Origin of the sequence: Bacillus haynesii (assembly GCF_001969855.1) — a bacterium.
GTDB lineage: Bacteria > Bacillota > Bacilli > Bacillales > Bacillaceae > Bacillus > Bacillus haynesii.
In genome coordinates this window covers 115,343-230,685 of the sequence record NZ_MRBL01000007.1, presented here as the reverse complement: position 1 = coordinate 230,685, position 115,343 = coordinate 115,343, and the positions used below count along the sequence as shown (strand labels likewise).

121 protein-coding genes, 1 tRNA gene, 2 pseudogenes, 2 riboswitches and 1 other annotated feature (2 of these 127 running past the window's edge) are annotated in these 115,343 nt (G+C 45.2%); of the genes and pseudogenes, 42 read left to right on the top strand and 82 right to left on the bottom strand.

What is annotated here, in order from left to right:
* The 9 genes from BTA31_RS08060 to BTA31_RS08025 form a co-directional block, all read right to left on the bottom strand.
* Nucleotides 1-358 carry the beginning of a terminase small subunit gene (locus BTA31_RS08060; RefSeq protein ID WP_076790636.1) on the bottom strand. The gene continues 443 nt to the left of window position 1, outside the view, so 358 of the gene's 801 nt are visible here — the first part of the coding sequence; it begins with the start codon at nt 356-358; the stop codon falls past the left edge of the window.
* 373 nt (nt 359-731) lie between these two features.
* Nucleotides 732-1,235: a sigma-70 family RNA polymerase sigma factor gene (locus BTA31_RS08055; protein WP_043929207.1), complete on the bottom strand. Its 504-nt coding sequence runs from the start codon at nt 1,233-1,235 to the stop codon at nt 732-734.
* Nucleotides 1,236-1,353: 118 nt separating this feature from the next.
* On the bottom strand, nt 1,354-1,557 hold the full coding sequence (locus BTA31_RS08050) for an XtrA/YqaO family protein (RefSeq protein ID WP_043929206.1): 204 nt from the start codon (nt 1,555-1,557) through the stop codon (nt 1,354-1,356).
* Nucleotides 1,554-1,895, bottom strand: a complete 342-nt coding sequence (locus BTA31_RS08045) for a hypothetical protein (RefSeq protein ID WP_076790634.1) — start codon at nt 1,893-1,895, stop codon at nt 1,554-1,556. Before BTA31_RS08045 ends, BTA31_RS08050 begins: the two co-directional genes overlap by 4 nt.
* A 99-nt stretch (nt 1,896-1,994) precedes the next feature.
* A complete protein-coding gene (locus tag BTA31_RS22995; RefSeq protein ID WP_165569740.1) occupies nt 1,995-2,165 on the bottom strand; it encodes a hypothetical protein in 171 nt (56 codons plus the stop codon).
* Entirely contained in the window at nt 2,165-2,965 is an 801-nt protein-coding gene (locus BTA31_RS08040; protein WP_076790632.1) for an ATP-binding protein, read from the bottom strand. The genes BTA31_RS22995 and BTA31_RS08040 overlap by 1 nt, the downstream gene beginning before the upstream one ends.
* Complete coding sequence (locus BTA31_RS08035; RefSeq protein ID WP_076790630.1) at nt 2,865-3,689, bottom strand: helix-turn-helix domain-containing protein; 825 nt, start codon at nt 3,687-3,689, stop codon at nt 2,865-2,867. Before BTA31_RS08035 ends, BTA31_RS08040 begins: the two co-directional genes overlap by 101 nt.
* Entirely contained in the window at nt 3,690-3,986 is a 297-nt protein-coding gene (locus BTA31_RS08030; RefSeq protein ID WP_076790627.1) for a hypothetical protein, read from the bottom strand.
* On the bottom strand, nt 3,976-4,236 hold the full coding sequence (locus BTA31_RS08025; protein ID WP_076790625.1) for a helix-turn-helix transcriptional regulator: 261 nt from the start codon (nt 4,234-4,236) through the stop codon (nt 3,976-3,978). Before BTA31_RS08025 ends, BTA31_RS08030 begins: the two co-directional genes overlap by 11 nt.
* 172 nt (nt 4,237-4,408) lie before the next feature.
* Here BTA31_RS08025 and xre point away from each other — a divergent pair, with 172 nt between their 5' ends.
* Nucleotides 4,409-4,762 (top strand): HTH-type transcriptional regulator Xre, encoded by a 354-nt coding sequence (xre, locus tag BTA31_RS08020; RefSeq protein ID WP_076790623.1) that lies wholly within the window; start codon nt 4,409-4,411, stop codon nt 4,760-4,762.
* Between the two features lie 188 nt (nt 4,763-4,950).
* Entirely contained in the window at nt 4,951-5,607 is a 657-nt protein-coding gene (locus BTA31_RS08015) for an ImmA/IrrE family metallo-endopeptidase (protein ID WP_043925693.1), read from the top strand.
* Nucleotides 5,608-5,619: 12 nt separating this feature from the next.
* Here BTA31_RS08015 and BTA31_RS08010 read toward each other — a convergent pair whose 3' ends face one another.
* Nucleotides 5,620-6,267 (bottom strand): poly-gamma-glutamate hydrolase family protein, encoded by a 648-nt coding sequence (locus tag BTA31_RS08010; protein ID WP_076790621.1) that lies wholly within the window; start codon nt 6,265-6,267, stop codon nt 5,620-5,622.
* 225 nt (nt 6,268-6,492) lie between these two features.
* Here BTA31_RS08010 and BTA31_RS08005 point away from each other — a divergent pair, with 225 nt between their 5' ends.
* From BTA31_RS08005 to BTA31_RS07980, 5 genes are all read left to right on the top strand, one after another.
* Nucleotides 6,493-8,532: a T7SS effector LXG polymorphic toxin gene (locus BTA31_RS08005; RefSeq protein ID WP_076790620.1), complete on the top strand. Its 2,040-nt coding sequence runs from the start codon at nt 6,493-6,495 to the stop codon at nt 8,530-8,532.
* A gap of 3 nt (nt 8,533-8,535) precedes the next feature.
* Nucleotides 8,536-9,018 carry an immunity protein YezG family protein gene (locus tag BTA31_RS08000; protein ID WP_076790618.1) on the top strand — a complete coding sequence of 161 codons (483 nt, stop codon included), beginning with the start codon at nt 8,536-8,538 and terminating at the stop codon, nt 9,016-9,018.
* A 371-nt stretch (nt 9,019-9,389) separates the two neighbouring features.
* Entirely contained in the window at nt 9,390-9,803 is a 414-nt protein-coding gene (locus BTA31_RS07995) for a regulatory YrvL family protein (protein WP_043925690.1), read from the top strand.
* A 377-nt stretch (nt 9,804-10,180) separates the two neighbouring features.
* Nucleotides 10,181-10,759, top strand: a complete 579-nt coding sequence (locus tag BTA31_RS07985) for a TetR/AcrR family transcriptional regulator (RefSeq protein ID WP_076790616.1) — start codon at nt 10,181-10,183, stop codon at nt 10,757-10,759.
* A gap of 16 nt (nt 10,760-10,775) precedes the next feature.
* The gene (locus BTA31_RS07980; protein ID WP_076790613.1) at nt 10,776-12,200 is read left to right on the top strand and encodes a DHA2 family efflux MFS transporter permease subunit; all 1,425 of its coding nucleotides are present in this window, start codon (nt 10,776-10,778) and stop codon (nt 12,198-12,200) included.
* A 57-nt stretch (nt 12,201-12,257) separates the two neighbouring features.
* Here the strand turns inward: BTA31_RS07980 and BTA31_RS07975 are convergent, their stop codons facing one another.
* Nucleotides 12,258-13,001 (bottom strand): LysM peptidoglycan-binding and 3D domain-containing protein, encoded by a 744-nt coding sequence (locus BTA31_RS07975; protein ID WP_076790611.1) that lies wholly within the window; start codon nt 12,999-13,001, stop codon nt 12,258-12,260.
* A 450-nt stretch (nt 13,002-13,451) separates the two neighbouring features.
* Between BTA31_RS07975 and BTA31_RS07970 the strand changes: the two genes are divergently transcribed.
* Nucleotides 13,452-14,000 carry an IseA DL-endopeptidase inhibitor family protein gene (locus BTA31_RS07970; RefSeq protein ID WP_076790608.1) on the top strand — a complete coding sequence of 183 codons (549 nt, stop codon included), beginning with the start codon at nt 13,452-13,454 and terminating at the stop codon, nt 13,998-14,000.
* Between the two features lie 44 nt (nt 14,001-14,044).
* Here the strand turns inward: BTA31_RS07970 and BTA31_RS07965 are convergent, their stop codons facing one another.
* A complete protein-coding gene (locus BTA31_RS07965; protein WP_023856701.1) occupies nt 14,045-14,422 on the bottom strand; it encodes a VOC family protein in 378 nt (125 codons plus the stop codon).
* 48 nt (nt 14,423-14,470) lie between these two features.
* Nucleotides 14,471-15,343, bottom strand: a complete 873-nt coding sequence (locus tag BTA31_RS07960; protein WP_076790605.1) for a DMT family transporter — start codon at nt 15,341-15,343, stop codon at nt 14,471-14,473.
* Between the two features lie 90 nt (nt 15,344-15,433).
* Here BTA31_RS07960 and BTA31_RS07955 point away from each other — a divergent pair, with 90 nt between their 5' ends.
* Nucleotides 15,434-16,321 carry a LysR family transcriptional regulator gene (locus BTA31_RS07955; RefSeq protein WP_076790603.1) on the top strand — a complete coding sequence of 296 codons (888 nt, stop codon included), beginning with the start codon at nt 15,434-15,436 and terminating at the stop codon, nt 16,319-16,321.
* A 55-nt stretch (nt 16,322-16,376) separates the two neighbouring features.
* Here the strand turns inward: BTA31_RS07955 and cysI are convergent, their stop codons facing one another.
* Entirely contained in the window at nt 16,377-18,095 is a 1,719-nt protein-coding gene (gene cysI / locus BTA31_RS07950; protein WP_076790600.1) for an assimilatory sulfite reductase (NADPH) hemoprotein subunit, read from the bottom strand.
* A gap of 27 nt (nt 18,096-18,122) precedes the next feature.
* A complete protein-coding gene (locus tag BTA31_RS07945) occupies nt 18,123-19,952 on the bottom strand; it encodes an assimilatory sulfite reductase (NADPH) flavoprotein subunit (protein ID WP_076790597.1) in 1,830 nt (609 codons plus the stop codon).
* 32 nt (nt 19,953-19,984) lie between these two features.
* Between BTA31_RS07945 and BTA31_RS22845 the strand changes: the two genes are divergently transcribed.
* From BTA31_RS22845 to BTA31_RS07930, 3 genes are all read left to right on the top strand, one after another.
* On the top strand, nt 19,985-20,173 hold the full coding sequence (locus tag BTA31_RS22845; protein ID WP_043925680.1) for a hypothetical protein: 189 nt from the start codon (nt 19,985-19,987) through the stop codon (nt 20,171-20,173).
* 98 nt (nt 20,174-20,271) lie between these two features.
* On the top strand, nt 20,272-21,162 hold the full coding sequence (locus BTA31_RS07935; RefSeq protein ID WP_076790595.1) for a LysR family transcriptional regulator: 891 nt from the start codon (nt 20,272-20,274) through the stop codon (nt 21,160-21,162).
* 135 nt (nt 21,163-21,297) lie between these two features.
* On the top strand, nt 21,298-21,657 hold the full coding sequence (locus BTA31_RS07930; RefSeq protein WP_239693152.1) for a hypothetical protein: 360 nt from the start codon (nt 21,298-21,300) through the stop codon (nt 21,655-21,657).
* A 308-nt stretch (nt 21,658-21,965) separates the two neighbouring features.
* Here the strand turns inward: BTA31_RS07930 and BTA31_RS07925 are convergent, their stop codons facing one another.
* From BTA31_RS07925 to BTA31_RS07905, 5 genes are all read right to left on the bottom strand, one after another.
* Nucleotides 21,966-23,387, bottom strand: a complete 1,422-nt coding sequence (locus BTA31_RS07925; protein WP_275667482.1) for a sugar porter family MFS transporter — start codon at nt 23,385-23,387, stop codon at nt 21,966-21,968.
* Nucleotides 23,388-23,500: 113 nt separating this feature from the next.
* A complete protein-coding gene (locus tag BTA31_RS07920) occupies nt 23,501-24,667 on the bottom strand; it encodes a Gfo/Idh/MocA family protein (protein ID WP_076790593.1) in 1,167 nt (388 codons plus the stop codon).
* Between the two features lie 20 nt (nt 24,668-24,687).
* Nucleotides 24,688-25,533: a sugar phosphate isomerase/epimerase family protein gene (locus BTA31_RS07915; protein WP_239693151.1), complete on the bottom strand. Its 846-nt coding sequence runs from the start codon at nt 25,531-25,533 to the stop codon at nt 24,688-24,690.
* 231 nt (nt 25,534-25,764) lie between these two features.
* A complete protein-coding gene (locus BTA31_RS07910) occupies nt 25,765-26,616 on the bottom strand; it encodes an AraC family transcriptional regulator (protein WP_076790591.1) in 852 nt (283 codons plus the stop codon).
* A gap of 65 nt (nt 26,617-26,681) precedes the next feature.
* Nucleotides 26,682-27,260 (bottom strand): maltose acetyltransferase domain-containing protein, encoded by a 579-nt coding sequence (locus BTA31_RS07905; RefSeq protein WP_076790589.1) that lies wholly within the window; start codon nt 27,258-27,260, stop codon nt 26,682-26,684.
* Between the two features lie 398 nt (nt 27,261-27,658).
* Here BTA31_RS07905 and BTA31_RS07900 point away from each other — a divergent pair.
* Nucleotides 27,659-27,731, top strand: a tRNA-Val gene (locus BTA31_RS07900).
* A gap of 191 nt (nt 27,732-27,922) precedes the next feature.
* Nucleotides 27,923-28,006 (top strand): putative holin-like toxin, encoded by an 84-nt coding sequence (locus tag BTA31_RS23260; protein WP_016886607.1) that lies wholly within the window; start codon nt 27,923-27,925, stop codon nt 28,004-28,006.
* 466 nt (nt 28,007-28,472) lie between these two features.
* On the opposite strand, the gene BTA31_RS07890 is transcribed toward BTA31_RS23260, so the two are convergent.
* The 8 genes from BTA31_RS07890 to BTA31_RS07855 form a co-directional block, all read right to left on the bottom strand.
* The gene (locus tag BTA31_RS07890) at nt 28,473-29,459 is read right to left on the bottom strand and encodes an ROK family glucokinase (RefSeq protein WP_076790587.1); all 987 of its coding nucleotides are present in this window, start codon (nt 29,457-29,459) and stop codon (nt 28,473-28,475) included.
* Between the two features lie 159 nt (nt 29,460-29,618).
* Complete coding sequence (gene glf / locus BTA31_RS07885; RefSeq protein ID WP_076790585.1) at nt 29,619-30,725, bottom strand: UDP-galactopyranose mutase; 1,107 nt, start codon at nt 30,723-30,725, stop codon at nt 29,619-29,621.
* Between the two features lie 109 nt (nt 30,726-30,834).
* On the bottom strand, nt 30,835-31,851 hold the full coding sequence (locus BTA31_RS07880; RefSeq protein ID WP_076790583.1) for a glycosyltransferase family 2 protein: 1,017 nt from the start codon (nt 31,849-31,851) through the stop codon (nt 30,835-30,837).
* A 23-nt stretch (nt 31,852-31,874) separates the two neighbouring features.
* On the bottom strand, nt 31,875-32,495 hold the full coding sequence (locus BTA31_RS07875) for a hypothetical protein (RefSeq protein WP_076790581.1): 621 nt from the start codon (nt 32,493-32,495) through the stop codon (nt 31,875-31,877).
* Between the two features lie 42 nt (nt 32,496-32,537).
* Nucleotides 32,538-34,949, bottom strand: a complete 2,412-nt coding sequence (locus tag BTA31_RS07870) for a beta-glucosidase (protein WP_076790579.1) — start codon at nt 34,947-34,949, stop codon at nt 32,538-32,540.
* Between the two features lie 111 nt (nt 34,950-35,060).
* The gene (locus BTA31_RS07865; RefSeq protein ID WP_076790577.1) at nt 35,061-37,943 is read right to left on the bottom strand and encodes a glycoside hydrolase family 3 protein; all 2,883 of its coding nucleotides are present in this window, start codon (nt 37,941-37,943) and stop codon (nt 35,061-35,063) included.
* A gap of 234 nt (nt 37,944-38,177) precedes the next feature.
* Nucleotides 38,178-39,071: a LysR family transcriptional regulator gene (locus tag BTA31_RS07860; protein ID WP_026586467.1), complete on the bottom strand. Its 894-nt coding sequence runs from the start codon at nt 39,069-39,071 to the stop codon at nt 38,178-38,180.
* Nucleotides 39,068-41,503: a beta-glucosidase gene (locus tag BTA31_RS07855; protein ID WP_043925672.1), complete on the bottom strand. Its 2,436-nt coding sequence runs from the start codon at nt 41,501-41,503 to the stop codon at nt 39,068-39,070. Before BTA31_RS07855 ends, BTA31_RS07860 begins: the two co-directional genes overlap by 4 nt.
* Before the next feature lie 666 nt (nt 41,504-42,169).
* On the opposite strand from BTA31_RS07855, the gene BTA31_RS07850 reads away from it, so the two are divergent.
* On the top strand, nt 42,170-43,123 hold the full coding sequence (locus BTA31_RS07850) for an arabinan endo-1,5-alpha-L-arabinosidase AbnA (protein WP_076790575.1): 954 nt from the start codon (nt 42,170-42,172) through the stop codon (nt 43,121-43,123).
* Nucleotides 43,124-43,354: 231 nt separating this feature from the next.
* On the opposite strand, the gene BTA31_RS07845 is transcribed toward BTA31_RS07850, so the two are convergent.
* From BTA31_RS07845 to BTA31_RS07830, 4 genes and pseudogenes are all read right to left on the bottom strand, one after another.
* The gene (locus BTA31_RS07845; protein ID WP_076790906.1) at nt 43,355-43,789 is read right to left on the bottom strand and encodes an SMI1/KNR4 family protein; all 435 of its coding nucleotides are present in this window, start codon (nt 43,787-43,789) and stop codon (nt 43,355-43,357) included.
* 165 nt (nt 43,790-43,954) lie between these two features.
* On the bottom strand, nt 43,955-45,328 hold the full coding sequence (locus BTA31_RS07840; protein WP_076790572.1) for a serine hydrolase: 1,374 nt from the start codon (nt 45,326-45,328) through the stop codon (nt 43,955-43,957).
* Nucleotides 45,329-45,474: 146 nt separating this feature from the next.
* The gene (locus BTA31_RS07835; protein WP_076790569.1) at nt 45,475-45,759 is read right to left on the bottom strand and encodes a hypothetical protein; all 285 of its coding nucleotides are present in this window, start codon (nt 45,757-45,759) and stop codon (nt 45,475-45,477) included.
* Nucleotides 45,749-46,317: pseudogene (locus tag BTA31_RS07830) on the bottom strand (MarR family winged helix-turn-helix transcriptional regulator). The gene BTA31_RS07835 and the pseudogene BTA31_RS07830 overlap by 11 nt, the downstream one beginning before the upstream one ends.
* A 179-nt stretch (nt 46,318-46,496) precedes the next feature.
* On the opposite strand from BTA31_RS07830, the gene BTA31_RS07825 reads away from it, so the two are divergent.
* Nucleotides 46,497-47,687, top strand: a complete 1,191-nt coding sequence (locus tag BTA31_RS07825) for a DUF819 family protein (protein ID WP_076790567.1) — start codon at nt 46,497-46,499, stop codon at nt 47,685-47,687.
* Nucleotides 47,688-47,730: 43 nt separating this feature from the next.
* Here the strand turns inward: BTA31_RS07825 and metC are convergent, their stop codons facing one another.
* Nucleotides 47,731-48,906 carry a cystathionine beta-lyase gene (metC, locus tag BTA31_RS07820; RefSeq protein WP_043925666.1) on the bottom strand — a complete coding sequence of 392 codons (1,176 nt, stop codon included), beginning with the start codon at nt 48,904-48,906 and terminating at the stop codon, nt 47,731-47,733.
* The gene (locus BTA31_RS07815) at nt 48,896-50,020 is read right to left on the bottom strand and encodes a methionine biosynthesis PLP-dependent protein (protein ID WP_076790565.1); all 1,125 of its coding nucleotides are present in this window, start codon (nt 50,018-50,020) and stop codon (nt 48,896-48,898) included. The genes metC and BTA31_RS07815 overlap by 11 nt, the downstream gene beginning before the upstream one ends.
* Nucleotides 50,021-50,084: 64 nt before the next feature.
* A riboswitch (SAM riboswitch) is annotated at nt 50,085-50,201 on the bottom strand.
* Between the two features lie 127 nt (nt 50,202-50,328).
* On the opposite strand from BTA31_RS07815, the gene BTA31_RS07810 reads away from it, so the two are divergent.
* From BTA31_RS07810 to uptA, 9 genes are all read left to right on the top strand, one after another.
* On the top strand, nt 50,329-51,276 hold the full coding sequence (locus tag BTA31_RS07810) for a helix-turn-helix transcriptional regulator (RefSeq protein ID WP_076790563.1): 948 nt from the start codon (nt 50,329-50,331) through the stop codon (nt 51,274-51,276).
* 80 nt (nt 51,277-51,356) lie between these two features.
* On the top strand, nt 51,357-51,845 hold the full coding sequence (locus BTA31_RS07805) for a DinB family protein (RefSeq protein ID WP_076790561.1): 489 nt from the start codon (nt 51,357-51,359) through the stop codon (nt 51,843-51,845).
* A 561-nt stretch (nt 51,846-52,406) separates the two neighbouring features.
* Nucleotides 52,407-53,129 carry an esterase family protein gene (locus tag BTA31_RS07795; protein WP_076790559.1) on the top strand — a complete coding sequence of 241 codons (723 nt, stop codon included), beginning with the start codon at nt 52,407-52,409 and terminating at the stop codon, nt 53,127-53,129.
* 64 nt (nt 53,130-53,193) lie between these two features.
* Nucleotides 53,194-53,703 (top strand): YjcG family protein, encoded by a 510-nt coding sequence (locus BTA31_RS07790; protein ID WP_043925661.1) that lies wholly within the window; start codon nt 53,194-53,196, stop codon nt 53,701-53,703.
* 9 nt (nt 53,704-53,712) lie between these two features.
* On the top strand, nt 53,713-54,132 hold the full coding sequence (locus BTA31_RS07785) for a GNAT family N-acetyltransferase (protein ID WP_076790557.1): 420 nt from the start codon (nt 53,713-53,715) through the stop codon (nt 54,130-54,132).
* A gap of 164 nt (nt 54,133-54,296) precedes the next feature.
* On the top strand, nt 54,297-54,692 hold the full coding sequence (locus tag BTA31_RS07780) for a GtrA family protein (RefSeq protein ID WP_076790554.1): 396 nt from the start codon (nt 54,297-54,299) through the stop codon (nt 54,690-54,692).
* A gap of 16 nt (nt 54,693-54,708) precedes the next feature.
* On the top strand, nt 54,709-55,605 hold the full coding sequence (gene galU, locus BTA31_RS07775) for a UTP--glucose-1-phosphate uridylyltransferase GalU (protein ID WP_162274287.1): 897 nt from the start codon (nt 54,709-54,711) through the stop codon (nt 55,603-55,605).
* Complete coding sequence (gene galE, locus BTA31_RS07770; RefSeq protein WP_076790550.1) at nt 55,602-56,588, top strand: UDP-glucose 4-epimerase GalE; 987 nt, start codon at nt 55,602-55,604, stop codon at nt 56,586-56,588. The genes galU and galE overlap by 4 nt, the downstream gene beginning before the upstream one ends.
* Before the next feature lie 95 nt (nt 56,589-56,683).
* Entirely contained in the window at nt 56,684-57,271 is a 588-nt protein-coding gene (uptA, locus tag BTA31_RS07765; protein WP_076790547.1) for an undecaprenyl phosphate transporter UptA, read from the top strand.
* A gap of 39 nt (nt 57,272-57,310) precedes the next feature.
* Here the strand turns inward: uptA and BTA31_RS07760 are convergent, their stop codons facing one another.
* The gene (locus BTA31_RS07760) at nt 57,311-57,568 is read right to left on the bottom strand and encodes a hypothetical protein (RefSeq protein WP_076790544.1); all 258 of its coding nucleotides are present in this window, start codon (nt 57,566-57,568) and stop codon (nt 57,311-57,313) included.
* Nucleotides 57,569-57,689: 121 nt separating this feature from the next.
* On the opposite strand from BTA31_RS07760, the gene BTA31_RS07755 reads away from it, so the two are divergent.
* Complete coding sequence (locus BTA31_RS07755) at nt 57,690-59,969, top strand: ATP-dependent helicase (RefSeq protein WP_076790541.1); 2,280 nt, start codon at nt 57,690-57,692, stop codon at nt 59,967-59,969.
* A gap of 38 nt (nt 59,970-60,007) precedes the next feature.
* On the opposite strand, the gene spoVIF is transcribed toward BTA31_RS07755, so the two are convergent.
* The 5 genes from spoVIF to BTA31_RS07735 form a co-directional block, all read right to left on the bottom strand.
* A complete protein-coding gene (spoVIF, locus tag BTA31_RS07750) occupies nt 60,008-60,265 on the bottom strand; it encodes a sporulation-specific transcription regulator SpoVIF (protein ID WP_076790538.1) in 258 nt (85 codons plus the stop codon).
* Nucleotides 60,266-60,391: 126 nt separating this feature from the next.
* Nucleotides 60,392-60,523 (bottom strand): YjcZ family sporulation protein, encoded by a 132-nt coding sequence (locus BTA31_RS07745; RefSeq protein ID WP_011197781.1) that lies wholly within the window; start codon nt 60,521-60,523, stop codon nt 60,392-60,394.
* Nucleotides 60,524-60,602: 79 nt separating this feature from the next.
* The gene (locus BTA31_RS07740; RefSeq protein ID WP_043925654.1) at nt 60,603-60,812 is read right to left on the bottom strand and encodes a hypothetical protein; all 210 of its coding nucleotides are present in this window, start codon (nt 60,810-60,812) and stop codon (nt 60,603-60,605) included.
* Nucleotides 60,813-60,896: 84 nt separating this feature from the next.
* A complete protein-coding gene (locus BTA31_RS23540) occupies nt 60,897-61,022 on the bottom strand; it encodes a hypothetical protein (protein WP_255204428.1) in 126 nt (41 codons plus the stop codon).
* Nucleotides 61,023-61,098: 76 nt separating this feature from the next.
* Nucleotides 61,099-61,455 carry a DUF1360 domain-containing protein gene (locus BTA31_RS07735; protein ID WP_076790536.1) on the bottom strand — a complete coding sequence of 119 codons (357 nt, stop codon included), beginning with the start codon at nt 61,453-61,455 and terminating at the stop codon, nt 61,099-61,101.
* Between the two features lie 146 nt (nt 61,456-61,601).
* Here BTA31_RS07735 and BTA31_RS07730 point away from each other — a divergent pair, with 146 nt between their 5' ends.
* The 5 genes from BTA31_RS07730 to BTA31_RS07710 all read left to right on the top strand — a co-directional run bounded on the left by BTA31_RS07730 (nt 61,602) and on the right by BTA31_RS07710 (nt 64,177).
* Nucleotides 61,602-61,988, top strand: coding sequence for a spore coat protein (locus BTA31_RS07730; RefSeq protein WP_076790534.1), 387 nt, complete (start codon nt 61,602-61,604; stop codon nt 61,986-61,988).
* Between the two features lie 47 nt (nt 61,989-62,035).
* A complete protein-coding gene (locus BTA31_RS07725) occupies nt 62,036-62,389 on the top strand; it encodes a spore coat protein (RefSeq protein WP_076790532.1) in 354 nt (117 codons plus the stop codon).
* Nucleotides 62,390-62,455: 66 nt separating this feature from the next.
* Complete coding sequence (locus tag BTA31_RS07720) at nt 62,456-62,962, top strand: spore coat protein (RefSeq protein ID WP_043925651.1); 507 nt, start codon at nt 62,456-62,458, stop codon at nt 62,960-62,962.
* Between the two features lie 132 nt (nt 62,963-63,094).
* Entirely contained in the window at nt 63,095-63,577 is a 483-nt protein-coding gene (locus BTA31_RS07715; RefSeq protein WP_043925650.1) for a CotY/CotZ family spore coat protein, read from the top strand.
* 150 nt (nt 63,578-63,727) lie between these two features.
* Nucleotides 63,728-64,177, top strand: coding sequence for a CotY/CotZ family spore coat protein (locus BTA31_RS07710; RefSeq protein WP_043925649.1), 450 nt, complete (start codon nt 63,728-63,730; stop codon nt 64,175-64,177).
* Nucleotides 64,178-64,206: 29 nt separating this feature from the next.
* Here the strand turns inward: BTA31_RS07710 and BTA31_RS07705 are convergent, their stop codons facing one another.
* The 10 genes from BTA31_RS07705 to BTA31_RS07660 form a co-directional block, all read right to left on the bottom strand.
* On the bottom strand, nt 64,207-64,686 hold the full coding sequence (locus BTA31_RS07705) for a CotO family spore coat protein (protein ID WP_076790529.1): 480 nt from the start codon (nt 64,684-64,686) through the stop codon (nt 64,207-64,209).
* Between the two features lie 103 nt (nt 64,687-64,789).
* The gene (gene fabI, locus BTA31_RS07700) at nt 64,790-65,566 is read right to left on the bottom strand and encodes an enoyl-ACP reductase FabI (protein ID WP_043925647.1); all 777 of its coding nucleotides are present in this window, start codon (nt 65,564-65,566) and stop codon (nt 64,790-64,792) included.
* 153 nt (nt 65,567-65,719) lie between these two features.
* Entirely contained in the window at nt 65,720-66,538 is an 819-nt protein-coding gene (gene thiD, locus BTA31_RS07695; RefSeq protein WP_076790526.1) for a bifunctional hydroxymethylpyrimidine kinase/phosphomethylpyrimidine kinase, read from the bottom strand.
* Between the two features lie 23 nt (nt 66,539-66,561).
* Nucleotides 66,562-67,572 carry a thiazole biosynthesis adenylyltransferase ThiF gene (locus BTA31_RS07690; RefSeq protein ID WP_076790524.1) on the bottom strand — a complete coding sequence of 337 codons (1,011 nt, stop codon included), beginning with the start codon at nt 67,570-67,572 and terminating at the stop codon, nt 66,562-66,564.
* The gene (locus BTA31_RS07685; protein ID WP_043925643.1) at nt 67,569-68,336 is read right to left on the bottom strand and encodes a thiazole synthase; all 768 of its coding nucleotides are present in this window, start codon (nt 68,334-68,336) and stop codon (nt 67,569-67,571) included. The genes BTA31_RS07690 and BTA31_RS07685 overlap by 4 nt, the downstream gene beginning before the upstream one ends.
* 6 nt (nt 68,337-68,342) lie before the next feature.
* Nucleotides 68,343-68,546, bottom strand: coding sequence for a sulfur carrier protein ThiS (thiS, locus tag BTA31_RS07680; RefSeq protein ID WP_043925642.1), 204 nt, complete (start codon nt 68,544-68,546; stop codon nt 68,343-68,345).
* Nucleotides 68,543-69,652: a glycine oxidase ThiO gene (gene thiO / locus BTA31_RS07675; protein ID WP_076790521.1), complete on the bottom strand. Its 1,110-nt coding sequence runs from the start codon at nt 69,650-69,652 to the stop codon at nt 68,543-68,545. The genes thiS and thiO overlap by 4 nt, the downstream gene beginning before the upstream one ends.
* Nucleotides 69,636-70,247, bottom strand: coding sequence for a thiazole tautomerase TenI (gene tenI, locus BTA31_RS07670; protein ID WP_076790519.1), 612 nt, complete (start codon nt 70,245-70,247; stop codon nt 69,636-69,638). The genes thiO and tenI overlap by 17 nt, the downstream gene beginning before the upstream one ends.
* A complete protein-coding gene (tenA, locus tag BTA31_RS07665; RefSeq protein ID WP_043925640.1) occupies nt 70,222-70,923 on the bottom strand; it encodes a thiaminase II in 702 nt (233 codons plus the stop codon). The genes tenI and tenA overlap by 26 nt, the downstream gene beginning before the upstream one ends.
* 83 nt (nt 70,924-71,006) lie before the next feature.
* A riboswitch (TPP riboswitch) is annotated at nt 71,007-71,115 on the bottom strand.
* Between the two features lie 59 nt (nt 71,116-71,174).
* Nucleotides 71,175-73,019, bottom strand: coding sequence for a monovalent cation:proton antiporter family protein (locus BTA31_RS07660; RefSeq protein WP_076790517.1), 1,845 nt, complete (start codon nt 73,017-73,019; stop codon nt 71,175-71,177).
* Between the two features lie 263 nt (nt 73,020-73,282).
* Here BTA31_RS07660 and prpE point away from each other — a divergent pair, with 263 nt between their 5' ends.
* The gene (prpE, locus tag BTA31_RS07650) at nt 73,283-74,023 is read left to right on the top strand and encodes a bis(5'-nucleosyl)-tetraphosphatase PrpE (protein WP_043925638.1); all 741 of its coding nucleotides are present in this window, start codon (nt 73,283-73,285) and stop codon (nt 74,021-74,023) included.
* Between the two features lie 15 nt (nt 74,024-74,038).
* On the opposite strand, the gene BTA31_RS07645 is transcribed toward prpE, so the two are convergent.
* Genes BTA31_RS07645 through BTA31_RS07630 form a run of 4 tightly spaced genes read right to left on the bottom strand, consistent with a single transcriptional unit; the run spans nt 74,039 to nt 76,792 of the window.
* Nucleotides 74,039-74,914 (bottom strand): RluA family pseudouridine synthase, encoded by an 876-nt coding sequence (locus BTA31_RS07645; RefSeq protein ID WP_076790903.1) that lies wholly within the window; start codon nt 74,912-74,914, stop codon nt 74,039-74,041.
* Nucleotides 74,915-74,940: 26 nt separating this feature from the next.
* Nucleotides 74,941-75,741 (bottom strand): NAD kinase, encoded by an 801-nt coding sequence (locus BTA31_RS07640; RefSeq protein WP_043925637.1) that lies wholly within the window; start codon nt 75,739-75,741, stop codon nt 74,941-74,943.
* An 18-nt stretch (nt 75,742-75,759) separates the two neighbouring features.
* Entirely contained in the window at nt 75,760-76,395 is a 636-nt protein-coding gene (gene yjbM, locus BTA31_RS07635; RefSeq protein WP_043925636.1) for a GTP diphosphokinase, read from the bottom strand.
* A gap of 31 nt (nt 76,396-76,426) precedes the next feature.
* Nucleotides 76,427-76,792: a UPF0738 family protein gene (locus tag BTA31_RS07630; protein ID WP_043925635.1), complete on the bottom strand. Its 366-nt coding sequence runs from the start codon at nt 76,790-76,792 to the stop codon at nt 76,427-76,429.
* A 130-nt stretch (nt 76,793-76,922) separates the two neighbouring features.
* Between BTA31_RS07630 and BTA31_RS07625 the strand changes: the two genes are divergently transcribed.
* From BTA31_RS07625 to BTA31_RS22985, 5 genes are all read left to right on the top strand, one after another.
* Nucleotides 76,923-77,495, top strand: coding sequence for a CYTH domain-containing protein (locus BTA31_RS07625; RefSeq protein ID WP_076790515.1), 573 nt, complete (start codon nt 76,923-76,925; stop codon nt 77,493-77,495).
* Between the two features lie 12 nt (nt 77,496-77,507).
* A complete protein-coding gene (locus tag BTA31_RS07620; RefSeq protein ID WP_076790512.1) occupies nt 77,508-78,161 on the top strand; it encodes a lytic transglycosylase domain-containing protein in 654 nt (217 codons plus the stop codon).
* Nucleotides 78,162-78,444: 283 nt separating this feature from the next.
* Complete coding sequence (locus tag BTA31_RS07615; protein WP_076790510.1) at nt 78,445-78,843, top strand: globin domain-containing protein; 399 nt, start codon at nt 78,445-78,447, stop codon at nt 78,841-78,843.
* Nucleotides 78,840-79,742: a protease adaptor protein SpxH gene (gene spxH, locus BTA31_RS07610; RefSeq protein WP_076790508.1), complete on the top strand. Its 903-nt coding sequence runs from the start codon at nt 78,840-78,842 to the stop codon at nt 79,740-79,742. Before BTA31_RS07615 ends, spxH begins: the two co-directional genes overlap by 4 nt.
* 411 nt (nt 79,743-80,153) lie before the next feature.
* A complete protein-coding gene (locus BTA31_RS22985) occupies nt 80,154-80,321 on the top strand; it encodes a hypothetical protein (protein ID WP_003180648.1) in 168 nt (55 codons plus the stop codon).
* A gap of 58 nt (nt 80,322-80,379) precedes the next feature.
* Here BTA31_RS22985 and pepF read toward each other — a convergent pair whose 3' ends face one another.
* Both pepF and BTA31_RS07595 read right to left on the bottom strand, forming a co-directional pair.
* Complete coding sequence (gene pepF, locus BTA31_RS07600) at nt 80,380-82,209, bottom strand: oligoendopeptidase F (RefSeq protein WP_338152953.1); 1,830 nt, start codon at nt 82,207-82,209, stop codon at nt 80,380-80,382.
* Between the two features lie 212 nt (nt 82,210-82,421).
* On the bottom strand, nt 82,422-83,570 hold the full coding sequence (locus tag BTA31_RS07595; protein WP_076790503.1) for a competence protein CoiA family protein: 1,149 nt from the start codon (nt 83,568-83,570) through the stop codon (nt 82,422-82,424).
* A 117-nt stretch (nt 83,571-83,687) separates the two neighbouring features.
* Between BTA31_RS07595 and BTA31_RS07590 the strand changes: the two genes are divergently transcribed.
* Nucleotides 83,688-85,283 (top strand): ATP-binding protein, encoded by a 1,596-nt coding sequence (locus BTA31_RS07590; protein ID WP_076790502.1) that lies wholly within the window; start codon nt 83,688-83,690, stop codon nt 85,281-85,283.
* A 22-nt stretch (nt 85,284-85,305) separates the two neighbouring features.
* A complete protein-coding gene (locus BTA31_RS07585; protein WP_076790500.1) occupies nt 85,306-86,025 on the top strand; it encodes a response regulator in 720 nt (239 codons plus the stop codon).
* 19 nt (nt 86,026-86,044) lie between these two features.
* On the opposite strand, the gene BTA31_RS07580 is transcribed toward BTA31_RS07585, so the two are convergent.
* The 6 genes and pseudogenes from BTA31_RS07580 to BTA31_RS22730 all read right to left on the bottom strand — a co-directional run bounded on the left by BTA31_RS07580 (nt 86,045) and on the right by BTA31_RS22730 (nt 91,720).
* Nucleotides 86,045-87,550, bottom strand: a complete 1,506-nt coding sequence (locus BTA31_RS07580) for a tripartite tricarboxylate transporter permease (RefSeq protein WP_043925626.1) — start codon at nt 87,548-87,550, stop codon at nt 86,045-86,047.
* A 22-nt stretch (nt 87,551-87,572) separates the two neighbouring features.
* The gene (locus BTA31_RS07575) at nt 87,573-88,028 is read right to left on the bottom strand and encodes a tripartite tricarboxylate transporter TctB family protein (protein ID WP_076790498.1); all 456 of its coding nucleotides are present in this window, start codon (nt 88,026-88,028) and stop codon (nt 87,573-87,575) included.
* 99 nt (nt 88,029-88,127) lie between these two features.
* A complete protein-coding gene (locus BTA31_RS07570; RefSeq protein WP_076790901.1) occupies nt 88,128-89,144 on the bottom strand; it encodes a tripartite tricarboxylate transporter substrate binding protein in 1,017 nt (338 codons plus the stop codon).
* A gap of 266 nt (nt 89,145-89,410) precedes the next feature.
* Nucleotides 89,411-90,718, bottom strand: a complete 1,308-nt coding sequence (locus tag BTA31_RS07565) for a family 8 glycosyl hydrolase (protein ID WP_076790495.1) — start codon at nt 90,716-90,718, stop codon at nt 89,411-89,413.
* Nucleotides 90,719-90,971: 253 nt separating this feature from the next.
* Nucleotides 90,972-91,610: an adaptor protein MecA gene (gene mecA, locus BTA31_RS07560; RefSeq protein ID WP_043925622.1), complete on the bottom strand. Its 639-nt coding sequence runs from the start codon at nt 91,608-91,610 to the stop codon at nt 90,972-90,974.
* A pseudogene (locus tag BTA31_RS22730) lies at nt 91,592-91,720 on the bottom strand (hypothetical protein). The gene mecA and the pseudogene BTA31_RS22730 overlap by 19 nt, the downstream one beginning before the upstream one ends.
* 171 nt (nt 91,721-91,891) lie before the next feature.
* Here BTA31_RS22730 and BTA31_RS07555 point away from each other — a divergent pair.
* Nucleotides 91,892-92,554, top strand: coding sequence for a TerC family protein (locus tag BTA31_RS07555; protein ID WP_076790493.1), 663 nt, complete (start codon nt 91,892-91,894; stop codon nt 92,552-92,554).
* A gap of 30 nt (nt 92,555-92,584) precedes the next feature.
* On the opposite strand, the gene spxA is transcribed toward BTA31_RS07555, so the two are convergent.
* The 7 genes from spxA to BTA31_RS07520 all read right to left on the bottom strand — a co-directional run bounded on the left by spxA (nt 92,585) and on the right by BTA31_RS07520 (nt 99,551).
* On the bottom strand, nt 92,585-92,980 hold the full coding sequence (spxA, locus tag BTA31_RS07550; RefSeq protein ID WP_009328833.1) for a transcriptional regulator SpxA: 396 nt from the start codon (nt 92,978-92,980) through the stop codon (nt 92,585-92,587).
* Between the two features lie 177 nt (nt 92,981-93,157).
* Nucleotides 93,158-93,736 (bottom strand): GNAT family N-acetyltransferase, encoded by a 579-nt coding sequence (locus BTA31_RS07545; RefSeq protein ID WP_003180619.1) that lies wholly within the window; start codon nt 93,734-93,736, stop codon nt 93,158-93,160.
* A 230-nt stretch (nt 93,737-93,966) separates the two neighbouring features.
* Nucleotides 93,967-94,890 (bottom strand): ABC transporter ATP-binding protein, encoded by a 924-nt coding sequence (locus BTA31_RS07540; RefSeq protein ID WP_076790491.1) that lies wholly within the window; start codon nt 94,888-94,890, stop codon nt 93,967-93,969.
* Between the two features lies 1 nt (nt 94,891).
* Entirely contained in the window at nt 94,892-95,959 is a 1,068-nt protein-coding gene (locus BTA31_RS07535) for an ABC transporter ATP-binding protein (RefSeq protein WP_003180615.1), read from the bottom strand.
* Nucleotides 95,960-95,972: 13 nt separating this feature from the next.
* Nucleotides 95,973-96,890: an ABC transporter permease gene (locus tag BTA31_RS07530; protein ID WP_003180613.1), complete on the bottom strand. Its 918-nt coding sequence runs from the start codon at nt 96,888-96,890 to the stop codon at nt 95,973-95,975.
* A gap of 4 nt (nt 96,891-96,894) precedes the next feature.
* On the bottom strand, nt 96,895-97,830 hold the full coding sequence (locus BTA31_RS07525; protein ID WP_043925619.1) for an ABC transporter permease: 936 nt from the start codon (nt 97,828-97,830) through the stop codon (nt 96,895-96,897).
* A 95-nt stretch (nt 97,831-97,925) separates the two neighbouring features.
* A complete protein-coding gene (locus BTA31_RS07520; RefSeq protein ID WP_076790489.1) occupies nt 97,926-99,551 on the bottom strand; it encodes a peptide ABC transporter substrate-binding protein in 1,626 nt (541 codons plus the stop codon).
* A gap of 461 nt (nt 99,552-100,012) precedes the next feature.
* Nucleotides 100,013-100,235 (top strand) — a binding site (T-box leader).
* A gap of 50 nt (nt 100,236-100,285) precedes the next feature.
* On the opposite strand from BTA31_RS07520, the gene trpS reads away from it, so the two are divergent.
* A complete protein-coding gene (gene trpS / locus BTA31_RS07510) occupies nt 100,286-101,278 on the top strand; it encodes a tryptophan--tRNA ligase (RefSeq protein WP_023856651.1) in 993 nt (330 codons plus the stop codon).
* Between the two features lie 244 nt (nt 101,279-101,522).
* Here trpS and BTA31_RS07505 read toward each other — a convergent pair whose 3' ends face one another.
* From BTA31_RS07505 to BTA31_RS07460, 10 genes are all read right to left on the bottom strand, one after another.
* Nucleotides 101,523-102,275 carry a YjbA family protein gene (locus BTA31_RS07505; protein ID WP_043925616.1) on the bottom strand — a complete coding sequence of 251 codons (753 nt, stop codon included), beginning with the start codon at nt 102,273-102,275 and terminating at the stop codon, nt 101,523-101,525.
* A gap of 225 nt (nt 102,276-102,500) precedes the next feature.
* Complete coding sequence (locus BTA31_RS07500) at nt 102,501-103,766, bottom strand: MFS transporter (RefSeq protein ID WP_076790487.1); 1,266 nt, start codon at nt 103,764-103,766, stop codon at nt 102,501-102,503.
* A 351-nt stretch (nt 103,767-104,117) separates the two neighbouring features.
* Entirely contained in the window at nt 104,118-105,032 is a 915-nt protein-coding gene (gene opp4C, locus BTA31_RS07495) for an oligopeptide ABC transporter permease (protein WP_043925614.1), read from the bottom strand.
* A gap of 19 nt (nt 105,033-105,051) precedes the next feature.
* Entirely contained in the window at nt 105,052-106,002 is a 951-nt protein-coding gene (locus BTA31_RS07490; RefSeq protein ID WP_043925613.1) for an ABC transporter permease, read from the bottom strand.
* A gap of 78 nt (nt 106,003-106,080) precedes the next feature.
* Nucleotides 106,081-107,724 carry a peptide-binding protein gene (locus tag BTA31_RS07485; RefSeq protein WP_076790484.1) on the bottom strand — a complete coding sequence of 548 codons (1,644 nt, stop codon included), beginning with the start codon at nt 107,722-107,724 and terminating at the stop codon, nt 106,081-106,083.
* Between the two features lie 111 nt (nt 107,725-107,835).
* Complete coding sequence (locus BTA31_RS07480) at nt 107,836-108,819, bottom strand: ABC transporter ATP-binding protein (RefSeq protein ID WP_193427223.1); 984 nt, start codon at nt 108,817-108,819, stop codon at nt 107,836-107,838.
* A gap of 42 nt (nt 108,820-108,861) precedes the next feature.
* Entirely contained in the window at nt 108,862-109,836 is a 975-nt protein-coding gene (locus BTA31_RS07475; RefSeq protein ID WP_076790480.1) for an ABC transporter ATP-binding protein, read from the bottom strand.
* Between the two features lie 191 nt (nt 109,837-110,027).
* Nucleotides 110,028-110,816 (bottom strand): DUF2268 domain-containing putative Zn-dependent protease, encoded by a 789-nt coding sequence (locus BTA31_RS07470; protein WP_076790478.1) that lies wholly within the window; start codon nt 110,814-110,816, stop codon nt 110,028-110,030.
* Between the two features lie 86 nt (nt 110,817-110,902).
* Nucleotides 110,903-112,141 carry a beta-ketoacyl-ACP synthase II gene (gene fabF / locus BTA31_RS07465; protein WP_076790476.1) on the bottom strand — a complete coding sequence of 413 codons (1,239 nt, stop codon included), beginning with the start codon at nt 112,139-112,141 and terminating at the stop codon, nt 110,903-110,905.
* Between the two features lie 21 nt (nt 112,142-112,162).
* Complete coding sequence (locus tag BTA31_RS07460; protein WP_076790474.1) at nt 112,163-113,101, bottom strand: beta-ketoacyl-ACP synthase III; 939 nt, start codon at nt 113,099-113,101, stop codon at nt 112,163-112,165.
* Nucleotides 113,102-113,270: 169 nt separating this feature from the next.
* Between BTA31_RS07460 and BTA31_RS07455 the strand changes: the two genes are divergently transcribed.
* Nucleotides 113,271-113,522, top strand: coding sequence for a hypothetical protein (locus BTA31_RS07455; protein ID WP_076790472.1), 252 nt, complete (start codon nt 113,271-113,273; stop codon nt 113,520-113,522).
* A 52-nt stretch (nt 113,523-113,574) separates the two neighbouring features.
* Here the strand turns inward: BTA31_RS07455 and BTA31_RS07450 are convergent, their stop codons facing one another.
* The 3 genes from BTA31_RS07450 to BTA31_RS07440 form a co-directional block, all read right to left on the bottom strand.
* The gene (locus BTA31_RS07450; RefSeq protein WP_073426311.1) at nt 113,575-113,745 is read right to left on the bottom strand and encodes a ComZ family protein; all 171 of its coding nucleotides are present in this window, start codon (nt 113,743-113,745) and stop codon (nt 113,575-113,577) included.
* A gap of 25 nt (nt 113,746-113,770) precedes the next feature.
* The gene (locus tag BTA31_RS07445; RefSeq protein ID WP_044790144.1) at nt 113,771-114,724 is read right to left on the bottom strand and encodes a BMP family ABC transporter substrate-binding protein; all 954 of its coding nucleotides are present in this window, start codon (nt 114,722-114,724) and stop codon (nt 113,771-113,773) included.
* Nucleotides 114,725-114,811: 87 nt separating this feature from the next.
* On the bottom strand, nt 114,812-115,343 hold the 3' portion of the coding sequence (locus tag BTA31_RS07440; protein WP_076790470.1) for a hypothetical protein. It continues 44 nt past the right edge of the window; the window shows 532 of its 576 coding nt (coding positions 45-576); the start codon falls outside the window, past its right edge; it ends in the stop codon at nt 114,812-114,814.

Here is a 115,343-nt window from a genome sequence, read left to right as displayed (position 1 = left end):
TCCGCCTGATTTCATCGGCCACCTTTTCGTTTTTCAGAAGCCGGCAGCCTGTCACATGTGCGCTGGCCGGGGAATAGCCCGCTTTTACCGCCGCTTGGGTGGCATTGAAGCTTTTCACATAATAGATGCAAAACAGCCGCTGCCGTTCATTCAGCCCTTCATTGTGGATGTCTGCTTTTCCCCGGTCCGTGTCATCCCCATTTAAAACCTCTTTCCAACGGTCGCGGGTTTTCCAAACGCTGACTTTTTTATTTGAAACACCGAGTTCTCTTGCGATAGCAAGATTCGTAATGTTCCCCCCGTATTGTTGATAGAGACGAAAAGCTTCATCCCTTTTTGGATCCCTTTTCCTTGGCATTGTTCATCTTCACCGCCTCTCATTATCAGAAACAGTAATATTTCATCACTATATGAATCTTCCATTTATGAACAGTACGTTATATTTTTTTCTCTTTTCACTTATAGGTGGCAAACGTATGACAAAAGACAGATATCAGAGTGTCGACAAACTCTCGCATTCGTTGTCAGGCCTGCTGAGTCGATGCTCACGAATAGGAGACGGCTAGCCGACCAGGCGTCGTGCCTGAACGCCGCCGTCATCATATCCTGTGAAAGTCAGCTCCGATGCTCGGCTTTCCTAGACTGCAAGGGTTGCGGGTCGCGTTGAAGGGATGACAAAATCCCAAAACAAAAAGCCGTTTTTGGATATTGTCAACAATCTGGCTATATCGTTATGCCATACAATCGAGAGGCTTTTCGATTTGTTTCGCGATTTTCAGCTGTGCCCGTTTTACATTGGTTTGAACAGTAGACTTTTTGATGCCGAGCATGGCGGCAATCCGCTCATAGGAAAACTGTTCGACCTTATGTAAAATGAAGATTTCTTTTTCGCGTGCCGTAAGGGCAGACAGTGCGGTTTCAATCCGGGCTTTATCGTATGCTGACACTTCCTGAGCAGGTTCAAATGCAATCTGTTCTGAGAACGTGTCGATGATCTGCGGATCTTTCAGGAGCATCCGTTTATAAGCGTCGCGCCTGTCAATCGCCCGTCTGATTCCCGGCTCCCTTCCGTTTTCAAGCCAGTCGATCACATATTCCAAATCGGTCATCATGTTTCTGATCAGTTTTTTATCTTTCAGCTGTTCAGCCGTCAGCCCTTGTTCATCTTGATAGGGCCGATATAGTTTTTTCGTGTTTTTCAGCGCTCTTTTATATTCGAAAAGCAAATCTTCCATTTTGGTGTACCTCCGTTTTTTTGAAATAAAAAAGGACACCAATCAGCCGCACAGTAAGATGTGCATCTGATCAGCGTCCGCAGGCTTTCCGTCTTGGACTAATATTCAAGTTGTAGAGCTATAGCTTAAAGCCGATTTCAAATTCGACCCTTGCGAGGTCTCCCTTTCTCGTTTCAATGACGGTTTTGCCGTGCTCAGGCGCCTCGGCCTGCCATGCCGTGCCGTTCATGCCGTCAAGTACGATCACCGTCACCTTTCCTTTTTTGATGCGGCTTGCAACCGTCGTATCGTGGATATCTGTTAACTTTGCCGGATGGTTCATCTTTTTTCCTCCTCTTCAAATTCCGCTTTTGCGACGACTTTTTCTAAAATGCTCATCAATTGATTCTCAACTGAATCACCGGGAGCGTGCCGTTTTCGCTTCAAATAGGCAAGCGTGAGCTTCACTGCGGTCAAAAGTTCGGGAGCCGCAGCGATTAAGCGGGCATTTTTTTCCTTGGAATATGCGCTGTAGTCGGCGACTTTGGCAATCACCCGCCCGTTGGAATAAGGAAATCGCTTCTTTTCGGCTTTGCTGTATGCTGAATAAATGTACAGATCGGTATTTGTTCTGACGACGCGCCATGGTGATGGGCTGTACGCCTCACTTTCGTTCTTCACGTATGTCTTCCTCACTTTCCGTCTTCTTCATGCCATCGTTTCATTTGTGCATCTCTTTTTGCCGCTGTCCAGATGATGAGAATCATAGCTTTTAAACATTTAAGCACCTTGTTTCACCCTTGTTGTCATTTTTGCAATCAGCGCTTCCAGATGTTTGATCACATCCGTCAAATCACCGCTTTCAGCGCGGCAGTTCGGACAAGCGCGGAAAATCGTTCCGATCCTTGCGTCCTGATGGACTGATTTTCTCCCATTACATAGCGGACACATCAAACCATCCCCTCCAGTCTATGATTGATGCCGAAAGAGCTCCCGTTCAGGACGACGAGAAAGTCCTGGCACATTTCGACCAGCCTCGTTCCGAGCGCTTCGTCTATGCCGACAATTTCTTCAACGGTTAGCTCGCTGGACAGCATGATCGGCTTATGGTTCAAATACCTGTAATTGACGACGGCATATGTCTGTTCGATCTGCCATTCCGTCGCCCGCGGCCTGCCTCCCACCGGCTTAAACAGATCATCGAGGAACAGCACATCGACTTGCTTCATTCGGTTCAGCTTATCCTCAAGCAACGAGAAGTCCTGCTTTAAATCATTGAATCCTTCGACAAACGGAAAATACAGGACGGGTACGAAAAGCTTCCTCATCAGCTCATTGGCGGCGGCCGTCAGCAAATGAGTCTTCCCTGAACCGGGTTGTCCCAAGAGTGCGATGCTGTTTCTGCGTCTTTCCTGAATGTCCCGGTAGGCTTGTACATACTCAACAGCGCATTCATACGCCTCTTTTACAGATTGGTGCTTTCCTTCCGTCTTGAATTGAGCAAAGTTTAAGTTTTTAAATTGTTCGGTGATTTCGCTCGACTTCAACAGCTTTTGCGCTTTGCGCCATTCGCGGCAGGCGCATGATACCCATACTTCCATCGTTCCGCGCCGTTCGATAAACCCGAGTTCATCTTTGCACTTCGGACAGTCATACCGTTTTGCGGCGGAGTCTTCCGGTTTGTCCCCCTGTGATAGACGGCTCCTGTTTCTCAGTTCGTCCATAACCTCTTCGATTGTTCTTTTGGGCATTGTTCTCCCTCCTGACAGTTGTTTTCGCTTCCGCTTCGGCCAGCCGGCCGATGATATATTTTTCACAGTAGCTGAAGACTTTGATCGTTTCATGGCGGCTTCGGCGCCGCGTCTCATACTCCTCAAAGCATTGTTCAAGCCATTTGATTGTTTGCGGAAGAGACACTCCGCGGGCGACAATCCGGGCGATGGCCTGGTAGTCTTTTGATGAGGGATGGACAGGCTTTCCTTCCTGTAAAGACCTGAGAGCGGCAAATCGTTCTGCTATTGTTTTTATGGAACTCATATTATGTTTTGTGTTAATTTGTGTGATATCTTTATTAGATTGGACAAGCTTGTCCGCACGGCCAGTCTCTTCTGTCCGATCAGGCAGTTCTGTTCGGACATGGCTGGCGCAGGCAAATTTTTTTGAATGTCTGACTGACAAAATCATTCCGTAAGGCGCTCTTGTGACTGCAATGTAGCCGTTTCGTTCGAGAAGAGCGAGCCACCTTCTGATCGTTTTTTCGTTGACGCCGAATTGAAGAGCCAGTTCTGCTGCTTTCAGCGGCTTGTTGCCGAGCACGATGCCCCATGTCATCCCATCGCGTTCGATTTCCTTTGTTGTTGAACTGATGCACCATAAAAACAGCCAAATGGCATGGCCTATTTTCTCGTAGTGCACAGGTGTTAAAAGCCCTGAGTAAACCGAAAAGGGATAGCTTTGATTCAGCTGACGGGACATTCATCTTCCCCCTTCCTTCTGCCTTTTGCTGTTCAGCCTGAGGTACCGTTCGTATTGGCCTTTATGATCGAATTGGAATACAGGCTTTCCGTCTTTCGTAAAAGCGATGAATCCCCCGGCTTCGCCGAGCCGCCATTGATCAAACCGGTCTGAGCTGTAGGAAATCACAATTTTACCCATGCTGCCTCCTTTTGGATATCCGGCGATTCCGCCGGGTCTTCGCATTTGCTCTCTGTCGGCTTCCTTTGGATAGCCGTGCGTTCGAATGTGTGTGACCATCGGATGTTCAAGATTCATGACATCGCCTTCTTTCATACAGAGCTCCATTGATACAATATGTATCCACACAAACCTGAAAAAGATCGGGAAACAGCAATCGATCAGGCACTGAATAAAGCGTTTCGAATTTCAACATCGTTTCTCTGCCGGGATTGCGTGTTCCCCTTTCGATTTTGCGAACATAAATCTCGGAGAGTCCAAGTCTTTCCGACACTTGCTTCTGTGTCCATCCCCTCTTAGAGCGCTCTTCGATCAATCGTTTTCGCACATGTTCTCACTCCCCATTTTTGATACAATACGTATCTGATGGTTTGATTATATACGATACACTTCTTATCATCAACACTTTTTTGATACTTTTTTTATCATTTGTTTATTTCGATACATTTTGTATCTATAATAGAGATAAACATGCCGAATTGAGGAAGAGAGGTCATTCTATGTTAGGCGGCAGACTGAAGAGCTTGAGAGGAAAACGGACACAGGAAGAAGTGGCAAAGCAGATCGGTGTATCGCGGGCACGCTACTCCCATTACGAAAACGGAAGAAGCGAGCCGGACTATGAAACATTAAAAAAACTCGCCGATTACTATAAAGTGACGATAGACTATCTGTTGACAGGAACGGAAAAGAAAAAAACGATTGAAGACGAAATCGCAGATCCGGATCTGCAAATTGCATACCGCGACATGCAGGAATTTTCCCCCGAAAGCAGACAGCAGGCCATCGAGTTCATTCAATACTTAAAAGAAAAAGAGAAGAAACGGAAGCCCGAAGATAAACAAAACGGATAAATAAGGAATTTTTATTAAACATGACCTGGTGAGCGCCGATTTAATAGATAAGACGATAAAAAAGGGAAAGATTTGCTAAAGAGGCTGCTCATCGTATATGATAGATTTGCATGAAATCATGACAGCCCCTTTGACGGGCTTTTCTTTCCCGCTAAAAACAGAACATTCGTTCGAAAGGGTGTCTCGTATTGAAGTTTTATTTATCTCACCTAGAAGAATACGTAAAAAATATGTACCAAAAGTTTGGTTTTTTTGAACCCCACCAGATTGATATGAATCGCATAGCCGCTCATTTTAACATTTGGATTCACTATGAAAATGTCAACAGCATGATGATTAAGCATGACGGCATGTACAGCATCATTCTCAACAGCAGCCTTTCAAAGGAAAAGCAGTGGGAGGATTTTGCCCATGAGCTGTGCCACGTATTAAAGCACGCGGGAAACCAGCTTTACATGAATCAGATGTTCAGGGAGCTGCAGGAGTTCCAGGCCAATCAATTTATGTACCATTTTTGCGTCCCTACTTTTATGCTTTTAAAAATGGATTTTCCTCAGCTGCGATGCCAAGCCGCTAAAATGATCGCCGACCTCTTTAAAGTCACGGAATCGTTCGCTGTCAAGCGGATCGAGCTCTTTGAAAAGCGGCAAGCCGGGATCCAGTTTCATGAGGCGTGGATGGCAAGCCTTTCCCAAGAGAGCGAATCAGCGAATGCAGTCCGTCTTGAAGAAGAAGACGAACTTGCACGCTACCGGCGGGAAAGCCGCCGCCCGTACGCAGCAGCAAGCGGCCTCGGCAAAATGGTCGCGGCAGAAAGCCGGCCGGCTTATATGCTGAGAAAATAAAAAACAGCCGGCTCAGCTGCCGGCTGCACTCGGCCCATACGAGATGCAGGCTCCTTCCTTCAAAGCTTTGACATAGCGGGAAAACACCTCATTTTGAGACGTTCGCCTGCCCTTTAATGTGAATTGCTCAAACATCGCCTTCCGCTGGGCGGTGCTGATTTCAAATTGCACGCTTAAACCGGTTTGGCAGCGATTGTTGATGCTTGCAGAGTTTGTACCTGAAAGATATCCCTTTTCAGCCGCCAGCTCCGCAGAAAATCCGTGCTTCTCCAATGTCTCCGCAAACATCAAGGCGCGCCTTCGATCTGTCCCCCCGATGAGCGTATGTCGGCGGGAAGGCTCGTCATATCCGTGAAACGCCAGTATGTATCGATGTCCTGCAGCCATTCGCACGGCAAGCGGGCAGTCAAAATGGGCGCTTGTCACATGAAGACTCTTATTGCCGCGCCTTTTCAATCCTTCCAATAAATAAACCGAAAAACCCTCTTCAAAAGCCCTGACAATTTCACTGATGCCGGGCTCGATTCCGCCACCGTGGGGAGCCATCACAAGCAGAGCGCTCCCTGCATCCCGCGCAGCCACCGAATAATCGGTTCCTTCTATTTCGTTTTCTGCCATCTCTGTAAAGCTGCCGTATTGGTCAGTTAAAGCCTGCTTCATCTTTCGATTTTTGCACCTGCCTGTCCTGTTTTTATGTAGTGTACCGGGAGTTGCAGCGGTTGTAAATATGTTGGCTTCTAGGAAAATGAAATCTCTTTTAAATAGGTATATAAACCTAAATCGAAAGATTCATTTTCTTGGATATACAGGATGTATTCACCAATCCCCTTCCGTAAAGTGGTAAACTCTAATATGATTGCAACTTTAGTATTAGAGGAGAATGCCATGAAGACTCTGGACGTTCAGTCGCTGCACAAAGCGATTGATCATACGCTTGAACAATTAAAGCAACAATCAGAAGAAATCGTCAACCTCAAAAAAAGCGTGGAGGGTATCACATCGCTTAATGACGCCTTAAAAGGAAAAGGCGGCGACGCAATACGGAATTTTTATAAAGAGTGTCACACACCATTCCTTCAATTTTACGAAACTTTTATCGAAGAATACCAATCAGCACTGAAGAAAATCAAAAGTGCATTGAATTCCCTGGAGCCACAACACAATGGATATATTTCGCAAACCTTCCTCGATAATGAGCTGGAACAAGGAGTGAAAGATGCCGATCGCACCACGAAGCGTTTGGTTTCTAAAACGAATGCTACGATCTCTAAAGTCAGCCATATAGTCGATTTGCCGGAATTAGATGATAGTAACTTTCACGAGAATTATTCGAAAGCTTTAAAAGAAATCAATCAGACAATTGAAAAATTACATACATTCGACAGGGAGCAGACGAACACCCTCAAAACCGCTGAAAACGACTTAGAAACAATGCAAAGATACATTGCAAGGCTTAAAAAAATGTACACAGGCCCTAAAATTGAAATCACTGGCTATCAGAAAGGTTCTATTTTAAAACCGGATATAATGGATACCTTGAGTGGAAACCAGGATACAGCGATGGGCGTTATGTTGGATAAGCTGGATAAGAGATCAAAACTCGAAAAGGAAGTTAGCGAAGCTAACAAACAGGTTAATAAAATCTCTCACCTAAAGGAGAAGCTCGAAAATGTCATTGATCCTGATGAATTTGTTGAGATTGCAAAAGAGATTGGAATTGAAAATCTGACAGAAAAGCAGCAATATTACTATTTTTACACTATAAATAGAAAACGAAAACAAAGTGGTATCATGGGGCGTATCAAGCAGGGCATTGAAGAAGGAATAGAAGATGTGGCCGTCGATACAGTGACAGGAATACGAGATACCATAACCAATCCAAAAGAGACGCTAGAGGGCATTACCTACACAGTCACTCACCCTGTAGAAACATTTGAAATCCTAAAGAAAGATATCGAGGACTCCTTCGTGAGGGACGTCATCAATGGTGATGCAGAAAGCAGGGCGAGATGGTTTACTTACGCTACTGGAATGGTTGCGTCATCCATTGTCGGAACGAAAGGTGCAGACAAAGTTAGCAAATTGGCTAGGGCAGGCAAGGTGGGAAAAGCCGCATCTAAGGTAAAGAATGTCTCTAAAAAGACAGCTAGCAAGGGCATAGAGAGTGCGAAAAAGGCAGGTAAGAAAGCAGCTGATAAAGTTGTCAGGGATTTTAAAGATATTAAAAATCTCCTTCCGAAAATCCAAATCGCTTCCCCTCAACTAGCTTTAGCCAATGCTGGCAAAGTTCCGTTCAATACTATAGATGGATCTCGATTGAAAGATAAATTAATTCAACAAACCAAAAAGATTTCTGATCAAGCAAGACATCGAATGGCCAGCATCCTTGCGGGTGGTTCCTCCAAAACGAAAACAGACATTAAAGTAGACTCAAAAACCATACATAAAGTGAAATATGGTGACCATTTCACAAGAGTGAAAAGAAGAAAGGTGTTAAAACCGAACATTGAGTATACAACGCCTGTAGGCTATACTTATAAAACTGATCATAAAGGACGTATTACAAATGTCAGCGGCAAACTGAATTTGGGAGCAGCAAAGAGAAACAAATACGCTCAAAGAATTGCCGGCCGTGAGGACCGATTAAAAACCGATGAAGGCGGCCATCTCATTGCAAGTATATTCGAAGGATCTGGAAAGCTTGACAACCTTGTGCCGATGGATGGTAACTTAAATAAAGGAGAATGGAAAAAGCTTGAGAACATGTGGGCTAAACATCTCGACAAAGGAAGAACAGTTGAGGTTAAAATACAGCCAGTTTATAAAGGGAATTCCCAAAGACCGGCAAGCTTTGAGATAGAATATAAAATCGGAAAACGCGAATGGGAAGTTGTGAAATTTGATAATAAGCCTGGAGGTAGGTAGCCAATGGATGAAAATAAATTAAACACGATATATCAAGAAATTGCAGAGACAGTTGTTGAGACTATACCAGAGGAATGGTCAAAAGTTTTGATTTATGGAGAAATTCTTGAAGATGTGCAAAAAGGATTCTTTTATTATTATCCTGAAGGAAATGATTCACCGGTATATTGTCATAATATCCCTGAATTTTTCAGTATTGAAAAAGAAGACTATCGGAATCTTTGGAGACAATTAATCAATAACTTAGAAAAGCTATGGTACGAATTTAAGAATAGTGATCAAAAGACTTGGACGAGTCTCACTATGATCATTCAAAGTGATGGTGAATTTAATATCGATTACGACTATGAGGATTTATCAGATGCTGATGATTATGAAAGAAGAATTGTATGGGAACACAAATATTTAGGACTCTGGCCAGAAGATGAAGATGATAAGGAAGTTTTAGAGCAATACCTTGAATCTAATCAAGATGAAAATGAATAGACAATACAAATGAGATTCAAAAAAGTAGTTGAACCAAAATCGAAATCACCTGAGGCAAGAAAATGATTCTTCGGGTAAACATGTCGGTTTAAGAACAAGCAAATACGAAATATGATTAACAAAGTGAGGTTGCCTGCTGGCAGCCTTTTTTATTTGGGATCCTATCCTCTTTGCAGCCCTTATGAAAACGCTCCAAATATGATATATGGTGATTAATTAGGTCTCGAAAAACACCTTAGGAATTTTTCAGAACACTTTCTTCACTCCCCCCACTCACACAAACTTTAACCCCAAAATCTCATTAATAACTCACAACCGGATATTTTTCTGATATCATGAATATACACTGCATGATTAGGAATGAATGTTTAATGATTAAAAAAACTCTCGGTACCATGTTCGCAGTGACAATGATCTTTCTTTTGATCCTCACTGTGTTTACGCTCTTATTCGGGTCTTATTATTTCGGCGTTGCCGGCTTTTTCGCGATTTTCGGCGTTACATACGAATCACCCTGGTCGCTCTTCTGGTATATCCTTTTATCCTTTGGCCTCGGCGCGCTATTTGAAATCCCGGAAAAGATTCTGAGCTTTATGATCGGTCATAAAGCCGTGACCTTTATGATCGAATGTTTTTTTACGTGGCTTGCCATCCATCTCGCTGATGAATTGATGGACAGCATCACCATCCCGCTGGATGTCGAAATCATCGCCTGTCTGTTTTTATTCGTCATTCATCTGGCATTTGAAGACAACAAAGAAAGAAACCGGACATACGAGGATTGAGAAACATTTCCTGCGAAGGGAGAACAGAACTGTGACGTTTATCATTTTACTGGCCGGCTTGTTTCTTTTGATTCAACTCAAAAGACGTTCCGCAGAAAAATGTTCGGCTATGTTTTTTTAGCCTTTTATTTAACGGTGCTCGGACTTGATACCATCAATTCCACTTTTGTTCACCTCATCTCTGACAGCCTTTTGTCGATCTTGGCAGTGATTGCTGTGGCGCCGTTGCTTGCCGGCTTTCTTAAGCCTTCAGCGGATTCCCGGTGAACCGAATATGGACAAATCGTCCTTTTTTTAAAACAGGCCTTCAAAAAAGGTCTTTTTTTTCGTTAAAATTATATAGACCGATCAGTATAAAATCATAAGGGAATGATAGAATGGCAGAAAAAATGAGCAGCCGCGACAAAGTATTGCGGGCAGCTTCACGATTGTTCCGCAAACAAGGCTACCATGCCACAGGTCTGAGCCAAATCACGGCCGAAAGCGGAGCGCCGCGGGGATCGCTTTATTATTATTTTCCCGGCGGCAAAGAAGAACTGGCGCAAGAGGCGATTCAATTAACCGGGGAAAGAATCAAAGCGTATATATTGTCAGCGATCAGCCGTGAAGTTGATCCTGTCAAGGCGTTTCAATCTTATATCCAGATGATGGCTGACGGAATCGAGCAATACATCATGGAAGAAAACGATGATATTCCGATCGTATCCGTCGCCGCAGAAACGTGGTCGTTCAGCGAAAGGCTCCGCCAAACGTGTGAACAGGTTTATCAAGACTGGCAGCTTGTCTATCAGGATAAACTGCTCCAGTCAGGCTACGCGCCGGAAACGGCCGAGACACTGAGCGTTGCGATACAAGCGATGATTGAGGGTGCGTATGTGCTCTCAGTGACGAAAAAAAACGGTCGGCCCCTCAGTGCAGCCGCCGAACAAATTCCTTTTTTACTAAAACGATCATAAAGGGTGGGAAATGCAAATGGAACAAGCTAAAAAAGGCTCCTTCATGATTATCGCAATCTTAATCGTCGGAAATTTTCTCGCTCTGATTAATGAGACGGTCATGAATGTGGCTTTGCCGAAGATTATCGACGATTTCGGCATTTCAGCAAACACAGCGCAGTGGCTGTCAACCGGATATATGCTCATGATCGGCATCGCCGTGCCGATTACCGCGTTTTTAATGCAGCGCTTTACGACAAGGCAGCTGTTTCTGTCTGCGATGACGTTATTTACAGCGGGAACCTTTCTGGCCGGAATCGCTCCGGTCTTCCCGCTCGTTCTCGCCGGACGGATCATTCAGGGCTCAGGTACAGGTTTGATACTGCCGCTTGTGATGAATGTGATATTGACTTTGATTCCGCCGCAAAAACGCGGAACGATGACCGGAATCCTCACGCTCGTTATTTTATTTGCCCCGGCGATCGGTCCGGTCATCTCAGGCTATATTGTCGAGCATTATTCATGGCGGGTTGTTTTCTTCATGATGCTGCCAGTATCGGTCTTCATGATTTTTTACGCGGCGTTCCGCTTGAAAAATGTAACCGAACTGACGTATCCGAAAATTGACATATTATCAATTCTTTTATCGACTGTCGGGTTTGGCGGAATCGTTTTCGGCTTCAGCAACGCCGGGGAAGCAGCGGGCTGGAGCAGTCCGAAAGTCATCATCGGACTGGCGGCCGGTGTCATCGGATTAATATTGTTCGTCATGCGCCAGCTCAAATTGAAAGTGCCGATGCTTGATATGAGGCCGTTTCGTTCAAAAATATTTTCCGTCTCGGTTATCCTGATGTGGATCGTGATGATGCTTCAGTTTTCGATGATGCTGATTTTGCCGCTTTACTTCCAGATGGCGCTTGAGCTGTCACCGCTTTATACAGGCATTCTTATGCTGCCGGGCGGCCTTGTCCTGGCAATGACATCTCTAGTTGCAGGACGCCTGTTTGATAAGCTTGGCTTTAAACCGCTGTTGATCACCGGATTGATCATTGTGATTGCCGTCCTTTCGCTATTTACGAATATTTCAAGCGATACGCCGATGGCGGTCGGAATGATGCTGTACGCCGGCTTCACACTCGGCGTCGGATTGACGATGGCTCCGATTATGACGCTCGGTTTGAATCAGGTCCCAAAACCGCTGTACCCGCATGGTTCGGCGATTATGAATACGGTCAATCAAGTGTCAGGGGCCATCGGTCCGGCATTGTACACGACGATCCTGACGACCGTTTCGAATCGCTTTATCGCGCATTCTTCCGGAGGCAGCCGTCAGGAGCTGCACATGCAAGGCATGACAGAAGGCGTTCATATGGTTTATTTCATAGCCATCGTCTTTGCAGCAGCTGCTCTTGTGATTTCGGTTTTTGTGAAAAGCAGACGCGAGGAACAGCATGCAGCATAAACATCGATCCATCAAAAAAATGCAGGAGGCATGAAACGCCTCCTGCATTTTTTGATATTAGTTTAAAATTTTGACCTTTACAGTTTTGACGCCCCAATTGAAAGCGTCTTTTTTATCTGGAATAAATACGTCTATTTTATGGCCTTTAATGGCGCCGCCGGTGTCTTCAGCCGTCGCTTCGCCATAGCCTTCCACATATACTTTCGTACCGAGCGGAATCACGCTTGGATCAACCGCGATCACTTTCGCATTGCGGTTCGCATTCAGGTCGACTCCCGTTTTGGTGATGCCTGAAATGCCCCCGTCATTCGCCGTATACGCAGTTGCTGTCACTGTGATTTCCTTTTGTACGTTGACAGGCTGATCATTTTGTTTTGGAGCGGACTCTTGTTTCACAGGCGCTGTTACAGCTGTTGCAGCTGCCGCTTCTCCGTTTATTGCAATCGTTTGCCCTGCAATAATCAAGTCTGACTTCAGATTGTTCCGTTTTTGAAGATCGCTTACAGTCACACCGAACTCTTTTGCGATTTTTGAGAGCGTGTCCCCTAGCTGAACGGTGTACTGCTTTTCTTCAGATTTTTCTTCTTGAGAAGAAATGTTCAGCTTTTGACCCGGTAAAATCAGATCTGATGAAAGCTGATTCCATTTTTTTAAGTCCTTGAGGTTCATTCCGTAGTTTTGAGAAATCCCCCAGAGCGTGTCTCCTTTTTGAACTTCGATTTCTTTTGCTGAGGCAGTCGCTCCGAATGCAGTCGCCGACATAGCTGCGGCTGCAGCCAAGGACATGATTGTCTTCTTCATAAGTTAAATCCTCCCTTGTTAGCCCTTTTGAAACTAACAGGGAAAATCGTAACACAGTAAAATGTCACCGCTATGACAGATTGATGCGAATTTCGTTACAGTTTTTTTACTGATAAAGTTTGATTTTATGTAAAATTCTGATTTTTAACAACATGATTCATTGATTTTTCAGTCGTCCTCTTTCCTGCTCTTGACGCAGGTTCAAGCTGGAATTCTTTTTCAGTATAAGATGTTTTTTCAACATGAAGGTTTTATGTTTATGAGAAGAGAAATTCGGGAAAACGAATCAATAGACGTAAATTATTTTCCTGAACACATAACCCCAGTCGCTTTTACGTCGTCATATATTAGAAAACAGCGGAGGAAAATTTTTCTCGCAAATCTCTTGTAATCTATCTGTAATTATTGTAACATTTGTAACATAAGAGATATATTTAAGGAGAGAGGAACATGAAAAAGTTAATCGTTTGTTTATTAGCTGTTTTACTCATCTTACCTGCCGGAGCATCTCTCGCAGTGAAAAATCAAACATCAGGGAATTTAACAAATAAGCAAGTCATGCAAATGACCTTGCAGGCACGGGAGCACTTTTGGAATACGATGAGCGGCCACAATCCAAAAGCGAAAAACTCAACTTGCCAATCCAAAACATTTGAATACCGCGGTCTTCCATATACGTATATGTGCAGTGAATTCAGCACAAAAGCAAAATTAACAGACTACTTGACACCGGTTTTCACAAAAGACGCCATTAAAAAAGGATTTGAAAAATACAACATTATGTCTTATAAAGGAAAAATGGCCGTTCCTGTCGGCGATGGGGACAACCTCTTAGGATGGGACAAGGCAAAAATCAAACTGATTTCACAAAAAAACAATACCCGCACCTATGAATTCTCCGTACCAGCATTGGATGGATCGGTGACTGCGAAAAGAAAGATCACGTTTGTGAAAGAAGACAACAAATGGAAAATCAATCAGCTCGATGCTGCCATCTAAACGAAAAAAGCTAATGTCTAAAAACGGACATTAGCTTTTTCCCGTCAAACGGTCAGCTCAACGATGTTGCCGTCAGGATCCAGAATGACGCTTTCATAATACCCGTCTCCCGTGACGCGCGGCTTTCCGGCAACTTGATATCCTTCCTTTTCAAAGCGGCTCGTCATCTCGTCAACCTCTTGCCGCGACCCTAAGGAAAACGCCATATGTGCATAGCCGGAAGCGTTTTCCTCTCCTTTTGCAAGGTCGGGACGTCTCATCAGCTCAAGCCGTGTTCCCGATTCAAACTGAATGAAATAGGATTCGAAATGCTTTTTCGGATTGACGTATTTTTCATTCGCCTTTCCGTGAAAAAACCGGGTATAAAAATCTTTCATTTCCTCTAAATTGTTCGTCCATATAGCGATGTGTTCGATTTTCATAAAATCTCCCTCCCATTTCATCATACCATATAGACCCTCTGCCTTTTTTTACACCTTTTTAAATTGATAAGTATTCATAAAAATCCCGATGCAGATCATGAATGCGCCGATCAGGATGCTGAATGTGACCGGTTCATGCAGCTGCAGCCAGCCGAATAAAAGGCCTAATACGGGAACAAACATTAAAGCCATCGATGCTTTTGACGCTTCGATTTGATTCAGTATCCAAAACCAAATGACGAACGTCAAAGCCGTAGAGAATAAACCGTTAAACAAAAGAGACAGGATCGCTTCATTTGACCAGTGAATCGGCCGGGATGGTTCCAGTATAAAAGAAAAGATTAATAACATCACCGCCCCTAAGAGAAGCTGCCATGCATTCATATGAATCATATCTGTATTTTTAAATTTCAGTTTGCTGTAAACATTGGCGATGCCCCAGCTGAGCGCTGCGATTAAAACACAAAGTTCTCCAAATATGACGTTTTGATCAACATGCAGAATCCCGCCCCCTAATATAAACAAAAGACCGAGCAAACCAGAAAATAAACCGAGCATTTTATACACATTGATTTTCTCGTTTAATTTAAAATGACTGATAACAGTAACAAAAATGGGCATGGTGTACACCAAAACAGACGTTTTTCCCGAATCGACAAACTGCATGCCGTAAGTTAATACCCCCATATAACCTAAACCCATCAATAAACTCATCACCAGATAATGCCTGATATTCTCCTTTCCTATTGAACGTTTCCTTCCTTTGATCAAGAGAATCGCAAACAAAGGAACTGCTCCAATAAACAGCCGCAGGGCCGAAAATAAAACAGGGGGAATGTCAGTGATTGCGATTTTCATCGTCACCCAGGTATATCCCCAAATAAGCGTTACTGAGATGATTCCAAAAAGTACTTTAAACATAACCGTCACCTTTCTTCTTTGTTTCATGTTCAGCATATGCTATATTGTCATATAACTGAAATACATTTTTATCATCGGGGGTATAACCAATTGGTTATGAATATGAACAGCCTTCACATCTTTGTGAAAGTCGCGGAGACACTAAATATGACAGAAGCCGCCAACGAACTGTATATTTCACAGCCGGCCGTGAGCAAAGCTATAAAAAGCATGGAAACGTCGCTCGGGGTCAAATTGTTGATTCGGGATAAACAAAACAAGATAAAGCTTACGGACGCGGGGAAGGAAATTGTCGTTCTGGCCAGACAGATGATCGTGATTGAAAACAAAATATACCAGGTAGCCGTTCAAGAAAATCATCTGCTCAGGGGGAAAATCAATGTTGGCTCGTTTCCTGCCGTCTCAGCGAGTATTTTGCCGCAGGCTATCGCCTCCTTCAAGTCAAAGTATCCGCTCGTACAAATCGAGCTGGTCGAAGGAACCTCCGACCAAATCAAGCAATGGGTCGAAACACGCCTGGTTGATTTAGGCATCGTCGCCTCTCCCTTTGACGGGTTCGAAAGTCAAGTATTGTTTCAAGACCGGATGGCGGCCGTCATTCCTGAGCAATATCATCACTTAAAAGACGCACCATTCATCGATCTGAAAAAACATCAAAATGAATTGATTTTTTGTAAAGGCGGGCACGAAATTGCCGTATCTCAAATCTTTCAAAAACATCGCCTCGAATTAAAAGAAAATCTGACTGTGCAAAACGCGGAAACATTGGTCAATATGGTCAATAACAACTTGGGGATCGGCTTGATTTCAAACTTTTCGCTTTCCTCCGTGTCCCATCAGTTGATCAAGAAAGACATCTCTCCTCAAATTATCCGCGAGGTCGGCCTGATTACACCCTCATTTGAAGAAGCGACACCTGCGGCTGCCGAGTTTATGAAAATGATCATCGAGTCGGAAACGGTCCGGTCATTTTCGTAAACAGAAAAACGCCTCAGCACCAATCAAAGGGCTGAGGCGTTTTTTCAAAAGATCATCAGTCATGAAAATTTGTTCCGTCCGTCGTTTCTTTAACAATTCCGGCGCGGATGACGAAATCTCCGAACCGTTCTCCTTCATTGCGTTCTTTCGCATAGCGCGGAAGAATGTCGCGAAGTTCTTTTAATATTTCTTCTTCACCGATGTTTTCCCGGTACATTTTGCTCAGACGGCTGCCGTCAAAAGCGGCGCCGAGGTACATGTTGTACTTGCCCGGAGCTTTTCCGATGAAGCCGATTTCGCCGAGCGCATGGCGGGCGCAGCCGTTCGGGCATCCTGTCATGCGGATCGTAATCTCTTCATTCTTCAAGCCGTTTTCTTCAATGATTTCATCAATTTTGTCAATCAGCTTCGGCAAATACCGTTCCGCTTCGGCCATCGCCAATCCGCACGTCGGCAGTGCGACGCATGCGATCGAGTTGCGGCGGAGCGCTGTATAATGCTTGCCGTCAGTCAAACCAAACTGTTCGATCAGTTCGCTGATCTTTTTCTTCTTTTGACTTGTGACATTGGCAATGATCAAGTTTTGGTTGGCTGTGAGGCGGATATCGCCGGTATGAACTTTGGCGATTTCCCTTAAGCCGGTCATCAGCTTGTAATCATCATAATCAGTGACACGGCCGCCCTCAACAAACATTGTAAAGTGCCATCTTCCTTTTACACCCTTGACCCAGCCGTAGCGGTCGCCGTTATGCTCGAAACGATACGGCTTTGCTTCAGCGAGGCTCCAGCCGAGGCGGTTTTCCAGTTCGTTTTTGACCGTTTCCAAGCCGAGGCGGTCAATCGTGTACTTGAAGCGGGCATTTTTGCGAACTGAGCGGTTTCCGTAGTCACGCTGGATCGTAATCGTTTTTTCGGCGACATCGTATAACTGGTCAGGCTTGCAGAAGCCAATGACTTTGGCAAGCTGCGGATACGTTGCTTTGTCCCCGTGGGTCATGCCCATGCCGCCGCCGATCGCGACGTTGAAGCCGATGAGCTTGTCATCCTCCACAATCGCGATAAAGCCAAGATCCTGGGAAAATACATCAATATCATTTGACGGCGGAACGGCGATGCCGATTTTGAATTTCCGCGGCAGATACAGAGGTCCGTACATCGGTTCGATTTCTTCCGCATCAGGCGTGCCGGCCACTTTTTCTTCATCAAGCCAAATTTCATGATATGCCCGTGTGCGCGGCAGGAGGTCATCACTCAGCTTTTTCGACCATTCATACACTTCTGTATGGATTTCTGATTGATACGGATTGGATACGCACATGACGTTCCGGTTAACATCGCCGCATGCTGCAATTGTATCCAGCATGGCTGAATGGATTGACTGTATCGTTTTTTTCATGTTCCATTTTAAAATGCCGTGCATCTGGAAGGTTTCCCGGGTTGTCAGCTTCAATGTGCCGTTTCCATATTTCCGGGCAAGCTCATCCATGACAAGCCACTGCTCAGGCGTTGCGACACCGCCCGGCATCCGGACGCGCAGCATGAACTGATACGCCGGCTCAAGCTTCTGCTTTTGACGCTCATTGCGGAGATCACGGTCATCCTGTAAATAGCTGCCGTGATGCTTCATCAGACGGTTGTCGTCATCGGAAATTCCGGCTGAAAGCGGCTCGAGCATCGATTCCTTCAGGGTGCCGCGCAAATAGTTACTTTCTTTCTTAATGCGTTCTACATCGCTCGGCGGGCCTTCAGGCGCTTTTAAAATTTCGTTCCCCATGTTGAAAAAGTCCCCTTTCAATCAAAATCAGTATACATCGCGCTGATAACGTTTTTGCTTTTTCATTTCTGCCAGGTAGGCTTCAGCTTCCTCACGGCTTTTGCCGCCTTCTTTTTCGATAATTTCAAGCAATGCGTTCTGAACATCTTTGGCCATGTTGTTCTTGTCGCCGCAAACGTAGAAAGCCGCTCCCTCTTCAAGCCACTCAAACAGTTCTTTGCTGTGCTCCAGCATGCGGTGCTGTACATATACTTTTTCTTCCGTATCCCGCGAGAACGCGACATCCATTTTTGTCAGCACGCCGTCACTCAGCCACTTTTGCCATTCTGTCTGATATAAGAAATCGGTGACGAAATGCTGATCGCCGAAGAACATCCACGATTTCCCAGGCGCTCCGGTTTCTTCGCGCTCCTGCATAAATGACCTAAACGGCGCAACGCCTGTGCCGGGACCGACCATGATAATCGGAGCCTCCGGATTCTCCGGCAGCTTAAAGTTTTTATTCGGCTGAATGAAAACAGGCAGCGTGTCGCCAGACTGAAGGCGTTCGGCACATAAAACCGAGCAGACCCCTTTTCGGTCTCTGCCGTGCGCATTGTAGCGGACAGCACCGATCGTCAAATGCACTTCATCCGGATTTGCAGCGAAGCTCGATGCGATCGAATAAAGACGCGGCGGCATTTTTCGAAGAATCGAAACAAATTCCTGCGGAGCTGCTGCGATCGGGCCGAAATCCCGAACAAAATCAATCAGGTCGCGGCCGGCGATATACGCTTTTAATTGATCCGCATTTTCCGGAGCGGCAAGCTCGCGCAGCTTTTCATTTTCAATGAGCTCTGCCGCCTGCTGAATGAATTTCTTTGTCAGCACCGTAATTTCAAAGTAGGAAGTCAACGCTTCTTTCAGTGAAAGGTTTTCCCCTTGATCAACAGTGATGGTAACATTCGGATCCCATTTCAACTCGGCCAGCAGCATATCGACGAGTTCCGGGTCATTTTCCGGAAAGATGCCGAGCGCGTCACCAGGTTCATAAGTCAAGCCTGAGCCTTCAAGCGATAATTCAAGGTGGCGCGTTTCTTTATTTGATCCGCGGCCGTTTAAATTCAAATTTTCCAGCACTTCCGCTCTGAACGGATTTTTTCTCGAATATACCGTTTCTCCTCCTGCGGCTTGCGGAGCTGCCGTTTGAGCAGGTGCTGAGCTTGCGCCCTGTTCCTGTCCTTCGTTTAAGCTTGAGATGACACCGTCAAGCCATGTTGCAGCCGGCTCATCATAATCGAGATCGCAATCGACGCGCGGATGGAGCCTTGTGCCCCCAAGCTCACCAAGCCGCTGATCGAACTCTTTTCCGGTCTGGCAGAAAAACTCATACGACGTGTCGCCAAGAGCCAGCACAGAATAACGAAGATCATCGAGCTTCGGAGCCCGTCTGCCATGGAGAAATTCATGGAATGACAGCGCGTTGTCCGGCGGATCCCCTTCACCGTGCGTGCTGACGACGATGAGAAGGTTTTTCAGTTTCTTCAATTGGTTCGGCTTAAAATCGCTCATTGCAGAGACGGTGACTTGAAATCCCCGTTCTGTAAGCTTCTTAGCCGCGTTTTCGGCAAGTCCCTGTGCATTTCCTGTCTGCGATCCGAATAAAATGGTCACTTCTTTGGAAACAGACTGAGCCGTGCTTGCAGCCGGAGCTTCCGCCGGCAATGTTTCAAGCGCCGCCGCGGCATCGGCGGTTTGCACAGCAGCCAGATAACCGCTCAGCCAGGCTTTTTGTGATGCCGTCAAAGTTGGCAGAAGGCGGTTGAGGAGCTCTGCCTGCTCCTGATTAAAAGGACTGTTCATTACCTGAAGTTGCAACGATATCCACCTCACTAAGGAATAAAAAAATCATGACTTGTTTTGAAACGGAAAAGGATTACATTCATCATATATCCACTATTCCTATAAATCAAATCGGTTTTATTGACGCAAAACATCTGTCGATCACGGCTTTTGCTGCTAAGAAATATTGTAAGCGCTCACTCATCACGTCCCCTTTGCCGCTCGGCGTCAGCCTGCTTCAAACCAAACATTCCTAAAAAAGATTCTAATTTAAAGTTTACTGGAATACTCAACATTAGTAAAATATATATTAATTATTACAGCTATTAAGATTTTTAATAAAGGAGAGATTCGTGTGCATTATGATGCGCTGAAGACATTCGTTACCCTTGCAGAAATTAAAAATTTTACGAAAACGGCCGAGCTTCTTCTTATGTCGCAGCCGAGCGTGAGCATGCACATTAAAAATCTTGAAAAAGAATTCCAGACGAAATTATTTGAACGCTCTCCGAAATATTTAAAAATCACACCGACCGGTGAAATTTTATACGATCGCGCCAAACAAATGATCACCATCTATGAACAAACGCGGCAGGACATTCTCGATCACCACAACTCGATCAAAGGCGAGCTGAAAATCGGCGCAAGCTTCACAATCGGCGAATATATTTTGCCATCGCTGTTGTTCGACCTTCAAAAAGAATATCCTGAGCTCGAACTCAAGGCCGTCATTGGAAATACGGAAGAAATCGTGCAATCCGTCCGCCTGTATAAAGTGGACATCGGCTTGATCGAAGGACAGACAAATGAAAAAGAGCTTTCTGTACATGCCTTTATGCAGGACGAATTGTTTATCACTGCTTCAAGCGATCACCCGCTTGCAACCAAACAGGACGTGACAATGGCCGATCTGCAAAATCAAACGTGGGTAACGCGCGAAGTCGGTTCAGGCACACGCGAATACTTAAACCATGTTATCCGTTCAAACGGTTTGAAAGTGAAGTCATTTCTGACGATCAGCAGCAACCAGGGGATTAAAGAAACGCTCATGACGGGCATCGGACTGTCTCTCCTGTCTGAAAGCGTCATTGAAAGAGACGTACAGCACGGAAATCTCTCCGTGATCCGGCTGAAAAATCAAACCTTTAACAGGACGCTTTCCTATATCTATTCACCCGTCATGCAGGACAAGAAAAATGTGAAAACCTTCATTAACGCTTTGAAGAAAAGAACGGCTTCAAAATGATGATCCGTTCTTCCTGCCGCTTCACGAAATGTTTGCTTTCGTTTGTCCAATGTGTGAATCATCATTGGAAGCGATTGACTAGCGGTCGATGATCCCATATCCTGGAACCATCACATAGGAAAAGAGATGATGGTTATGAAGTGGTTAGGTAAAAGTTTAGTTGCTTCATCATTACTGGCGGGAATGCTTGCTGTTTCAGGAAGTCCCATGCATGTACAAGCCCAGGAACTCTCTAAAACTGAAAATCTCTCTTCTCACGCATTTGTACAAGGAACCATCTCCCCTCAGGCGATCGTCATTAACAGGCCGATGAAAGTCGGACAGGAAGATCAATACGTCGGCATTTCGAACGTCTCCTACAGCGGCAGCGCCATCACCGTCAGAATCACCTCAGACCGCGTGTACGTAAAAGCCGTCAGCCCAGGCAAAGCGACATTTTCGTATCTTAATTCATTGGGACAGCTTGTCATCAACAATATTACGGTCACCCGATAGCACCTCATCCGCGGAAGGAAACTGCTTCCGCGGATTTATCACAACCTCCGATAAGCCACTCTTCTCCGCCGAACACGTTGCCCTCTCTTCCTCAGCTTTATTCACACAAACATTTCCCCCTGACCTTTTACTTGAAGGGTCCCAGCGGCTTACACGATGATGACGAGAATTTCTTATTGGACTATGTACAGCTGCAGATAGATACATGGCTGCACATCAAACGTTCAATCTCTTCCATCCTCTGTAGCACCGTGTTTCTATTTAAAAAAAGCCGCGGTTAAAGGCGGCTTTTTTTAAAAATTAATTGTCTATATCCCGATCATCGGTTCTTCAGTTTTGCTTTCTTGCTGCACACGGAAAAACTCTTCCAATTCCTCCAGAGTGCGACCATTGGTTTCCGGCATATATTTATACACAAAACCGATTCCGCATAACCCCATCGCAACGAAAACAAAAAATGTATTAGCTAAGCCGGCGGAGCTCAGCAGGATCGGAAAAGCAAAGCCGATGATGAAGTTCGCCATCCACAAGAAGAACACGCTGATACCGGAGCCGAGGCCTCTCAGCCTTTGCGGAAAGATTTCCGCAATCACAAGCCAAGTGACAGGACCGACACACCCTTGCATAAAGGCGAGAAATATGACGGTCAAAGAAAGAACGATATACGGGAGAGCCGCAGAACCGTCAAACGCCATTGAAAAAATCGCAATCAGCAGCAGAGATGTTGTTGTGCCCGCCAAACCTATCATCAGCATCGGCCGGCGGTTTACCTTGCCAACGAGCCAAATGCCGACAATAACGGCAATCACGGAGATGAGGCCGTTTGCAATATTGGCAACTAGCGCCGCTTTTGTGCCAAACCCTGATTTCTGAAGTATTTGAGTTCCATAATACATAATAGAGTTGACACCTGTAATCTGATTGACGACAGCAACGCCGATTCCGATCAGCAAAATCCGCCGCAGCCAAGGTGCGGAAAAGTCTTTAATCGATGCCTTTTCAAGCTCTGAATCTTTTTCGGCAGCCGCTTCAATCTCTATAAATTCGGCTTCCGCCCGCTTTTCATCACGTATTCGTTTCAGAACGCGCAGGGCCTCATCTTTTTTCCCTTTCGAAGTCAGCCACCGGGGGCTCTCCGGAACAATCAGCATGCTTAAAAATAAAATGAGAGCCGGAACTGCGCAAATGATCAGCATATAACGCCAGACATGTCCCGTATCCGCCATGGCCACTCCTAAAATCGCATTAAAAACATAGGCTAATAATTGACCGCCGACAATCATCAACTCATTCTGTGTCACCATTCGCCCCCTTTTCTCATGCGGGGCCATTTCTGCCAAAAAAGCCGGCACCATAGACGACGCACCGCCGACCGCCAGACCCAGCAAAAACCGAAAAACAACCATTGTCACGACATTGGGAGCAAACGCGGTGCCGAGTGATGACACTAAGAATAAAAATGATAGATTTAAAATCATCTTACGGCGTCCATAACGGTCAGCCAATTTGCCTCCCAGTAATGCGCCGATTGCCGCCCCGAACAAAAGCATACTTGTCACCAGGCCTTCTGTAACCGGGGTCAAATTCAGCTGGTCTGTTCTTGACATAAAAGGCAAAGCTCCGTTTATCACACCAGTGTCATATCCAAAGAGAAGCCCACCAAAAGTCGCGGAAATCATGATAATTTGTAAATAAGCCTTATGATTTCCCGGCTTCTTTGTATTTTGAATGTTCACGTATGTTCCTCCCTGGCAAATGCATTTTTACATCCATATAATTGATAACGATTTCATTTATCCCATTATTTTGTTGTGCCAGCATTCCGACAACCAAAAAAATACATTTAATGATAGTCGATCCAAACTGCACCTTGATCGGCTGATCTCACACAGTTCTCAACCCAGCGGACGCCTTCTACTCCCGCCTTGATTCCCGGGTACCATACACCTTCTAACGTTCCTCCGCTGCCAGCTGCAGCCATGGCTTTTGCAAAGCGTGTGTATAAATTTGACCATGCTTCAAACAGACCTTCCGGATGGCCTCCTCCAATCCGGTCATCTGCAAGTGCTTGCGGATACAGATAATCCATTCCCCTGTCCAAAATCATAGCGGGCTTGCCTTGAACTTCGAACTTCAGCTGATTCGGGTGTTCATCCCACCATTCAATACTGGCTTTTGAACCGATGACGCGGATCTTTTGACCGTGCATGGAACCTGCATTTATACATGAAGACCATAAAGTCCCAAATGCACCGTTGTCATACTCCATCATTGTAAATGCATTATCCTCCAGCGGCGCCCTGCTCTTTACAAAACTTTGGCGGGCGCACATTAGCCTTTTAATTTTCAGATGCGGCAGCATGACTTCGGATAGATACAACGGATGTGTGCCCAAATCCCCCAACACATAGCTGGGGCCGGCAACTTTAGGGTCAACCCTCCAGTTTGTACTCGCATTTTGGGATTCTACAGCATCTGAGTGGAATCCATGTGCAAACTGCATATTAACAATGCGGATTTCTCCCAACTCTCCTCGTTCTATCATTTGGCGGGCTTGCTCAATCATCTGATGCCCAGCATAGCCGTATGTAATCCCGATCACCAGATTCTCTGATTTCGCAAGTTTTTCCAGCTCAAGAGCCTCTTCAGTTGTAAAGCATAAAGGCTTTTCACAAATGACGTGCAGTCCGGCTTGTAAAGCTGCTTTTGTGATTTTGTAATGAGTACCGTTCGGCGTTGCGATTGATACAGCTTGAATACCGTCTTCCCGTTTTCCTTCCTCTTTAAACATTGTTATATAGTCGGGATAACACCTTTCCGGTGCAACATGCAGCTTAACTCCAAAGTCTTTTCCTCGCTCTGGATCGATATCAAAAGCGCCCGCAACCAATTCGAAATTATTGTCCCGCAGGGCGGCAGATCGATGAATGTAGCCGATTTGGCTGCTGCGACCTCCCCCTACCATTGACCATCGTATCGGTTTTTCAATATTTTTTTCGCCATTGATCACTTCTCAAACCCCCTCCTTATCTAAAGTTGAAATCCAACGCTTTTTAAATAATCAAGGCTCTGCTTGACGTCCCGCAAACTCGTCTGAGAGAGTCTGGGGTCCCGTTCCTGTTCAATCGTGATATACCCTTGATAGTCGATGTCTTTAAGCAAAGCGCAGATTGAATCGTAATCAATGATACCCTGTCCGATTGGACACATGACACCTTTGGCACAGGCGTCAAAAAAGCGGGTCCGTTCGCCCATCACCTGCTGATAGATGTCTGAATCGATATCTTTAAAATGAATGTAATCCAAGCTCTTCGAGCATTCCTTAAGCCACTTGACGGGATCCATTTTTGAATAATATAAATGGCCGGTATCCAGGCAAAGCCCTGCTGTTTCGTAAGGTATGTCTTCCATTAATTTGATAATCTCGTCTTCAAATTCGAGATAACCGCCGGTGTGCGGGTGAATTACTGGCCGGACGCCGTATTGATTCCACGCCCGGTCTGCAAGTGACCGAATGTGACTCACCATATTGTTCCACTCATGGCGAGATAACCTTTTCGCGTGATCTGGATGCCCGGCGCAATAATCCCTTTCGTCATGTCCCCAGTCAATGATGACCAAAAATGGCGGGTTAAATTTGCCGCTTAGCTTCAGAGGTTTAGGCAGCTGCGTAATTAAAGAGCAGATATCGTCCGCCTGTTTTAGCAGATTGTCGAGATTACCCGGTGATACAAGGTCGTCAAAAATTGTTCCCGCTATGATCGTTAAATCGTGTTTCGCCAGCTCTTCCTGAACCCGCGCGATATCCACAGGGATATATCCGTACGGTCCCAATTCGATGCCGTGATAGCCGGCTTGTGAAGCCTCATACAACACGTGCTCCCACACCGGGAGAAAAGGGTTTTCGGGGTCATCCACACCCCAGCAGCACGGTGCACCAGATATTTTTATACTCAGTTGAAACACCTCCAAAATGTATATATTTATTATAATTTTTCGAAAATTGAAGCGCTTTCATAATATTGTTCAATTTAATCATCTTTTTCTTAATATTCATTTAAAACTTTCACTATCTTGTGATTGTTCACTCGGAACGTCTGTATCTTTTTATTTCGTCCAAAGGTGGCGGTATTTTTTTGGAGGGATTCCAACAATCTTAGTAAAAAGAGTCGTGAAATAACTTGTATTATCGTAGCCAACCATTCCGGCAATCATTGTCACGCTCTCATCCGTATTGATCAAAAGCGATTGCGCCTCACCGATCCGGCGCCGGATAATATATTGAATCGGCGAAAATCCTGTAGATTTTTTAAATACATGAACCAAGTAATAAGAACTGATATGAAATGTTTGCGAAAGCGACTGTAAAGTGATGTTTTCAAGATAATGATTATCAATATATGTCTTAATTTGATTTGATATTTTTGATTCTTCTGACTTCTGGAATGCTGCACGCTCCTTTGGAATTTGTAAAATGAGCGTAATCAGCGAGCTAAGAAGATAGCTGCAGATTTCCTCTGCACCCGTTCTTTCTTCCGAAATTTGCGTATACATCATGTCCAGTAACGATTGAATGCTTGAAGCCAATTCCCCGCTTGGAATTACACAAGAATGTTCGCTTGAAATCAAATGGTTTTCCGGCAATCCGGACAGCTTCAAATTTGTGATGCCGCAGCAAAATACACTTAAATTCCCCTCAGGGTTTGCATATTCATCATGAAGAACACCGTTGTTGTAAATTAAAATATCGCCTTTGGCAATTTTATAAACCCTCTCGCCAATGAGTTGGCTGCCGCTTCCCTCTTTCACAAAAATGATTTCCATAACATCTTCATGCATGTGCATCGCCCGAGGCAGTCTTGTATGAGCATCATCAACATTACATATGTACAGAAGCTTAGGAATTAAACCGTTTTCAAAACTGGGATTAAAATCTTTATTTACAAAATATTGCGTCATGATTTATCCCCCTTAAAACATCATGTTCGTTGTGCAACTTATTTTACCATTCAAAAAAACACCAATCACATAGAATTGGTGTTTTTGCCGTCAACGTATTTAATTATTTTCGCCGGATTGCCGCCGACGATGGCATTGTCCGGGACATCTTTTGTCACGACGGCTCCGGAAGCTATCACTGCATTGTCGCCGACCTTGACGCCGGGATTGATGACCGCACTGCCGCCAATCCAAACGTTCCGGCCGATGATGACAGGTATTCCGTACTCCGCACCGCTTATCCTTTCGGACGGATCGAGCGGATGGGACGCCGTATAAATATGGACACCCGGTCCGAGCATACAATGATCGCCTATCCGGATTTCGCATACATCGAGGAAAACACAGTCAAAATTGGCGAAGAAATTTTCCCCGACATGTATGTTAAAGCCGTAATCACAGCGAAACGCCGGTTCGATGTGGATCGTTTCCCCTGTTGAACCAAACAGCTCTTTGATCAGCTTGGTCCTTTTATTGTCGTCAACTTCGTTCGAACGGTTGAATTCATTCGTGATTTTGCGCGCCTTGAGTCTGTCATGGCACAGCACCGGATCAGAAGCATGATAAAGCTCTCCGTCCAGCATTTTTTGCTTTTCTGTTTTCATTGGTTTGATCTCCTTGACAAGGTAACTTATATTCGCTTTCTGCTCTACAGCAATTGCAAGACTAAACCGCATACTTTTACGATAAAATAAATATTGATGAGCTACAAAAGCAACATCACAGCGCTCCGCTTCTCATGTTTGATTTCATAAACGAATTTCCAAATAAAAAAAACGGCTAAAACTACAATTAAAATACTATCAATGCTTTTAAATATCAGATCCATTCAATCCCCGCTCCCGTTTGATGTCTATATAATCCAATTTTTTCATAACGTGACGGAGCCAGCAAGCCTCTTTCTCAGTTCTCTCAAAAAAATCAAAAAAACAGTTGACGAACCCATCTAATCTGCATATAATAGAACTTGTCAGCAAAACAAATACCCAGTGTTACATATCATGATTCCGTAGCTCAGCTGGGAGAGCGCTACCTTGACAGGGTAGAGGTCGCTGGTTCGAGCCCAGTCGGAATCATACCAAATCGAAACGGCAGGATTTCCAATGGAGTTCCTGCCGTTTTTGTGTTTCGTTTTATTCAATTCTCCTCTATCCCGCCTCAACATCAAAAAACAGCCTCAGGGTTTGAAAGAGTTATGGTAAAATATTCTTTGTACAAAGTTAGGCTCACTCAAGGGAAGTTGGCTCATCCCCTATGAAAGGGGGTGATGCTTATGACAACATACGAAACAATCTCGTTAATGATTGCTTTTGGCATGTTAATTGCCGTGTTGTCGAAAAAAGAAAAATAGACTTCCCTTGAGCCCTGGTAAAGTTCAAAGGGAAAGTCTATTTTAAAATGACGTATGAGCCGAGCCCTTGTTGGGCCGCTTTGTACACGCGACTCGACTGTTGGCGCAGTCGGGTCTTTTTTATTTTATGCATTTCTTAAAGGAGAAATACATCTGGTGCGCAAAATAAATTTGACCTGTATCCGTGCAACACTTGTGGTCTTTTCATTTTGAAATGCATCACGCCACGGAAGATTATACATAGTCTATGTTCAGATTCATATTACCAATTTCAACCCACTAAATCAACTATAAACTAGTTTCATGAGTAAAGCCCTTCAAAAAATTTAAAACCCATCTTAATTCTCCCGCAAGGCTCCTTTTTTCAACATTTCCAAAAATCTCGTCAAAGTTTTTGGGGGCTTTTAAGCAACAGCAATTGCAGCTCTGAATCATAAAATAAATAACAATGAGGGTCATCTCATTGTTATTTAGCTTTGCCCGCTAGTGTTCTCTTAGTCTTCTGAGTTTTTATTAACGAGGCTGCCCCTATGACTCCTGCATCATTTCCTAACTGCGCTAGTTTAATTTTTGTACTGGTTCGAACATGTGGATAGGAAAATGCATGGAAGTATTCCTCTATTCCCTTTAGAAGGGTTTCTCCTACAGCGGATACGCCGCCTCCAATCACAATTGCATCAGGATTCAACAAGTTCCCGATGTTCCCGCAAGCAAATCCTAAGTAAAAATAAAATTTATTGACCGCCATGAGTGCTAATTTGTCATCTTGTTTTGCTTGGTCAAAAACAATCTTAGCCGTTACTTCCTGACCATCATCAATTAACCATTTCAATTTTGATTCACCAGCAAATTCTTCTGATAAATCCCGCGCTAATCGAACCACACCTGTTCCACTAGCTACGGTTTCCAAACAACCGCGATTGCCGCATGTGCATTGATAACCATCATGATCCACAATCATATGGCCTATTTCTCCTGCAGCCCCTTTTCCATGAACTAAATGGCCTTCAACAATAACACCGCCGCCAACACCTGTTCCAAGCGTAATAAAGACTAAATTGGCACAACCATCACCCGCCCCCTTCCAACGCTCTCCTAATGCGGCAACATTCGCATCATTATCGATGCAGAAAGGAATTCCGGTCCCTGCTTCAATCTTTTCTTTAACTGGCTGCAGCGTTTTCCAGCCTAAATTAAATGCTCCACTAACAGTTCCTTTTTCGATATCGACGGCTCCAGGTGAACCCATACCGATACCTAAAAAATCATCAGCCGACAAACGGTATAAATTTAACCGGTGATTAATGGAATGAATGATGTCGGGAATAATATTCTCCCCTTTATTTTGAACATCTGTTTCCATGCTCCACTTTTGTTGAATCTCCCCCTCTTCCGTGAGGATAGCAAATTTTACGGTAGTGCCGCCTAAATCAATTCCGATTAATTTTTTCATCTTTTTTCCTTCCTTATTCACAAAGCCAATCGTTTCCTTGATTAGTTTTAAGATGTTATGGTTTATCTGCTACAGGCTTTGTTTTTTTCAACCTTCGACAATAGCGGAACTGAATACATGTTTCTTCTTCTTCAACAAACCAAGAGCGGTCTGGAAACATTATTTTAGGACTTCTCTTGCTTTTCTCAAAGCAACCCCGACAACTTTGTCCATATCGTAATATTTGTATTCACCTAAACGGCCGCCGAAGATGACATTGTTTTCAGATTCGGTTAACGCTTTATATTTTTGATACAATCCATTGTTCTTACGGTCATTGATCGGATAATAAGGTTCATCTCCTAGTTGCCATTTCATACTATATTCCTTGCTTATAATGGTTTTAGGCTGTGTTCCAAATTCAAAGTGCTTATGTTCAATGATACGTGTGAAAGGAGTTTCGCGGTCTGTATAATTAACGACCGCATTTCCTTGGTAGTCAGGCATATCCAGCACCTCAGTTTCAAACCGCAAGCTTCTGTATCCCAAAACACCGTATTTATAATCAAAATAAGCATCAATAGGTCCGCTATAAACTACTTTTTCTGCAACACTGTTCCAATAGCTTTTATCCTCCAAATAATCCGTATGGAGCTTTACCTCAATTCCTTCTATCATTCGCTCAACCATAGCCGTATACCCGTCTGTTGGTATTCCCTGATAGGTATCGTAAAAGTAATTATTGTCATATGTAAACCTTACCGGTATCCTGCGAATGATAAAGGCAGGAAGCTCTGTGCATGGACGTCCCCACTGCTTTTCGGTGTAACCGCGAATGAGTTTTTCATACATATCCGGTCCAACGAGATTAATAGCTTGTTCTTCCAAGTTTTGCGGATCTTGCACATAGTGGTCTTTGCATTGCTGTCGGATTTTTTCCTTTGCTTCATCTGGTGTTACAACGCCCCACATCTTGTTAAACGTGTTCATGTTAAACGGCAGGTTATAAATTTCACCATGATAATTAGCAATTGGACTGTTTATATATCTGTTGAATTTGGTAAACTGGTTAACATAATCCCAGATTTTTTTATTGCTTGTATGGAAAATATGGGCCCCGTATTTATGCACCTGTATATCTTCCACTTTCTCCGTATAAATATTTCCAGCAATATGGCCGCGTTTATCAATAATGAGACATGATTTTCCGGCTTTTTTTACTTCGTGGGCAAATACGGCTCCATACAGACCCGCGCCTACAATCAAAAAATCATATTTCGGTTTCATAAAAGTCGATCTCCTAAGAGTTTTTTCATTGATTTTTTTATGTCCTGCCAAATGACAAAAATGGCTTTCTATGATTTTTATTTCTTAGAAAGCTGTTTTTATTCTTCAATTAATTAAATCCGACCAATCTTTGCGAGATTTTGTATACCGACACGGAAATCCCTCGTCCAACCCGGCCGGGCAAGTTAATGGTCCGCCCCAAAATCCCGTATTTGAGATGGTAATAAAAATTTATATCCTTCTCTTTAATATACTCCCATAATTCTTTTTTCTTTTTCAGATTCTCTGCTGTTCCTGAACGTATTAATAAAATGGCAGAAACGATCGTAACGATTTCCAGATGGTGAAGCATATACTCGCGAAGCTTTTGACTTGTCACGTTTTCCAGATTCACTTGTTCTATCATAAGCTTGTTAACTTTAATCTGTTGGTCAACCCTTTTAATCATGACACGCTCATTCACCGACTGGTCTTCCCTGCCGATAAAATACCGATAAAAATCAACGTTGATATAGTAGATTTTCTGTACATGTTCAAGGGGCCTGTATACAAATAAATTGTCCACATAAAATGTATGCTTAGGCAGTTCAAGACCGCATTCTTTCAGCAGCTGCGTTCTGTAAATAACAGAATGCATTAAAAGATACTGTCCTTTTCGGAATTGCCCTATATCATTCCAAGTGAAAATGGTTCCTTCCGGCAGGACATTTTCATATTTCATAACCTTCTTGTATTTTGTGCCTTCTTTTTCATAAACAAAATTGCTAATCATCATATCCACTGATTTTTCTCTTGTTATAAAGTCGTGTATCTTTTCAAGTATTTTCAGATATGCCCGAGTATCTACCCAGTCATCACTGTCCACTACCTTTAAGTAGTATCCGGAAGCATTTCGGATACCCGTATTTACGGCTTCTCCATGTCCTCCGTTTTCCTGATGAATTGCTTTGATGATGGTTGGATATTTTTTTGCATATTCATTGGCAATGTCTGCTGTTTGATCTGAGGAGCCGTCATTAACTATCAGTAGCTCTACGTCATCGCCCCCGGGCAATAGAGACTCGATGCAATACCTCATATATTCTTGTGAATTATAGCAAGGAATAACTACTGATAATAATTTCATTAGATTCACTACCTTTTCTTTGCCTATTTTTCAGGTTCTTGTTTAAAAATAATTTTAAAAATCGGGAAGAATACCAAAAAAGATATTCCGCTGTTAATTATCATTGAAATAATATCAGCTGCTGTTTCACCGGTTGAGCCCCATGTATTCATAAACATATGATATATCGGCGCTTTATAGAAGCCTTGGGCCGCCGCCGCACCTATCGTGATGACAATGTATGCGACAAGATACCAAAACGCCGCTCTCCAAATGTTGCTGTTTGATTTAAATGTAATATTTCTTTGAACAAAAAAGTTGATAATTTGCGCTATCGCAATTGTGATTTGGACTGCAAGGAAATAGGCAAGCCCGCCCCCGCCGCCTGCGGTAAGCGAGCCGGCTGCATAGTCAAATACATAATAAGGCGTTCCATCAAAGTTATGACCAAACTGCAACACTTTAAAACTAATTGAAACCAATGACGTATGTTCAAATAAACTTTTAAAAACAGGCATCAAAACAAGCTGCAGTAAAGTCACACCATTACTTATCATAAAAAACAAAAGGAATTGGGCAATATTTGGATGCCTTTCTTTATAAGAATTCCAAAAACCTGCGGTTCCTGCAACTAATTTTTTATTTTTTGTATCGGTGTTACCCATTCAATTTTACATCTCCTTTGCCGCTGTTTCTGCTGGGGTTATTTATTTAGCGGACTTTACCACCTTTTTTCTTTCCTTTAACACATGACTGGCCCCCTTAAAAAATCGGCCATTCACCATCATCAAGATACCATCGACCATTGGCATATTGACGATTCCTCCTGACATTCTGGCAATTCCCCTGAACGGCAAATGATATATAGACATCATCATGAGATTTGCAGTGCTTCTTTTTCCTATTTTTCGTAGAAACCAGTGGGTAAAGCTAATCGAGTAAAATGCCAATTTCCCAAATGCCCCCCTGGCATACTGGCACTGTGCAATGGTATCGTTGTACCCCAGTCGTTTTGTTCGATCCCATTTCGATTCAGGAACTTTATATCCAAGCAAGTTTTCAAATTCTTCTTCACTGACATTGTTTGCATGACCTGAATAATAGGAAGGAAGTTTCTCATTGTCATATGGAATGGGGGCACCTGTACCTTCCACACAAATAGTGTCTCTTAAACGGATATCTGCACTTGATGCACCGATCAAAATTTCATAATCAGCTTGTTCAATTTCCCATTTATTTGTCTTCACATTAAAATAGCGGAAGGTTTTATCATCAAAAGGAATGGTTACGGTTTTGGTTTCTCCGGGTTGTAACAATATTTTTGCAAATCCCTTTAATTCCTTTTTCGGTCTGAATATCGCCTTGGATTTACATCCTACATACAGTTGTGCGATCTCCATTCCGGCGAAATTACCGGTATTTGTTATTTTAAACGCCACACTTTCGTTACCAACCTCAATATCCGTGTATTCAAATGTTGTATAGCTAAGCCCATATCCAAATGGAAAAAGAACCTTCACTCCCGCCGTATCATAATAGCGATAGCCGATATAGGGACCTTCCCGATATTCAACGCTAATCTCTTTACCAGGGAAATGATAAAAGGAAGGCGTATCCTCATAGCGAATCGGATAGGTTTCCGCCAATTTACCGGACGGGTTGACCTCACCAGTCAATACCCGCAATATGGCACTAGCACCAGCCTGCCCACTTAAATACCCATGGACCAAGCCTTTTACTTTATCAATCCATGGCATTTCCACCACGGAACCGCAAGACAGAACGGCAACAATATTTGCGTTTACTTTATATAATGCATGTAATAGCTCAATCTGGTTCTCTGGAATCTTCATGTTTTGTCTATCAAGTCCTTCGGCTTCTGTTACTTCATCAAGACCTATATATAAAAGAACAACATCCGCCTCTTTTGCGAGGTCACACGCTTTATTTATTTTTTTCTTATTCTTCTTTCCATAGCGCTCAAAGCCAGGTTCGAATCCGATACTGTCAATTCCTGATTGATCCAGAAAATCTAGTGTTCTGTCTAGTTTAGTAGGATTAATATTTGAGGAGCCGGCGCCTTGGTATCGCGCTTCCTTCGCGAAGTCTCCGATCACAGCCACTCTTTTTCCTTTTTTCAGCGGTAATATGTGATCCTCGTTCTTCAATAGAACTATCGACTCTTCTGCAACCTTTTGCGCCATTCTGTGATGCTTTTCCACATCAATCTCTTTATGTTCCGCCTCGAAAACCGCCTCCGTTGTAAAAATAAGCTCCAGTAATCTGTCTACACATTCGTCTAGAACTTCTTCTTTAATCTTCCCCGCTTTCACAGCCTTGACAATTTCCCCATTGGTCTCCCCTGAAGTCGATGGCATTTCCAGCTCATTACCGGCAAGTAATCCGGCAACACGGTCATTGCTTCCGCCCCAATCGGTCACAACAACCCCTTGAAAATCCCATTCATCCCGGAGGATATCCCGCATCAAATGGATGTTCTCATTCGTATAAGCACCATTTAACAGATTATAGGAAGACATCATGGTCTTTGCTTTACCTTCTTTAATAGCGATTTCAAATGCGGTCAAATAGATTTCCCTTAGCGTCCTTTCATCGACGATGGTATCGATCGCCATACGTCTTTCTTCCTGATTGTTTGCCGCAAAATGCTTCACACAGGCTGCTACCCCTTTTGATTGAATACCTTTAATCATTCCCGCGGCCAGTTTCCCGGCCAGATACGGATCTTCACTGAAATACTCAAAGTTTCTTCCTGCCAATGGGCTTCTCTTCATGTTGACCCCAGGCCCAAGAAGGACATTCACTTTCTGAGCTACAGCTTCTTCCCCCAGATATTCACCCATCTTCTCTCCCAGCTCCGCATTCCAGCTATTTGCAATCGTTGCAGCTGTTGGAAAGCAAGTCGCCGGAATACTGGGATTCAGCCCTAAATGGTCGGCAGCTGCTGCCTGTTTGCGAATTCCATGCGGTCCATCAGCAAGAAACATACTATTAATGCCTAGGCGATTGATGTTCTGAGTTTGCCAAAAATTTTTGCCTGACATTAAAGATGCTTTTTCTTCTAATGTCATCTTTCTAATTAAATCTTTATGTTTCATCTCGATTCCTCTTTTGCAGTTTCGGCAGTACCAGGAAGTACTGCCGAAACATTGTTTTTGATCGTACAATTCATCAGTCTATTTTTTAATGAAACTTATATTCAAACGTTTTCAGGCTGAAATATTGACTTTATTCTGCTTTTTGAGTTTTCTAGTGACGAATACAATGATCGCAAGAGCTGCAAGTAGAATGACAACATTTGCAGCAATCAGCCAGTACTGCCATAAAGGCGTAATTTCAACAATTCTGGAACTTGTAGATATTCCATTCATAGCGTTGCTGTTGACAATGGAATAGAGAATATTGTGAACAGATTCTCTTAAATGATTGACCACTGTAGGAGTTAACTGATCATTACTCAGCTTCCACAGTTTGGAATCCGTGTTCAACCAGAGGTTCGTTCCAGCTTCAATTCCTTCTCTCAGATCCTGGTAGGCGAAGTGAGAGAGGGATGCCTGATCGGTTACGACAGTACCTTTAAAGCCCCACTCATTTCGAAGAGTTTCCGTCATAAGGCCTTTATGGCCGCCTGCCCAACGAGCCCCAATTCTATTCATGGCTGCCATAGCACCGCGAGCATCTCCTTCACGGACAGTGGTTTCAAAGGGTTTTAAATAGATTTCGCGCATCGCCTGTTCATTTGCAAACACCGCGCCGCCTAGACGATTCGTTTCCTGATCATTCAGTGCAAAGTGTTTCATATACACAAAAGTGCCTTTTGATTGAACACCTTTAACTTCACTTGCACTTAACTTACCTGATAGAAAGCCGTCTTCAGAGAAGTATTCAAAATTTCTTCCACCAAATGGGGCGCGGTGAGTGTTAACACCTGGAGCATACCAACCTGCAACCTCATTTCGAATGCCATCTTCCCCAACTGATTCTCCCATTTCTTTAATGAGTTTCACATTCCATGTCGAGGCCATTACGACTTCCGCCGGATAAGCCATCCCCTGTTTATTTCCGCCCACAAGCGTATTGGAGATTCCTGCAGGGCCATCCAAATTTGATGTTCCGGGAAGATTGATTGATTTAATCGGTACAGTGGCATACCCGCCCATTCTGACAAGTTTAGTCATTTCATCAACAGTCAGTTGATTCAGCAAGACATCCCAAAGTTTATCGTCATAATCACGCCCTATAAACATGGCAGCATTTAATTTTCCATATTCTTTACTAATTACACCGGTTTCAGGCATGACAGCATCCTTATCTTCCGTGTATGAGATGGTAAGATCGTCAAGCAATTCCTTTGATGCGGTTAAGGAACCATCCTCATAAGTTGAAGGCCATGTACCTTTCCAGTCCTTTCTGGAAAGATATTCAAAAGAAGAATCATAATGTTTGATGTCAACACCATCAAACTGATTGGATATTTTATTACCCGTTACTGCAGACTCCGCATAAGTGGTAGAATCAAGCGTATCAACAGTAAAATTCTTTACTAATGCCGGATTACCATCATAATCCATACCGTCATCAGTAGTTTTACCCTTTGCTGCGAGTATGTTATTCAAGGCATCATGTGCGTTTTCACCTGCTGCGAAATAATAATCTCCAGCATCTACAATGTATGTCCCTTTGCCGTTGGCATCGTATGTTTTCATTTCTTCTTTATCCACTTCAATCGTAACGGTTTCTGACTCGCCTGCTTTCATTTCCGAAGTTTTTGAAAATCCTACCAACTCAACAGACGCCTTTTCAATGCCGTTATCTTTGTCATATTTTGTATAAGGGGATTGCATATAAATCTGAACAACGTCTTTTCCCGAAACAGAACCCGTATTCATCACTTTTAAAGAAACTTCATATTTATCATCTTTTTCTTTCACTCGGTAATCGGACCACTTAAATTGCGAATATGAAAGACCATATCCGAATGGGAACTGAACCTGCTCGGAATAATTGTAATCGCTTTCTTTTTCGTTACCTAGGACTACATCCTCATATCGAGTCTCATAATACTTATATCCGACATAAATGCCTTCACCGTAAACCATGTATGCATTGCCCTTATCAACTTGACTGTTAGCTATTTTGTAATTCCCGAAATTAGCCATAGCAGGAGAGCTAAATGCATCATACGCATAGGTATCAACTAAATTTCCCGATGGATTGACGCTTCCATTCAATACCTCACCGATTGCATATGCACCGGTCTGTCCCAGAGCACCGACTGAAATAGCAGCATCAATGTTATATTCATCTAAAAAACCTAATTGTATAGGGTTAGATGAATTGATTAGAACTACGACAGTTTCAAAGTTTTCTTTTGCAAGCTTAAGCATGTCTTTTTCATTGTTATCGATTTCAAGATAATGATATCCTGTAGAAAGCTTGTCGGTTGCAAGATCAGAGTGCTCTCCACCGGAGCGGCCGATCACAACCAGTGCAGCGTCATTGTAATCTTTGAAGCTATTGATTTCCTTATCGGTATACACACTCTGCGGAACTTCATTTACCTCAAAAGATCCCTTCCCTTCTATGTCTGGTGTTTTCTTTCGATAAGAAGAACCTGCGCCGGTCTGATAGAAATCCCAAAGCGTTTTATTGACTTCGAATCCGGATTTTGCAAGCACAGTCTTCAAATCCGGTACTTTTGCAGTTTCAACAGAACCGGAACCGCCGCCTCCATAAACGAGGTCAACTGAGTTCTGACCAAGAACAGTAATTTTTCCCTTAGACTTAAGCGGCAATGCATTGTTTTCATTCTTCAACAGCACAATGCCCTCTTCTACAAGTTTCTGCACTACCTCTTCTGCGCGAGCTTTCTGTTTGTCTGCAGAAGCAAACGAACTCTTATAATATTCATTGTCTTCCTTATCTTTATCATCAGTGACAATTTTGCTGGTCGGATGACTTAAATAGATTGAGATAATCTGCGAATAATTTTTGGCATAAATATCCCCTGCAATAACCCCTATAATCAGCACCGCACTTACTATATATAAAATAATGGCTGCGGGCTTTGATATTTTTTTCGTTTTTTTCATGTTTTTCCTCCATCATTTAATTAAACTTAGTAAGCGGACTATATGGACTATGTCAATTTAGCTACTCAAACTGAATACGCTTACATACTTAGCATTTAATTGTGGGCGCGCTTAAATTAATTGCTTTACTTGAATTTACCATATAGATCAAACGAAGCATATCAACGAAAAGTTCCGGGGCATAAACTTTTCGTTGATTATAAAAAAAAGCCGTTTTAACTGGCTGTTCGCCCATCAAAACCGCTCAACTTTATCTTTGCAATAATCCTTTATATAATTTTTGAATAAAGATACGGACTTTGATTCTATGTCTCTTTTCCTGCTGACCAGGTAAATATTCTGAGGGATTTTTTCCTTCAATCGAACGAGTTTAAGCCTATCGTCATGATGCGCCTCTTCAACAAAGTCCACGGATACTGCAACATATCCGTTTGCCTCACAAAGGGAGTGAGCCGTTTTAATATTTCCAAACTCGTGAACAATATGCGGAGTGAAGCCATGTTCCAAACATTTATCGATCAAGCTGTGCTCCTTCCCCTTTTCAACAGATTTAATCACTAACGTTTCATTTTGTAAATCAGTTATCGAGATCACGTCTTTAGCTGCCAGGGGATGCCTTTTAGAAACAAGGATTACAACTTCTCCGGTTCCGATCAAATCGCAGTCGCAATTTTCAATTTCTTCACTGCCCATGATTAAGCCTACTTCTGCTTCTTCTTGAAACAAGTCACCTAAAGGATATTCATCCGGCAGCTCTCTTAATTTCATTTGGATATCGGGATACTGATTCGAAAAAGCAAACAGAATTTCTGCAGGAACCATTATCGTTGTTGAGAAGGTAACCACGACATTTAATATGCCATCTTTACCGCTCATTATACTAATCTCTTTCACCAAGTCATCCATTAAATAACAGATATGTTTAGCTCGGGCAAACAATAATTCACCGCATTCTGTGGCTTCCATTCCATGCGACCCTCTAATAAACAATTTTGCCTCCAAATCCATTTCAAGTTGTTTAATCGTCTTACTGAGCCCTTGCGGGGTAATAAATAAGTCTTTAGCGGCAGCAGTAATACTTTTCTTTTCATAGACTTTGATGAAATATTCTAATACCTCTTTATTCATAATTTTCTCTTCCCTATATTTCCTGTCTTAGGGCTCTTTTTCATTTTGCTTCTTTCTTTCAATATATGAACAAGCCCTTTAAGAAAACGACCATTTACCATCATTAAGATCCCATCCAGCATTGGCATATTTACGATCCCGCCTGTCATTCTGGCAATTCCCCTGAATGGCATGTGATAGAATGACATCATAATCAAATTGGCAATACTTCTTTTTCCTATTTTTCGCAAAAACCAATGAACAAAAATGATCGCAAAATAAATAAGCCTTCCTGAAACCCCTTTTGCATATTGGCACTGTTCTATAGTATCGTTGTAGCCCAACGGTTTTGTCCGGTCCCATTTCGGGTTGGGAGCCTTCCGTCCCAAAAGGGTTTCAAATTCTTCCAGACTGATATTATGTACATTTGCGGAGTAATAGGTTGGCAGTTCCTCCTTATCGTATGGAAGAGGCGCGCCTGTACCTTCTACAAAAAGGGTATCCGCTAATCGGATATCGGTACACGATGCGCCAACCATAATGTCGTATTCGGCTTCTTCGATTTCCCACTTATTCGTCTTAATATTAAAATACCGGAATGTTTTATCATCAAAAGGGATCGTTACTGTTTTTGTTTCACCTGCATTGATGAAAATCTTGGAAAACCCCTTTAATTCCTTTTTCGGTCTGAAAATATCCTTGGATTTGCACCCCACATAGAGTTGTGCAATCTCCATCCCGGCAATTTTCCCGGTATTTGTTATTTTAAATCTGACACCCTCATGATTAACCTGAATATCGGAATACTCAAAGGTTGTATAACTAAGCCCAAATCCAAAAGGGAATAGAACATTAAGCTCAGCTGTATCATAATAACGGTAGCCAATAAATGGACCTTCTCGATATTCAACGCTTACTTCCTTTCCTGGAAAATGGTAGGAAGGTGTATCCTCATAGCGAATTGGATAGGTTTCAGCCAATTTCCCGGAAGGATTCACATCACCTGACAACACTCTTAGAATGGATCTTGCTCCTGCCTGTCCGCCTAAATAGCCATGTACAAGTCCTTTTACTTTATCAATCCATGGCATTTCCACCACAGAACCGCAAGAAAGAACGGCCACAATGTTCGGATTGACTTCATTTAACGCGTTCAATAAATCGATCTGGTTTTTTGGGATCTTCATACTATGCCTATCCAAACCTTCAGCCTCTGTCACTTCATCCAGGCCAATATACAGAAGAACGACATCCGCTTTTTTGGCGAGTTCACATGCTTTTTCGATTTTCTTCCGATCTCTCTTCCCGTATCGTTCAAAGCCGGGTTCAAAGCCGATACTGACAATTCCAGACTCCTCGAAACAGTTGAGAGTGTGATCCAGTATTGTTGGATTAACGATAGATGACCCTGCTCCCTGGTAACGTGCATCTTTGGCAAAATCCCCAATCACGGCAACTTTTCTGCCAAATCGGATGGGTAAGATATTGTCTTCATTTTTAAGAAGGACTATTGATTCTTCAGCAGCCTTCTGCGAAACCCTGTGATGCTTTTCCACATTAAATTCGAAGTGAGGTTTATTAAAGACCTCATTTGTAGTAAAAATAAGCTCTAGTAATCGATCAACACATTCGTCTAACACTTCTTCTTTCATCTTACCGCTTTTGACTGCTTGGACAATTTCCCGGTCGGTCTCTCCTGCAGTAGTCGGCATTTCCAACTCATTTCCGGCAAGTAATCCTGCAATTCGGTCATTGCTTCCTCCCCAATCGGTGACAACTACCCCCTTAAAATCCCATTCGCTACGCAAGATATCCTGCATTAAATGTAAATGTTCATTCGTGTAAGTTCCGTTTAACCGATTATACGACGTCATGATTGACTTAGTCTTACCTTCTTTGACCGCAATTTCGAAGGCGGTAAGATAGATTTCCCTAAGGGTTCTTTCATCGACAATTGCATCAATCGTCATACGTCTTTCTTCTTGGTTGTTTACCGCAAAATGTTTCACACAGGCGGAGATTCCTTGTGATTGAATACCTTTAATCATACCTGCGGCAAGTTTTCCGGCTAGATACGGATCTTCGCTGAAATATTCAAAGTTTCTGCCGCATAAAGGATTTCTCTTTATATTAATACCAGGTCCCAATAAGACATTCACATTTTGCGTAACCGCTTCCTTTCCGAGATACTCCCCCATCTTTTCGGCCAGATCTTTATTCCAACTATTTGCTATCGTTGCAGCTGTTGGAAAACAAGTTGCGGGGTCCCCGGCATTGAGCCCAGGTTGTTCTGATCCGACTGCCTGTTTTCGAATCCCATGGGGGCCGTCTGCCAGAAGCATGCTTCTGATACCTAGACGATCTATGTTCTGAGTTTGCCAGAAATCTTTTCCTGACATTAATGATGCTTTTTCTTCTAACGTCATGTCTTGGATTAATTCTCTATATTTCATTCGCGATTCCTCTTCTTATCTTTTCAGTATTTCCCCATAAGATGTGCCAGCAAATTATTTTGATTTATTATAATTGTACAAAAAATATTTTTTTATAGCTATTGATAATATTAGAGTGGTTCTGTCTGTCAACGGATCCTTTGGAAAACCTCAAGCAAATTTTTTATTCTATATTTATGTTCTTATAACCTTTTTTCGTATTGGTGCTGAAATAGTTAGTTTAACATGATGTCAGTTGAATCTTTATCTACATTAGAATATAAAATCCTGCGAATAAGTCTGAATTTGTAGAAGGTCACTGTTCCAGTGCCGTTTCTTCAACCGGTCATCCGGAGGGCTATGAATTGATCTCTAATTGTTTTTCCCTGCATTTTCCTCAAAGAATTTGAAAAATTCCAGTTTGTCCCCATCCGTAACATTCGAAACTTAGTGCAAAACGATTATGTTAATCCTGTAACTTTCATGTAATTAAATAACATTTGACTGATTGATTTTTAAAAAAAGTTGTTTTTTAGTTTTTAAGTTTTATTTTAGGACTAGAAAACAAGTCCTTTGGCTGATTGAGAGACAGCCAACCCCTGCTAAAATAAAGTTCGTCTTGTTGGGAAATATTTCTCTAAAAGGAGGGCCGATTGTTAAAGGACATCGAAATTTGAAAGGAGAACAATTGTGGCTAAATCTATCATTTCTGGTTTTATTTTATTTTTTCTGCTTATTTTCTCGGCAGCTGAACCAACATCAGCGGCTTTTTGGGATACAAAAGGAGACAACGTTATTCATGATCCTTCCATGATTAAAGAAGGAAATACATGGTATACATTCGGTACTGGTATCGGCAATGGAATCCGCGTCATCAAATCGACAGACGGAAAGACGTGGAGCGCAGCGCCAAGTATATTTACAACTCCATTATCATGGTGGAAAAAGTACGTGCCAAACCATGAAAAAAACCAATGGGCGCCTGATATCAGCTATTATAATGGTCGCTATTGGCTTTATTATGCGGTATCCGCGTTCGGCTCCAATACTTCGGCGATCGGACTCGCTTCAACAGACCGAATCTCTTCCGGAAATTGGCGCGACGACGGGCTTGTCACCCGGACGACGACCTCGAACAATTATAATGCGATCGACCCTGAGTTAGTCATTGATAAAGAAGGAAATCCGTGGCTGTCCTTCGGCTCATTTTGGAGCGGCATCAAGCTGACAAAGCTTGATAAAAAAACGATGAAACCTACAGGGAAGGTTTATTCCATCGCATCAAGACCGAGCCATGGCGGAGCGGTTGAAGCGCCGTCTATCACATATAAAAACGGCTACTATTATTTATTCGTTTCGTTCGATAAATGCTGTCAAGGTGTGAACAGCACTTATAAGATCGCTTACGGCCGCTCAACCAAAATTACGGGACCTTACTATGACAAAAGCGGCAAGAAAATGACGGAAGGCGGAGGCACAATCCTCGATTCCGGAAACGACCAATGGAAGGGCCCGGGCGGCGCAGATATCGTGAACGGCAACATCATCGTCAGACATGGTTATGATGCGCTTGACAACGGGGCGCCTAAGCTGCTGATCAATGATTTAAACTGGGATTCCAAAGGCTGGCCGAAGTATTAGTTTTTAAACCAAGCAGATGTTTTCTGCTTGGTTTTTACTGTTATTTTAGCAGTTCCAGCTGTATAAACACTCCATCCCAAAATGATCATGCCACTGTATTCATCATCCAGGGCTCGTTCAACAGATCCTACATCTATGTATAACAAAACGGATTATAAAAGTGCCCGATTTTCCTTTTTGGAAGAAAGTCTTGAAAGGCAAAAGACAATCAAGGTCAAATCCAAAAAAAATTTAATCCGTCATATCTTCAAAGTACCGATCATTTTGATCAACTTTTTTAATAAATCCCTCTAGAGAGTCAGCTATTTTTTTATCAAAAAAGAATACTGGTGACTTATCGGAATCATTTAAATCAAGCGTTACATATACACCTTCATTGACCTCATAAAAAACAAGCTTGTCTTCATCTTCATATATACCATCTAAATCAGGGTCAAATTCGTAAATATCTTCCCTTAAAGTGATATCTGCGATAGTAGCGGGATCTAAAAATCTGTTTATTGCATTATTATTCCCATTTATAAACCCGTACCCAATCTCTAAATAAAATTCTCTGAGCTCTTTAGGAAATAGAAAACCAAGTCTATCTTCCGCTTTTATTAGATCGTTTTCTTCTAGCTCATAAAACTCATGATGACTATTTTTTATAAAATTAAATTTGTACAGCCTCATGAACCTCCTTAGACATCCTTATAGATGGTGCACCTTTGCCATGAATATCCGATTGATGCTCATCAGGAATTCAGCCGGGCAGATATCCCCAAATTGCATAATCCACCTTCCAACGATAAATTTCCTCCTGACAGACAACAGAGCCAGGCCGCCAAACGGTCATACCTTGCTGTTTGATTCCACTATCCGCACCGCTTCTTCCTCTGCGCCATTTTGATAAATAATCAAGCGGGTTGCGACACCATCCTCCAAAATAAAATCCACTTCAACAGACAATGACCTAAGGAAAAAGCGCGTTTCCGAGGCTGGAAATAATTCAAAACGGATCTGTCCGGTGATTTGCATATATAGCCGGTTCTTATCAACTGTCACGTCAGCGGCGGTGCCATCTTGAAGTGAATAACTTCCGACATATCTTTTGTAAATGGCCGGATCGATCTCTTTTTTCTTTTTATCGGCAGGGCGATCAGGGATTTTGTAGGCCTTGTCAAACAGGATATTTTCAACGGCTTCAAAGATGGCCTGTTCATATTCATCATCCTGTTCCACATTGCTCAAATAAATGAAGGTTTTTCGTTGATCGATATATCGGATCATTACGGTTGAATAGCCTGGCCAGCCGCCGCTGTGACCGACAATTCGCCCTGTTTCAGGACTGTCCCGAAGCACCCATCCACACCCGTAATCTACGGACTCTCCGTTTTTCAGAGACGCGGGAGAAAAAGCAAGCTCTTTTGAGACTTGATTGATCAAACAATCTGCATATAAGGCTTGGTCAAACAAATATAAGTCATGAATGGTTGAGTTTACGGTTCCGTCCCCCTGAATCCCGTCAAGATAGCAGACATATTTTGTTTCTTCAAGGTCATCAGGCAGAACGTACTGTTCTGTATGCACGTCATACACATATCCATACGCATAGTTCTCAATGGTTTCAGGTTGAAGCCTTCTGTTATACACCCTTGAGTTCCGCATTTCCACCGGTTCAAAGATACTTTTTTTCATATATTCGGCAAAACTCAGACCGGATGCCTTTTCAATGATAACCGCAAGCAGCACATATCCCGTATTGCTGTACAGCCAACCTTCACCCGGGGCAAAATAGCGTTGCGGCTGATGATTCATCAGCATATCAACGATATTTTGATTAACAGCAATCTTGTTATGATCCCAATGTTGTAAAAACCACTCCATATAATCGGGCAGACCCGACGTATGTGTCAATAAATCGTGAATCGTTATGCCTTGATAGGGAAATCCGGTTATCCACCGTTCTACGGGATCCTCGATATTCAATGTCCCTTGCTGTGCTAATTGAAGGATGCCCAAAGCAGTGAACGGCTTAGATAGCGATGCTAATTCAAATAAGGAATCTTCCTGCAATAAACGCTTATCTGCCAAGTTTGCATAACCGAAGGCGCCTTGATAAAGAATGTCTCCGTCTTCAGCGACTAACACCGCCGCGTTGATCTGACTTTTTTCATTTAACACACTAAACAGGTTAACAAGTTGTTCTCTTTTTTTCTGTTTCACTTTTCCACCTCCCTTTCTTTATACGCATATGGAAATAAGAGGTTTCAATAAAAAAAGACAAGAATGGCACTATTATACAATTCTAATAAGTTTCTGAACATCCTTTTCAGTACGATGTGAGCCACTAGATCCTGCGCAAATGAATGTCAAATTGACTTTTGATTACGGCGAAACAATGTTGCAAACAGCAATAAAACGTTGCTTAAAAGACTTGCGGCCCCTAACCAGATCAGCCATTCTGCGTTTGTCCCCCAGGAACATCCAATAATGATCAGAGCAATGCAGCTTGAGAAAAAGGGGCCTGTCCTGTCTAATTTTGTGCCGCGGTGAATGGTTTCCTTTGTCTGCCGGATTTTATCTTTTGCATGATACAGCTTCTCCTTCACCTTGATTTTAAAAGTTGTTGCTTTTGCATAAAGATCATTTTTCATTATTTTCTCCTCCATAGCGGCGTTTCTCAAATTCTCCGAGAATCCTTTCTGTATCTAACGAATTCCCCACGCCAAGCTGAATGTTTGCATTCTCCTCAAAACCGTCCTGTTCTTCACCGTCAAAACGGTAAAGCTTTTGCAACAGCCGCCAAAATGTCGCAACCTCTTCGGATGTAAACTGCTGAAACAAGTCGGCCATAAAATAGACAGACCTTTCGGAACAATCCACCAGCGCTTTCTTTCCTTCAGCGGTCATTTCAATATTAATGGAGCGTTTGTCTTTTTGGCTTGGCACTGATTTGACATAGCCTTTTTTGATCAGGCCGTTCATCAGCTTGTTGGCGGTCTGTTTGGTTGTGCCAAGCTTTTTGGAGATATTCGTAAGCGTGGCAGTTTCAGGCGGCAAATGCGCGATGGCGATGAGCGCCATGTGTTGCCTGGACGTTAATATTCCATGTATTCGTCACCGCGGGTTTGCACCTTATTGACAACTGAAAACAATGTCGCATAGCTTTGCTGCATCAAATGTAATTCGTTGATTAAGCCGTTGATATCCATTTGTTCTCTCCTCCGAACATAGTCAACATACTGACAAATTCACAATATCTTTTTTGGAAAAATTGTCAACATGGTGACTATTTTCGTGAATCTATCATCATTGATCAATTAGGCATTCCGTTTTACACTATTTAATTATCAGATAATTGAAAATATAGAATGCGAACAGGAGGATGATCATGAATTCTTCTCTCATTTCAGCGGATGATACATGGATGCTTTGGGGGTTTATTGCGGTGTGGGCGGCTGTGAGCATTTATTTGGAGCAGCGGTTTCGCTGGGCTGCGGCTGTATCGGGGGCCGTATTGGCACTGGGCGGATCGATGCTGTTTACGAACGCAGGGATTCTTCCGACCGAGTCGTCCGTTTATGATGCGGTGTGGTCCTATGTTGTTCCGCTTGCGATTCCTTTACTGCTTTTTCAAATCAATGTGCGGAAGATCCTGAAAGAAAGCGGCAGACTTTTGATGATATTTTGCCTCAGCGCCCTCGGCACTGCGGCCGGAAGCGTCATTGCTTTCTTTCTGTTTAACCAACAGATTCCTCACCTTGATAAAATCGGCGGGATGATCAGTGCCTCTTATATCGGCGGAGGCGTGAATTTTGCGGCAATGGCTGCGAAGTTCTCAACTCCCGGTGAGTATGTATCATCAACGGTGGTTGCGGATAATTTTATGATGGCTCTTCTTTTTTTCATTTTAATGGGGATACCGGCGCTTAAATGGTTTCAAAAACGCTTTGGCGTTCAAGAAGGGGCGGGCGGCCGCGAAAATCAGGCGGAAGCCTATTGGAAGAGAAAAGAGATGTCCTTACAGGACATTGCTTTAAACATCGGAACAGCCTTTGCGATCGTTGCTGTATCTGTAAAAGCAGCGGCCTTTTTCAAAGAGCGTTTTCCTTCTGACGGCGGGTTTCAGTTTCTTGCCTTTATCCTGGGCGACCAGTTTCTGCTGCTGACGACGCTGACAATTTTGCTGACGATCGTCTTTCCCCGCTATTTTGAACGGCTGCGCGGCTCACAGGAAATCGGGACTTATTTGATTTACTTATTCTTTGTCGTGATCGGCATTCCGGCAGACTTGCGGATTATCTTCATGAACGCCCCGCTCCTCCTGGCATTTGTCTTTGTGGTTGCCATGTCCAACCTGCTCGTATCGCTCTTCGCCGGAAAGCTGTTTCGTTTTCGGCTCGAGGAAATTCTTTTGGCCTGCAACGCATCTGTCGGCGGACCGACGACAGCGGCGGCGATGGCGATTGCCAAAGGCTGGCAGGGCCTCGTTGCTCCGGTGATGCTGGTCGGGACGTTCGGATATCTGATCGGCAATTATGTCGGCACCCTCTTGGGCACCTGGTTTTCCACCCTGGTTTAAACACAAAAAAAGCCGCAGATTCCTGAAGAATCCGCGGCTTCTTTTAGGAACGGGCGAGCGCTCCGGATACGGCTTCCAATGCTCGGGCAAAATCGGCCTGCAAATCATCGGCATGTTCTACGCCGACGCTCAGCCGCAGAAGGCCGTCGGTAATTCCCCGTTTTTCCCGCTCTTCTTTCGGCATGGCAGCGTGTGACATTTTCGCCGGGTAGGAAAGGATCGACTCCACAGCGCCGAGGCTGACGGCAAAGACCGGAAGAGAGACACGTTCCACGACCTGTTTCACGGCTTCTGAATTCTCCAGCTCGAACGAAAGGACGGCGCCGGCGCCGTATGACTGGTGCCTGTGAACGGATGCCCCCGGATGCGAAGACAGCCCTGGATAATACACTTGTTTGACGGCCGGATGCTTTTCAAAAAATTCAGCGAGCTGCTGAGCTGTCCTGCTCGCTTTTTCAAGGCGGACTTGCAGCGTTTTCAATCCGCGCAGCACAAGCCAGCAGTCTTGGACGCCGAGAACAGCGCCGAACGAATTTTGCAGTTTATAAAGTTCTTCTCCGAGCTTTTTGTCTTTCACAACGGCAAGGCCTGATAAGACGTCGCTGTGTCCGCTTAAAAACTTCGTCGCGCTGTGAAGTACCACATCGACGCCGAGCTCGAGCGGTCGCTGCAGCGCCGGGGTCATGAACGTGTTGTCAAGGAACGTCAGACAGCCGTGCGCCTTGGCAAGCTTGACGACCCCTCTGATATCCGTAATACCGAGCGTCGGATTTGACGGTGTTTCAAGATAGATGACTTTTGTGTTTTCCTTTATGTTTAAAGCAATTTCATTTAAATCCGTCATATCGACAAAAGTATGTTCAATTCCGAAGCGGCTCAACACTTCCGTAATCATCCGGTAAGTGCCGCCGTACACATCTTTTGTGACGAGAACGTGATCGCCCTTTGACAAAAGCAGAAAGGCGGTAGAAATCGCAGCCATTCCGGATGAAAAAGCAAATCCCCTCGTCCCTCCCTCAAGCTCGGCTATCGTGTCTTCAAGCGCCGTTCTTGTCGGTGTGCCTGACCGGCTGTAGTCATATTCTCCGAATTTGTCAAAAGAACCTTGATGAAAGGTTGACGCGTGCTGGATCGGCACGCTGACGGCTCCGGTTGCTCCGTCCGTTTTATTTTGGTTATGAACAAGCCTTGTTTCAAGCGTCCAGTTTTCATGACTCATGCGGAACCGCCTCCCCTTTCACTTTTTCCAGCGCAGTTTTTAGATCCTGCTTCAAATCGGAGACGTGTTCGATTCCGACTGAAAAGCGCAGAAGCCTGTTGCAGACGCCGTTCGCAATTCGGATGTCTTCCGGGATATCCATGTGGGTCTGTGTCGCCGGATAGGTGATGAAGCTCTCGACTCCGCCGAGGCTTTCGGCGAAACAGATCGTCTTAAGATTTTTCAAAAACGGATTGACCCATTCTTCTTTTTGAACTCGGAATGACAGCATGCCGCCTTTTCCAGGATAAAGAACATCGGCAATTTCCTCCTGCTCTTCCAAAAAGGCCGCAAGCTCCCGGGCGTTTTCCTGATGCTGTCTCATCCTAAGAGCCAACGTCTTCATTCCTCTCATTAAGAGCCACGAGTCGAACGGTGATAAAACCGCGCCGATGGCATTTTGGTGCTGGAACATTTCCTCAGACAGCTCTTCGCCTTTTGCGACGACAAGCCCCGCCAAAAGGTCATTATGACCGCCCAAATACTTCGTCGCGCTGTGAATGACAAGATCAGCGCCAAGCTCAATCGGCCTTTGCAGAATCGGTGTATAAAACGTATTGTCGACAATGAGCAGCAAGCCGTGCTCTTTGGCAATTTGCGCGATTTTTTGAATGTCTGCTTCCTGCATGAGCGGATTTGTCGGCGTTTCTACAAATAGGGCCTTTGTATTGTCCGTGATTTTCGACTTGATACAGTCTTCGTCTGAAAAATCATCGTATAAAAAGCGCAGTCCGTATTTCTTCCATTCGTTTTCAAAAAGGCGGTATGTTCCCCCGTATAAATCGGATGAAACGATGAGCTCATCCCCGCTTTGAAACAGAGCCATAATCGTCTGAATGGCAGCCATACCAGAACTGAACGCAAAGCCGCGCGTTCCCCCTTCGAGTTTCGCGATTGCATCCTCAACAAGCTGTCTTGTCGGATTTTTTGTGCGAATGTAATCAAATCCTGTGGATTCCCCGATTCCTTTGTGCCTGTACGCAGAAGAGAAATAAACGGGAGGATTGACGGTTCCGGTTATTTCATCACTGCGGTTGCCGATTTGCGCCAGCGTTGTTTGTACATGTTCAGTCATATGACACCATCCTTTAAAAAGTAAAAACCCCTTCTTCATAAGAAGAAGGGGGATTATTCGCTTCTTCTTATCTTCCAAGCATCTGCTTGCTGGATTTAGCACCTTGGTACACTGACGTCGTCAGTGCAGACCGGTTGCTGAGGTTTCAAAGGGCCAGTCCCTCCACCTCTCGTGATAAGAATCTCTTCAATTTTCTGATTGTTCTTTACTTTAACCTAATTCAAGACATTTTTCAAGGGTCATTTTTAAATCTTTCCTCATATTGAACATGGTAAGATGAAACCAAATGACCGAACCGGAGGAATCAGATGCCAAAAACAGAGCGCTTAATCGAATTGATGATGACCATTCATACAAAACGAAAATTTACGGCCGGGGAGCTCGCAGCAGAATTCGGGGTTTCCTACCGCACGATTCTCCGCGATCTGGACGAGCTGAGCGCGCTCGGCGTCCCGATCTATTCTGAAACAGGCGCGAACGGAGGCTATTATTTGCTGAATGAGCCTGTGCTTCCGCCGCTCTTTTTTACACAATCAGAGGCGGCGGCTATGTTTTTCGCGTATCAATCTTTGCAGTTTTTCGGGTCGCTCCCCTTTGATGCGGAAACGCGGATGGTTTTAAAAAAGTTCTACCGCCACCTTCCCGCGGAAACACAGGAGCGGATTGATGCGATGAAAGGCAGAATCGTGTTCTGGAATCCGCATCGACCAAAAGCCGCCGAACATTTAGAGACGCTTCTTAACGCAGCCGTCACTCAATCCGTTTTAACGGTCGTTTATGACGGAACAGACGATTGCACAGAGAGACCCATCCAGCCCATCGGCTTATACAGCTGGAACGGCTTCTGGTACTGTCCGGCCTATTGCTTTAAAAGGCAGGCGTTCAGACTGTTCCGCGCCGACCGCATCCTCCGTGCGGAAAAAGCGGCCAGCGGGCAGGCCCGCCAGCTTCCCTATCCATCGGTTCTCAGCTGGATCAAACATTCGGAGAGCGAGTGCCCTGAACCGGTGCGGCTGCATGCGGAACTGACACGCAGAGGAGCCAGGCGGGCTGCGGCTGATGTAGATTTATTCAAGATCCTCACGATGCGGGATGACGGAACGGGGGCAATCGATACAAACATCCCCAGGTCTGAACTTGAGTATTTCGGGGAGCTTTTGTGGAACCTCGGCGCTGAGGCAACTGTAAAAGAACCCGCGGAAATCAAGCTTCAGCTGAAACGAAAGGCTGCTGACATTTTAGCGAAGTACGGCTGACTTTTTTTAAGAATCATGACAAAGCCTGTCAGGATTAGGTGATACTTTTAGAATAAAAGCAAATGGAAAGGATGAAGCAAATGAATCAAGTTCAAGCGCTGCGCGGCGATTTGTTCCACGAAATGGAGACGGGCATCCGCTCCACGTGTCATCTTCTGAAAAAAGTGAAGGAATCTGACTGGTCTTACCGACCCGCCGACCGTATGCGAAGCCTGAAAGAACTGGCAAGTCATCTCGCGGCCATCCCTGAAGCCGACTTGGCCATCATGCAGGAAAAGGAAGAGGACATCATCGCCCGGATTGAAAAGAAGTATGGTGCATTGCAGTCGGCTGACCAAATGGCTGAAGCTATGCAGAAAGGATTCGACACTTTTAAAACGTATATGGTCTCCCTCTCCGACGAGGAATTTTTGACGAAGAAAACAAAGCCGTTTTACCTCGATGAAGGGATGACCCAAAGCCGCTGGCTGACGGAAACGCTCACCCACATCTTCCATCACAGGGCCCAGCTGTTTAATTATTTAAAACAGCTCGGCTATGACGTCAACATGTTCGATCTGTATCTTTAAAAGGTGATCATATGTAGCGGCCTCTGACAAAAAAAGAACGGTCAAACTTTAGGACAGCCAAGGTGACAATAAACAACACGGCATATATAGATCTGTCCGTCTTGCACATGCGTTCGGTTCATCTTTGAAACGCGCCGTATATATCAAAGCGCTCGCCCCGTTTTAAACGGTTCCTTCCATCGGGCCGAAAATGGCGCAGTGCGCCGTTGACCTGGGCTATTATTCCCCGTGGCGACATCAAGCATGAATTTGATCATCCGACCTCGAAAAACTGAAAGGCTACTGGGAAGACCCTTGTGCAGAAGATGCGCTGTATCGTCCATTATGCCGACGATCCCGATAGCGGCAAAAGCCGGCGGAATTTCACAGCGAAAAAAAAGGTGCCGCGAGCGATACGGATACCCCCCGGATAGATTATCAACGCCTTGGTACGAAAAAAAACGATCATAAAAAATCACGGCTGCCGAACTGTTCGGCAGCCCTTTTCGCTTCTTTCACAAGAGAATTTCGTGTTACAATGAATGGAAACGTTCACAAACATTATTTCTGGAGGAATTCACCTTGGCTATGAAAACAGGAGTCATTCAGGAGAAAAAGCTTTTTTCGGAAGAGCTCGGCGAGGAAATGGAGCTTCTCGTCTATTTGCCGTCATCCTTCTCGCCGCTTTACAAATATCATGTAATCATCGCACAGGATGGACATGACTATTTCCGGCTCGGGCGCATCAGCAGACAGGTGGAAGAACTGTTGGCGAACGGTGAAATCGAAAGATGCATCATCATCGGCATTCCGTACAAAAACGTACAGGAAAGAAGGCTTACATACCATCCGGAAGGGTCAAAATTCGAAGCGTATAAACGTTTTTTGGCAAATGAACTCGTCCCTTTCGCCGACAGTGAGTACCCGACATACCAAGTCGGATCAGGCAGGACGCTGATCGGGGATTCGCTCGGAGGAACGGTCTCTCTCATGACGGCGCTCGACTACCCGAATATGTTCGGGAACGTCATTATGCAGTCTCCTTATGTCGACCGCCATGTTCTCGATAAAGTGAAACAGTCCGATTCCCTGCAGCTTATTTCAATTTGCCACCAAATCGGAGAGAAAGAAACCGCCGTCAAAACGACCGATGATCAAATTTTGGACTTCACAGGTCCAAATGAGCAATTAAAAAAATTGCTTGAAGAAAAGCAGACAAACTACGATTTCAAAGCTTTCGACGGCGACCACAAGTGGACGTACTGGCAGCCGCTCATCACCCCCGCTTTAAAAAAAATGCTGTAGCTCTCTGTATATCGGCCCATCTTTGATATACTAAACCATATCAATTGTTTAAGGAGGGAACAAAATGAAATACGGTATTGTGCTATTTCCATCAAAAAAACTTCAGGACATTGCAAATTCCTACCGAAAACGCTATGACCCGAATTATGCTTTAATTCCGCCCCACCTTACATTAAGAACGCCTTTCGAAGTGTCTGAAGACGAGATCGAGGGCGTCGTTCGACACCTGAGGGAGCTTTCAAAAGAGCTGAAACCGGTCACGCTGAAGATTACAAAATTCAGTTCCTTTGCCCCCGTCAATAATGTCATTTACATGAAAGCCGAACCGACAAAGGAATTAACGCAGCTTCATGAAAAAATGTACAGCGGCGTTTTGGAAGGCAAACCCGAATATGCGTTTGTTCCCCATGTCACAGTCGCACAAAAGCTGTCAGATGATGAGCATTCTGACGTCCTCGGCACACTGAAAATGAGAGACGCGTCACACGAAGAAGTCATCGACCGCTTTCATCTGCTTTACCAATTGGACAACGGATCATGGACCGTCTATGAAACTTTTATTTTAGGAGCGTGAAGAAAGCCAGTGGAAGCCGTCATTGTGAAGAATCAACAACAGCTTGAAGACGCCTTCTTTGTTAGAAAGGAAGTCTTTATCAAGGAGCAGCACGTATCACCGGAAGAAGAAATGGATCATCTCGATCAGGAGTCTTCACATCTCGTCATCTATGACGGAAAAGAGCCGATCGGCGCTGGCCGCCTCCGGCTTGTCGACGGCTACGGCAAACTTGAACGAATCTGTGTGCTGAAAAGCCATCGCTCTCTCGGCGTCGGCAACCTGATCATTCAGGCGCTTGAAGAGGAAGCCGCCAAGCAAGGCGCGGCTCAATTCATGCTGAACGCGCAGACACAGGCTGTTCCCTTTTACGAAAAACACGGCTATAAGGTCGTGTCTGAAGAATTTTTAGATGCGAATATCCCCCATGTCAAAATGGTCAAAAAGTAACCGTTCCGCTTTTTAAGCGGAACGGTTTTTCTTTTCCTCAGAAAACTTTTCATAGTTTGTTCATCTTTTGTTTATCGTTTATTCAACATTGTCTATTAAAGTTGTTTCTAAGCTTTTACGAAGCCCTATACAAAATAGACGGGAGGTAACAGCCGAATGCCGTTATGAACAAAAACAACATCACAACACTCGTTCGTTTCGGGACAGTCGGAGCCGGGAACACACTCGTTGATTTCGTTGTGTTTTTCCTCCTTACGTCGCTCCACATCCCCTACCTGTCCGCACAGTTGTTTTCCTATTCGGCAGGCGTGGCAAACAGCTATATCTGGAATCGGACATGGACGTTTCAAGTAAAGGAAAAAGCGCATGGCGCGGAGATCATCCGGTTTATCATGATCAATCTTGCAGCAGCGGGCGCTACATTTGTCCTTCTGTATTTTTTACAAAAAGCCGGCCTGTCCCTTTTTGTCAGCAAAATGTCCGCAACAGTCGCAGGAATGGCGATCAACTTTATTGGAAACCGGCTTTGGGTGTTTCAAGAACCCGGAACAGATTCATAAAAAAGACGAGGAGTGAATAACCATGAAAGTAAAAAAAGCAGTCATCCCAGCAGCCGGATTGGGTACAAGATTTTTGCCGGCAACAAAAGCGCAGCCGAAAGAAATGCTGCCGATTGTCGATAAACCGGCCATACAATATATCGTGGAAGAAGCTGTCCAATCAGGAATAGAAGACATCCTTATCATTACAGGAAGAAATAAGCGTTCGATTGAAGACCATTTTGACCGCTCTGTTGAACTGGAACAAAACCTGTTCGCCAAAGGAAAAAACGATGTCTTAAAAGAGATACGCGACATCGCCGATATGGCGAATATTCATTATATCCGGCAAAAGGAGCCCCTCGGTCTCGGACATGCGGTGTTATCGGCCAGGCATTTCATCGGTGATGAGCCGTTTGCCGTCCTGCTCGGCGACGACATCATGGTATCAGAAACGCCGGCGCTTCGGCAGCTGCTTGAAGTATATGAAGAATATCAGACGGAAGTAATCGGCGTTCAGCCCGTCGATCCGGCGGACGTCAGCAAATACGGCATCATTCAGACATCCGCGCAAAAGAACAAAGTGTATCATATTGACGATCTTGTAGAAAAGCCGTCTGTCAAAGAAGCCCCTTCAAATATCGCGGTCATGGGCCGTTATGTGCTGAGGCCTTCGATTTTCCCCGTGCTCGAACAAACGAAGCGCGGTGCAGGAAATGAAATTCAGCTGACTGACGCACTTAGGGAAATCTGCCGGGAACAAAGCATGTATGCGCGCAGATTGGAAGGAAGCCGCTTTGATATCGGAGACAAGCTGGGCAGTTTTAAAGCGAGTACGGAAATCGCTCTCATGCGGGACGAGATGCGGCTAAAACTGTTCGCCTACCTGGAAAGCGTCTTAAAAAAAGAAGCGCAGAAAGGAGCATGGCAATGACATCCGTACTCGTTACAGGGGGAGCCGGATACATCGGCAGCCACACCGTACTCGAATTAACAAAGCAAAACCGCTCCGTTGTCGTGCTTGACAATTTATCTACCGGACATAGGGAAGCCGTCAGCGGGATCAGCTTATACGAAGGCGATATCGCTGATGCGGCACTTGCCAAAGCCATCATCAAACATCATGATGTCGATGCTGTCATCCATTTCGCTGCCAAAAGCCTTGTGTCCGAATCGATCGAAAAGCCTGAGCTCTACTTTAGGGAAAACACGCTAAAGTCTTGTGCATTCTTCGAAACGGTCATCAAGGAAGGCGTCAAAAACATCGTCTTTTCGTCGACCGCCGCCGTATACGGCATCCCGGAGAACGTCCCGATCAAAGAGACAGCCCCCCTCTCCCCTGTCAATCCTTACGGGGAATCGAAGCTGATGATCGAAAAATACTTGCACTGGGTCGGGAAAACGCACGGTGTCAAATGGGCAGCCCTCCGCTACTTCAACACGGCCGGCGCCGCTTTAAACGGAGCGATCGGCGAGGATCACGATCCCGAAAGCCACCTCATTCCCATTGTTCTGCAGACGGCATTGGGACAGCGAAAGCAGCTGTCCATTTTCGGAGATGATTATCCGACGCCAGACGGAACATGCATCAGGGATTATATTCACGTCCTCGATCTGGCTTCCGCCCACCTGGCGGCCCTTGACGGGTTATATGAAGACAGACTGAAGCAAAATGTTTATAATGTAGGGACAGGGGCCGGATATTCCGTAAAAGAAATCATTGAAACCGCGGAAAACATGACAGAGCGAAGCATTGCAGCAAAAACGGACGAGCGCAGAGCGGGGGATCCGCCAGTGCTGGTGGCGGACAGCCGGACACTGCAGGAAGATACCGGCTGGAAGCCGCAATACAGCGATATACAAACCATCATTCAAAGCGCATGGCAATGGCACAGAGCGCATCCGGACGGTTTTTGAGATTCGCTTGTTTCCCGCGCCGGCGGCAGGGAAACGTCCCGGCAGCTGCTCTAACGTTCGGCTGATGAAATCAAAAGCAGGGAGAAAAAACGAAAATGGGAAGCATAGTGAATGATATTTTAATGTGGCTGACCGATCTTGGCTATTTCGGCATTGCGATCGGTTTAATGATCGAAATCATCCCGAGTGAAATCGTACTTGCCTACGGCGGATACTTAGTGTCCAACGGCTCCATTACGATGACAGGGGCCGTGATCGCCGGCGTCATCGGGGGAACGATTGCTCAATTGTTTTTATACTGGATCGGCTACTACGGCGGACGGCCGTTTTTATACAAATACGGAAAATACTTATTGATCCAAAAGCATCACATTCAAACAGCCGAAAAATGGTTTGAGAAATACGGCGGAGGCGTCGTCTTTTCTGCCCGCTTCATTCCCGTGGTCAGGCACGCCATCTCCATTCCGGCCGGCATTGCGAAAATGCCGATTTTAAAATTCACGGGTCTGACAGTGCTCGCCATCATACCGTGGTCGATACTATTCGTCTACCTCGGCATACAGCTCGGCAGCCGGTGGGACCATGTTGAAAATGTGGCGAGAACGTACACGATTCCGATTATGATCGGGGCGGCCGCTATGATCATTCTGTATTTCGGACTCAAAAAACTACGCAGAAAATAACGAAAACCCCGGTATAAAAGCCGGGGTTTGTTTCATCTCTCAAACGGATTCGTTGACATAGCGGCCACTTTTCGCCTTTTCCGCAACACGGCGGTTGAGCGTTTTTTTCCTCTTCTTTTCCATGACCCGACTAAAAGCCGCAGTCTGGTTTTCCTCTCTTTTTTCGACTTCGCGGTAGGCGCGCTCGCTTGGGATATTGGCGGTTTTTTGTATATAAGCATAGTTCGATTTTTGGCTGATGCTGCGATTGGCGTACTGTATATATTGATCATTGCGGACAGGCGGTAAATATCCCATTCGATCTCCTCCTCATCAGCTTTAATTCCCAAAAATCTACTGTTTTAAACGGTTTTCATTTGATATGATAAACGTTGTCTCATGACACTAGACGACTACCCATTAATTGGAGGACCTCTTTTTGAAATGCGCCCGATTCAATAACCGAGACATTCATATACATACATATTCGAGAGAACACTTGCAATTCCTCTTTGATGAAGCAAGAAAAGACAGAATCACGTGTAAACATTGCGGCTTGCCGCTCAGACTGAAATTGTCGATTCATGAAGAACCGCATTTTTTCCACCGGGAAAACGGGGATTTTTCTCAATGTGAAGCAGCTTGCTTAAATGAAAAGACAGAGCAAACCAAACAGAACGATTATACTGAAAGCGGCATGTTCCGCCTCCCGAAGGGCAAAGCGATCGGAGAGGAAAAGAAGACGGATGCGGACTTCTGGAGGCCGCCTCGCGAGGCTTCCATCCATTCTCCTTTCTCTCCGGCGGCAGAAACGGCTCCCGAACCGGTCTTTCCGAATGTGCCGCTGAATGAAAAACAGCTTGCCGCTGTGACGGCCCCCGAAGAACCCCTTCTCGTTCTGGCCGGCGCGGGAAGCGGAAAAACGCGGGTATTAACTGCGCGAGCGGCTTATATGATATCCCGGCTCGATATCCCGCCTTCTGCGATATTGCTCGTCACATTCACGACAAAAGCCGTGAAAGAAATGAAAGAGCGGATGGCGTCGCAATACGGATTGCCGGTGCAGACTGTGAACCGCCTCGTGACAGGCACCTTCCACAGCTTTTTTTACAAAATTCTTTATCACCATGATCCGGCCAAATGGAATGGTGAGCACCTGCTGAAATGGGAATGGCAAAAAGAACAGTACATCAAACTGGCCCTTGCCGAAGAAGGGCTTGATGAAAAAGACTTTCCGGTTGACCAGGCGATCCAGCAGATCGGCTACTGGAAGAACGCTTATCTTCCGGGCGAACAGATTCCGCTTGAAGACGAATGGGAAAAGCGGGTTCACCGGCTGTACCGTCATTATGAAGAACAAAAAGCTGCGCGGCGCCAATTCGATTTCGACGATATGGCATCTGCATGCTGGCAGTTGTTTCAAGAACAGCCAGACATTTTAAAACGATATCAGACGCGATTTCACGCGATTTTGATCGACGAATTTCAGGACATTAACCCTGTTCAGTATGCCATCATCAAGCTCTTGGCGAGCCCCGAAAACAACCTGACCTGTGTCGGGGATGATGACCAGTCAATCTATGCGTTCAGAGGCAGCAGCCCTTCATTTATACTCGATTTTGAAAAAGATTATCCGAAGGCGAAAACGGTCCGCCTCACGACGAATTACAGATCGAGCCATCCGATTGTGGCAAGCGCCGATATGGTCGTGAAGAAAAACAAAAAGCGTTTTCCGAAAACATTAAGCGCCGCGAGAGATAACCGCCAAAAACCGCTCTTATTTTATCCTTATGATGAAGAGGAAGAAGCGATTATGATCGTCTCTGATATCCAAGAAAAAATTGAAATGGGCGCAAAGCCTGATGACTTCGCCATCCTATACCGGACAAACAGCAGCGGCCGCGCAATCTTTGAACGTCTGCACCAGTCAGCCATTCCATACACGGCTGAACAAGGTGTCCGGTCGTTTTACAGCAGGAGGATCGTCCGGCAGATGCTGGCCTATCTCTACTTAAGCCAAAATCAGGATGACGCGGAAGCCGTCAAACAGATTTTACCCGCCCTCTTTCTCAAGCAGTCCGCTTTAAACACGCTTAAAGCGCTCTCGATTACAGAAGATTGCACGATGGTTCAGGCGCTTGAAAAACTGACCGACATCAAACCGTTTCAGCTTGATAAAATAAAAAAAATCGTTCCTTTTTTCACTGGCTTAAAAACGATGAAACCGGTTGAAGCCATCTCTTTCGCAGAGGAAAAGATGGGCTTTTCCGATTACCTGAAAAAGCGCGGAAACGAAGGAAACAAGCTCGAAAAAGGGTCTGACGATCTGCGGGATCTCAAAACAGCGGCAAAAAAATTCAAAACGATTCCCGAATTTCTTGAGCATGTCGATCATATGAGAGCCGCCGAAAAGCAAAAAGCTGACGGATACGGTGTTCAGCTTTTGACAATTCACCGTGCGAAAGGGCTTGAATTTAAAACGGTCTATATCCTGGGCGTGCAGGACGGCTCGATTCCGCATGACTTTGCCCTGGAGACAGCGAGAAAAGGCGATGAAACCGCTCTTGAAGAAGAGCGGAGGCTGCTGTATGTCGCCATGACCCGGGCCGAGGACCGTCTGTATATCAGCGTTCCTTCCTTCAGAAGGGGAAGAACGGCATACCGCTCAAGGTTTTTACAGCCTATTTTACGCCCGAATCCCCAGGTCCAGCTGCAATAAAAGACACCGTGCCCTCCTTTTACCGGAAGGCGCGGTGTTTATTTTTTGCTGTTCATCATTTTCGCGATCGTGTTGAAATCCATTTTTTCCTTGCCGCTTACAATGGATTCAACAATCTTATCTTCCATTTCCTGCGGAACCCGTTTGTTCGCCAATTTAGCGACGCGCTTAATCACGCTGCGGACCGTTTTTTCATCCTTGAAGTTGGCACTTTGCAGCGAATTTGCAAGCTGCATGACGTCATTCATGCTGACGCCCGTTTTCTTTTCGATGTTTTTGAAAAATTGATTGTCCATACCTATGCCTCCTTTTTGGGAGTGATACGCTATCTTATGCATGTTTGAAAAGCCTTGTGCTTTTCCCGTTCAAAAAGAAGAGAGCCCGGCATACATGCCGCCGCCCTCTTCGCTTCAACTCAAAAACTAATATTTAAAAGAAGCGCCGACAATAATTAGAAGAATAAACAAGACAACGATCAATACAAACGTTGAACCATAGCCGCCGCCATAGCCTCCGCTGTAGCCACCGCCGTAGCCTCCGCAACAAAAGCCCATCTAAAGCACCTCCTTTTCTCCCTACACGATATGACATTTGATAGGATTCGCTTGGATTGATGCATAGGGCTTCTGTGGATTATTTAAAAATGCCTGGCAGACTCCCGTCCTCTCCCAGCCATTTTTCAGCATTCTCTGCAAACGCTTCGATCTGCCTGCCGAACTGTTCGGCCGAGCGGTCAAATGTCTCCAGTTCCTTCTGCTGCTCAAAGATCACCCGGTCATGGCCGGCTTGCGTTTGATCGTGTTTGCGGGATATCGATTCAACCAGCTGTTCAAATAAATTCATCGTTTTCCCCCCTTATGATGGTGTATGCATCAGAAGGGAAATTGGGAATAAAAAAAACCGGATATAGTCCGGCTTTTTTTGATATTAATAGGTTCTCCTTTTTTTGCCGCATCCGCAGCCTTTTTTCTTCACTTTTTTTGAGAAAGTGGACTGATGATTGCTGGAAGCGTTCGTTAATCGGCCTTGCTGCCTTCTTTTCACTTGTCTCATTGCATTCCTTCCTTTCTCATGCTTATACGCCATTATATGAGTCTTCTTTTCAATGTTGCTAATGATAAATCCCCATTCAATCGAGCCATTTGGACACGATCGTTTCCAGTACTCCAGCAAAACCCGCAATGGCAAGCAGAAGAATCAGCCATTCGGCAATGGTCGGAACAAATGCGTAAAAAACAAGCAAAAAAGCGGTACACCACACACCCGTACACCAATAACAGCTCAATAGCTCGCCGATCCACGCTCTCACGCCTTTGCCTTTCATGACAAGATACGTCTCGGTCTCTCCCGTTTTTTCGTTTTTTTCTTCAACCTCTTCGTGAAACAGGCTTCTAAACGGCGCCATAATCGTGTCAAACACGACCAGCCGCGTCAGCCGAAATACCGCGATAGAAAACAGAATAAATAAAAGCCAGCTTTGTATCACAGGGCTCCCCCTTTCCTGCTTCCAAATATATGCCGGATCACCCTTCCCTAAAACAGCAAATTGGGTGCTGAAATGTATGTTTTCCTCATTCCGCTATGGTACCGGTCTGCATTTAATAAAGTGTGGATAAGAAAGGAGTGAAAGTTATGTCGTTTCATGAAAAAGCCGAAGCGCTGTACGCAGAAACATTTGACGAATTATACCGGGAATATGACCAGCTCATTGAAGTGATTGATTCAGAACATGTCACCGTAAACACGGCAAACATAACAGCAGCTCTCTCTTTACAAGCCATTGTGATCTCTTTGACGATTTTATCGGCTCAGCTTGCGATCGAAGACGAGGATACAGCAGACATCGTCTCAGAACACGTTTTAGCCGTACACAGGCTGCAGAGCAGGAGAAGAGTCATCATCAAAGTCATCGGCAGCCGCAATGTCACCATTACGCTTTCCTCGCTGGAGATCCTGCTTTCCGTCCAAGTTTTAACCGAAGTGCTGATCGCGCTTATTACAGAGCTTGACATACTTTAAGCCTTCCTTTCTTTCTAATATTTTTAAGAAATTGAGGTGAAAAACAATTGGCAGATCGCGAAAAGCTTAAAGCGGAAGTAAATCCGCTGACAAATACGCTTGTGCAAAATATCCTTAGAAAACACGGCGTTTCAAAAGACAATGTGCGGACACTGTCTGAGGAAGAAAAAGAAAACATCTTAAAAATACTCGAGGATTTAAAAGCGCAGTCCGAGGCTCTCATCCAGCGGCAGCAGGAAAAGAAGAAAGAAGCGAACAATGAAGCATCATCACAATCCGAAGAACGCCCAAGACGAAGAAGAGAACGTTCAGGTAAAAATAAATTAAGAGAAAAGCTGAGACAGAGAAGGCAGCAGGAGAATACCGCCGAAACCGAAGAAAAAAATGGGGATTTGGAGTAGGGTATCTGCCATATACAAGTTCGAGTCTTCAAACATTTAATATAGTAAATGGAAGGAGGAAAACAAATGGAAACTAGACCATATTCTTGGGTTGCATTAGATCCTGAATGCGAGCATCCGGGAACTGAGTATTATCCGAGACATCCAAAGAAACACGTTTGTGACGATTACAACTGCAAATGCGGCAAAAACGATGCATTTATCAATCAGGAACTCGACCAGCTTAACCTGAACAAACAGCTGTCAGATGAGACGATTATCATCAAGGATTCTTGCGATATCAGAGTCTCTACAGAGGACACTCAAGTTGTCGCATCAGTTATGACTGCGGTACAAACAGCCATTATTACAATCGTTCTGGCAATCATTGACGATGCTGATCTAGCCGAGCTTGTATCACAAGACTTGCTGCAGGTAACAGCAAACAAGCAAACGAACCGTCAAAAATTAATTATCGACAATTCACGCGATGTCACAGTTACAACAGAAGATACCGATGTTGCCGTCTTGGTCAGCACAGCTGTCCAAACGCTTACAGTTGTTATCGCAACACTTATCGTCGGACTCCTTTAATACAAAAAAGCAGAGCCATCCAGCTCTGCTTTTCTTCATTTTTATAGACGATTACCCACACCAACAAGGGCACGGGTACATATGTTGTTAAAGACTAAAGTCAAATATCCCTATAAAAAGGAGCTGAAATCCATGAGCTGCGGAAAACACCATGGCCGGCATGAAAATTGTGTATGCGATGCAGTAGAACAAATTATAAAAGAACAGGATGCAGTTGAAGAAACATGTCCGACGAGCTGCTTCGGTAATCTGCTGAGTCCGACGGTTTCCGGTAAAGACACCATTCCGTTCCTTTTGTACGACAAAAAAGGCGGTTTATTTTCAACATTTGGAAATGTCGGCGGATTTTCAGATGATATGCAGTGCTTCGAATCGATTTTCTTCCGGGCAGAAAGTCTAAAAGATTGCTGTGCAACGCTTTCAATCCTGAGGCCTGTGGACATAAACGGCGACACATTAAGCGTCTGCCACCCTTGTGACCCTGACTTTTTCGGGCTTGAGAAAACGGACTTTTGCATCGAGGTTGACTTGACTTGTTTCTGTGCGATTCAATGTCTGTCACCTGACTTAGTTGATCGCGCAGCAGACAAAAAACACAATCAGCACCACGGTTAAAAGGTGTCGGGCTGCATCAAGCCGGCCGATATGATCGGCTTGGTGCCAGTCTTTTCACGAAAGCTGCCGGCTTTCGGCAGCTCCTTTTACCAATAGAAAGGCCAGGCCGAAAAACGAAATTTTAAATCCTGAATTAGGAGGGATCATAACATGACGAAATGTTCAGCCGAAAATTGCGTGTGCGAAGCCGTTGAAAACATTCACGATCTGCAAAACGCCATTGAGGAAGAAGGCTGCCCGACAAGCTGCTTCAGCAACCTGCTTTCCCCTTCGAGAAACTTAGGCGACACCATTCCGTTTATTATATACACTTCAAAGTCTAAGCCGTTCGTAGCGTTTGGAAATGTCGGAGAGCTTCAGGCAGGCCCTTGCTTCAGCACCGTGTTTTTCAGAGTTGAAAAGATTGATGACTGCTGCGCTACATTAAGACTGTTGATTGCCTTTGATGATAATCGCCGCGTTCTCGATTTCACAGAAGATAAAGACAAAATTTGCGATGTGTTCCGCTTGGAAAAAACAAATTTCTGCATTGAAGTGGATCTGGAATGCTTCTGTGCAATCGAATGCTTAAATCCGCAACTGATCAATCGTTCAAAATAAAAAGTCCCTGAATCGGGACTTTTTTTAATTTAAAAGCCGAGCGGGTGCAAGGAAGTAATGCTCTCGATCAGCAGTTCCGCCGGAGCCCCTTTGCTCGATGTTCTGACATATACGGAACCGTCTTTCTTTTCGACGATCGTTCCCCTGTATGTCTTTCCGTCTGCTTCAATGAGACAAAGGGTTTTCGGCATATTGCCGGGAAGGCTTGCCAAAAAGTCGATTTTCTCGGCGATGGTCATCTTGCTGAGCGGTTTTTTAATCGGTTTGACTCCTTTTTCGGACCGATTCGCCTCATCGCTAAGCACCGCTTCAGCGCCGTCTTGTTCGTCGGGCCGGGCGGCTTCATCCTGCTGTTCCTTTCGCAGCGCTTTTTGTTCGGAAGCGTGTGGCTTTGCTTTCTTCTTTCTTTTAATCAGAATATCCTGCATGTTCGCCTCTGCCTTATCATAGTCCGGCTGCACAATATACATGAGCGGCTTTTGCTCCGCATCGTTTTTTCTGCTAGACATCTTGATCCCTCCGATCTGTTCATGGTATATCTATATGCAAAAAAGGAGAAATCAGAAGAAAAGAAAAAGCAATCCTTTAGCGGATTGCTTTTTTAGCGCCATTTTAGCGCGCGATGATATGGTAGCCTGAATCGACATGCAGGTTTTCGCCGGTCATGCCGCGGGAAAGGTCGCTGAACAGGAAAGCAGCCGTGTCGCCGACTTCTTCCGGAGTCGTTGTGCGGCGAAGCGGGGCGCGCTCTTCGATTTCTTTTAAAATCGAGTTGAAATCGCTGATTCCTTTTGCGGACAATGTCCGGATCGGCCCTGCGGAAATGCTGTTGACGCGGATTCCGTCTTTTCCGAGATCGCTCGCCAAGTATTTGACGCTGGCATCAAGCGATGCTTTCGCAACACCCATGACATTGTAGTTGGATACAACGCGCTCGCCGCCAAGGTATGTCAGCGTGACGATGCTTCCGCCTTCAGTCATGATGCCGCGCGCCGCTTTAGCGACCGCTGTCAGAGAGTAAGAGCTGATATTGTGCGCGAGCAGAAAACCGTCGCGGGTAGTATTTAAGTACTCTCCAGCCAAGTCTTCTTTGTTGGCGAAAGCGATGCAGTGTGCAATGCCGTGGATGACCCCGACTTCGTTTTTGATGTCGGCGAAGCATGCTTCAATTTCCTGGTCATTTGTGACATCACAAGGAAGTACGATTGAATCGTTTCGCTCCAAAGAATCAGCCAGCTCCTTGACCGATTTTTCAAGCCGCTCACCCGCATACGTAAAAATCAGCCTTGCGCCTGCATTGTGAAGCGAGCGGGCGATTCCCCATGCGATGCTTCGTTTATTTGCTACACCCATGACGACGATATTCCGGCCTTCTAGTGATAAATTCATATGTATAAAATCCTCCTAATGATTAACATTTTATTAGTACCTGATCATAATATATAGTATCACAATTACTAGCAGGCTGACAATTTCAGAATATAAAAAGCGGCAGAGTGTTTTTATGCTCTGCCGCGATATTGATTCGTTTTTATTGCGGGACTACAGGTCCAACCCTGCGTTGGATAACTTTTGATACGCAAAATGGTTGGTCGGTCCGTGGCCGGCTCCGAAATCAAGGCTGTGTGCAACCGCTTCGTGGACGAAAGCCTCAGCGATGCGGAAAGCTCCTAGAATCCCGTTTCCTTTCGCTGTTTGCGCCGTAAGAGCGGCAGCAAATGTACAGCCTGTTCCATGGGTATTTTTCGTCTTAATATAGGAATTCGTTTTTTCTGTGAACGTCTCTCCGTCAAAGAGGAGATCGGTTACTTTGCCATCCTCGGGCTGATGACCTCCCTTGATGATAATGTTGCGGACGCCCATTTCATGCAATTCACGAGCTGCTTTTTTGCGGTCTTCCATTGTTTGAATGCTTCTCCCTGTCAGCACTTCAGCTTCGGGAATGTTCGGCGTTACCGCATAAGCAAGCGGAAGAAGGCGCCGTTTCAATGTTTCAACTGCTTCCTCATTCAATAGTGAAGCGCCGCCTTTGGCGATCATGACAGGATCGACGATTACACGTTTAAGCTCGTATGTTGCAATTTTTTCAGCAATGACCTCAATCATATCCGCGCTCCACAGCATCCCTGTTTTCACGGCGTCAGGTTTTAAATCTTCTGCAACTGCATCAATCTGTGCGCCGAGCGCTTCCGAGGAAAGCGGGTAGACGCCGTGAACCCCTGTTGTATTTTGCGCAGTGACCGCTGTCAAAGCTGTCATGCCGAAGACGCCAAGCTCTTGAAATGTTTTAATGTCGGCTTGAATGCCGGCTCCGCCTCCTGAATCCGATCCGGCGATTGTTAATGCTTTATATATGCTCATGATGTTTGCACTCCCTTCGGCCTTTAGCCAATCCATCTGTGATATATCGTTTTCGCGCGATTAATATCATTCGTTCCGTGAATCAAAGCGCGTCCATCCCGAAAAATCACGAACTTAAAATCCCCCGCACGGCAGGAGACTAAATAAGGGTTTCCCGTCACATGTAAACCGGCTTTTTTTAATCTGGCAGCAAGCGACTCCAGCTCCAGCGGCTGCTCCGCGGCCGGCCTGATCTGAACCGTTTGTCTGCCGCAAAGAACGGCTGCTTTTGTTTCGTTTTCAGCCGAAAGAAACGGAAACTCACCTGTTCCGCACGTCGGACACGAGCCATGTTTAAGCGCGTCAGCCCGGACTTCAGACCTCTCATTTGTCCAAATATCAAATGAGCGGAGCATCCCTGACGGTTCATGCCCGGTCAGCAGCTTCAGGGCATCTGTTACCTGGTATGCGGCAACCTGCTGAACGACCGGACCAATCACCCCCGCGGTGTCGCACGTCATGGTATTCGCGGGCAAATGCCCCAAAAGACAGTGAAGGCACGGCGTTTTTCCCGGAATTACGCTATATGTGATGCCATAGCTTGCGACACACGCGCCGTACAGGAAAGGGATGCCTAATTTGACCGCCGCATCGTTCATGATCAGCCGCGTTTCAAAATTATCCGTCGCATCGACGATCAGGGACGCTTCCTCCGCAAGCTCGAGCGCTTTTTCGGCAGTAACATCCGCTACGATGCCGGTTACTTGAACAGAGCTGTTGATCAGGCGCAGCCTTTTTTCGGCGGCGGCAGCCTTTGGCATATGATCAACCACATCCTGTTCCGTATAGAGCTGCTGGCGCTGGAGATTGCTCCATTCCACATAATCCCTGTCGGCAATCGTCAGCGAACCGATCCCGGCCCTCACCAGCATCTCTGCGCTGGCTGCGCCCAAAGCCCCCGCACCGATCACCAGGACGCGGGCGTGGCTTAATTTTTCCTGGCCGTCCGGTCCGATCGGGTGAAAGAGCTCCTGTCTTGAATACCTGCCGGTCAAATCGTCAACTTCCCTTCTTCAGGGCTGCTGGCGATGCCGTAGTTCTTTTCCGGAATTCGTCCGGCAAGATACCCGAGCCTGCCCGCTTCAACGGCAAGCTTCATAGCCTTCGCCATTTGGACCGGATCTTTCGCCCCGCTCACTGCCGTGTTCAAAAGGACCCCGTCTGCGCCGAGTTCCATTGCGTATGCCGCATCTTTCGGAGAACCGATTCCGGCATCCACGATAACGGGAACCTTAGCCTGTTCGATGATGAACGACAGGTTGAGCGGATTGACGATTCCCTGTCCCGAACCGATCGGAGAGGCCCCGGGCATAATGGCGTGTACGCCGAGCTCTTCAAGCTTTCTCGCGAGGACGACATCATCCGATGTATACGGCAGTACAATGAAGCCTTCTTCAAGCAAAGCTTCTGACGCCTTCAGCGTTTCTACCGGGTCAGGCAGAAGTGAACGGTCACAGCCGATCACTTCGACTTTGATCATGTCACAAAGACCGCTTGCTTTGGCAAGCTTGGCGATCCGGACGGCTTCCTCAGCCGTTTTTGCTCCTGCCGTATTCGGCAAAAGCGTATAACGGCTTAAATCGAGCTGCTCCAAAAAATTAGGCTGAGATTCTTCAAAAATATTCATCCGTCTGACGGCAAACGTCAGGATCTCCGATTCAGATGCGCTGACGGCCTCTTTTTGAATCTCAAATGACGGATACTTCCCTGTACCGAGCAATAATCTTGATGAAAATTGACGATCTGCGATTTTGAACATAACGGTTTATCCCCCTCCGACAAAATGAACGATTTCGATGACATCGTGTTCTTCCAGTTTGACTGATTGATATTGGTCTTTTCCGATAATCTGCCTGTTTTTTTCAACAACGACAACACGATTTTCCAGATTGTAGGATGAGAGCAAATCGTAAATCGTACCGCCGTCGTCTCTCCACTCTATTTTCCGGCCGTTGAGCTGAATGTTCACCTGTGCACAGCCTCCTTTCGCTCCGCTTTAAACGCCTCGATCCACTCTGTTTTGACCGGATTGCCGAGGATCATGTCAGCCATCATCTCACCGGTTGCAGGTGCAAGGAGGATGCCGTTTCTGAAATGTCCGGCAGCAAACAAAATCCGGTCATTTTCAGGGTGTCTGCCGATATATGGATTGCCATCCCCTGTTTCCGGGCGCAATCCGGCCCAGCATTGGTCGATTTTCATGGATTCAATCTCAGGGAGCATCGCCTTCGCCTTTCCGATCAACTCCTCGATTCCGCCAAGTTCCGGTTGCTCATTCCAATCCCCGGGCTTCATCGTCGCACCGACGACAAGCTTTCCGCTATGGCGCGGAACGATGTAGCAATGATCATGGTAAAGCGTCCTCGTCAAAGGGATGCCGTCATTCCACACAGACAAGCACTCCCCTTTGACGGGATAAAACCTTTTGTCTATGCCGATCTGTTTAAAGAAAGCGCCGCTCCACACACCGCTTGCAATGACAGCGTGCTCTGCCTCCGCAGTGCCCGAAGCGGTTATGACGCGGACAGCCCCCGCTTCGGATTCTATTGATAAAACGGGCGTATACTCGAAGATATCGGCACCGAGCATCCGGGCCCCTCTGGCAAATGCCCTGCACACTGCAGCCGGTTCGACATGGACGTCGTCCCGAATAAAATTGGCGCCGAGAATCCGATTTCCGGCATGCGGTTCCAGCTTATATACTTCATCAGCTTCAAGCCATTCCACAGAATCCAATGCAGCCATTTGCATCAGATGTTCGCGGTCGCTTTCTGAAAAGGCCAGCTTTAATATCCCTCCGTCATGCCTTCTGATATCAATGCCGCTTATGTCTTTCAATTCACCCGTCAGCCGCTGATAGGCTTTTTGGCTGGCTCTGGCGAATTCGAAAAAGGTACCGGGTTTATCGCATTCCGCATGGGCACCGAGCATGCCCGCCGCCGCGCTCGTCGCTTTTTTGCCGACTTCCCCGCTTTCAAACACGGCCGTTTTTTTTTCCGCTTTTGCAAGATGATAAGCGATGGATGTCCCGATGATGCCTCCGCCGATCACGATCGTATCATAGCGCTTTCTCATATGAATCTCCCTTCGCGAGACAGGCAAACCGCGCGGCCGCCTCATCCGGTCTGTCATGGGAAAAGATCCCCGACATCACGGCGATGCCGTCTGCCATTTTGACTTCCGCCAGTCGTTGTTCGGTAATGCCTCCGATCGCAATGACCGGAATGCGGACAGCCGCCTTCACTTCAGCCAGGCTTGCAGCCCCTCTTCCTTTCCGGCCCTTTTTACAGTCCGTTTCAAAAATGTGGCCGAACAGCACGTAATCTGCACCTTCAGTTTCAGCCTGAACCGCTTCTTCTGGCGAATGTACGGACTTTCCGATTTTCAAATGCGGAAAACGGCTCCTCACACTTTTGACGGAAAAGCCGTGTGAAGGCAGCTGAACCCGGTGAATGTGATGAAACAAAGCGATATCCACCCTGTCGTTGATGATGAGCTTCCGCTTATCAACGCCTTCTTCGGCCAAGCGTTCGATTAAACTTGATATGTCGCTTACTTTTTTTGACCTTTCCCTGATGTGGATAAAGTCAACGGCATCTTGAATCGAGATGATTTTTGCTGCAAGCTCTTCCACAGAGTGCTTGTCATCGGTGATCGCGTGCAGATGCAAGCTGATCCACCCCGCTTTTTGACCAGCTTTCTTTTTGATAGGCCATATCCCAGAACCGGTATTCGTAGAAGCTGGAGATGACAAAGTTCTCCTTCATCTTCGCGCGTGTTTTCTCATCGGCGTTTTCAGCCAGCTCATCGAAGCGGTTGATTTGTTCCATTACAGATTTTTTAAACCAGTCTCCTCCGTATGTCGCGATCCATTCCTGATACACGGCATTGTCAGGTTTGCACGTTTTCAACGTTTCGCCGACGTCATAATAGAGCCAATAGCAAGGAAGCAAAGCAGCCAGTATTTCCGCAAAACTGCCGCTGACGACAGAACGGTACATATGCGATGTGTACGCATACGCTGTCGGCGACGGCTGAAACGACTCCAGCTCTTCCTTTGTGATTCCCAATAGATCGGTGAATTTCCTGTGGAGCGACATCTCGGCTTCATATGTGCCTTTCGCGTGTTCAGCCATCCGGCTTGTCGTATATAGATCGTGAGCATATGCCGCGCCAAAGGATTGGACTTTGGCAAAGTGGGTCAAATAGTAGGAATCCTGCATGACATAGTATTTAAATCGGTCAACCGGAAGTGTGCCGTCTCCAATTCCTTTAATAAACGGATGGACAAAACTGCCTTCCCACCATGTTGCAGCGCTGTTTCGACATTCTTCTGAAAATTTCATTTCGAGGCTCCTCCTTCGATTCTGAACATAAAAAAACCACTTTCCCGCAAGGAAAGTGGTTTGGAATTTGCATATATACATACTCAAATACCGTGCCACTTCCCTACGCAGGTTTGAACCTGTTCAGGTTATGAGGGTCTAAAAGTCACACTTTTATCTCAGCCCTTATCAAGGACTCCCCTAGTGGAAAACATTTCTTGTTCATTCAGTTTATACTTTTATCTTATCACGAATTGCAAAATGGTCAAGCATCAGTCTCCAAGCGTTTTTTTCAATTCGGCAATATATTCGCGCGAACCGGTGGCGATCAGTCTGTCACCCATTTGCAGCCTTGTATCCCCGTGGGGCACGATGCTGTCAACCCCGCGGAAAATCCGGACGAAGATGACATCTCCCGTAAACGGAAACTCTCTTAACAGGACACCGTCAAATCGCTCATTGCTCATATTGATCTGATACAGCGACGCATCCTGGTTCGTCAAAAGTTTCATAACGCCAGGTGCCTCAATAAGCGCGCGCAGCAGCGTTTTCGTGGAAAGCAGAATGGAAAATGTATCAATTCCGTTTTCTTTCAGCCTGGATTCGGCGTCTGGAGAATCTGCGCTGGCGATAATTCTCGCGACTTTCTGCTCCTTCGCATAAAGGGCGATCCCTGTATTGCGCTCTTCGCTGCCCGTGGCCACGACGAGTATATCCGTTTGAAAAACGCCGAATGATTGAAGCGTCTCATATTCATAATCAGGCAAAACTTCAACATCAAACACCGGATCCGCCAGCTTTTCTTCCTTCTTTTCCTGCCGGACATGCAGGATTCTGACGTGATAATCTTCTGGAGAAAGTTCAAGCGTAACCGGAAGCGTCATTTGATTTGCGCCGATAAAGGTGATCGTCTTTTTCTCTTTTTCGCTTTCCGTTTTCGGCATTAATTTTTTAAAGCCGGTCGGTGTGATGATGCATGTAATGACAGCCACCAAAATCAGCGCGCCGGACATCTGCGCGTCAATGACGCCGATGCGCTCGCCGATCGTTGTCGCCGCGATCACCAAAGAAAGAGTGGAAGTCAGGAGAAAACCGGAAGCCAGCACGGTTTTCATATCATACCACTTTTTCAAAAACAGTACTGGAACGACTTTGCTAATTAACAAGGCCACAAACAGAAGCGGGATCATCACTAAAATTTTCGGATTGCCAAACAGCGACCAAATGTCCAATTTGACGCCTGTCATGACAAAGAAGATCGGGATGAGGAACCCGTAGCCGAATGAATCAAGCTGCTGAACGAGCTCTTTGTTCGGCGAAAGCAGCGAAACAAGCACCCCGGCTAAAAACGCGCCGAGAATGTTTTCTGCACCGAGCGACTCGGAAAGCGCCACGAGTACGATGATCAACGTAAATATCGCCCTTGTGCCGATCTGGATCGTGCCTTTTGACAGCACTTCGACAAAAGGCCGCTTTTTAAATACCCTGCCGAAAAGGTATAAAACGACGCCGGCGGCAAATAAGATCATCAGCAGCCACATATTGCTGTTTTCGTCGCCATAGATTGAGGCGAACACCGCAAGCAGAATCATCGTGACAAGATCGGCAATCACGGCGACAAGCAAAATAATCTGGCCGATATTCGTCTTCATGAGCCGCTCTTCCTTCAGCGTCGGAACGACAACCCCGAGTGAAATGGTCGAAATGATCAGCGTCATTAAAAAGGCGTTGTCAATAAATCCTGCCATGACAAAGCTGTAAGAGAGGCCGAGCGACAATATAAAAACGGCAATAAAGATGACGGAAGCCGTTTTAAACGTATTCGGCGCTTCCTTTCCGCTCGGAAGCAGCTGCTTTTTCTTTCCTTTTTCAAATGCGGAAAAATCGATTTCAAGCCCGCTTAAAAACATTAAAAAGATAAATCCGAGCATCGATAAAGTTTCGAGCCATGTATCGTGCTGGGCCACCAAATCGAACCCGCTTTTTCCGATAATAAGACCCATGATGATTTCAGCGACAACCACCGGTATGCTTAACCTGAAACGGTGCAGCAGGATGGGCGTTAAAAATGCGATAATCAGTACGACAACTAAAGATGAGACAGATGTGTGCTCCATAAACTGGTACCTCCTCTAAACCGGTTAACGGGTATGATTAGCGTTCCCTTTTTTAAAAATAAAAGGGACATATTTTTAGACATTTTCATGTGGGAAAAGAACCGTCTGAACTCTTTTCTCACAGGTGTAAAAATCGATTTTAACAATGCTCGCTCAGAAAAAAAAGTAATATGCCTGATTTTCTCCGCCGAAAGTTGCAGAAGCTTTATTTTTATATGGCTCGGGGGCAATGTATATACAAAACGGACAGGAGGTGGAAACGCATGAAATACGATGTAATCGGTGATATTCACGGGTGCTATGACGAAATGATTGCGCTGATTGAAAAGCTCGGCTACTCGCTGGCATCAGGGTTTCCCGTTCATCCGGAAAACAGAACACTTGTCTTTCTCGGGGATTTAACAGACAGAGGGCCGAAATCGCTGGAGGTCGTTGAATTTGTAGGACGGGCCGTTAAAGAAGGAGCTGTGCGATATGTACCCGGCAATCACTGCAATAAGCTGTACCGTTTTTTCAAAGGAAATCCGGTGAAGCTGCAGCACGGACTGGAAACGACGGCGGCCGAATACAGAAACCTTCCGAAACAAAAACAGAAGGAAATCAGAGACCTTTTCATGCGCCTTTATGAAGAGGCCCCGCTTTATGAGATCCTGCACAACGGCGAACTTGTCGTCGCCCATGCCGGCATCAAAGCGGAAGACATCGGCAAAAAGCCTGTCGGAAAAATAAAACAGTTTGTGCTCTACGGAGATATTACAGGGGAAACGCTGCCTGACGGACGGCCAGTCAGGCGGGACTGGGCTGCTCATTACAAGGGCGAGCCGTGGGTGGTGTACGGCCACACCCCTGTCAAATGTCCGCGGATGGTTCATCATACGATCAATATCGATACCGGTTGTGTATTCGGCAACAAGCTGACTGCTTTCAGATTCCCCGAACTGACAACCGAATCTGTCCCCTCCTCTTTGCCTTATGATGAGTCAAGATTCCGCATGGAGCCATAAAAAAAGAGAGCTTATTCAGCTCTCTATCAACTTGCTCATATCATGCGGCACCGGCGCTTGAAACGTCAACTCTTCCATTGTGAACGGGTGAAAAAATGTCAGCCTCTCACTGTGGAGCGCCTGCCGATTGATGAAGCCGCGGGTTCCACCGTACAGCGTATCACCGCACAAGGGATATCCGATATGACTCATATGGACGCGGATCTGATGGGTTCTCCCGGTTTCCAGTCGGATAGAGACATCCGTCATGCCGCTGAAGCGCCTGTTCACCCAAAAATGCGTCACCGCTTTTTGCCCGTCCGGGATCACCGCGCGCTCGATGATGCTCGATGATTTTCTGCCGATCGGCGCATCGATCGTTCCCTGCTCTTCTGCGATCAAACCATGGACGACCGCCCGGTATTGCCGTTTGACGGCTCCCTTTTTTTGCAGTCCCGATAAAAGTGAGTGGGCGAAGCGGTGCTTGGCTACAAGCATGACACCCGATGTATCGCGGTCAAGCCTGCTCACCAGGTGAACGGTCGCGTGTACGCCCGTCCGCTGGTAATAATGAATCAGACCGTTCGCCAGACTGCCTGATGGATGCTCACGCGAGGGAATCGACGACAGGCATGGCTGTTTATTTAATACGAGGACGTGGTCATCTTCGAACAAAATATCAAGCGGCACTTCTTCCGGTTGCAAAGATTCGCTCATTTTTTCCGGAGGGAACTGAATGACGAGCTCGTCCCCTTTTTGAAGAACGTATCTGACCGTTACATGCCCGCCGTTTACCAAAAGATCCCCGCCTCCGAATTTGATGTCCGTCAGCATCCTTTTTGAAATGCCCAGCCGCTGGACGTATTCTTTCAAAAGAACCCCGCTGTCCTCTTCTGTTATGGTTTGTTTCATCAAAAAATCGCTCACAGCAAACCTTCCTATTCTCCTTTTCCGATAAAGGAATCCTGGACCCTTTTCCAAAACGGAAAAGACCGAAAGCGGGCAAACCTGATATTTTCGTTTGCGACGCGGCATTGAATCGACTTGACGTCTTTATGCAGCAATGTCAAGTGGTCAATCGCGACTTGAAACGTCACATCATTAATCGGTTTAATTAAACAAGTGTGATGCTCAGGCAGAATGAGCGGCGATCCGACCGTCCGAAACACCCGATTGTTGATCGACGCCATTTCAGCCAGCTGAATCGCTCTGATGGACGGATGGATTATCGCACCGCCGAGCGCCTTGTTGTATGCCGTGCTTCCTGAAGGAGTCGACAGGCAAAGGCCGTCGCCGCGGAACGTTTCAAAAAGTTCCCCTTTAATCTCGACATCCGTCACAAGCGTCCCTTCAATGCTCTTGATCGTACATTCGTTCAGCGCCAAATATCTCGCTTCATCGCTGCCGTCATTGTAGCGGACGATGACTTCTAAAACCGGATATTCAACAATTTGATACGGCGTTTTCGCAATCGCGATCACGAGTTTTTCAATCTCATTCGGGACCCAGTCGGCATAAAAGCCGAGATGCCCGGTATGAACCCCGACAAAAGCCGTTTTGTCGAGGCGGCCGCTGTATTTGTGAAATGCGTATAAGAGCGTTCCGTCACCGCCGACGGAAATGACGATATCCGGCTCTTCTTCATCGCATTCGAGACCGAAGTCGAGCAGATACGTCTGAATTTTGCTTTTCAATGAATCTGAAACCGCATTTCCTTTGGACGATACCGCAAACTTCATCATTCCATCTCCTTTCCCCTATCCGTCATCCTCATCCTTTTTCTTGCGTGAAAATGCCACCTGAGCCTCCTGAATCTCGCCCCTGATCTCGGACATTTCCATATCGAGCCTTGATGCTGCTTCCGAAGCTCTCTGAAGCCTTAATTTTACCTTTTCCGGAATGTTGCCGCTGTATTTATAATTTAAAGAATGCTCAATCGTCGCCCAAAAATTCATTGCCAGCGTCCGGATTTGAATTTCAACCAAAATCTGTTTTTCCCCGTTGATTGTCTGCAGAGGATACAGCACGACGAGATGGTAAGAGCGGTAGCCGCTCTCTTTATGTTCCGCGATGTAGTCGCGCTTATCCACCACCGTGAAGTCCTTTCTCGCCAGAAGCATATCGACGACAATGCGAATATCCTCAAAAAACTGGCACATGATTCTGAGTCCGGCAATATCTTGCATACTTTCAATGTTGTGCAGAGGAATGTTTTTTCGCTTGGCCTTCTCAAGAATACTCGGAACAGGCTTCACCCGCCCCGTCACGAATTCAATCGGCGAATGCTCCTCCTCGTATTCGTAAAGGGTCCGGATCCCTTTCAGCTTCACTTTCAGCTCTTCAACAGCCTGCCGGTACGGCGCTAAAAAATGCTCCCATTGTTTTTCATCCATAAACCTTCCCCCAATTTCATCGCCTTTTTTTCTAGAGGAATATCCGTTTCACTCTCTCTTCCATTTCTTCACCATAATTTGCATTATCTTTAATATTCTCTATTAAATATCCGAGCTCATCATGGAATCCGTTAAGCTCCAGCTCCGTGTTTCCGATATGTAAAAACACAGGAAGACCGGCGTCCAGGGCCGCTTTAAGATCGGTCCAGATACCTTCGTTTAAAATGACGTATTCAAAGGATTCATCCTGTTCAAGTATGTATACAAATGCAAAATGATCGGAGTCTGTCAGCATGCGTCCGGCCGGTTTCCGCTCCGCTCCGTCATTGATTTCGCTGGTCAACACCAGCCGGTCGTTTCGCAGATTGGCTTCTGTAATCTCAATTCTGTTCTGCATAATGCTCTCCTTTACAATAAAAGTACAGATTCATTTTATCATATCAGCTTCAATATTGATAAACGTTCCTTCTCAAGAGATAATAAGGAAAATGCAATTTTACGAGCTGAGAGGATGAAAAAATTAAAGAATGAGCCAGGAACTTGAAATCGAATTTAAAAATATGCTGACAAAAAAAGAATTTGAGAAAATCAAATCATATTATCAATTTACCTCCGAGCAATTTGTTATACAAAAAAACCGTTATTACGATACGCCTTCCTTTTCTTTAAAAGAAAAAGGAGCGGCCTTAAGAATTCGCGAAAAACAGCAGCGATTTGTACTGACATTAAAAGAGCCGGCACCTGTCGGACTGATGGAAACCCACCAGGAGCTGACCCGGAAGCCCGAATTCGAAACGTTCACGATTCCGCGTGGGCCGGTATACGATCGCCTGAAGCATCTCGGCATTGAACCGGACGAGCTCACCCTTTTCGGAACGCTTGCGACAAGCCGTGCAGAAAAAAAATTGCCGCAAGGCTTAATTGTTTTGGATCACAGCCGATACTTAATGGTAGAAGACTTTGAAATCGAATTCGAAGTGACAGACTATGAACGCGGAAAACGGGATTTCTCTGAACTGCTGAAATCGTTCGGCATCCCTGAGCGTGAAACCAAAAACAAAATCGTCCGATTTTATGAGCAAAAACTTAAAGATCAATAAGGTGGGAAAACAATGAACATCAACCATTTGGCCGCCCTCTTGGAACTCCAGGCGATACGGTCGTTTTATCCGGCTTCAGACAGCGGTTCCGAAGATGCGGGCTATGATTTCAGCTCGATTTTAAATCAATATTTAAGCAATGTCGGCGGCTTAGGGTCTTCACAGCCCGCGGTTGTTCCGGCTGTGAAGACAGCGTCTCAGCTTCAGGCGCCGCTGACAGCTGAAAAGCCTGCGGCAATTGCGGCCGTCCCATCTGCCGCAGTGAAACCCGTCTCTTTTGGCAGCCAAAATCAGAGCATTGACCAGATCATCAAAAATGCCGCAGAAAAATACGGAGTCGATGAGAAACTGATTCATGCCGTCGTCAAGCAGGAATCGCGCTATCAGGAGAAAGCGGTCAGCCCGGCCGGCGCCATGGGCCTGATGCAGCTCATGCCGTCCACGGCGAAAGCGCTCGGCGTGAATAACGCTTTTGACCCCGTACAAAATATAGAAGGCGGAACAAAATACTTGAAGCAGATGCTCGATAAATACAGCGGAAATGTGAAGCTCGCATTAGCGGCTTACAATGCCGGGCCGGGAAATGTCCAAAAGTACGGAGGCATTCCCCCTTTTAAAGAAACGCAAAATTATGTAAAAAAAATCACCTCAAATTACTATGCTTAAGCCGGAAAGGACACTTTCCGGCTTTTTTTGCCTGCATTTACTTCCTCTTTGATCCTCCCGGTATTAAAAATACACATTTAATAAGCGAATATGATATGATATTTGAAACAAAAACAGCGATTTTCGCCTACAGGCAGAAGTCGGTTTGTTTGTAGAAATGCAACGAGGTTGCTAAAATAAGTATATACAATCGTGAAATAATAAATGATGCACAAGATAAATATTTTTTTGCAATAGGAATCGGTATATTTTCCTATTAGCCATATTAAAAGGAGTAGTCAACATGGGACAATCGTTTAACGCACCTTATGAAGCGATTGGAGAAGAGCTTCTATCGCAACTTGTTGATACTTTTTATGAACGTGTAAAGCAGCATCCGCTGCTCTACACGATTTTTCCGGACGACTTAACGGAAACGGCAAGAAAGCAGAAGCAATTTTTAACGCAATATTTAGGCGGTCCGCCGCTTTATACAGAAGAACACGGACACCCGATGCTGAGGGCGCGGCACCTGCCGTTTCCAATTACACCGGAACGGGCGGACGCATGGCTTTCGTGTATGAAAGAGGCAATGGATCATGTCGGTTTAAGGGGCGAAATCAGGGAATTTCTTTTTGAAAGGCTGACATTGACAGCCAGACATATGGTAAATCAGCCAAAAATGGAGGATGGTTCACATTGACACTTAATCAGCGTGACCAATTTTTCTCCCATTGCCACGGACATCCGCAAAAACCGATGGAAATTTATATGTTTGTCGACCCTTTATCTCCCGAATGCTGGGCTTTGGAGCCGGCGATCAAAAAGTTGAAAATCCGCTACGGCCGCTTTTTCACACTGAGGATTATCGCCGCATGCAGCATCACAGCGCTGAACGTTCAGAAACGTAAAAAGCACCGCCTCGCAGAGGCTTGGGAAAAGATCGCATGCAGATCAGGCATGTCTTGTGACGGGACGCTCCTGCATGACAAAGCACTCTCTGCACCTTACCTTGCCTCGCTCGCTTTGAAAGCGGCGGAACTGCAAGGCAGAAAAGCAGGGCTGCAGTTTTTGAGATGCATGCAGGAAAACTTGTTTCTTAATCAGCAGGATATCACCGAAGAACAGGTGCTGTTAGCGATTGCAGAGCATACACAGCTCGATCTGGAGGAATTCAAAAGAGATCTCCATTCGCAGAGCGCCGTGAAAGCCCTGCAATGCGATTTGAAAATCGCTGCCGAAATGGAAGTGGCGTCTGTTCCGACTCTTACGTTTTTTAACAGCCTTTGCGAAGGAGAAGGCTTAAAAGTAACCGGAAATTATTCATATGAGATTTACGAAGAAGTATTGTTTGAGATGCTCGGCGATGAGCCGAAGCCTTCACAAACACCTCCGCTCGAACTTTTTATCGAATACTTTCAATTTGTAGCTGACAAAGAGATTGCCGTCGTTTACGACTGGACGCTCGAACAGGTTGAACGGGAAATGAAAAAGCTCGCGTTCGCCCGCAAAGTCGAAAGAGTGGAAGCGAAACACGGCATGTTCTGGCGCTATATAAACGAACATCACGATGCCGGACCGCTCTATCAATGCGAAAAATAGCACGGGTTTCTCCCGTGTTTTTTCTTGCACAAAAACGAACGCACGTTCCTTTTCGAAGCAATAAGAAACCGCGCCGGGATAAGCGCGGTTTCTATTATGTCTTAACGACAACAAAGGGGATGGGAGAAATTTTTCACGGTCAAACAAAGGGGTAAATGTTTGTTTGTGATCAATTTCACATCTTTATAATATCAAATCATGTCGAGTTTTGACAACTGATTTCATTAGTTTTCACATTTTTGTCACAAAAACATAAATAATAGATGTCCATCATATGATTAAAGTAACAAAGAAAACGAGCCCGCTGCACGCTGCCAAACCACGAATTATGCGGGTTGGCACCCGGTTTTGCTGCGCTTTTTACGCTTCGTCTCTCCCTGTGATATTTTATCAGTCCTTAGGAGGGTTTTTATGCTTCAGATCATTTTGGGACTTGCATCAATTTTATTTTTTTTCGTCTTGAATATTTTAGGTTTGATGAATATGTTTCCCCTTTATATTACGTCTCCCCTCTTATTTATATCAATCCTTTTTACGCTCAACCGCCTCAACCACCGCAAAACGTTTAAAGGTTTTTGACATCATCGCGAACAAGGCTGCCGATATGACCGGCAGCCTCTCTCAATGCATTCGCCTTTTATGAATGATTGACTTTTTGCAGGAGTTCTTCCATTTCGTTCAGCTGCTCTTCAAACTTTTTGCACGCAGCTTCGATCGGCTCTGAAGACGCCATATCGACGCCGGCTTTTTTCAGCACTTCAATCGGATAATCCGAGCTTCCCGCTTTCAGGAACTCAATATAGCGGTCAACAGCCGATTTGCCTTCTTTTAAAATCTGCTGGCTGAGCGCCTGAGCTGCACTGAAACCTGTCGCATACTGATATACATAATAATTGTAATAGAAATGCGGAATTCTTGACCACTCAAGACCGATTTCCTTATCAATTTCAATATTGTCACCGAAATATTTCTTATTCAAATCATAGTAGATGCTCGTTAACAGCTCAGGTGTCAGCGGTTCCCCTTCCTGGGCTTTGACATGGATCTCATGTTCAAATTCGGCAAACATCGTCTGTCTGAAAACCGTTCCCTTAAAGCCTTCAAGCATATGATTCAAAATATAGAGCCGCTGTTTTTCATCGTCGATTGTATTCAGCAGGTATTCTCCCAAAAGCGCTTCATTCGTCGTAGAAGCAACTTCGGCTACGAAAATGCTGTAGTTTCCGTACGGGTAAGGCTGATACTTTCTCGTATAGTAGCTGTGCACGGAATGGCCGAATTCATGGACAAGTGTAAACAGATTGTTGACGTTGTCCTGCCAGTTCATCAAAATATACGGATTGGTTCCGTAAGTTCCTGAAGAATAGGCGCCGCTTCGCTTTCCTTTGTTTTCATACACATCGACCCAGCGGTTGTTCAATCCTTCTTTCAGGATGGATGAATATTCTTCCCCCAAAGGCGCCAGACCCTTCAGCATATAGTCTTTTGCCTGCTCGTAAGTGACTTTCATTCCAGAATCCTTGACCAGCGGGGTATACAGGTCATACATGTGCACTTCATCAAGCTCAAGCACTTTTTTTCTAAGCTCAACATAGCGGTGAAGAAGCGGGAGATGCTTGTTGATCGTGCTGACGAGGTTGTCGTAGACTTCTTCAGGAATGCTGTTGCGCGACAAGGCAGCTTCCCGCGCCGATTTATAATGTTTAACCTTCGCATAAAAGTTGTCTTTTTTCACAGCTCCGCTGAGCGTGGAAGCGAGCGTGTTTTTAAAGCGGCCGTATGTTTCATAAACCGCCTTGAATGCCGCGCGGCGGACATCGCGGTTCTCGCTTTCCAAAAAGGTGATATAGTTCCCGTGCGTGAGCTGCACCTTTTCTCCATTTTCATCGGTGATCTCCGGAAATTCCATATCGGCGTTATTCAGCATCCCGAACGTATTGGAAGGGGATGAAAGAACATCAGACGCTTCGGCCAAAATCCCTTCCTCCTCCTCGCTCAGCACGTGAGGGCGCTCTTTATTAATTTCTTCGAGAGCGTGTGAATAAAGCTTTAACTCCTCTTTTTCCAACAGGAACTGCTGAAGCTTTTCTTCCTGAATCGATAATATTTCCGGCACCATGTAGGCCGTGGCGCTCGCAGCCTGAGTATAGAGGTTGGCCGCTTTATCATTGAGACCTTGGTAAAAAGAATTTCCCGTATCCTGATCATAGCGCATGTGAGCGTAAGTATACAGCTTCCCGAGACGCTCCATCACCTTATCCTGATAAGTCAGCGCTTCGTATAAATCATCGGCGGAATGGCCGAGCCTGCCCTTGAATTCGGAAAGCTTGGGCAGCAGTTCTTTAACGGCTTGAAATTCCTTGTTCCAAGCATCATCTGACGGGAAGATATCCTCAAGTCTCCACGTGTCTTCTTGCTTCACCTCTTCTCTTGAAGGCAGTTTCTTCGATTTTTTTTCTTCAGCCACTGTCAATCCCCTCGCTTTCTTTACTCCAAGTCCATTGTTATCCAATAAACTTGTATTGTGTTTATCTTCTGTTTTTTCACCGTCTTTTGTCAAATCATATGCGAAAAAAAAGACACAAAATCCCGCCGTTAAAAAATAAAATACATATCTTTTGATCTGAAACAGCCCGGACACCACCTTCCTTTCTTTAGATTGAGCGAAAGGCTTGATAATCATTCGGAAAAATAATGTTCATCTCTTTTTAACAGCGCATCCAGCCGCGGCTCCGGAACAGCAGAACCCGCGGAATAATAAAATTCCTCTTTCCTCTCCAAAAATCCTTTTTTATGTAAAAAACAAATGTATTCACAAACGGCCTCCGCAGCCGTTTTCCGCCCGCTCCATCTCAGCTTCAGCCTTTTGCCTTTGATGAGCCAGTCCATATAATGAACCGCAGACTGCAGGCGAAACGTATCGTGCTTCGTCATAAATAAGAAAAGGTACCCTTGCCATACATAAACCGGGTGGGCAAAAATATAGCCTGACGGCACCGGAAGAAAGACTTCAGCGGGAAAAAACGGGAGCGGAAGCTGATACTTTTCGTAAAAGAGCGCGGCAATCTGCTTCGCTTCTTTTGATAAAAAACGCACGGTCGACGTCCGAAAGCTGAAGATGTTTCTTTTCCAATCTTTCAGCTGGAGAGGCGAGCAGCTTTCTCGGGCGGTTAAATCGCGCCAGCTTGCTTCAGCAAGGGGAAGAAAACGCAAGGATGCGGATGTTTTGTTTGTTTGAAAGGGAATCAGGTGTTCGAGGATGATGAAAGCCTTTTGTTCGGGGCAAAAAAACAGGAGCTTGGGAGACTTCTCGCTTTTTTGAATGAACTGCCAGTGAAACCGCGAAAGCTGAAAGAAATTTCCCGTCAAGCATCTTATCCGGTTTCCGCCGAGAATCCACAACGGCTCGATTCCGAATTTGAGAAAGCCTTCCGTCCTTTTTCGGTATGCTGCCGCATCGAGATTCGCACATTGAAATTCAACCGCAACCTGGCGGGTTTCGTGTTCCAGAAGCAAATCGGGCCTTTGTCTGATCTCTTGCAAATACGGTTCAAGCACCGGGCGGAAGCCTCGTCTGCCGAGCCATTCGTACAACAGCCGTTTTCCTTTCAGGTGGTAGGGGCTCTCCGGTTCATGGGGCACCGGGCATGCTTCACCCGGCTTATGAGCGAAATGCGGGAGCTTGACGGGACCGATTTTCAGGTCGAGTTCGCACCGGCACACCGGACAGTAAAATGCATGTCTTTTTCTCAATCGCTTGAGATCTTCGGTTTTGTATCCGTCGGCAAGGCAGATGATCCCGTCTTGATCGATCATTGCGCTGAACATATTATCTCTCCTTCCTGTTTGATGTAGTATTCAACATGGGCGGGAGCTTTCCTTTTTTTGAAAACGCTTCAAATTCAGGCCGATTTTATATAAAGTAGTATTATAGAACTCGAAATTTTGAGAAAAGGAGTTTTTGACATCAAACGGAAGCTGACCACCAAGCTCACATTGCTGATTCTTACCCTGCTATTGATCTTGCTTTCCGTCATGAGCGGTCTCTATTTAATCATTTTAGAAAATTCTTTGAAAACACAAATCCAAGCCAGAGCGCTCGATATGGCGAAAACACTCTCCCAGATGCCTTCCGTTCAGGAAGCGTTTGAAACGGACGATCCGTCTCGAACCCTTCAGCCAATTGCAGAAAATGCGAGAAAACAGTCCGGTGCGCAATACATCGTGATCGGCTCGGCGGATACGATTCGCTATGCTCATCCGAACCCGAGAAACATCGGCAAACCGATGGTCGGCGGAGACAATCAGCGCGCTCTTGAAAAAGGAGAAGCATACGTTTCGGAAGCCGTCGGCACGCTTGGCCCGGCTATCAGGGGCAAAGCGCCGATCCATAATGAAAACGGCGAAATCGTCGGCATCATTTCAGTCGGTTTTTTAAAAGAAAATATTCAGGATATCGTCTATCAATATCAGACAAAATTCATATTTTTATTGGGATTTGTCGTGCTGATGGGGGTTTTGGGAGCCGTCTATATTTCCCGCAATGTCAAAAAATCCATTTTCGGCCTTGAACCTTATGAAATTAATCAATTATATACTGAAAAACAGGCGATTACTGAATCTGTGCACGAGGCCTTGATCGCCATCAATAAGCATGAAGAAATCACGCTTTTGAATAGAAAAGCGTGTGAGCTGCTTCGCGTCGAAAGCGAAGATCAGTGGCTCGGCAAACCGATTTCCGAGCTTCTTCCGGATACGCTGCTCCCCGAAGTGCTGAAAAAGAAAACGGCGCAAAAAGATCAGGAATTAACGATCGGAAACGAAGAATTAATCGTCAACAGAGTGCCGATTTTCGAAAATGAAAAAATCCGCGGTGCCGTGGCGAGCTTCAGGAGAAAGACGGATATTGACGAACTCTCCAAAAAGCTGGCGCAAACTTCGCAATACGCGGAAGGTCTGAGAGCCCAGACCCACGAATATTCAAACAAGCTGAATACAATCGCGGGATTGATCCAGCTGGAAAGCTATTCTGAAGCGCTCGAATTGATCCAAAAAGAGAATAAAAGCCATCAGGAAATGCTGCGATTTCTCATCCATTCGATTCCTGATCCGCTTCTTTCCGGGTTGCTGCTGGGAAAAGTCAACCGTGCCAAAGAGCTGCACATCAACCTGGAAATCGATGAGAGCTCAAAATTAGACGCTTTGCCGGAGGAAATGGATAAAGGCAAATTCATTACGATTTTGGGAAATTTGATTGAGAATGCCTTTGACGCTGTTTCCCACAAAAAAGACCGCAGCATCCTTGTCTTTTTGTCAGACGGGGAAGATCACATATTAATTGAAGTCGAAGACTCGGGAGACGGTATTCCCGCGGGGGAACAGGAGCGGATCTTTCAAAAGTTTTATTCGACAAAAGCGGCTAACCACCGCGGTCTCGGCCTCTTTTTAGTCAAAGAAGCCGTCAATGGATTAAACGGACAAATTAAAGCGGATAAAAGCGACCTTGGCGGAGCATTATTTACTGTCGTGATACCAAAATAGAGAAACGCTGGGGGACTGACCTATGAAAGCATTACAAGTGTTTATCGTGGAGGATGACATCAGAAACGCTGACATTCATCAAAAACTGATCAGCAAAATTGAAGGATTTTCTGTCATTGGAATCGCAGAAAACTTTCAAGATGCAAAGGATTTGCTTCCGGACGTGAAACCCGACCTTGTCCTGCTCGACATTTTTCTGCCGGACGGCTCCGGCATGGAACTTCTCTGGCTGATCAGACAAAAGCTCAGGCATACAGACGTCATGATGATTACGGCGGCTAAAGAAGTCGAATACGTCGAACAGGCGATTCGCGCGGGAGCCGTCGATTATTTGATCAAGCCGATTATGTTTTCCAGGCTGAAAGAAACGCTGTTAAACTATCGGTCTTACCGGCTCAAGGTAAATGAAATGTCTTCAATCGACCAGACAGACGTTGACAGCTTGATGTCAAAAAGGCGGAGCATCATGAAAGAAAAACAAACCGCTGAAGCCGATTATCCGAAAGGAATCGATGGCCTGACGCTAAAAAAAGTAGCCGGCGTTTTAAACAAAAGCGAAAACAGCGATGGCATCACCGCCGAAAACCTCGGGCGCACCATCGGTGTCAGCCGAACGACCGCAAGGCGCTATTTAGAATTTTTAGCTGCCGAAAAGCATGTAAAAACAGAACTTTACTACGGAACCGTCGGGCGTCCCGAGCGGCGCTACAAGCCCGTAAAAAATGAAAGTCCGGAAACGTAGCGTTCCGGACATCAAAAGCTTAGCCTTCCAAATCGATCGACTTTTTATTTCTGTTCTTCATTGCCCGGGAAATCGGCGGCACGATGAGAGACAAAAGAGCCGTAATCAATAAACCGATTGTGACGGGACTTTCAAAAAACACGGACAGGCTTCCTGATGACAGCGTCATCGCTTGTCTGAATGACTCTTCCATCAAGCTTCCGAGAATAAAAGCCAAAATAAACGGAGCCGCTGGAAAAGACAGCACTCTCATAAAATATCCGAGGATCCCGAAGAACACCAGAATATAAAGGTGTACGACATTAAATGTCACGGCATAGACACCGATCAGGCAGAAAACAAATATGAGCGAAATCAAAAGCTGCTTCGGAATCAGAAGAATTTTTGACAAGAAAGGAATTAACGGCAAATTTAATATCAGCAGAAACAAATTGCCGATATACATGCTTGCGATTACGCCCCAGAACACGTCGGGATGATCCGTCAGCATAAGCGGCCCCGGCTGAACGCCGACGACCAATAGTGCGCCGAGCAGGACGGCCGTTGTCCCTGACCCGGGAATCCCGAGTGTCAGGAGGGGTACGAATGCGCCGCTCGTTGCCGCATTGTTCGAAGTCTCAGGAGCTGCGACTCCTTTAATATTTCCCTTGCCAAACGTTTCAGGATGTTTTGAGATTCTTTTCTCCGTAATATAAGAAATAAATGATGCAATCGTCGCCCCTGCACCAGGCAGGATGCCGAGCAAAAATCCGATGACCGAATGCCTTGCGATCGGTCCCGAAATCTCTTTCATTTCGCTTTTCGTCACCTTCAGGCTGCCGACCTGAGACGCTCCCTCTGTCATCGGCTTGTTCCGCGTCTTGATTAAAAACGCAACTTCAGCAAGTGCAAACAAACCGAGAGCCACGATCAGAAAATCGATTCCTTCCAGAAGGCTTGCCGCACCGAATGTAAACCGTTCGGTCCCCGTCTGCGGATCAATCCCGATGGTAGCCGTCATAAAGCCCAATGTCGCAGAGATCAGCGCTTTGACCGTCGATCCTTCGGAAAGGCTTGAAATTGCCACCAAGCCGAGCATCATCAATGCAAAATATTCTGTCGGCCCAAATGTCACCGCAATGTTTGCCATTGTCGGCGCCACGAGCATCAGCGCAACTACGGTGATCGTTCCGCCTGCAAAGGAGCAAATTGCAGCGATGGCAAGGGCTTTCCCCGCTTTCCCCTGCTTTGCCATCGGATAGCCGTCAAACGATGTCGCGACAGTGCCTGCCACTCCGGGAGCATTTAACAAAATCGATGACGTCGAACCGCCAAAGACCGCTCCGTAATAGACGCCCGCCATCAAAATTAACGCGGAGGCCGGGTCCATTCCATAGCTTAATGGGATCATAATGGCAATCGCGGTGATCGGCCCGAGCCCAGGCAGCATCCCGATAACCGTCCCGATCAGCACCCCGATAAAAGCGAACATGATATTCTGCGGAGTCAGCGCCACCTGAAACCCGTATAAAATACTATCTAACATGCACTTCCCTCCTTATGTTCGATTAAAAAGGCATAACCCCCTGCGGAAGCATGATGTTGAGTACATAATTGAATGAAAAATAAATCGTGCTGCTGAAAATCAGTGAAACGATCGCAGCCGTTTTCCAATTCCGATATCCCAACACCGCGGGCAAAACGATCAGCAGCAGCACCGTAGAAAGCAAAAATCCGATGAATTCTAAAACCGAAATGTAGATCAACAGAGAAACAACACAGAACATCATGACCTTGACGTCTTTTTTCTTCAACTGAAACAGCTTTTTCACCGTTGTATCCTTTTGATCTTTTTCAAAAAACAGAAATATTCCCAAAATGAGAAGTAATATGCCTAAACTTTTCGGCAGCACATCCGCATCGATTACCGCGTACGGATAGCTGTCTAAATTAAAGCTGAGCGCCAGGTAAATGGCTGCCACAGCCAAAATGATGACAGAAACGGCCCGGTTTGTGATTCTCATCGTTTACACCAGCCTTTCTCGATTTCAAGCTTGCCGGTCGCCGGCTGTGCCGGGCAAAACTTTTAGGCCCTGCGGACCGGCAACCGCGCGGAGACCGTTTTATTTATCACCCAATCCGATATCATCAAGGAGCGCTTCCATTTCTTTATATTGAGCGTCAAGATAGTCTTTGAATTCTTGATGGCCCATAAAGTTATCCGTCCACCCATAGCTGTCCCGAATCGATTTCCAGCTGTCTTTTTCCATCATCTCTTTGATTTTTTCTTCATAATACTTTACGGCGGACTCACTCATTCCCGGAGGTCCCATAAATCCTCTCCAGACCGTAAATTCATCATCGATTCCCTGCTCTTTTAAAGTCGGGAAATCCTTGACGGTATCTCCTTTCATGCGCTCGGGAGCGGTGATGGCCAGCACTCTGACTTTTCCGGCCCGCGCCTGTTCGGCCGCTTCACCGACACCCGTCGAGTAGACGTCGGCTTTTTTCCCGAGCAGCATGCTCATCCCGGCGCCGTCTTGCGCCGTAATGTATTTCAGCTCTTTCGCATCAACACCCGCCTTTTGAACAGCGCTGACAAATTGCATATGGTCCATGCTTCCCGGAGAAGACGTCCCTACAATAGAGGCTGCTTTCGGATCTTTTTTAAGCGCATCCACAAGGTCTGTCATTGACTGATAAGGCGAATCTTTATGAACGACAAACGCTCCGTAATCGGCAATCACGCTTGCAATCGGCGTAAAATCATTGTGGCCGTACTGGGATTGTCCGTTTAAAGGCACGAACAAAATCGGCGGTGATGTGACAAACAACGTATGATTATCACCTTTTTTGCGGTGGACATACGACCATCCGGACGCTCCCCCGCCGCCCGGTTTGTTGACGACAGCCATCTTTTCAATCAATTTTTCTTCACCCATGATTTTCGAGATCGTTCTGGCCGTTGTATCCCATCCCCCGCCGGCTCCGGCAGGCGCAACGACCTCAATTGCTTTCGAAGGCTTAAAATCTTTTTCATTCGCGGCTTTATTTGAAGCCGTGTTTCCGCCGCATCCTCCCAAAATCAGCGCAAACACAAGTAAAATCGTAAAGCCGTAACATCTGCCCCTCTTGGTCATGTTGTGCTCCCCCTTTATTGTAATCGCTTTCATTATAGCTTCCTCGTCTTTTCGTGCACAGTTTAACTGCATAATATTCTTTTTGTTCATAAAGTTCACAAAAAACCTTCCCCAAATATAGATGTAATTGAAGTCCCTGATACCGCAGGCAATTAACCTCATTACAGATATTTTCGAAAGACTCACAACGGCGGGATCAACTTCTGGCAATTAATAAACCCCTCTCCGCAGAGAAGGGTCAGTCTTTCAATTTGATTTTGCATTCTTTAAGGAAGATACATCGTAAATTTGCCGTTTGCCACCAGGCTGTTCAACATGTAAAGGCAGGATCCGTAATAATCTTCAGGAATATAGGCGCTGTTAAACGCATTGGCAAACCCTGTCCTTAATGAAGCATCGCTTGCTGCAGTCGCGCCGCCTGCATTGGCGGCGATCAGGCCCACCGGACTTCCTCTTTTAACGGCCGTCCCGTTCAGCGTATATTCATGGGCCGTTCTCCCGTAGTTTTCCCGTTTCATAAACGTCAAAAACTTGTTAACCGCTTTTTGCTCGCTGGCGCGATATGCGTTATCTGCCGAGGACCAGAGTGTATAATCCATGGCGATGTGAGACACCGTCCGCCAGGCATCATAACTGAAATTGCGGTCTGTTTCCGTTGAGGAATGTGCCGCATCGCTTACGCCGTCGAAGCCGGCTTCATCAGGAAAGAGCCCTGTGGCGGCATTGGTGACGGTTGTTCCGTTATTTAAAACACTTTTAAACGTCGTTTCTGACAAGTATGTTCGAGATTTGTTTGCTGCATCCTTCCAAAAATACTGCTGACTGCTTCTGGCGCTTTTAGCGAATAACTCAAAAAAAGCAGGAACGTGGTAGGAAGGATCCGTCCAATTGACATAAGGGCCGAATCGAACCATCGCATAGCGCTGATCCTTGCTGTTTTTAATAAAAACTCTCGATTCCTTGCCAGTGTTGGCGTATTCGCCGTCACCGGCCAAAGCGTCAAGCATGTCTTGGGCCCGCGCTTTATAATCATACGGATACTCTTTATCACCCCAGCGGCCAGACGCCATGAGAAGCGCTGCCGCAAACCAGACTTCGCCGTCAGATGCAACATTCCGATCAATGGTTTGCACGTCTGAGCCGTTCGTTTTCATATGCCAGCTATGGTAGCCGTACAAACTGTCATTTCTGTCGGAATGGCGCATATATTTACGGACGAAATCCCATAGCTTTTGGAACTTATACTCATCATTCATTTGCAGCGTAATCATCATCCCGTAGCTCATACCCTCTGTTTTGACGCTATAATAACCATTGCCCAAGTTATCGTCCGTCGTCGAAGCGATGTAAGCTGAACCGTCCTTCATATAATGGAACAGCGATCCGCCTTTACCATTGCTTTTCGCATCAAAATACTTTTTATAGGCCTGATTCAAATTGTTTTTCCCCGTTGTTCCGAGAATATCCGGAGTCTTGGAATGTACGGCTGCCATGGCTGTTTGAGAATAAGCGCCGCAAAAACATGGTAAACCAATAAACACAGCCATGATCCATTTTAAACATTTTCGTTTCAAATCGTTCTCACCTTTCAAAATTTGTCATGATCCCTCATCCATCTTAATCAATGAAGCTGTGAAGTGTATAGATGAGATTGACCTATTCGGTTTGGGCTAAAATGATTGTTTTCTTTTGAAAGTGGTAAGCCGTTTGAATGATGTAGAATAGGAGGAGTGAAGTTGTGGGGAACTTTAAACTAATGAAAATACTTCGCTTACTGTGGATAGGAACGGAGAAAGTTAAAGCCGGCTTCAAAAGAAACCGGCTTTTTTATGCAAAGTGCTTTTTTATTGTATGAAGAGCATGATCCGCTGCAATCAGTTTTCCATACTCTTTCAGCATATGAATCGTCTTCTTGGATTCTGAGGCATACTCCAGCAGAATGCTCAGCTGGTTTTCCACCTCTTCATCAGGCAGTTCATTGAAATCCACGAATAAATAATAGCGGTTTTCATGAGAGTACAATGTCGTTTGGCAACCGCTGACAGACATTTTTGACAGTGAGATTAAATCCTCAAAATCGTCAAATTTTAAAACAAACTGCAGTTTCTGCTCTTCTGCCTGCTCTTCTTTTTGAAAGTCGTCAAGCAAAGCATCAAGGCTTTCTTCTGCTACATGCTGTTTTTTATCTTCAGGAATCGGCAGTTCCAGCTTTTGTCCGTCTTTGGACAGCTGAGCTCTTGTCACAATGATTTCCAATCCCTTGTCAAGGGCCTGCACTTGAATCCAAAGGGGGCCTTCAACGGCAAACTCTTCTTCTTCGTGCACTTCGTCCATCATTTCCCAAAAAAGCTCTTCACTGCGTTCTCGATTGTACCAAATTTCTTCTCTGTCAAACCCGCGGTCTTCGATATCCCCGTAGGAAATATAAAACTTAACCGTGTGTTCGTTTATTCTTTCGATTTCCATTTGCCAACCTTCCCTTCTTTGTAAGATGTTGAAGGGATAACTAAGCTCCCAATTAATTGTACTTTACTACACTTTACCCATTACGTCCACTTCTTAACCTTATCCCTGATCAATCTTTATTTTCTATTTTATGATAAAAAAGGCGGAAAAGAAATAAAAATGACTCCAAGGTCAAGCTAACATATTTTCCGGCCTGCTTCATATATTAGTTGTACAAGCAGCAGCTATAGATTTGGGCGCCTTTTTAGGCAAGTCCCAAAGGCAAAGCGAGGTGCCAGTTGATGGAACACGGTATACTGATGTCGTTCCTTGTGATCATCGGAATCGATCTCATACTTGGCGGCGACAACGCTGTTGTGATTGCAATGGCAAGCCGTCATTTGCCTCCCCGGCAAAGGCAAAAAGCGATCATCATCGGTACATTGATCGCCATCATGATGAGAATCGCGCTAACCATGGCAGCAGTGTACCTGCTCGCGGTTCCTTATCTGCAATTTATCGGAGGAATCTTCCTGTTGTACTTAGGATATCAGCTTCTGATCGAGAAAAAAGATGCCCAGCAAGTCAAAGGGGGGACATCTTTATTTAAGGCGATCCGCATCATCGTGATTGCCGATTTGTTCATGTCCCTTGATAATGTAATTGCGGTCGCTGGAGCTTCGCACGGACGCTTGATGCTTGTCGTTGTCGGCCTGATGGTCTCCGTTCCGGTCATCATTTGGGGCAGCAGGCTGATTCAAGCGGCCCTTGCTAAATTCCCGCTCTTCATATACGCAGGAAGCGGACTGCTCGCTTATACTGGCGGCGAAATGATTGTCAGAGAGCAGGAGTTGTCTTCCTTTATGGCGCAGCACAGCACCCTTGAAATGCTGCTGCCCGTCCTTACGGTTATTTTTGTGATTTTAGCCAGTATTTATTATGAACAGACGAGTGAAAAACATTAAAAAAAGAAGGCTGAAAAATTCAGCCTTCTTTTAGTTTGCGAGACGCTGTGCTTCACGCAGCTGGAATGTGCGCACTTTGCGCGGTAGGAAGCGGCGGATTTCGTCTTCGTTGTATCCAACCTGCAGGCGCTTTTCGTCAATGATGATCGGACGGCGCAAAAGGCCCGGATGTTCATTGATGAGCTGGTACAGCTCTTGAAGCGGCATTGTTTCAAGGTTGACGTTCAGCTTTTGGAACACTTTGGAACGGGTTGAAATAATTTCGTCTGTTCCGTCTTCCGTCATTCGTAAAATCTCTTTTATTTCATCAATTGATAAAGGCTCTGAAAAAATATTTCTTTCCGTAAACGGAATATCATGTTCTTCTAACCATGCGCGCGCCTTTCTGCAAGACGTGCAGCTTGGGGATGTATATAATGTAACCATATTGCTTCACTCCTTAAAAAGTAGAATGAAATTAGCGTATTCTTAAATTGAAATAACTCTAAAAAAGTAATCTTTATTGAGTATTATACTATAAAAAAGTAAGTGTGAACAGTCTGTAACAGAAATTTTTTGACAATCCAGCGACTTTTGCTTTTTTATGCCATGTGTTATTCTCATTTAGCTTAATTCATCGAAAATGTTCTTCTGTTTATGATCGTCAACAATCGTAAGGACGTCATCCACATCTTCATAAGATTCTCCATACCACTTTTCATCTTTGTATGTATGGATTTTTTCATACGTTTCTTTCATCGCGTCAAACACTTCTTTCTCTGTGTTTGATTTTGGAGACCAATACAAAATCTCCATTTTGTTCACTTTGCCGGTTGCGAGTGACCGGCGGCGGTAGCCAATCGACTCAGCGTGTTTAAAGTTTTCCTTTTGATAAAATTTTAAACGTTTCGCCGTATCGGCATCATCTTCATCCACGGGCTCGACTTCGAGGAGGATCGGTTTGTTTTTCTTTTTCAGCTTCTCAATCAGCTTGGAACCAAGTCCCTGCCCTCGCGCGTCTTTAGAAACGAATAAATAGTCGATGAAAATAAAAGAGTCGAATTCGGCGTACATCAACACATGATGACGGCCTTCTTCTTTATGGTAAATATCGTTTTGTTCCTTTAGTAATGCTTCCATGTGCTCTTTTGATTTCATTTCTTCAATTGGGAAATACTCGCTAAGCTTCTCATACCAGTTCATTGATTTGCTCCTTATGGATGTTCTAATTTCACACTTTAGATATACCCGCTTTCTTTTTAGTTTAAACAAAATCTTTTTAGAAAGGAGCTTCAGTGAAGCTGAGCATGTTACCTACATATACTAAGACGGTTGTCTTCCCCGAAGGTTTCAAATTTTTTCTCAAAAAAATGGCCGGCGGTTGTTCGGCATTAAAAAAAGACAGCCGTCAAAAGGCTGTCTTCCTGCTTCATTTATTTAGATTGATAGGCTTTAAATTCTTCCTCTGTACACATGACGAAATGGCCGGGCTTTACTTCACGGAGCTCCATCTGTTCGTCACCTTTCAGCTGATGGACAGACGGATCATACGTCTGCCGCACGCGGGTACGCTCATAATCCGGATCAGGCAGCGGAATGGCGGAAAGCAATGATTGTGTATACGGATGAAGCGGATTTTCATACAGTTCATCTGCCGGCGCCAATTCAACAAGCTTCCCGAAATACATGACGCCGATCCTGTCGCTAATATATTTGACCATCGACAGATCGTGGGCGATGAAAAGGTATGTCAGTCCTCTTTCCTTTTGCAAATCCTTCATTAAATTGACGACTTGCGCCTGAATGGACACGTCCAGAGCAGAGATCGGTTCATCGGCAATGATGAATTCCGGTTCGACCGCCAGCGCCCTTGCGATTCCGATCCGCTGCCGCTGTCCGCCGGAAAACTCGTGCGGATAGCGGTTCGCGTGCTCTTTATTTAAGCCGACGAGATTGAGGAGTTCATGAACGCGCTCAAGCCGCTCTTTTTTCGTTTTGGCTAAACCGTGGATGTCAATTCCTTCTGCGATGATGTCGGCAACCGTCATCCGCGGGTTCAAGGATGCATACGGGTCCTGAAAGATCATCTGCATCTTCCGGTTGAATTCGAGAAGGTCCTTGGCAGACTTTTTGTCGTGGACATTCTTTCCCTTAAACAAGACTTCTCCGGAAGTCGCTTGATACAAACGAATGATCGAACGGCCGGTCGTCGACTTTCCGCAGCCGGATTCACCGACAAGACCGAGCGTTTCTCCTTTGTAAATGTCAAAAGAGATTCCGTCAACAGCTTTCACAATCCCTTTCGGCGTTGAAAAGTGCTGTTTTAAATTCTTGATTTCGAGCAGTTTTTCTGCCACGTCATTCACCTTCTTTCACTTGAACCGGTTTTTCATACTGATTTTTAAACTCCTTCATCTTGCTTTTGACAGCCGCCGGCGGCTCGACTTTTGGAGCGTCCGGATGCAAAAGCCATGACTTCACGTAGTGTGTATCAGATATTTTAAACATCGGCGGTTCTTGTTCAAAATCGATTTTCATTGCGTAAGGGCTTCTTAATGCAAAGGCATCGCCCTTCGGCGGATTGGTTAAATCAGGCGGAGACCCCGGTATCGCCATTAATTCTTCATCACCGTCGTTGTCAAGGCTCGGCATTGAGGCCAACAGTCCCCATGTATACGGATGCTTCGGATTGTAGAAAATCTCGTCGACCGTACCGATCTCCACAATCTGTCCCGCGTACATGACGGCGACTCTGTCTGCGACGTTCGCAACAACGCCGAGATCGTGTGTAATAAAAATGATGGATGTCTCGATCTTTTTCTGCAGGTCTTTCATCAGCTCTAAAATCTGTGCCTGAATCGTCACATCAAGAGCCGTCGTCGGTTCATCCGCGATTAAAAGCTTCGGATTGGCCGCAAGCGCCATCGCGATCACGACGCGCTGCCGCATCCCGCCGCTGAATTCGTGCGGATACTGGTTGACGCGGCGTTCAGGCATCGGAATTCCGACCAGGCTGAGAAGCTCTACCGCCCGCTTATTGGCCTCTTCCTTTGAGATCTTTTCATGCTTAAACAGCACTTCTGTAATTTGACGGCCGACTTTCATCGTCGGGTTCAAAGAAGTCATCGGATCCTGAAAGATCATGCCGATTTCTTTTCCCCTGATCGACTGCATTTCTTTTTCCGTTTTCGGAACCAGGTCTTGTCCGTCAAATAAAATTTGTCCGTTTTTAAAATAGCCCGGCGGCATCGGAATCAGTTTCATAATCGCCTGTGAAGTGACGCTTTTGCCTGATCCGGATTCTCCGACGATGGCAAGCGTCTCTCCTTTGTCAACATGAAAGTTGACGCCGCGGATCGCCTGTACTTCTCCGGCGTATGTTTTAAAAGAAATGGCTAAATCTTTCACCTCAAGTAAGTGTTTCATCTTTCTCACTCCTTTATTTACGCAGCTTCGGATCTAAAGCGTCGCGCAGTCCGTCGCCGATAACGTTGAATGCAAACATGGTCAGACAGATAAAAGTAGCCGGGAAGAACAGGCGCCACGGGTAATATTCCAATCCCTGCACACCGTCTGTTGCCATCGTTCCCCAGCTTGCAAGCGGCTGCGGAACCCCGAGGCCGAGGTAGCTTAAAAACGCCTCATAGAAAATAGCCGTAGGAACGGTTAATGTCATGGTGACCAAGATCGGGCTCATGATGTTGGGCAGCAGGTGCTTTCTGATGATGCGCGAGTTTTTCGCTCCCAATGTTCTTGAGGCGAGCACAAACTCCTGATTTTTAAGCTGGAGTACTTGTCCCCGGACGATTCTCGCCATGTTGATCCATCCCGTAATAACCATCGCCACGATCATCGTGATCAAGCCTTTTCCCATGACAACGAGCAGCAGGATCGTCATTAATAAGGAAGGAATCGCCCATAAGATATCTGCAATTCTCATCATAATTTCATCCGTACGTCCGCCTCTGATGCCGGAAATCGCACCCCATATCACACCGATCAAAACGTCGATCAGCGCAGCAGCAAGTCCGATTGTCAGCGAGATGCGCGCGCCGACCCATGTACGGACGAATACGTCCCTTCCAAGGTCATCTGTTCCAAACCAGTGCTCACCGCTTGGCGGCTGGTTCGCATTCGTTAAATCTGTTTCTTCATATTGAAAACTTGAGAACACCGGCGCGAAGATAGCCATCAGAGCGATCAGGATCAGAACCACCAGTCCAAACAGCGCCAGCTTGTTTTCTTTAAATCTCAAGAATACGTCTGTCCAAAAAGAAAGGTTTTTCTTTGAGATCTTTTCGGCTTCGCTATGGTCAACAGCTGCAGGTTCAAACATGTCTTTTGGTATTTGCTGCATCCTCTTACTCCCCTTTCTTAGCGCCAAACAGTTTAATGCGCGGATCAATTAAGCCGTATAAAAGATCGACAATCAAGACGCAAAGCAGCAAGATTGCCCCGAAGAAGACGGTAACGCCCATGATCACCGTATAGTCGCGGTTCGTAATACTTGTGACAAAGTGCATGCCGAGTCCCGGTATACCGAAGACTTTTTCGACGACAAACGTTCCTGTCAAAATGGACGCCGCCATAGGTCCCATATATGTAACAACCGGCATGATGGCATTTCGTATCGCATGCTTAAACGTAACGGCTGATGTGCTCAAACCTTTTGCACGCGCCGTGCGGATATAGTCGCTGCTCAACACTTCAAGCATGCTGGAGCGCGTCAAACGGGCGATAAACGCCATCGGCATCGAGGCAACTGCGATTGCAGGAAGCACAGTATGTCCCCATGACTCCCATTGTGCGACTGGGAACATGCCCAGCTTCATTGCCAGCACGTATTGGAGAAGTGCAGCCATGATGAAGTTCGGCACAGAAATCCCGACAACCGCAATGATCATCGCTGTGTAGTCCTGCCACTTGTTTCGCTTCAGCGCGGCGATCACGCCGAACAATACACCGAAAGCGAGAGCAAGGCAAATCGCTTCCAATCCGAGTGTAAAAGAAATCGGAAAACCTGAGCTGATCAAGTCGTTCACAGTTTGTCCCTTATATTTAAATGACGGCCCGAAATCCCACTTTGCTACCGATACTAAATAATCGAGATATTGTTTAAAAAGAGGCTGGTCTAAACCATAGTAGGAATTGAGACTGGCTTCAATTGCAGGGGGAAGTTTCCTCTCGCCTGAAAAGGGTCCGCCCGGTATCGCTCTCATCAGGAAGAAGGTAGCTGTGACGATAACCCAGAGAGAAATTAACATATAAACAAGACGACGGCCTAAAAATTTAATCAATTTTACACACCTCCGAATATTCAGTCTATTAACTTCTTTTCATAAATAAAAGTATATGGGGGGAAAATCTAAGCCCCATATACTTTCATGCAATTTTATTCAAAATACGCGGTTTTGAAATAGATCTCACCGGTACCCGTTAGAACAAAGCCTTTTAAACTTTCATCATGAAGATACGGCATTGTGTAGAAGTAGATCGGTGCGATCGGCAGCTCATCCATGATGATGCTTTCTGCTTCTTTCATCAGCTCGATGCGTTTCGCTGAATCAGATTCTGTTGATGCTTTTTTCAGCAGCTCTTTATATTTCGCGTTTTCCCAGTTCGTATCATTGTTTCCGCCTTCTTTGTCGCGGTATGTTTCAAGGAAGTTCATGCCGTCGTTAAAGTCGGCGGTCCAGCCTAAACGGCCGATTTGATAGTTTCCGGCATGGAGCTTATCGATGTAAACGTTCCATTCTTCATTGCCTAATTCCACATCTACGCCCAGTTCCTTGTTCCACATTTCCTGAACGGCTTGAGCGATTTTTTGGTGGGCTTCATCCGTGTTGAAGGAAAGCGTGATTTTCGGAAGGTCTGTCGCTTTTTTCAAACCGAGCTCTTTCAAGCCTTTTTCCAAGTATTCTTTTGCCTTATCGACATCATGGTCTTTGAAATAGCCTTTATTTGACTCAAAGCCGTGGACTGCCGGCGGCACTAATCCCATCGCAGGCAGCTGTTCCGCTTGCGTGATATTTTTGACGATCGCTTCGCGGTTGATCGCGTATGTCAGAGCTTTACGGATGTTGACATTGTTCAGCGGAGCCGCTTCAGTGTTGAATTTGTACAGGTAAACCGCTGCGAACGGATCAATTTTCAGGCCTTCTTTTTTCAGGCTTGGAATCGCATCAGTCGAAATCTGATCAACTGGCTGTCCTACAAAGTCAAGCTCGCCTTTTTTGTACATGTTCAGGCCCGTGTTCGGATCGTTGACCATCGCCATATTGATTTTCTTCAGCTTAACAGCGTCTTTATCCCAGTACTGGTCGTTTTTCTCCAGCACGATGTTTCCGCCGTGCTTCCATTTCGCCATTTTGAAAGGTCCGTTAGATACGTAGTTCTCGTCTGCGTTTGTGTACCATTTCGCATTCTTCTCGGCTACCTTTTTATTAACTGGCATATATGTGTAGAATGCTGTCAGTTCAGTGAAATACGGTGTCGGTTTTTCAAGCTCGACTTTCAAAGTCTTATCATTAACAGCTTTAACGCCGACATCTTCAATTTTCCCTTTGCCGGTGTTCGCTGCTTCCCCGCCTTTTAAGTAGTAAAGCTGATACGCATATTGCGATTCATTTTTAGGGTCGAGCGCCCATTTCCATGCGTATTCAAAATCCTCTGCTGTTACAGGATCTCCATTTGACCATTTCGCGTCGCGGAGCGTGAATGTGTATGTTTTCTGGTCGTCGCTGACTTCGATTTTTTCGGCTGCCGCTTCAACCGGCTTTCCGTCTTTACCGATTGTCGTCAATCCTTCAAAAGTCTGACGAAGCACGTTTGCAGACACCGAATCGTTTGCGAGTCCCGGATGTAGTGAAAACGGTTCTGTTTTAATGTTGACATTTAAAGTGTCTTTCCCTTTGCTGTCTTTTTTACCGCCGTCACCGGAGCTTGAGCCGAAGCCGCAGGCGCTGAGGACGAGTGTGAAAATGAGCATTAAACTGATAAATGACAAACGCTTCTTCAAAGAGAAACCCCCCCAATTTCTTGTTTTTTTAGTTCCTTACTCCTGAACATTCAGATTTATCATAAAAAAGTAATAGGCCCACTTGCCATACTTTTTCCTCTGTTTCGTCTTTTCTGAATATTTGTTATGTAAGAAACCTGTAACACCGAGGTGAACAAATTCATTATAATTAATAGAATAATTTATTGCAATATTAATTTTCAATTATTTTTTTATTCAAACTATTTATGATTGTCAGGTTTTCTGCCAAATGTACAAATATACTTCTCTGTTTTAAAGCATAACCACATTAAAAGGAAAGTTTATGTTTTACAGGTTAAAACGTTTTACACGTATAACATTAACCATTCTTTATATCGAACCGAACGATGCCGCGCCAACTTTATTCAGCCCGGTATTCGTTTTCTTTTCCCCGAGGTTGTCGACTTTCATTTAAAATTTATATATAATAAAATTATGAATAACATGCGATGAAGAAGAAGAGTACACATTTCTCCCCATTTAAAGAGAGTCCGCGGTGCTGGGAGCGGATAATGGCGAATGTGGAATGGGCTTCGGAGCAGCTGACCGAACACGGGATAAGTAGGCTCAGCCGGAGAAGACTCCGTTACAAACGTCTAGAGCGATTTCATTTTGACCATAATGAAATAATCAGGGTGGCACCACGGTTCATTCGTCCCTTTTTTTAAGGGAAGAGTGGGCCTTTTTATTTTGAAATGAAAAGAGGGATTCACATGAAAAAAACGATTTTTTCCGGTATCCAGCCGAGCGGCTCTGTCACCCTCGGCAACTATATCGGAGCGATGAAGCAGTTTGTCGACTTGCAGGATGACTACAACTGTTACTTCTGCATCGTCGATCAGCATGCGATCACAGTCCCGCAGGACCGGCTCGCACTGAGAAAGAACATCCGGAACCTTGCCGCGCTGTATTTGGCGATCGGCCTCGATCCGAAAAAAGCGACGCTGTTTATCCAATCGGAAGTGCCTGCACACGCCCAAGCGGGATGGATGCTTCAGTGCGTCGCCTACATCGGCGAGCTTGAGCGCATGACGCAGTACAAGGATAAATCAGCCGGAAAAGAAGCCGTCGTCTCCGGGCTTTTGACATATCCTCCATTAATGGCGGCGGATATCCTGCTTTATGGAACAGATGTCGTCCCTGTCGGCGAAGATCAGAAGCAGCATCTTGAATTAACCCGGAATTTGGCGGAGCGTTTCAATAAGAAATACAATGACATCTTCACGGTTCCGGAGGTTAAAATACCGAAAGTCGGCGCCCGCATTATGTCGCTTGCCGACCCGCTCAAAAAAATGAGCAAATCCGATCCGAACCAAAAAGCGTTCATCACCCTGCTCGATGAACCAAAACAGCTCGAGAAAAAAATCAAAAGCGCTGTCACGGATTCCGACGGAATCGTCAAATATGATAAGGAAAACAAGCCCGGTGTATCCAACCTTCTGACGATCTATTCGATTCTCGGACAAGTCTCAATTGAAGAGCTTGAAGCAAAATACGAAGGCAAGGGCTACGGCGAATTTAAATCAGACCTTGCCGAAGTCGTTATCGGCGCGCTGAAGCCGATTCAAGACCGTTACCACGAATTGATCGAATCTGAAGAGCTGGACCGGATTTTGGACGAAGGCGCCGAACGCGCAAATCAAACAGCAAACAAAATGTTGAAAAAAATGGAAAATGCAATGGGGCTCGGCCGAAAAAGACGCTGATCCAAGAACACCTTCTGATTGTTCGATAATCAGAAGGTGTTTTTCATAGAGAACAGCCGTCGCTCCAAATTCACCTGCCTTCGGATCACGATACTCCTATAATAAATGATTCAAAACACATATCCCCAGTCCTTCATTGACCGCTTTGTCAGAAAGACAGCTCACATTTTTTATTTTTCAATATAGGATTTTCGCTTTTACAAATAAAAAGACCGCCGCACTCCCGGCAGTCTTGATTCTTAATTTAGTTGACTTTAGACTCATTCTCAATTTCCCAAAGCTTTTCAAAAAACGGCTGTCCTTTAATCAAATTTTCACAAAAGTCCCTGTGTTTGTCTGACCACCCGTCGATCGTCTCATTGAAAAGCATGTCCCAAATTTCTTCAAATGTCATGCGCTTGATCTGTTCATACATATACGGGTTCCACTCGGTGTACCAATAGGCGATTTCGGCCCGGTTTTGAAGCCCTTTGAGCTGATCGAGCGCCATGAACAGCAGCTGTTTGAGCTGGCGTTCTTTTCTCGTTAATCCTCTGACATGCTCCGGTGATAAAGATAAAATGTGGTATTCTTTGGAAGATTGCAGCTTCTCTGGTGCAAACTCGTAAGTTTCCGCTTCAACGTCCTTCACCATTTCATAAACGAGCTGCTCCTGTCTCGGGATGAGGCGGCTTTTTCTTACCGGTATTGTATAACCGGCCGTATCGACCGCGAGAATACCGATGCCGTCCGTTACAACGAAACAATGATCAAGCTGTGTCCGCTCATGATTTTTGCGAATATATGCTTTTTGATGAACATCGTTTAATAATTCGGCCGGAAGCTCTGACAAATCATTTTCTATGTAGTGAAACAAAACAGACGACACCCTTAACAAAGGCACCTGGTCAAGCAATTCAACACTGTCTTCCTTCCGCCATTCATGAAAGTGGCAGACGTTGTAGCCATTTTCTTCTCCCTCAAACCAATTCACCCACACATCATGAAGAAACAACATTTCTAACCCCTCACTTTTAATAAAAACTGTTGTCCACAGTATAGGCAAGGGAGAAGGAATTTATTCCAAGCAGATGAGATTATGGCAATCGCCATGAAAAAAAGCTGAGGGGCTTACATCCCTCAGCTTTTTATTTAATATTCTTCGGATCAAACGCATTGCGGAGTTCAGACAATGGGCAAAATCATCACGACTGAATGAAGCAATTCCGGCTAAACTCACACATTATTTATTCAACACGTTTGTAAAAAAGCTATATTCTTTAGCGTTTATTCTTTCAGATGAAGGAATTGATCTTAAAGAAGACTGAAATACCCAATAAACAGATACAAACAGCATCGCAATTCCTCCTATAAAGAAAACCTTATCGCTGCCGATCAATGACGCAGTAAATCCTCCCAGCAAAGATCCAAAAGGAGCTGCTATGCTTGTCAAACTTGCGATAAAAGAAAAAACTCTCCCTATAAACTCTTCCGGCAGTACGCTTTGCAAAATGGACATGAAAATGACGTTTGTCACGCCGATGGATACTTGAGACAAACCAAATAAAATTATTGATATGTATGAAGAGGCGGCGATCGCCGAAACACTCCATAAAACCCCTGAAATGAAAAATCCGTATATCGTAAGTGATCCTATCGCGAATCGACCAAACGCTGTTGCGAATATTGAACCTATCAGTAAGCCGCATGACATGGAAGCCAAATAATATCCATAGTACTCTTCTCCTCCTCTAATCGAAGAGAAGCTTGGTAATATCACAATCGTCGCACTAAGCATGAAGTTGGAAATCATCGAGCCCAAGAGGATTTTTGGAATGAGAGAATGACGAATGAGTGTAAATCCCTCTTTTATATCCGTTGTATAATTGTGTAATACTTTTTTGAAGTGGAATCGGGGCTTATGTTCTATCTCACTTTTTTGTTCTAATTTTACACACTTAAAAAACAGCGCCGCTAACAAAAAAGTGAAAGAGTCAACTAAGTATATGCTTATAGCTCCTGCCGAAGCAATCACAATACCTGCAATACCAGTAAATATAATATCTGTACCCTGATATGAAAATGACATCATTGAGTTTGCTTTAACCAGATCTTGACTTTTGATGATTTTAGGCAGTGCGGCAGATTGCGCAGGATAAGTAAATTGCTCAATGAATACGATAAGAGGCATAATCATCATAATGATCCAAATGTTCAAATATCCAACGAAATAAAAAAACGGAATAATCAACACCAGAATAGCTTGAATGAGTTGACTCCAAACCAAAACTTTATTTAATCTGACTTTATCAACAATCGGGCCTGTTAAAAACTGCAAAACAGTTGGGAACATCGTTAAAAAACCAGCTAATCCAGAATAAAATGTACTTTTTGATAAATCAAACACAAGCCACATTGCCGCAACCGTATACATACTGTCCCCAATATTGGTTACCAAACGCCCCAATATCAAGAATAAAAAGTTTTTATTTTTCAATACGCTTAACATCGTTAAAACCTCTATTCATTTAATAAAGCGATTTATTTTGTTGCTACAGCGCCCATTTCTTCATCTAGCAATTCTAAAAGATCTTCAGGAGTTGGAAGCCCTGCTTCAGTTTCATGTTATTCACCTTTATATCTGCACGTGGTCACCTATGGGGATGTTAAAATGAAAATTCTTGGGGAATTTTATGTAAGTGAAACGATCAATAATGCTAAAGGTCTGAGGTGAAATTGATCATTGAGAACAAGGCGAGATACCAAAGATTTTTTTAATAGTTATCTTTGGTACCTCGTTCAGTTAAATTTATGAACAATCGATTTTGTTAAAATATTGTCCCTATGATACACTGCACAATCATTTAATATTCTTCGGATCAAGCGCATCGCGGAGTCCGTCGCCTAAGAAGTTAAAGCACAGCACAGTGAGCAGGATCATCAGGCCCGGGAACAGCGGATACCACCACGCCTGGATCATGATCGTAAAGTTCTGTGCGTCCTGAAGCATATTGCCCCAGCTTGCCATCGGCGGCTGAACCCCGAATCCAAGATAGCTTAATGCCGATTCCGCAAGGATCACGGTACCGACGGAAAGCGTCGCGGCAACGATAATCGGCCCCATCGCATTCGGAAGAATATGAGAAAAAATGATTTTGTAATTTCTTGTGCCGATCGTTTTCGCCGCCAGGACGAACTCCCTCGACCTCAAGGATAAAAATTCACTCCGCACGAGGCGCGCCGTCGTCGTCCATCTCGTTAAGGCGAATATTAAAATCAGTTTATCTACTCCCGGCTGGAAGATGGTGACCAGCGTAATCAACAGAAAGATGTCGGGTATGGATAATACAATATCCACCAGTCTCATCATAATAGCGTCGATTATTCCGCCAAAGTAGCCGGCGATTGCGCCGACCACCGTACCTATCGTAATTGATCCAAGTACAGAGGCAAAGCCGACAAGTAAAGAAACCCGAGCCCCATAAAGTGTACGGCTGAAAATATCTCGGCCAAACTTGTCTGTTCCCATTAGATGTTCACCGCTTGGCGGTTTTAGCTTATTCAACAGGTTTTGCTGTTCCGGCGGGTATGGAGCGATCACCGGAGCAAAAATTGCTGATAGGATAATAATGGATAATACAATGCCTCCGATTACCGCCAGCTTGTTTTTGTAAAACTTTTCAAAAAAGATTTTTGTCATCGTCTCAGGCTTTGGTGCGACATTTTCCTGCAATGTGATCTCCGGCGAAGGTGTCGATGGATTTGGCTGTGTCATGAATCAATTCCCTCCTTCATTAATACTCAATCCGCGGATCGACCATTGCATAAAGAATATCCGCAACTAAATTCCCAATGACAACAAGCGTGGCTGAAATAACCGTCATTGCCATAATGACAGGATAGTCCCTCTGGAAAGCAGAGTCGACAAACAGCTTTCCAAGTCCCGGCCAGCTGAAAATCTGTTCAGTAACGACTGCTCCGCCGATAAAAGAAGGAATCATCAGACCAAAGATCGTTATAACCGGAAGCAAGCCATTCCGAAGCCCATGCTTGTACACGACACGATTTTCTTTAAACCCCTTTGCCCTTGCAGTCCGCATATAGTCTTGTCTAAGCACATCAAGCATACTTGATCTCGTGTAGCGGGTCAGTCCCGCCATATCTGCGGTCGCTAGGACGAATGCAGGCAAAATTAAATGATGAATGCGATCCCATAAACTAAAATCGGCATTAAGAGTCATAACGCCTCCGGTTGGAAACCATCCCAAATTGACGGCAAGAAACATGATCAAAATCAGTCCTAGCCAAAAATTTGGAACGGCAAGACCGATAAATGATGTAAATGTGATGCCATAATCCAATTTAGAATATGGCCGCCTAGCTGAAAGCACTCCAAGCGGGATCGATATGAGGAGAGCCAAAATGGTTGAAACGAGCATTAACAATAACGTATTCGGCAGCCTCGCCATAATCAAATCGGTCACTGGCGTTCCTTTTCTAACGATTGAAGTCCCGAAATCGCCTTGAATCATATTTCCGAGCCACTTTAAATATTGAACGTGTTCAGGTTCATCCAAGCCGTATTTTTCAATGAATTTTTCGCGGTCTCCCGCGCTGATGGTCGGATCCATCATCAATGCCATAGGATCTCCCGGCGCTGCTTTCATAATCGCAAATGACAAAATCGTAATGCCAAATAAAATTGGAATCGACATGAGCGTCCTTCGAATGATATATGTAATCATTTTTTATCCCCTTTTTTAAAAGTCATTAAGAATGAAGGGAAGGAAGCTGCAAGCTACACTTCCCTCAAGGGATTCTTGTTATTTTTGATCCAGCCACCAGTCTTCGGCTTTATAGAAATCTTCTTTCGGATGGAATACGTAACCTTTCATATTTTTTGGCATCGCTCTATGGTAATTCGTATAATACAAGAATGTATACGGCTGATCTTCCGCCAGAATTTCGTAAATATCTTCATACGCCTTTTTATATTCTTCACGGTCCTTCAACGTTTTAGCTTCATCCAGCAGTTTATCAAGCTTTTCATTTTGATACCAAACATAGTTTAGTCCTTTTTCAGCTTCTTTCGAATGGAAAATGTTGCTCTGATCAGGGAACGTAGCAAGGCTCCAGCCCATGATCATCGCATCAAAATCCCAATTCGGCGGGTTCATTTGTTCAATTAAAGCACTCCATTCAACAATCTGCGGTTTTGCTTGAATCCCAATTTCTTTTAATTGCTGCTGAACAACAACCGCGAGGTCTTCCCGTGTTTTGTTTCCTTGGTTCGTTTTAATAACGAAAGAAAACTTTTTGCCGTCCTTATCTAAAATCCCATCACCATCTGAGTCTGTCCATCCTGCTTCTTTGAGCAGTTTTTTTGCTTTCTCTGGATCGTATTCAAACGTTTTAAACTTATCTTTGTTATCCGGGTAGTTCCATGAAAGCGGGCTTTCCGGGATGTTTGCGATTTCCCCGTCTCCATCAAGGACTTGGTCAACGAGCGCCTGGCGGTCAAGCGCATGTGTCAGCGCTTGGCGAACTTTTTTATCTTTAAACAGCTCATTTTTTTGGTTCCAGCCGATATACGTATAATTCAGGCCTAAATCCGTTTCCATCTTTACATTATTAAATTTCTCGGCCGTTTTATAGTCTGGTCCTGGCGTAACGACCAAGTAGTCGACATCACCAGCTTGAAGCTGTGACATCGCTGCATTTGAATCCGGGATAATTTTATACGTGATCGAATCTAAATGAGGACGCCCGGCATAATAATCATCAAAAGCCTCAACCTTTACATATTGTCCTTCTTTCCATTCTTTAAATTTAAACGGACCCGTTCCAATCGGATTCTTTCGATTGAATTCGTGTTCACCGAGTTTGCTGATTGGGACATCTTTTAAAATGTGCTTAGGCAGAATACCGTAACTGGCAAGTGTAACATTGTAAAAATACGGATCCTGCTTCTTTAATTTAAACTGCACTTCATATTTACCTTTTTTCGTGACAGACTCTATCATTTTAAAGTTTGAGCCGCGTTCTCCAACGTATTCATCACTCATCGGAATGCTGTAAGTAAAAACGACATCGTCGGCTGTCATTTCTTCACCGTCGTGAAACTTGACACCTTCTTTTAGCTTCACATCGAATGTTAACCCATCCTCCGATTCCTTTACTTCATCAGCGAGTTGGTTTTCCACTTCAAGTTTCTCATTAACGTCTAACAAAGTGTTGTAGATCAGTCTTTCAATATCTGAACTTGCTGTATCAGTTGAATACAGTGAATTAAACAGCGTCGGTTCACCTGTGGATCCAGCAATCAGATCTCCGCCCTGCTGCGGCTTCCCGTCAGATTTGCCTTCTTTTTCGTCCCCTCCGACTTCGCCGCTGTTACAGGCCGTTAGAAAGATTGATAAGATCAGCAGCAAGCTTAAAATTGAAAATCCTGTTTTGCGTTTGCTCATTTATGAATTCCCCCTTATTAAACTGTTGTCCTTCTTTCCACCCAATTGACCCCCGTTTTTTAAAGAAGACATTCCCCCTCTCAAGGATTTAATATGTGACGGCCTTCCCCTTTATTCGTAAAGGTGGCATGCCACGAAATGGTTTGTTTTCACTTCCTTGAAAGCGGGTTCGGCTTCCGCACAAATCGCTTTTGCGGCCGGACACCTCGTATGAAATACACAGCCTTTCGGAGGATTGGCGGGGCTCGGCAGCTCGCCTTTTAAAACGATTCGCTCCCGCTTTGTTCCGCCTTTCTTCCTAGTGACTGGAACAGCGGACAAAAGCGCCTGCGTGTATGGATGAAGCGGGTTGTCATACAGCTCATGCTTGTCTGTCAGCTCCATCATTTTGCCGAGATACATGACACCGACCCTGTCGCTGATATGGCGGACGACGCTCAAATCATGGGAAATGAACAAATATGTCAGATTGAATTCTTTCTGAAGCTCCTCCATCAGATTGATCACTTGAGCCTGGATCGACACGTCCAATGCAGATACCGGTTCATCAGCGATAATAAGCTCCGGATTTAAGGCGAGCGCCCGTGCGATTCCGATCCGTTGGCGCTGCCCTCCGGAAAATTCGTGGGGATAGCGGTTCGCAAACGACGGGTGTAGCCCTACCTTAGCCAAAAGCTTTTCGGCTTTTTCGTTGCGTTCTTTGAAATTGTACATATGATGCGTGTTGAAGGGTTCTTTGATGATGGAACGCAGCGTTTTTCTCGGGTTCAGTGAGGCAAACGGATCTTGGAAAACCATCTGGATGTTTTTACGGACGCTTTTTCTCAAAGCTTCTTCCGACAAACTTGAAATGTCGCGGCCTTTGTAAAAAATCTGCCCTGCCGTCGGTTTATAAAGGCGGATCATCGTCCGTCCGGCGGTCGACTTTCCGCAGCCCGATTCACCGACAATGCCGAGCGTTTCGCCGCGTTTAAGCGAAAAGCTGATGCCGTCCACCGCTTTGACATCGCCGATTTTTTTCTGAAAAATCCCTGAGCGGATCGGAAAGTACTTTTTGACGTCTTTCAGCTCCAGAAGGGATTCTCGCGGGTTCATTTCCTGTCCGGGCTGTAATTGTTCAGCTGATGAAGTCATCTCTTATTCTCCCTCCTCATATAAAAAACATCTGACAGACCGGCCGTCCGGACGCGTTTTCAAGTCTGGCTGCGCCCCCCAGCATTTGTCGACCGCGCTCGGACACCTCGGAGCAAACCGGCAGCCGGCCGGAAGGTTGTCAGGCGTCGGCACATTTCCTTTAATGGCTGTTAATTTTTCAATGGAGCCTTCAATGACAGGGATGGAGTTTAACAGTCCTTTTGTATAGGGATGCAGGGGTTCGTCGAATAGTTCGTCTACTGTGGCATTTTCAACAACTTGTCCGCAATACATGACGATCACGCGGTCCGCAATTTCGGACACAACGCCGAGATCGTGGGTAATGAGAAGTATGGAGGTATCGAATTTGTCGCATAGGTCTTTCATCAGTTCCAGCACTTGGGCTTGAATGGTGACGTCGAGCGCTGTTGTCGGTTCATCCGCGATGAGCAGCTTCGGATTGCAGCTTAAAGCAATGGCGATCATGACCCTCTGCCTCATACCGCCCGACAGGCGGTGCGGATATTCTTTCATCAGCTCGCCTGCCCTTGAAAAGCCGACAAGATTTAATAATTCTACCGCTTTTTTGGCGGCTTCTTTTTTCGATAGCTTTTTATGATAGATCAGCACCTCTGTGATTTGTTCGCCGATCGTCAAAACCGGATTGAGCGAGGTCATCGGCTCCTGAAAAATCATGGAGATTTCATTTCCGCGGATCTTGCATAAATCTTGTTCCTTGTATGTAACGAGATCCCGTCCTTCGAGCTTGATAGAACCGTTCATAATCTTTCCGCCTGAGCCTTCGACGAGTCCCATGATTGACAGAGACGTGATGCTTTTACCGGATCCCGATTCACCGACCAGCGCCACGGTTTCCCCTTTTTTAATTGAAAAATCGACGCCGTCCACTGCGGGTATCGGCTGCTTTTTCCTGAAAAAATAAGTTTTTAAATCATTGACTTCCAGCAATGCGCTCATCAAGATTCCCCTTCCATAGACCAGAAGTTAAATATCACAAAAAACTAATATATTACTTTTTTAGAATTTTCTTAATATGACTGAATTATCTTAAAATTTTATAGTTGTATATTATTACATAATCATTACAAAAGCAAGGAGTTTTTTGATTTTTTGTAATAATATTAATTTAATCCCATAATTTTAGTATTTTAAAGTGATAGCTTTATAAAGTCTTCTGACGGAAAGACTAAAACATCGGCAACCTTCAAATTTCGAGCCGATAAATATTTTTTTACAATACTGTAACCGACAGCATATCCGAGCATGTCAGGATAATGTCCTTTTCCAAATAAAATATTGGAGAATAGTCGGCCATCGTGTCGGCGCAGCTCGAAATGCGGCTTTACGAACCGGTCCCGGAAATGACGAAGCTGTTTTTCGGAGTAATATGACGTCCATGCGGCTGTTTCGGCTTCCCCCAACCGTTCGAAAACGGCATATTCTGCGAGGCCTTCGAGAATGATTGTATCAAGCAGCGTCATCTTTTTTTCTTCTTTCGGCATATTTTCTAACCGGCAAACGTGATTATATTCGTGCGTCATGATCGCAGAAATCGATGACCGGGGAAGATCGGCCGATAAAAACAAAAATAATTTGTCGCTGAACGCGAGACCTGATTTCGAGCCGAATTCGACGCGGATTTTGCGGTTTCTTTCATCGACCGGCAGGATGAAAATCGGAACATCCGGCCCGTTCCATCTTTTGCAGAGCAGCTGTTCTTCCCGTCTGACATGCTGAAATACGCCGTTTTTCTTAAGCTGCTTCATCGTATGCTCACCGTCCGTCCACGAACGGAACAAGCCGTGGGTCTGCAGGTGGCTGACAATCGCCGCCGCATCCGCTTTTGAAGCGCCTTTAAAGTACGGTATGAGAAAGTTTGACAATTCCTGCACGGATGAAGCCTGTTCAAGCCATTCATACGTGCTTGCTATACTCATTTTAGATCACACTCCTTTTTCATCTGTATGGTATGCACGCTAAAAAAAACGGCTACCATCTAAAATGGCAGCCGTTAATATTGCGGTTATTCATATTTTTTGAAGATCAGCGTTGCGTTGTGTCCGCCGAAACCAAGCGAGTTGCTGAGCACAACATTCACGTCCTGGCGGCGGGCTTGATCCGGTACATAGTCCAGATCGCAATCTTCATCAGGCGTTTCGATATTGATTGTCGGAGGAATGATGCCTTCCTTAATGGCAAGGACGGAGAAAATCGCTTCGATGCCTCCGGCAGCCCCGAGCAAGTGCCCTGTCATCGATTTTGTCGAGCTGACAGCAAGCTTGTAGGCATGCTCTCCGAACACTTCTTTAATGGCGATCGTTTCAAATTTATCATTGTACGGGGTGCTTGTTCCGTGCGCATTGATATAATCAATGTTCTCAGGGGATAGACCCGCATCTTTGATCGCTTCTTTCATGGCTCTGACGCCACCTTCCCCATTTGGCGCAGGAGCGGTGATATGATAGGCGTCTCCCGTTGATCCGTAGCCGACCACTTCCGCGTAGATTGTCGCTCCGCGGTTTAATGCGTGCTCAAGCTCCTCAAGAACGACGATTCCCGCTCCTTCTCCCATGACGAAGCCGTCGCGGTTTTTGTCAAACGGACGGCTTGCCGTTTTCGGATCCGGATTAGTGGAGAGCGCTTTATTGGCCGAAAAGCCGGCAAATGACATTCTTGTAAGCGGGGCTTCCGTTCCTCCGGAGATCATGACATCTGCATCGCCGCGCTGAATAACTTTAAAAGCGTCGCCGATTGAGTTTGTACCCGTCGCGCAAGCCGTCACCGTACAAGAGTTGACCCCTTTTGCACCGAGAGAGATCGAAATCTGGCCGGTCGCCATATCAGGAATCATCATCGGTACAAAGAACGGGCTGACGCGCCGCGGTCCTTTTGTTAAAAATGTTTCGAACTGCTGTTCAAGCGTTTCAAGGCCGCCGATCCCGGAACCGACCCAGACGCCGACCCGGTCTGCGTTGCTCTCGTTAATGTCGAGCCCTGCGTCTTCCACGGCCATTTTCGCCGACACAACGGCATATTGTGTGAAGCGGTCCATTTTTCTCGCTTCTTTTTTATCCATATAATCTTCTATCTTAAAATCTTTCAGTTCTGCGGCTACTTTAGCAGGGTACTCGTCCGCGTTCACCCTTGTAATCGGGCCGACTCCGGAGACCCCGTTGACCGCGTTGTTCCAGCTCGTTTTGACGTCATTACCAAGAGGTGATAAAGCTCCTAATCCGGTAATGACTACTCTTTTACTATTCATAAGTTGCACCTCACCTTTCTTTTAGCGGCCCCAGCGCATGGCGATGGCTCCCCATGTCAAACCTCCGCCGAAGCCGACCATCACAATGACGTCACCGTCTTTTATTTTACCAGCTTCAAGCTCTTCCACAAGAGAAATTGGAATAGAAGCAGCTGATGTGTTTCCGTATTTATGAACCGTTTTAGACATTTTTTCGACTGGAAGCTCCAAACGTTCGCGCGCCGCTTCCATGATCCGGATGTTGGCTTGATGCGGCACTAAAAAGTCGACATCCTCTTTGGATAATCCGGCTTTTTCAATAACATTCACACTGGATTCACCCATTTGACGGACGGCAAACTTGAACACTTCTCTGCCATTCATGATTGTATGATCTTTTTCATCCAAGTACAAGTGTTTTCCGCCTCTGCCGTCTGCACCGAGCTCAAAGGACAGAATTCCTTTATCGTCGCTGACAGGCCCGACAACTGCGGCGCCCGCACCGTCTCCGAACAGAACAGCGGTATTGCGGTCATCCCAGTCCGTAATGCTTGAGAGCTTTTCAACTCCGATGACAAGCACATGCTTATATGTTCCGGCTTCGATAAACTGTTTTCCAGTGACTAAGCCGTACATAAAACCGGCGCACGCTGCGCTGATATCCATCGCACAGGCATTGAATGCACCGAGCTTTTCTTGAATCATGCAGGACACTGTCGGGAATGCCTGATCAGGAGTAACGGTGGCGACGAGAATCATATCAAGATCTTCCGCCTCGATGTTTGCATCTTCCATCGCTCTTCTTGCGGCGGCCACAGCCATATCGGAGGTTTTCTCATCTTCGGCTGCGATTCTTCTTTCTTCTATGCCTGTTCTTGTACGAATCCACTCGTCAGAAGTTTCAACCATTTTTTCCAAGTCGAAATTGGTCAGCACCTTTTCAGGGATGTACCGGCCGATTCCAATAATTCCAGCTTTCATAGGAAAGACTCCTTTATTCATGATTTTTTCCAACTAATGTTATGAGCAATTATTAGTATCTGGTACTAATCCTACCCTATTTTTTTTTAGTTGGCAATATATTCGTCTAATCTAGCAGACCAAAACCTTCATATAATAGTGATATATATGAAAAAGGAGGGAATGAAGAGTGGCGAACGACGATTTTTTCACCAAAATGATGTTTGGCGCAAACGCACCCGGCAGGCATGAAGAAGAGCCGGAGCCGGAGCCGGAGGCGGAAACTGAAACCGCCGAAGGCGCTGAAGTTTCCCAGGAAGCCGATTACATGCACGTGTTGAATCAGGTTGGAGAAATCATGGATTCGATCGATGAGCTGAAGCCTGTGTTTAAAGAAATCGGCTCAATGGTCAGCGCTTTGAAAAATAAGATTTCCATATAAAAAAGCCACTTCTTCTGAAAAGTGGCTTTTTAACCGTTTGCGGGCGTTTAAGTCAGGCGTCTGAACCGGCGTCCGCTTTACCGAGCTCGTAAGCCTCGGCCATCACTTTTGTAAACAGGTTCATGAACGGCTCAAGCATTTCCGGCGAAAGTTCGATTCCCGCTTTCTCCATTTCTGCCTTCGCTTCCGGAACGTATTTCATGGCAATTTGCAAAAATTCCATCGATTTTTCGTGCACTTTGATCACCTCAATGTTCGTTTGGCAGTTTGTTTGTTTTTTTGTATTCGTCAATCAGCCGTTTCATCTCTTCTTGAAATGACGGATCGACAACAGGGCTGAATTTCCCCATCTCGATGACGCCTTCTTGAATGTCAAAGGACCGCTTGCCGCCTTTAAGCGTTCCTTTATTAAACTCGTCGGCGGTGAGTTCATAAGCGTCGTCTACATGCTGTATGGTGCTTGTCAAAACGACATTCTCACCCAATTCCGACTGGTCGCTTACATAGCCGATCGCGTACAGCCCGTCCTTTTTGATTTGTTCAATGACAGGGACATTATACCCGTCTCCGGCCGGATACACAACATCCGCGCCTGCCTTCTTCATTTTTTCATACAGTTTGACGGCATTTTCGCTGTCGTCCCACTGGCCGACGTATTCTGTCATCACCTCAATGTCCGGATCGAGATATTTTGCCCCTTCGGCAAACCCTTCTACTTCAGGCTGCCATTTATATGTTGCGAGGACTCCGATTTTCTTTGTTTTTGACTGATGGGCCGCCGTCATTCCGCCGAAAAACCCCATCGCTTCTCCCTCAAGTGATATGCTTGTCACATTTTGGTGTTCGGCTTTAGAGTTCATTAAAACAAAATGAATATCAGGATAATCTTTGCATATCTCATTAAAGGCTTTTTCGTATTCGCTTCCGTGCCCATAGATCAGATTGACGCCTTTTTTGTGAAAATCTTCTACAGCCATTTTAATAGCCGCGTCATTATCGATTCCTTCTTTATAATAGACATCGACATTGTAGACGGATTGTATTCTTAATAATCCTTTATATCCTTTGGTTCCCCATACTTGATCACTTATCGTATCAGGGACAAGCAAACCGACTTTTTCGATTTTCCCTTTCAGCGGCGATTGTCCGCAGCCGCTTAGCGCCAGGAGAATGAAAAAAATCGCGACAAGCCTGTACACCATGCCATATTCAACTCCCTTTCAAAAAAAACCAGCAATTCAAATCTATCTTTATTGTATCCTTTCAAGTGTAAATTAGGAAGATCTTTCTTATTTTTTGTCGAAAAATGTAGACATTTGTCTGCTCCATTCTTCAATGATCTCATCGGCTTTTTCGTATGGCGTCTTCTTTACAAACTGCAATGCTGAAAAGTCTTTTTGGACAGCACAGGCAGCGGCTTGTGCGGCCGCGTCGTTTACAAAAAGCGCTCCGTCTCTGTTTTGTTTATCCTCTGCCTTGATGTCCCACGGACCGAACAGTTCCGGAAGCACGATCAGTTCAACGCCCTTTTCCTCCATGCTGGCCCGTAAATCCTCTTCGAATTGGTCTTGATAGACAAACAGAATAACAGGCTTGTTTTCAATGCCTGCAGCAAGCGCTTCTTCCGGCACGGAGCCTGTGTATTGGATAAAGACTTGTTCGTATGGGGCTTCAAGCTCTTTTTCAATGAGGCGGAAATTCCGGTTTCTGCCCAGCCACATCAGCCGCTCTTCAAGGTACATCAGCTTTTTTTCATCGCTTGTTTGCTCCAACTTGACATCTATATTTACACCCTCTTCAAGAAGATGTTCACAAAATGAA

Excerpts from the sequence above, each read along its gene's own strand:
- BTA31_RS07970 (WP_076790608.1), top strand. The coding sequence starts at position 13,452 with ATGAAAAAGTTAATCGTTTGTTTATTAGCTGTTTTACTCATCTTACCT.
- BTA31_RS07475 (WP_076790480.1), bottom strand. The coding sequence starts at position 109,836 with ATGAGCGCATTGCTGGAAGTCAATGATTTAAAAACTTATTTTTTCAGG.
- BTA31_RS07715 (WP_043925650.1), top strand. The coding sequence starts at position 63,095 with ATGAGCTGCGGAAAACACCATGGCCGGCATGAAAATTGTGTATGCGAT.
- BTA31_RS07485 (WP_076790484.1), bottom strand. The coding sequence starts at position 107,724 with ATGAGCAAACGCAAAACAGGATTTTCAATTTTAAGCTTGCTGCTGATC.
- BTA31_RS07975 (WP_076790611.1), bottom strand. The coding sequence starts at position 13,001 with ATGAAGAAGACAATCATGTCCTTGGCTGCAGCCGCAGCTATGTCGGCG.
- mecA (WP_043925622.1), bottom strand. The coding sequence starts at position 91,610 with ATGGAAATCGAAAGAATAAACGAACACACGGTTAAGTTTTATATTTCC.
- fabF (WP_076790476.1), bottom strand. The coding sequence starts at position 112,141 with ATGAATAGTAAAAGAGTAGTCATTACCGGATTAGGAGCTTTATCACCT.
- BTA31_RS22995 (WP_165569740.1), bottom strand. The coding sequence starts at position 2,165 with ATGTGTCCGCTATGTAATGGGAGAAAATCAGTCCATCAGGACGCAAGG.
- BTA31_RS07620 (WP_076790512.1), top strand. The coding sequence starts at position 77,508 with ATGAACATCAACCATTTGGCCGCCCTCTTGGAACTCCAGGCGATACGG.
- BTA31_RS07860 (WP_026586467.1), bottom strand. The coding sequence starts at position 39,071 with ATGAATAAAGAGGTATTAGAATATTTCATCAAAGTCTATGAAAAGAAA.
- BTA31_RS07905 (WP_076790589.1), bottom strand. The coding sequence starts at position 27,260 with ATGAAAACAGAAAAGCAAAAAATGCTGGACGGAGAGCTTTATCATGCT.
- BTA31_RS07960 (WP_076790605.1), bottom strand. The coding sequence starts at position 15,343 with ATGTTTAAAGTACTTTTTGGAATCATCTCAGTAACGCTTATTTGGGGA.
- BTA31_RS07710 (WP_043925649.1), top strand. The coding sequence starts at position 63,728 with ATGACGAAATGTTCAGCCGAAAATTGCGTGTGCGAAGCCGTTGAAAAC.
- BTA31_RS07740 (WP_043925654.1), bottom strand. The coding sequence starts at position 60,812 with ATGAATTTATTTGAACAGCTGGTTGAATCGATATCCCGCAAACACGAT.
- BTA31_RS07720 (WP_043925651.1), top strand. The coding sequence starts at position 62,456 with ATGGAAACTAGACCATATTCTTGGGTTGCATTAGATCCTGAATGCGAG.
- BTA31_RS23540 (WP_255204428.1), bottom strand. The coding sequence starts at position 61,022 with ATGAGACAAGTGAAAAGAAGGCAGCAAGGCCGATTAACGAACGCTTCC.
- BTA31_RS07760 (WP_076790544.1), bottom strand. The coding sequence starts at position 57,568 with ATGGGATATTTACCGCCTGTCCGCAATGATCAATATATACAGTACGCC.
- BTA31_RS07615 (WP_076790510.1), top strand. The coding sequence starts at position 78,445 with ATGGGACAATCGTTTAACGCACCTTATGAAGCGATTGGAGAAGAGCTT.
- trpS (WP_023856651.1), top strand. The coding sequence starts at position 100,286 with ATGAAAAAAACGATTTTTTCCGGTATCCAGCCGAGCGGCTCTGTCACC.
- BTA31_RS07870 (WP_076790579.1), bottom strand. The coding sequence starts at position 34,949 with ATGAAACATAAAGATTTAATTAGAAAGATGACATTAGAAGAAAAAGCA.
- BTA31_RS07490 (WP_043925613.1), bottom strand. The coding sequence starts at position 106,002 with ATGATTACATATATCATTCGAAGGACGCTCATGTCGATTCCAATTTTA.
- BTA31_RS07445 (WP_044790144.1), bottom strand. The coding sequence starts at position 114,724 with ATGGTGTACAGGCTTGTCGCGATTTTTTTCATTCTCCTGGCGCTAAGC.
- BTA31_RS07805 (WP_076790561.1), top strand. The coding sequence starts at position 51,357 with ATGAATCAAGTTCAAGCGCTGCGCGGCGATTTGTTCCACGAAATGGAG.
- glf (WP_076790585.1), bottom strand. The coding sequence starts at position 30,725 with ATGAAACCGAAATATGATTTTTTGATTGTAGGCGCGGGTCTGTATGGA.
- BTA31_RS07545 (WP_003180619.1), bottom strand. The coding sequence starts at position 93,736 with ATGAACTGGTATGAGAAGCTTAGCGAGTATTTCCCAATTGAAGAAATG.
- tenA (WP_043925640.1), bottom strand. The coding sequence starts at position 70,923 with ATGAAATTTTCAGAAGAATGTCGAAACAGCGCTGCAACATGGTGGGAA.
- uptA (WP_076790547.1), top strand. The coding sequence starts at position 56,684 with ATGGGAAGCATAGTGAATGATATTTTAATGTGGCTGACCGATCTTGGC.
- BTA31_RS07500 (WP_076790487.1), bottom strand. The coding sequence starts at position 103,766 with ATGTTAAGCGTATTGAAAAATAAAAACTTTTTATTCTTGATATTGGGG.
- BTA31_RS22985 (WP_003180648.1), top strand. The coding sequence starts at position 80,154 with ATGCTTCAGATCATTTTGGGACTTGCATCAATTTTATTTTTTTTCGTC.
- cysI (WP_076790600.1), bottom strand. The coding sequence starts at position 18,095 with ATGGGGAACGAAATTTTAAAAGCGCCTGAAGGCCCGCCGAGCGATGTA.
- galE (WP_076790550.1), top strand. The coding sequence starts at position 55,602 with ATGACATCCGTACTCGTTACAGGGGGAGCCGGATACATCGGCAGCCAC.
- BTA31_RS07530 (WP_003180613.1), bottom strand. The coding sequence starts at position 96,890 with ATGCAGCAAATACCAAAAGACATGTTTGAACCTGCAGCTGTTGACCAT.
- BTA31_RS07705 (WP_076790529.1), bottom strand. The coding sequence starts at position 64,686 with ATGTCTAGCAGAAAAAACGATGCGGAGCAAAAGCCGCTCATGTATATT.
- BTA31_RS07575 (WP_076790498.1), bottom strand. The coding sequence starts at position 88,028 with ATGAGAATCACAAACCGGGCCGTTTCTGTCATCATTTTGGCTGTGGCA.
- BTA31_RS07505 (WP_043925616.1), bottom strand. The coding sequence starts at position 102,275 with ATGTTGTTTCTTCATGATGTGTGGGTGAATTGGTTTGAGGGAGAAGAA.
- spxA (WP_009328833.1), bottom strand. The coding sequence starts at position 92,980 with ATGGTTACATTATATACATCCCCAAGCTGCACGTCTTGCAGAAAGGCG.
- BTA31_RS08040 (WP_076790632.1), bottom strand. The coding sequence starts at position 2,965 with ATGCCCAAAAGAACAATCGAAGAGGTTATGGACGAACTGAGAAACAGG.
- BTA31_RS07825 (WP_076790567.1), top strand. The coding sequence starts at position 46,497 with ATGAATTCTTCTCTCATTTCAGCGGATGATACATGGATGCTTTGGGGG.
- BTA31_RS08010 (WP_076790621.1), bottom strand. The coding sequence starts at position 6,267 with ATGAAGCAGGCTTTAACTGACCAATACGGCAGCTTTACAGAGATGGCA.
- BTA31_RS07535 (WP_003180615.1), bottom strand. The coding sequence starts at position 95,959 with ATGAAACACTTACTTGAGGTGAAAGATTTAGCCATTTCTTTTAAAACA.
- BTA31_RS07480 (WP_193427223.1), bottom strand. The coding sequence starts at position 108,819 with ATGAACCCGCGAGAATCCCTTCTGGAGCTGAAAGACGTCAAAAAGTAC.
- BTA31_RS08030 (WP_076790627.1), bottom strand. The coding sequence starts at position 3,986 with ATGAATCTTGAACATCCGATGGTCACACACATTCGAACGCACGGCTAT.
- BTA31_RS08050 (WP_043929206.1), bottom strand. The coding sequence starts at position 1,557 with ATGAACCATCCGGCAAAGTTAACAGATATCCACGATACGACGGTTGCA.
- BTA31_RS08005 (WP_076790620.1), top strand. The coding sequence starts at position 6,493 with ATGAAGACTCTGGACGTTCAGTCGCTGCACAAAGCGATTGATCATACG.
- metC (WP_043925666.1), bottom strand. The coding sequence starts at position 48,906 with ATGAGTCATGAAAACTGGACGCTTGAAACAAGGCTTGTTCATAACCAA.
- BTA31_RS07995 (WP_043925690.1), top strand. The coding sequence starts at position 9,390 with ATGATTAAAAAAACTCTCGGTACCATGTTCGCAGTGACAATGATCTTT.
- BTA31_RS07570 (WP_076790901.1), bottom strand. The coding sequence starts at position 89,144 with ATGACCAAGAGGGGCAGATGTTACGGCTTTACGATTTTACTTGTGTTT.
- prpE (WP_043925638.1), top strand. The coding sequence starts at position 73,283 with ATGAAATACGATGTAATCGGTGATATTCACGGGTGCTATGACGAAATG.
- BTA31_RS07810 (WP_076790563.1), top strand. The coding sequence starts at position 50,329 with ATGCCAAAAACAGAGCGCTTAATCGAATTGATGATGACCATTCATACA.
- BTA31_RS07780 (WP_076790554.1), top strand. The coding sequence starts at position 54,297 with ATGAACAAAAACAACATCACAACACTCGTTCGTTTCGGGACAGTCGGA.
- BTA31_RS07645 (WP_076790903.1), bottom strand. The coding sequence starts at position 74,914 with ATGAAACAAACCATAACAGAAGAGGACAGCGGGGTTCTTTTGAAAGAA.
- BTA31_RS07865 (WP_076790577.1), bottom strand. The coding sequence starts at position 37,943 with ATGAAAAAAACGAAAAAAATATCAAAGCCCGCAGCCATTATTTTATAT.
- BTA31_RS07930 (WP_239693152.1), top strand. The coding sequence starts at position 21,298 with ATGAAGTGGTTAGGTAAAAGTTTAGTTGCTTCATCATTACTGGCGGGA.
- BTA31_RS07910 (WP_076790591.1), bottom strand. The coding sequence starts at position 26,616 with ATGACGCAATATTTTGTAAATAAAGATTTTAATCCCAGTTTTGAAAAC.
- BTA31_RS07875 (WP_076790581.1), bottom strand. The coding sequence starts at position 32,495 with ATGGGTAACACCGATACAAAAAATAAAAAATTAGTTGCAGGAACCGCA.
- BTA31_RS07555 (WP_076790493.1), top strand. The coding sequence starts at position 91,892 with ATGGAACACGGTATACTGATGTCGTTCCTTGTGATCATCGGAATCGAT.
- BTA31_RS07965 (WP_023856701.1), bottom strand. The coding sequence starts at position 14,422 with ATGAAAATCGAACACATCGCTATATGGACGAACAATTTAGAGGAAATG.
- BTA31_RS07640 (WP_043925637.1), bottom strand. The coding sequence starts at position 75,741 with ATGAAGTTTGCGGTATCGTCCAAAGGAAATGCGGTTTCAGATTCATTG.
- BTA31_RS07730 (WP_076790534.1), top strand. The coding sequence starts at position 61,602 with ATGTCGTTTCATGAAAAAGCCGAAGCGCTGTACGCAGAAACATTTGAC.
- BTA31_RS07460 (WP_076790474.1), bottom strand. The coding sequence starts at position 113,101 with ATGAAAGCTGGAATTATTGGAATCGGCCGGTACATCCCTGAAAAGGTG.
- fabI (WP_043925647.1), bottom strand. The coding sequence starts at position 65,566 with ATGAATTTATCACTAGAAGGCCGGAATATCGTCGTCATGGGTGTAGCA.
- BTA31_RS07470 (WP_076790478.1), bottom strand. The coding sequence starts at position 110,816 with ATGAGTATAGCAAGCACGTATGAATGGCTTGAACAGGCTTCATCCGTG.
- BTA31_RS07980 (WP_076790613.1), top strand. The coding sequence starts at position 10,776 with ATGGAACAAGCTAAAAAAGGCTCCTTCATGATTATCGCAATCTTAATC.
- BTA31_RS07835 (WP_076790569.1), bottom strand. The coding sequence starts at position 45,759 with ATGAAAAATGATCTTTATGCAAAAGCAACAACTTTTAAAATCAAGGTG.
- BTA31_RS07815 (WP_076790565.1), bottom strand. The coding sequence starts at position 50,020 with ATGACTGAACATGTACAAACAACGCTGGCGCAAATCGGCAACCGCAGT.
- yjbM (WP_043925636.1), bottom strand. The coding sequence starts at position 76,395 with ATGGATGAAAAACAATGGGAGCATTTTTTAGCGCCGTACCGGCAGGCT.
- BTA31_RS07685 (WP_043925643.1), bottom strand. The coding sequence starts at position 68,336 with ATGTTCAAAATCGCAGATCGTCAATTTTCATCAAGATTATTGCTCGGT.
- xre (WP_076790623.1), top strand. The coding sequence starts at position 4,409 with ATGTTAGGCGGCAGACTGAAGAGCTTGAGAGGAAAACGGACACAGGAA.
- BTA31_RS07745 (WP_011197781.1), bottom strand. The coding sequence starts at position 60,523 with ATGGGCTTTTGTTGCGGAGGCTACGGCGGTGGCTACAGCGGAGGCTAT.
- BTA31_RS07985 (WP_076790616.1), top strand. The coding sequence starts at position 10,181 with ATGGCAGAAAAAATGAGCAGCCGCGACAAAGTATTGCGGGCAGCTTCA.
- BTA31_RS07585 (WP_076790500.1), top strand. The coding sequence starts at position 85,306 with ATGAAAGCATTACAAGTGTTTATCGTGGAGGATGACATCAGAAACGCT.
- BTA31_RS07595 (WP_076790503.1), bottom strand. The coding sequence starts at position 83,570 with ATGTTCAGCGCAATGATCGATCAAGACGGGATCATCTGCCTTGCCGAC.
- BTA31_RS07855 (WP_043925672.1), bottom strand. The coding sequence starts at position 41,503 with ATGAAATATAGAGAATTAATCCAAGACATGACGTTAGAAGAAAAAGCA.
- opp4C (WP_043925614.1), bottom strand. The coding sequence starts at position 105,032 with ATGACACAGCCAAATCCATCGACACCTTCGCCGGAGATCACATTGCAG.
- BTA31_RS07580 (WP_043925626.1), bottom strand. The coding sequence starts at position 87,550 with ATGTTAGATAGTATTTTATACGGGTTTCAGGTGGCGCTGACTCCGCAG.
- BTA31_RS08035 (WP_076790630.1), bottom strand. The coding sequence starts at position 3,689 with ATGTCCCGTCAGCTGAATCAAAGCTATCCCTTTTCGGTTTACTCAGGG.
- BTA31_RS07660 (WP_076790517.1), bottom strand. The coding sequence starts at position 73,019 with ATGGAGCACACATCTGTCTCATCTTTAGTTGTCGTACTGATTATCGCA.
- BTA31_RS07625 (WP_076790515.1), top strand. The coding sequence starts at position 76,923 with ATGAGCCAGGAACTTGAAATCGAATTTAAAAATATGCTGACAAAAAAA.
- BTA31_RS07630 (WP_043925635.1), bottom strand. The coding sequence starts at position 76,792 with ATGCAGAACAGAATTGAGATTACAGAAGCCAATCTGCGAAACGACCGG.
- BTA31_RS08055 (WP_043929207.1), bottom strand. The coding sequence starts at position 1,235 with ATGGAAGATTTGCTTTTCGAATATAAAAGAGCGCTGAAAAACACGAAA.
- BTA31_RS07880 (WP_076790583.1), bottom strand. The coding sequence starts at position 31,851 with ATGAAATTATTATCAGTAGTTATTCCTTGCTATAATTCACAAGAATAT.
- spoVIF (WP_076790538.1), bottom strand. The coding sequence starts at position 60,265 with ATGGACAATCAATTTTTCAAAAACATCGAAAAGAAAACGGGCGTCAGC.
- BTA31_RS07790 (WP_043925661.1), top strand. The coding sequence starts at position 53,194 with ATGAAATACGGTATTGTGCTATTTCCATCAAAAAAACTTCAGGACATT.
- thiO (WP_076790521.1), bottom strand. The coding sequence starts at position 69,652 with ATGAGAAAGCGCTATGATACGATCGTGATCGGCGGAGGCATCATCGGG.
- BTA31_RS23260 (WP_016886607.1), top strand. The coding sequence starts at position 27,923 with ATGCTTATGACAACATACGAAACAATCTCGTTAATGATTGCTTTTGGC.
- BTA31_RS08000 (WP_076790618.1), top strand. The coding sequence starts at position 8,536 with ATGGATGAAAATAAATTAAACACGATATATCAAGAAATTGCAGAGACA.
- BTA31_RS07450 (WP_073426311.1), bottom strand. The coding sequence starts at position 113,745 with ATGGAATTTTTGCAAATTGCCATGAAATACGTTCCGGAAGCGAAGGCA.
- BTA31_RS22845 (WP_043925680.1), top strand. The coding sequence starts at position 19,985 with ATGACTTGTTTTGAAACGGAAAAGGATTACATTCATCATATATCCACT.
- BTA31_RS07890 (WP_076790587.1), bottom strand. The coding sequence starts at position 29,459 with ATGAAAAAATTAATCGGAATTGATTTAGGCGGCACTACCGTAAAATTT.
- thiD (WP_076790526.1), bottom strand. The coding sequence starts at position 66,538 with ATGAGCATATATAAAGCATTAACAATCGCCGGATCGGATTCAGGAGGC.